This window comes from Streptomyces rimosus (genome assembly GCF_008704655.1).
Taxonomy (GTDB): Bacteria; Actinomycetota; Actinomycetes; order Streptomycetales; family Streptomycetaceae; genus Streptomyces; species Streptomyces rimosus.
This window is the reverse complement of sequence record NZ_CP023688.1, coordinates 5,118,494-5,231,566: the sequence shown is the minus strand read 5'-3', so window position 1 is coordinate 5,231,566 and position 113,073 is coordinate 5,118,494. Positions and strand designations below refer to the sequence as shown.

The 113,073-nt window shown below is 70.5% G+C and carries 113 protein-coding genes and 4 tRNA genes (2 of these 117 only partly in view); 22 read left to right on the top strand and 95 right to left on the bottom strand.

The features are described 5' to 3' along the window. The 5 genes from CP984_RS22410 to glmS all read right to left on the bottom strand — a co-directional run. On the bottom strand, nt 1-303 hold the start of the coding sequence (locus CP984_RS22410; protein WP_030182565.1) for an alpha/beta fold hydrolase. 960 nt of this gene lie to the left of the window's left edge; the window shows 303 of its 1,263 coding nt (coding positions 1-303); it begins with the start codon at nt 301-303; its stop codon lies off the left edge, out of view. After that, nucleotides 300-1,460 (bottom strand): alanine racemase, encoded by a 1,161-nt coding sequence (gene alr, locus CP984_RS22405; RefSeq protein WP_030182563.1) that lies wholly within the window; start codon nt 1,458-1,460, stop codon nt 300-302. Before alr ends, CP984_RS22410 begins: the two co-directional genes overlap by 4 nt. A 108-nt stretch (nt 1,461-1,568) precedes the next feature. Next, entirely contained in the window at nt 1,569-2,996 is a 1,428-nt protein-coding gene (locus CP984_RS22400; RefSeq protein WP_004571858.1) for a bifunctional ADP-dependent NAD(P)H-hydrate dehydratase/NAD(P)H-hydrate epimerase, read from the bottom strand. 60 nt (nt 2,997-3,056) lie between these two features. Then, nucleotides 3,057-3,425 carry a holo-ACP synthase gene (locus tag CP984_RS22395; protein WP_004571857.1) on the bottom strand — a complete coding sequence of 123 codons (369 nt, stop codon included), beginning with the start codon at nt 3,423-3,425 and terminating at the stop codon, nt 3,057-3,059. Then, a complete protein-coding gene (gene glmS, locus CP984_RS22390) occupies nt 3,422-5,269 on the bottom strand; it encodes a glutamine--fructose-6-phosphate transaminase (isomerizing) (RefSeq protein WP_004571856.1) in 1,848 nt (615 codons plus the stop codon). Before glmS ends, CP984_RS22395 begins: the two co-directional genes overlap by 4 nt. 159 nt (nt 5,270-5,428) lie before the next feature. Between glmS and coaA the strand changes: the two genes are divergently transcribed. Then, a complete protein-coding gene (gene coaA / locus CP984_RS22385) occupies nt 5,429-6,427 on the top strand; it encodes a type I pantothenate kinase (RefSeq protein WP_004571855.1) in 999 nt (332 codons plus the stop codon). 38 nt (nt 6,428-6,465) lie between these two features. Continuing rightward, nucleotides 6,466-7,398: a DUF389 domain-containing protein gene (locus tag CP984_RS22380; protein ID WP_004571854.1), complete on the top strand. Its 933-nt coding sequence runs from the start codon at nt 6,466-6,468 to the stop codon at nt 7,396-7,398. Nucleotides 7,399-7,618: 220 nt separating this feature from the next. Here CP984_RS22380 and glmM read toward each other — a convergent pair whose 3' ends face one another. The 5 genes from glmM to CP984_RS22355 form a co-directional block, all read right to left on the bottom strand. Continuing rightward, nucleotides 7,619-8,977, bottom strand: coding sequence for a phosphoglucosamine mutase (gene glmM / locus CP984_RS22375; RefSeq protein ID WP_004571853.1), 1,359 nt, complete (start codon nt 8,975-8,977; stop codon nt 7,619-7,621). Between the two features lie 142 nt (nt 8,978-9,119). After that, nucleotides 9,120-9,632: a 30S ribosomal protein S9 gene (rpsI, locus tag CP984_RS22370; RefSeq protein ID WP_004571852.1), complete on the bottom strand. Its 513-nt coding sequence runs from the start codon at nt 9,630-9,632 to the stop codon at nt 9,120-9,122. A 41-nt stretch (nt 9,633-9,673) separates the two neighbouring features. Further along, a complete protein-coding gene (gene rplM, locus CP984_RS22365; RefSeq protein WP_004571851.1) occupies nt 9,674-10,117 on the bottom strand; it encodes a 50S ribosomal protein L13 in 444 nt (147 codons plus the stop codon). A gap of 205 nt (nt 10,118-10,322) precedes the next feature. Next, nucleotides 10,323-11,570 carry a glycosyltransferase 87 family protein gene (locus tag CP984_RS22360; protein WP_004571850.1) on the bottom strand — a complete coding sequence of 416 codons (1,248 nt, stop codon included), beginning with the start codon at nt 11,568-11,570 and terminating at the stop codon, nt 10,323-10,325. Between the two features lie 57 nt (nt 11,571-11,627). Further along, a complete protein-coding gene (locus CP984_RS22355; protein WP_004571849.1) occupies nt 11,628-13,247 on the bottom strand; it encodes an ABC-F family ATP-binding cassette domain-containing protein in 1,620 nt (539 codons plus the stop codon). Between the two features lie 56 nt (nt 13,248-13,303). Here CP984_RS22355 and CP984_RS22345 point away from each other — a divergent pair, with 56 nt between their 5' ends. After that, nucleotides 13,304-14,131 carry a hypothetical protein gene (locus tag CP984_RS22345; protein WP_004571848.1) on the top strand — a complete coding sequence of 276 codons (828 nt, stop codon included), beginning with the start codon at nt 13,304-13,306 and terminating at the stop codon, nt 14,129-14,131. Between the two features lie 21 nt (nt 14,132-14,152). Here the strand turns inward: CP984_RS22345 and truA are convergent, their stop codons facing one another. The 33 genes from truA to CP984_RS22175 all read right to left on the bottom strand — a co-directional run bounded on the left by truA (nt 14,153) and on the right by CP984_RS22175 (nt 33,379). Next, on the bottom strand, nt 14,153-15,004 hold the full coding sequence (truA, locus tag CP984_RS22340) for a tRNA pseudouridine(38-40) synthase TruA (protein ID WP_030182559.1): 852 nt from the start codon (nt 15,002-15,004) through the stop codon (nt 14,153-14,155). 73 nt (nt 15,005-15,077) lie between these two features. Then, complete coding sequence (gene rplQ / locus CP984_RS22335) at nt 15,078-15,572, bottom strand: 50S ribosomal protein L17 (RefSeq protein ID WP_004571846.1); 495 nt, start codon at nt 15,570-15,572, stop codon at nt 15,078-15,080. Nucleotides 15,573-15,806: 234 nt separating this feature from the next. Beyond that, nucleotides 15,807-16,829 carry a DNA-directed RNA polymerase subunit alpha gene (locus tag CP984_RS22330; protein WP_003956430.1) on the bottom strand — a complete coding sequence of 341 codons (1,023 nt, stop codon included), beginning with the start codon at nt 16,827-16,829 and terminating at the stop codon, nt 15,807-15,809. Between the two features lie 197 nt (nt 16,830-17,026). Continuing rightward, nucleotides 17,027-17,431: a 30S ribosomal protein S11 gene (gene rpsK, locus CP984_RS22325; protein WP_004571845.1), complete on the bottom strand. Its 405-nt coding sequence runs from the start codon at nt 17,429-17,431 to the stop codon at nt 17,027-17,029. Between the two features lie 64 nt (nt 17,432-17,495). Continuing rightward, complete coding sequence (gene rpsM, locus CP984_RS22320; protein ID WP_004571844.1) at nt 17,496-17,876, bottom strand: 30S ribosomal protein S13; 381 nt, start codon at nt 17,874-17,876, stop codon at nt 17,496-17,498. Between the two features lie 205 nt (nt 17,877-18,081). Beyond that, complete coding sequence (rpmJ, locus tag CP984_RS22315; protein WP_003956441.1) at nt 18,082-18,195, bottom strand: 50S ribosomal protein L36; 114 nt, start codon at nt 18,193-18,195, stop codon at nt 18,082-18,084. A 59-nt stretch (nt 18,196-18,254) separates the two neighbouring features. Then, on the bottom strand, nt 18,255-18,476 hold the full coding sequence (gene infA, locus CP984_RS22310) for a translation initiation factor IF-1 (RefSeq protein WP_003956442.1): 222 nt from the start codon (nt 18,474-18,476) through the stop codon (nt 18,255-18,257). Nucleotides 18,477-18,672: 196 nt separating this feature from the next. Continuing rightward, nucleotides 18,673-19,509, bottom strand: coding sequence for a type I methionyl aminopeptidase (map, locus tag CP984_RS22305; protein WP_004571843.1), 837 nt, complete (start codon nt 19,507-19,509; stop codon nt 18,673-18,675). Between the two features lie 125 nt (nt 19,510-19,634). Then, a complete protein-coding gene (locus tag CP984_RS22300; RefSeq protein ID WP_004571842.1) occupies nt 19,635-20,288 on the bottom strand; it encodes an adenylate kinase in 654 nt (217 codons plus the stop codon). Further along, entirely contained in the window at nt 20,288-21,601 is a 1,314-nt protein-coding gene (secY, locus tag CP984_RS22295; RefSeq protein ID WP_004571841.1) for a preprotein translocase subunit SecY, read from the bottom strand. The genes CP984_RS22300 and secY overlap by 1 nt, the downstream gene beginning before the upstream one ends. A 235-nt stretch (nt 21,602-21,836) precedes the next feature. Further along, nucleotides 21,837-22,292 (bottom strand): 50S ribosomal protein L15, encoded by a 456-nt coding sequence (rplO, locus tag CP984_RS22290; RefSeq protein ID WP_004571840.1) that lies wholly within the window; start codon nt 22,290-22,292, stop codon nt 21,837-21,839. A gap of 1 nt (nt 22,293) precedes the next feature. After that, a complete protein-coding gene (gene rpmD, locus CP984_RS22285) occupies nt 22,294-22,476 on the bottom strand; it encodes a 50S ribosomal protein L30 (protein WP_004571839.1) in 183 nt (60 codons plus the stop codon). Beyond that, on the bottom strand, nt 22,476-23,081 hold the full coding sequence (rpsE, locus tag CP984_RS22280) for a 30S ribosomal protein S5 (protein WP_004571838.1): 606 nt from the start codon (nt 23,079-23,081) through the stop codon (nt 22,476-22,478). The genes rpmD and rpsE overlap by 1 nt, the downstream gene beginning before the upstream one ends. A 45-nt stretch (nt 23,082-23,126) precedes the next feature. Then, nucleotides 23,127-23,510 carry a 50S ribosomal protein L18 gene (rplR, locus tag CP984_RS22275; RefSeq protein ID WP_004571837.1) on the bottom strand — a complete coding sequence of 128 codons (384 nt, stop codon included), beginning with the start codon at nt 23,508-23,510 and terminating at the stop codon, nt 23,127-23,129. A gap of 3 nt (nt 23,511-23,513) precedes the next feature. Beyond that, complete coding sequence (gene rplF, locus CP984_RS22270; protein ID WP_004571836.1) at nt 23,514-24,053, bottom strand: 50S ribosomal protein L6; 540 nt, start codon at nt 24,051-24,053, stop codon at nt 23,514-23,516. A 22-nt stretch (nt 24,054-24,075) separates the two neighbouring features. Further along, nucleotides 24,076-24,474, bottom strand: coding sequence for a 30S ribosomal protein S8 (gene rpsH, locus CP984_RS22265; protein WP_004571835.1), 399 nt, complete (start codon nt 24,472-24,474; stop codon nt 24,076-24,078). A gap of 265 nt (nt 24,475-24,739) precedes the next feature. Continuing rightward, nucleotides 24,740-24,925 (bottom strand): type Z 30S ribosomal protein S14, encoded by a 186-nt coding sequence (locus CP984_RS22255; RefSeq protein ID WP_004571834.1) that lies wholly within the window; start codon nt 24,923-24,925, stop codon nt 24,740-24,742. Between the two features lie 2 nt (nt 24,926-24,927). Further along, nucleotides 24,928-25,488 (bottom strand): 50S ribosomal protein L5, encoded by a 561-nt coding sequence (gene rplE, locus CP984_RS22250; RefSeq protein WP_004571833.1) that lies wholly within the window; start codon nt 25,486-25,488, stop codon nt 24,928-24,930. Continuing rightward, the gene (rplX, locus tag CP984_RS22245) at nt 25,488-25,811 is read right to left on the bottom strand and encodes a 50S ribosomal protein L24 (protein ID WP_004571832.1); all 324 of its coding nucleotides are present in this window, start codon (nt 25,809-25,811) and stop codon (nt 25,488-25,490) included. Before rplX ends, rplE begins: the two co-directional genes overlap by 1 nt. Nucleotides 25,812-25,814: 3 nt before the next feature. Beyond that, entirely contained in the window at nt 25,815-26,183 is a 369-nt protein-coding gene (rplN, locus tag CP984_RS22240; RefSeq protein ID WP_003974257.1) for a 50S ribosomal protein L14, read from the bottom strand. A gap of 131 nt (nt 26,184-26,314) precedes the next feature. Continuing rightward, a complete protein-coding gene (gene rpsQ / locus CP984_RS22235; protein ID WP_004571831.1) occupies nt 26,315-26,599 on the bottom strand; it encodes a 30S ribosomal protein S17 in 285 nt (94 codons plus the stop codon). After that, nucleotides 26,599-26,823 carry a 50S ribosomal protein L29 gene (rpmC, locus tag CP984_RS22230; protein WP_004571830.1) on the bottom strand — a complete coding sequence of 75 codons (225 nt, stop codon included), beginning with the start codon at nt 26,821-26,823 and terminating at the stop codon, nt 26,599-26,601. Before rpmC ends, rpsQ begins: the two co-directional genes overlap by 1 nt. Then, nucleotides 26,823-27,242 (bottom strand): 50S ribosomal protein L16, encoded by a 420-nt coding sequence (rplP, locus tag CP984_RS22225; protein ID WP_004571829.1) that lies wholly within the window; start codon nt 27,240-27,242, stop codon nt 26,823-26,825. Before rplP ends, rpmC begins: the two co-directional genes overlap by 1 nt. A 5-nt stretch (nt 27,243-27,247) precedes the next feature. Then, entirely contained in the window at nt 27,248-28,075 is an 828-nt protein-coding gene (rpsC, locus tag CP984_RS22220; RefSeq protein WP_004571828.1) for a 30S ribosomal protein S3, read from the bottom strand. After that, complete coding sequence (rplV, locus tag CP984_RS22215) at nt 28,075-28,422, bottom strand: 50S ribosomal protein L22 (protein ID WP_004571827.1); 348 nt, start codon at nt 28,420-28,422, stop codon at nt 28,075-28,077. The genes rpsC and rplV overlap by 1 nt, the downstream gene beginning before the upstream one ends. 44 nt (nt 28,423-28,466) lie before the next feature. After that, nucleotides 28,467-28,748 carry a 30S ribosomal protein S19 gene (gene rpsS / locus CP984_RS22210; RefSeq protein WP_004571826.1) on the bottom strand — a complete coding sequence of 94 codons (282 nt, stop codon included), beginning with the start codon at nt 28,746-28,748 and terminating at the stop codon, nt 28,467-28,469. A gap of 12 nt (nt 28,749-28,760) precedes the next feature. Beyond that, a complete protein-coding gene (rplB, locus tag CP984_RS22205) occupies nt 28,761-29,597 on the bottom strand; it encodes a 50S ribosomal protein L2 (RefSeq protein WP_004571825.1) in 837 nt (278 codons plus the stop codon). A gap of 39 nt (nt 29,598-29,636) precedes the next feature. Further along, complete coding sequence (gene rplW / locus CP984_RS22200; protein WP_004571824.1) at nt 29,637-29,960, bottom strand: 50S ribosomal protein L23; 324 nt, start codon at nt 29,958-29,960, stop codon at nt 29,637-29,639. Beyond that, nucleotides 29,960-30,610, bottom strand: coding sequence for a 50S ribosomal protein L4 (gene rplD, locus CP984_RS22195; protein ID WP_004571823.1), 651 nt, complete (start codon nt 30,608-30,610; stop codon nt 29,960-29,962). Before rplD ends, rplW begins: the two co-directional genes overlap by 1 nt. 8 nt (nt 30,611-30,618) lie before the next feature. Further along, a complete protein-coding gene (rplC, locus tag CP984_RS22190; RefSeq protein WP_004571822.1) occupies nt 30,619-31,263 on the bottom strand; it encodes a 50S ribosomal protein L3 in 645 nt (214 codons plus the stop codon). 17 nt (nt 31,264-31,280) lie between these two features. Then, nucleotides 31,281-31,589 (bottom strand): 30S ribosomal protein S10, encoded by a 309-nt coding sequence (rpsJ, locus tag CP984_RS22185; protein WP_004571821.1) that lies wholly within the window; start codon nt 31,587-31,589, stop codon nt 31,281-31,283. 452 nt (nt 31,590-32,041) lie between these two features. Continuing rightward, nucleotides 32,042-32,953, bottom strand: a complete 912-nt coding sequence (locus CP984_RS22180) for a helix-turn-helix transcriptional regulator (RefSeq protein WP_004571820.1) — start codon at nt 32,951-32,953, stop codon at nt 32,042-32,044. Nucleotides 32,954-33,100: 147 nt separating this feature from the next. Beyond that, entirely contained in the window at nt 33,101-33,379 is a 279-nt protein-coding gene (locus CP984_RS22175) for a hypothetical protein (protein ID WP_004571819.1), read from the bottom strand. Between the two features lie 697 nt (nt 33,380-34,076). Here CP984_RS22175 and CP984_RS22170 point away from each other — a divergent pair. Together CP984_RS22170 and CP984_RS22165 are read left to right on the top strand one after the other, a co-directional pair. Beyond that, the gene (locus CP984_RS22170; protein ID WP_004571818.1) at nt 34,077-35,927 is read left to right on the top strand and encodes a nucleotidyltransferase domain-containing protein; all 1,851 of its coding nucleotides are present in this window, start codon (nt 34,077-34,079) and stop codon (nt 35,925-35,927) included. A 406-nt stretch (nt 35,928-36,333) separates the two neighbouring features. After that, on the top strand, nt 36,334-37,224 hold the full coding sequence (locus CP984_RS22165; RefSeq protein ID WP_226048687.1) for a helix-turn-helix domain-containing protein: 891 nt from the start codon (nt 36,334-36,336) through the stop codon (nt 37,222-37,224). A 13-nt stretch (nt 37,225-37,237) separates the two neighbouring features. Here the strand turns inward: CP984_RS22165 and panD are convergent, their stop codons facing one another. The 16 genes from panD to CP984_RS22080 all read right to left on the bottom strand — a co-directional run bounded on the left by panD (nt 37,238) and on the right by CP984_RS22080 (nt 56,858). Next, a complete protein-coding gene (gene panD, locus CP984_RS22160; RefSeq protein ID WP_004571816.1) occupies nt 37,238-37,669 on the bottom strand; it encodes an aspartate 1-decarboxylase in 432 nt (143 codons plus the stop codon). A gap of 182 nt (nt 37,670-37,851) precedes the next feature. Further along, on the bottom strand, nt 37,852-39,045 hold the full coding sequence (gene tuf, locus CP984_RS22155) for an elongation factor Tu (protein ID WP_004571815.1): 1,194 nt from the start codon (nt 39,043-39,045) through the stop codon (nt 37,852-37,854). 160 nt (nt 39,046-39,205) lie between these two features. Continuing rightward, complete coding sequence (fusA, locus tag CP984_RS22150; RefSeq protein ID WP_004571814.1) at nt 39,206-41,326, bottom strand: elongation factor G; 2,121 nt, start codon at nt 41,324-41,326, stop codon at nt 39,206-39,208. 39 nt (nt 41,327-41,365) lie between these two features. Further along, nucleotides 41,366-41,836, bottom strand: coding sequence for a 30S ribosomal protein S7 (gene rpsG, locus CP984_RS22145; protein ID WP_004571813.1), 471 nt, complete (start codon nt 41,834-41,836; stop codon nt 41,366-41,368). Nucleotides 41,837-41,838: 2 nt separating this feature from the next. Further along, the gene (gene rpsL / locus CP984_RS22140) at nt 41,839-42,210 is read right to left on the bottom strand and encodes a 30S ribosomal protein S12 (protein ID WP_003948652.1); all 372 of its coding nucleotides are present in this window, start codon (nt 42,208-42,210) and stop codon (nt 41,839-41,841) included. 424 nt (nt 42,211-42,634) lie between these two features. Then, a complete protein-coding gene (locus tag CP984_RS22135) occupies nt 42,635-43,114 on the bottom strand; it encodes a DUF1707 and DUF4190 domain-containing protein (protein WP_004571809.1) in 480 nt (159 codons plus the stop codon). A gap of 301 nt (nt 43,115-43,415) precedes the next feature. Continuing rightward, nucleotides 43,416-47,315, bottom strand: coding sequence for a DNA-directed RNA polymerase subunit beta' (locus CP984_RS22130; protein ID WP_004571808.1), 3,900 nt, complete (start codon nt 47,313-47,315; stop codon nt 43,416-43,418). 96 nt (nt 47,316-47,411) lie between these two features. Further along, nucleotides 47,412-50,894 carry a DNA-directed RNA polymerase subunit beta gene (gene rpoB / locus CP984_RS22125; RefSeq protein WP_004571807.1) on the bottom strand — a complete coding sequence of 1,161 codons (3,483 nt, stop codon included), beginning with the start codon at nt 50,892-50,894 and terminating at the stop codon, nt 47,412-47,414. 606 nt (nt 50,895-51,500) lie between these two features. Beyond that, complete coding sequence (gene rplL / locus CP984_RS22115) at nt 51,501-51,890, bottom strand: 50S ribosomal protein L7/L12 (RefSeq protein ID WP_004571806.1); 390 nt, start codon at nt 51,888-51,890, stop codon at nt 51,501-51,503. Between the two features lie 89 nt (nt 51,891-51,979). After that, nucleotides 51,980-52,531: a 50S ribosomal protein L10 gene (gene rplJ / locus CP984_RS22110; protein ID WP_004571805.1), complete on the bottom strand. Its 552-nt coding sequence runs from the start codon at nt 52,529-52,531 to the stop codon at nt 51,980-51,982. A 317-nt stretch (nt 52,532-52,848) separates the two neighbouring features. Next, the gene (locus CP984_RS22105) at nt 52,849-53,706 is read right to left on the bottom strand and encodes a LolA-like protein (protein ID WP_004571804.1); all 858 of its coding nucleotides are present in this window, start codon (nt 53,704-53,706) and stop codon (nt 52,849-52,851) included. A gap of 271 nt (nt 53,707-53,977) precedes the next feature. Continuing rightward, the gene (gene rplA, locus CP984_RS22100) at nt 53,978-54,700 is read right to left on the bottom strand and encodes a 50S ribosomal protein L1 (protein ID WP_004571803.1); all 723 of its coding nucleotides are present in this window, start codon (nt 54,698-54,700) and stop codon (nt 53,978-53,980) included. Nucleotides 54,701-54,806: 106 nt separating this feature from the next. Next, the gene (rplK, locus tag CP984_RS22095) at nt 54,807-55,241 is read right to left on the bottom strand and encodes a 50S ribosomal protein L11 (protein ID WP_004571802.1); all 435 of its coding nucleotides are present in this window, start codon (nt 55,239-55,241) and stop codon (nt 54,807-54,809) included. 169 nt (nt 55,242-55,410) lie between these two features. Further along, nucleotides 55,411-56,310 (bottom strand): transcription termination/antitermination protein NusG, encoded by a 900-nt coding sequence (gene nusG, locus CP984_RS22090; RefSeq protein WP_004571801.1) that lies wholly within the window; start codon nt 56,308-56,310, stop codon nt 55,411-55,413. Between the two features lie 72 nt (nt 56,311-56,382). Continuing rightward, nucleotides 56,383-56,676 (bottom strand): preprotein translocase subunit SecE, encoded by a 294-nt coding sequence (gene secE / locus CP984_RS22085; RefSeq protein WP_004571800.1) that lies wholly within the window; start codon nt 56,674-56,676, stop codon nt 56,383-56,385. A gap of 109 nt (nt 56,677-56,785) precedes the next feature. Next, a tRNA-Trp gene (locus CP984_RS22080) sits at nt 56,786-56,858 on the bottom strand. A 184-nt stretch (nt 56,859-57,042) separates the two neighbouring features. Between CP984_RS22080 and CP984_RS22075 the strand changes: the two genes are divergently transcribed. Next, a complete protein-coding gene (locus CP984_RS22075) occupies nt 57,043-58,275 on the top strand; it encodes a pyridoxal phosphate-dependent aminotransferase (protein WP_030182539.1) in 1,233 nt (410 codons plus the stop codon). A 119-nt stretch (nt 58,276-58,394) separates the two neighbouring features. Next, nucleotides 58,395-59,444 carry an adenosine deaminase gene (locus tag CP984_RS22070; protein WP_004571798.1) on the top strand — a complete coding sequence of 350 codons (1,050 nt, stop codon included), beginning with the start codon at nt 58,395-58,397 and terminating at the stop codon, nt 59,442-59,444. A 6-nt stretch (nt 59,445-59,450) separates the two neighbouring features. Here the strand turns inward: CP984_RS22070 and CP984_RS22065 are convergent, their stop codons facing one another. From CP984_RS22065 to CP984_RS22040, 6 genes are all read right to left on the bottom strand, one after another. After that, nucleotides 59,451-60,506: a UDP-N-acetylmuramate dehydrogenase gene (locus CP984_RS22065; protein ID WP_004571797.1), complete on the bottom strand. Its 1,056-nt coding sequence runs from the start codon at nt 60,504-60,506 to the stop codon at nt 59,451-59,453. Between the two features lie 70 nt (nt 60,507-60,576). Then, nucleotides 60,577-61,011: a MaoC family dehydratase gene (locus CP984_RS22060; protein WP_004571796.1), complete on the bottom strand. Its 435-nt coding sequence runs from the start codon at nt 61,009-61,011 to the stop codon at nt 60,577-60,579. 4 nt (nt 61,012-61,015) lie between these two features. Then, nucleotides 61,016-61,471 (bottom strand): MaoC family dehydratase N-terminal domain-containing protein, encoded by a 456-nt coding sequence (locus tag CP984_RS22055; RefSeq protein ID WP_004571795.1) that lies wholly within the window; start codon nt 61,469-61,471, stop codon nt 61,016-61,018. Between the two features lie 151 nt (nt 61,472-61,622). Beyond that, the gene (rpmG, locus tag CP984_RS22050; protein ID WP_004571794.1) at nt 61,623-61,787 is read right to left on the bottom strand and encodes a 50S ribosomal protein L33; all 165 of its coding nucleotides are present in this window, start codon (nt 61,785-61,787) and stop codon (nt 61,623-61,625) included. Between the two features lie 87 nt (nt 61,788-61,874). Continuing rightward, a tRNA-Met gene (locus CP984_RS22045) sits at nt 61,875-61,947 on the bottom strand. A 48-nt stretch (nt 61,948-61,995) separates the two neighbouring features. Continuing rightward, a tRNA-Thr gene (locus CP984_RS22040) sits at nt 61,996-62,068 on the bottom strand. Nucleotides 62,069-62,249: 181 nt separating this feature from the next. Between CP984_RS22040 and CP984_RS22035 the strand changes: the two genes are divergently transcribed. Both CP984_RS22035 and CP984_RS22030 read left to right on the top strand, forming a co-directional pair. Continuing rightward, nucleotides 62,250-63,539 carry an amidohydrolase family protein gene (locus CP984_RS22035; RefSeq protein ID WP_030182535.1) on the top strand — a complete coding sequence of 430 codons (1,290 nt, stop codon included), beginning with the start codon at nt 62,250-62,252 and terminating at the stop codon, nt 63,537-63,539. A gap of 67 nt (nt 63,540-63,606) precedes the next feature. After that, nucleotides 63,607-64,266, top strand: coding sequence for an SDR family oxidoreductase (locus CP984_RS22030; protein ID WP_003986255.1), 660 nt, complete (start codon nt 63,607-63,609; stop codon nt 64,264-64,266). A gap of 178 nt (nt 64,267-64,444) precedes the next feature. Here the strand turns inward: CP984_RS22030 and CP984_RS22025 are convergent. Further along, nucleotides 64,445-64,526 (bottom strand) — tRNA-Tyr (locus CP984_RS22025). A gap of 191 nt (nt 64,527-64,717) precedes the next feature. On the opposite strand from CP984_RS22025, the gene CP984_RS22020 reads away from it, so the two are divergent. After that, complete coding sequence (locus tag CP984_RS22020; RefSeq protein WP_003986256.1) at nt 64,718-65,206, top strand: YajQ family cyclic di-GMP-binding protein; 489 nt, start codon at nt 64,718-64,720, stop codon at nt 65,204-65,206. Between the two features lie 160 nt (nt 65,207-65,366). After that, nucleotides 65,367-66,095: an antibiotic biosynthesis monooxygenase gene (locus CP984_RS22015; protein WP_003986257.1), complete on the top strand. Its 729-nt coding sequence runs from the start codon at nt 65,367-65,369 to the stop codon at nt 66,093-66,095. Between the two features lie 21 nt (nt 66,096-66,116). Here the strand turns inward: CP984_RS22015 and CP984_RS22010 are convergent, their stop codons facing one another. The 15 genes from CP984_RS22010 to CP984_RS21940 all read right to left on the bottom strand — a co-directional run bounded on the left by CP984_RS22010 (nt 66,117) and on the right by CP984_RS21940 (nt 81,745). After that, the gene (locus CP984_RS22010) at nt 66,117-66,512 is read right to left on the bottom strand and encodes a YccF domain-containing protein (RefSeq protein ID WP_003986258.1); all 396 of its coding nucleotides are present in this window, start codon (nt 66,510-66,512) and stop codon (nt 66,117-66,119) included. Nucleotides 66,513-66,646: 134 nt separating this feature from the next. Beyond that, entirely contained in the window at nt 66,647-67,507 is an 861-nt protein-coding gene (gene htpX, locus CP984_RS22005) for a zinc metalloprotease HtpX (RefSeq protein WP_003986260.1), read from the bottom strand. Nucleotides 67,508-67,799: 292 nt separating this feature from the next. After that, nucleotides 67,800-69,341 carry an NADH-quinone oxidoreductase subunit N gene (locus tag CP984_RS22000; RefSeq protein ID WP_003986262.1) on the bottom strand — a complete coding sequence of 514 codons (1,542 nt, stop codon included), beginning with the start codon at nt 69,339-69,341 and terminating at the stop codon, nt 67,800-67,802. Then, the gene (locus CP984_RS21995; protein WP_003986263.1) at nt 69,341-70,990 is read right to left on the bottom strand and encodes a complex I subunit 4 family protein; all 1,650 of its coding nucleotides are present in this window, start codon (nt 70,988-70,990) and stop codon (nt 69,341-69,343) included. Before CP984_RS21995 ends, CP984_RS22000 begins: the two co-directional genes overlap by 1 nt. A 17-nt stretch (nt 70,991-71,007) precedes the next feature. Continuing rightward, nucleotides 71,008-73,041: an NADH-quinone oxidoreductase subunit 5 family protein gene (locus tag CP984_RS21990; RefSeq protein ID WP_003986264.1), complete on the bottom strand. Its 2,034-nt coding sequence runs from the start codon at nt 73,039-73,041 to the stop codon at nt 71,008-71,010. Further along, a complete protein-coding gene (gene nuoK / locus CP984_RS21985; RefSeq protein ID WP_003986265.1) occupies nt 73,038-73,436 on the bottom strand; it encodes an NADH-quinone oxidoreductase subunit NuoK in 399 nt (132 codons plus the stop codon). The genes CP984_RS21990 and nuoK (CP984_RS21985) overlap by 4 nt, the downstream gene beginning before the upstream one ends. Beyond that, nucleotides 73,436-74,074: an NADH-quinone oxidoreductase subunit J family protein gene (locus CP984_RS21980; RefSeq protein WP_003986266.1), complete on the bottom strand. Its 639-nt coding sequence runs from the start codon at nt 74,072-74,074 to the stop codon at nt 73,436-73,438. Before CP984_RS21980 ends, nuoK (CP984_RS21985) begins: the two co-directional genes overlap by 1 nt. After that, nucleotides 74,071-74,688, bottom strand: a complete 618-nt coding sequence (locus CP984_RS21975) for a NuoI/complex I 23 kDa subunit family protein (protein ID WP_003986267.1) — start codon at nt 74,686-74,688, stop codon at nt 74,071-74,073. Before CP984_RS21975 ends, CP984_RS21980 begins: the two co-directional genes overlap by 4 nt. Then, nucleotides 74,688-75,653 (bottom strand): complex I subunit 1/NuoH family protein, encoded by a 966-nt coding sequence (locus CP984_RS21970; protein WP_003986268.1) that lies wholly within the window; start codon nt 75,651-75,653, stop codon nt 74,688-74,690. Before CP984_RS21970 ends, CP984_RS21975 begins: the two co-directional genes overlap by 1 nt. Then, on the bottom strand, nt 75,650-76,948 hold the full coding sequence (locus tag CP984_RS21965) for an NADH-quinone oxidoreductase subunit C (RefSeq protein WP_043980013.1): 1,299 nt from the start codon (nt 76,946-76,948) through the stop codon (nt 75,650-75,652). The genes CP984_RS21970 and CP984_RS21965 overlap by 4 nt, the downstream gene beginning before the upstream one ends. After that, a complete protein-coding gene (locus tag CP984_RS21960) occupies nt 76,945-77,694 on the bottom strand; it encodes an NADH-quinone oxidoreductase subunit B (RefSeq protein WP_030182526.1) in 750 nt (249 codons plus the stop codon). Before CP984_RS21960 ends, CP984_RS21965 begins: the two co-directional genes overlap by 4 nt. Then, nucleotides 77,685-78,086, bottom strand: a complete 402-nt coding sequence (locus CP984_RS21955; protein ID WP_003983386.1) for an NADH-quinone oxidoreductase subunit A — start codon at nt 78,084-78,086, stop codon at nt 77,685-77,687. Before CP984_RS21955 ends, CP984_RS21960 begins: the two co-directional genes overlap by 10 nt. Before the next feature lie 166 nt (nt 78,087-78,252). After that, entirely contained in the window at nt 78,253-79,380 is a 1,128-nt protein-coding gene (locus CP984_RS21950) for a hypothetical protein (protein WP_003983384.1), read from the bottom strand. Between the two features lie 369 nt (nt 79,381-79,749). Continuing rightward, entirely contained in the window at nt 79,750-81,081 is a 1,332-nt protein-coding gene (locus tag CP984_RS21945) for an EsaB/YukD family protein (protein ID WP_003983383.1), read from the bottom strand. Continuing rightward, a complete protein-coding gene (locus CP984_RS21940; protein WP_003983382.1) occupies nt 81,071-81,745 on the bottom strand; it encodes an RDD family protein in 675 nt (224 codons plus the stop codon). Before CP984_RS21940 ends, CP984_RS21945 begins: the two co-directional genes overlap by 11 nt. A 143-nt stretch (nt 81,746-81,888) precedes the next feature. Here CP984_RS21940 and CP984_RS21935 point away from each other — a divergent pair, with 143 nt between their 5' ends. From CP984_RS21935 to CP984_RS21905, 7 genes are all read left to right on the top strand, one after another. After that, nucleotides 81,889-83,226 carry a sensor histidine kinase gene (locus tag CP984_RS21935; protein ID WP_003983381.1) on the top strand — a complete coding sequence of 446 codons (1,338 nt, stop codon included), beginning with the start codon at nt 81,889-81,891 and terminating at the stop codon, nt 83,224-83,226. A gap of 308 nt (nt 83,227-83,534) precedes the next feature. Continuing rightward, nucleotides 83,535-84,848: a sensor histidine kinase gene (locus CP984_RS21930; protein ID WP_003983380.1), complete on the top strand. Its 1,314-nt coding sequence runs from the start codon at nt 83,535-83,537 to the stop codon at nt 84,846-84,848. Between the two features lie 267 nt (nt 84,849-85,115). Further along, nucleotides 85,116-85,775 (top strand): response regulator transcription factor, encoded by a 660-nt coding sequence (locus tag CP984_RS21925; protein ID WP_003983379.1) that lies wholly within the window; start codon nt 85,116-85,118, stop codon nt 85,773-85,775. A gap of 275 nt (nt 85,776-86,050) precedes the next feature. After that, nucleotides 86,051-88,054 (top strand): 2-oxoacid:acceptor oxidoreductase subunit alpha, encoded by a 2,004-nt coding sequence (locus tag CP984_RS21920; protein ID WP_003983378.1) that lies wholly within the window; start codon nt 86,051-86,053, stop codon nt 88,052-88,054. Beyond that, a complete protein-coding gene (locus CP984_RS21915; RefSeq protein WP_003983377.1) occupies nt 88,047-89,141 on the top strand; it encodes a 2-oxoacid:ferredoxin oxidoreductase subunit beta in 1,095 nt (364 codons plus the stop codon). Before CP984_RS21920 ends, CP984_RS21915 begins: the two co-directional genes overlap by 8 nt. A gap of 210 nt (nt 89,142-89,351) precedes the next feature. Beyond that, a complete protein-coding gene (rarD, locus tag CP984_RS21910) occupies nt 89,352-90,359 on the top strand; it encodes an EamA family transporter RarD (RefSeq protein ID WP_003983376.1) in 1,008 nt (335 codons plus the stop codon). 248 nt (nt 90,360-90,607) lie between these two features. Then, a complete protein-coding gene (locus CP984_RS21905) occupies nt 90,608-91,900 on the top strand; it encodes a M28 family metallopeptidase (protein WP_003983375.1) in 1,293 nt (430 codons plus the stop codon). A 72-nt stretch (nt 91,901-91,972) separates the two neighbouring features. Here CP984_RS21905 and CP984_RS21900 read toward each other — a convergent pair whose 3' ends face one another. The 6 genes from CP984_RS21900 to CP984_RS21875 form a co-directional block, all read right to left on the bottom strand. Next, nucleotides 91,973-92,899 (bottom strand): ABC transporter permease, encoded by a 927-nt coding sequence (locus CP984_RS21900; protein WP_003983374.1) that lies wholly within the window; start codon nt 92,897-92,899, stop codon nt 91,973-91,975. Next, nucleotides 92,886-93,851 (bottom strand): ABC transporter ATP-binding protein, encoded by a 966-nt coding sequence (locus CP984_RS21895; protein ID WP_003983373.1) that lies wholly within the window; start codon nt 93,849-93,851, stop codon nt 92,886-92,888. The genes CP984_RS21900 and CP984_RS21895 overlap by 14 nt, the downstream gene beginning before the upstream one ends. Before the next feature lie 116 nt (nt 93,852-93,967). Continuing rightward, nucleotides 93,968-95,287, bottom strand: a complete 1,320-nt coding sequence (locus tag CP984_RS21890; protein WP_003983372.1) for a LolA family protein — start codon at nt 95,285-95,287, stop codon at nt 93,968-93,970. A gap of 318 nt (nt 95,288-95,605) precedes the next feature. Next, a complete protein-coding gene (locus tag CP984_RS21885) occupies nt 95,606-96,619 on the bottom strand; it encodes a polyprenyl synthetase family protein (RefSeq protein ID WP_003983371.1) in 1,014 nt (337 codons plus the stop codon). A gap of 321 nt (nt 96,620-96,940) precedes the next feature. Further along, complete coding sequence (locus CP984_RS21880) at nt 96,941-98,140, bottom strand: FAD-dependent oxidoreductase (RefSeq protein ID WP_003983370.1); 1,200 nt, start codon at nt 98,138-98,140, stop codon at nt 96,941-96,943. Nucleotides 98,141-98,282: 142 nt separating this feature from the next. Then, nucleotides 98,283-99,569, bottom strand: a complete 1,287-nt coding sequence (locus tag CP984_RS21875; RefSeq protein ID WP_226048686.1) for a carboxylate--amine ligase — start codon at nt 99,567-99,569, stop codon at nt 98,283-98,285. 306 nt (nt 99,570-99,875) lie between these two features. Between CP984_RS21875 and fahA the strand changes: the two genes are divergently transcribed. The 4 genes from fahA to CP984_RS21855 all read left to right on the top strand — a co-directional run bounded on the left by fahA (nt 99,876) and on the right by CP984_RS21855 (nt 102,938). Then, nucleotides 99,876-101,075, top strand: a complete 1,200-nt coding sequence (fahA, locus tag CP984_RS21870; protein ID WP_003983368.1) for a fumarylacetoacetase — start codon at nt 99,876-99,878, stop codon at nt 101,073-101,075. Between the two features lie 26 nt (nt 101,076-101,101). Further along, on the top strand, nt 101,102-101,737 hold the full coding sequence (locus CP984_RS21865; RefSeq protein ID WP_003983367.1) for a GOLPH3/VPS74 family protein: 636 nt from the start codon (nt 101,102-101,104) through the stop codon (nt 101,735-101,737). Between the two features lie 72 nt (nt 101,738-101,809). Next, the gene (locus CP984_RS21860; protein ID WP_003983366.1) at nt 101,810-102,307 is read left to right on the top strand and encodes a hypothetical protein; all 498 of its coding nucleotides are present in this window, start codon (nt 101,810-101,812) and stop codon (nt 102,305-102,307) included. 289 nt (nt 102,308-102,596) lie between these two features. Beyond that, nucleotides 102,597-102,938, top strand: coding sequence for a hypothetical protein (locus CP984_RS21855; RefSeq protein WP_003983365.1), 342 nt, complete (start codon nt 102,597-102,599; stop codon nt 102,936-102,938). 178 nt (nt 102,939-103,116) lie between these two features. On the opposite strand, the gene nuoN is transcribed toward CP984_RS21855, so the two are convergent. The 8 genes in view from nuoN to CP984_RS21815 are tightly spaced (at most 32 nt apart) and all read right to left on the bottom strand, a layout consistent with a single transcriptional unit that may run on beyond the window. Continuing rightward, a complete protein-coding gene (gene nuoN / locus CP984_RS21850) occupies nt 103,117-104,733 on the bottom strand; it encodes an NADH-quinone oxidoreductase subunit NuoN (RefSeq protein WP_202480383.1) in 1,617 nt (538 codons plus the stop codon). Nucleotides 104,734-104,765: 32 nt separating this feature from the next. Continuing rightward, the gene (locus tag CP984_RS21845; protein WP_003983363.1) at nt 104,766-106,382 is read right to left on the bottom strand and encodes an NADH-quinone oxidoreductase subunit M; all 1,617 of its coding nucleotides are present in this window, start codon (nt 106,380-106,382) and stop codon (nt 104,766-104,768) included. A gap of 3 nt (nt 106,383-106,385) precedes the next feature. Continuing rightward, entirely contained in the window at nt 106,386-108,332 is a 1,947-nt protein-coding gene (gene nuoL, locus CP984_RS21840; RefSeq protein WP_003983362.1) for an NADH-quinone oxidoreductase subunit L, read from the bottom strand. A 12-nt stretch (nt 108,333-108,344) separates the two neighbouring features. Continuing rightward, on the bottom strand, nt 108,345-108,644 hold the full coding sequence (gene nuoK, locus CP984_RS21835) for an NADH-quinone oxidoreductase subunit NuoK (RefSeq protein ID WP_003983361.1): 300 nt from the start codon (nt 108,642-108,644) through the stop codon (nt 108,345-108,347). Then, nucleotides 108,641-109,453, bottom strand: coding sequence for an NADH-quinone oxidoreductase subunit J (locus tag CP984_RS21830; RefSeq protein WP_003983360.1), 813 nt, complete (start codon nt 109,451-109,453; stop codon nt 108,641-108,643). Before CP984_RS21830 ends, nuoK (CP984_RS21835) begins: the two co-directional genes overlap by 4 nt. Beyond that, complete coding sequence (gene nuoI, locus CP984_RS21825; protein ID WP_003983359.1) at nt 109,450-110,097, bottom strand: NADH-quinone oxidoreductase subunit NuoI; 648 nt, start codon at nt 110,095-110,097, stop codon at nt 109,450-109,452. The genes CP984_RS21830 and nuoI overlap by 4 nt, the downstream gene beginning before the upstream one ends. Next, entirely contained in the window at nt 110,090-111,469 is a 1,380-nt protein-coding gene (nuoH, locus tag CP984_RS21820) for an NADH-quinone oxidoreductase subunit NuoH (protein WP_003983358.1), read from the bottom strand. Before nuoH ends, nuoI begins: the two co-directional genes overlap by 8 nt. After that, nucleotides 111,466-113,073 carry the 3' portion of an NADH-quinone oxidoreductase subunit G gene (locus tag CP984_RS21815; protein ID WP_030184579.1) on the bottom strand. It continues 957 nt past the right edge of the window, so 1,608 of the gene's 2,565 nt are visible here — the last part of the coding sequence; its start codon lies beyond the right edge, outside the window — the gene reads right to left on this strand; its stop codon occupies nt 111,466-111,468. Before CP984_RS21815 ends, nuoH begins: the two co-directional genes overlap by 4 nt.

The window sequence follows — 113,073 nt, the reverse complement described above, 5'->3', positions numbered from 1 at the left end:
GATCTCGTAGTGCAGCTCCGTGCCGTCCTCGGCCACGGCCGTGCCCGGCGTGCCGCGCAGCGTGCCGTACGGGCCCGCCGCGTCCAGCGCGAGCCGCGCCTTGCGCCGCATGCCCCGGCCGACCGTCAGCCGCTCTATGGCCACGCCCGCCGCGGCGCCCGCCGCCACCACGCCGATCGCCGCTCCGGCGATGCCCGCGTGGCGCCCGGCCCGTGTCCAGCCGCCGACCGCCGTGGCCGCCCCGGCCGCCGCCTGCGCCGCGTCGATCGCGGTGTCGGCGGCCGCCCCCGTCCTGTCGCTCATGTCCCGCTCCCCGTGTCCGCGCGCTCATCAACATAGACGCGTGGCACCCGGGTACCGATCCGCGTGACGATTTCGTACCCGATGGTGCCCGTCGCACGCGCCCAGTCCTCGGCGGTCGGCTCGCCCCGGTTCCCCGGGCCGAACAGCACAGCCACGTCTCCCACCTGGGCCGGGTCCCCGCCAAGATCGACCACAAACTGGTCCATCGCGATCCGTCCGGCGACCGTCCGCCATTTGCCCGCGACCAGCACCGGTCCGCTGCCCGACGCATGCCGGGGGATGCCGTCGGCGTAGCCGAGCGGGACGAGGGCGAGGGTGGTCTCGCCGGACGTCGTGTACTGGTGCCCGTACGAGACACCGTGGCCGCCGGGTACCCGCTTCACCGACGCCAAAGACGCCTCCAGCGTCATCACCGGCCGCAGTCCGAAGTCCTCCGGCACGCCCATCTCGGGGCTGGGCGAGAGGCCGTAGACACCGATTCCGGCGCGCACCAGGTCGAAGTGGGCCCGGGGCAGGCTGAGCAGCGCCGGGGTGTTGGCGTGGTGCCGTACCTCGGGGTCCAGTCCGGCCTTGCGGACCACCGCGTCGGCCTCGGCGAAGGCCGCGAGCTGGGCGTCGATGGAGGGGTGGCCCGGCTCGTCGGCGCAGGCGAAGTGCGACCAGACGCCGGTGACGCGGATCGCGCCCTCGGCCTCGGCGGCGCGCGCGGCGGCGACCAGTTCGGCCCAGTCGGCGGGCTGGCAGCCGTTGCGCCCCAGCCCGGTGTCGACCTTCAGCTGTACGCGGGCGGTACGGCCGCACGCCCGCGCCGCGTCCATGACCTCGCGCAGCGCCCACGTCCCGCTGACGGACACGTCGATGTCCTGCTCGACGGCCTGCCGCCAGGGCCCGCCGGGCGTCCACAGCCAGCACATCAGGCGGCCGGTGTCGCCCGCCTCCCGCAGCGCGAACGCCTCCTCCGGCAGGGCCGTGCCCAGCCATGTCGCCCCGGCCTCCCGCGCGGCACGGGCGCACCGGACGGCGCCGTGGCCGTACCCGTCCGACTTCACCACGGCCATCAGCTCGGCCCGCGGCGCGCGGGCCCGCAGCGCCCGCACATTGGAGCGCACCGCGGCGAGGTCGATGGCCGCACGGGCACGCATGGCTGTGTGGTTCATCCACCCAGTGTCTCAGGACGGCGGTTGGGGCCTGGAGAGGCAGGTGTGCGGGGCCGTGAGCAGGAGGCCGGGCGGCCGCTCGCGGGCACGCCTCCTCGCGGGCACGCCTCAGAACCGGCTGACGTCCCGCCACGCCTCCCCCAGCGCCCCCGCCACGTCCGTGGCCAGGATCGGCGCGCCGTCCGGGGTGGCCGCCAGCCGGGCGGCCAGGCCGTGCAGGTACGCGCCCGCGGAGGCGGCGTCGCGCGCGGACAGGCCGGTGGCCAGGAGGGAGCCGGTGAGGCCGGACAGCACGTCGCCGCTGCCGGCGGTGGCCAGCCAGCCGGTGCCGGTGGGATTGGCGCGTACGGGGCCGCCCGCCGGGTCGGCGACGAGGGTGGTGGAGCCCTTCAGGAGGGCCGTGGCGCCGTACCGCTCGGCCAGTTCCCGTACGGAGCGCAGGCGGGACGCCTCCACATCCGTCCGGTCGGCACCGAGCAGCGCGGCGGCCTCCCCGGCGTGCGGTGTCAGCAGGGTCGGCGCGGCGCGGTCCCGTACCCGCGCGGCGTCCAGGAAGCGCAGCCCGTCGGCGTCCACCAGCACCGGTACGTCGGAGTCGAGCACGTCCGCCACCGCGTCGCCGTCGTCGCCGATGCCGGGGCCGATGACCCAGGACTGGACGCGGCCCGCCTTCGACGGCGGCCCGGCGTGCACCAGGGTCTCCGGGAACCGGGCCAGCACCTCGCCGGCCGCCGGGCCCACGTACCGTACGGCTCCGGCACCGCCCCGCAGCGCCCCGGACACGGCCAGCACCGCGGCGCCCGGATAGCGCGAGGACCCCGCGACCACGCCCACCACACCGCGCCGGTACTTGTCGCTCTCCGCCGAGGGGCGGGGCAGCAGCGCCGCCACGTCCGCGTACTGGAGCGCTTCCACCGCGGCGTCCGCAGGCAGGTCGAGGCCGATGTCCACCAGCCGCAGCGCGCCCGCGTACTCGCGCGCCGGGTCGATCAGCAGGCCCGGCTTGTACGCGCCGAAGGTCACCGTCACATCGGCCCGTACGGCTTCGCCCGGCACCTCCCCGGAGTCCGCGTCCACGCCGCTCGGCAGGTCGACGGACACGACCATGGCCTGCCGGGCCGCCTCCGCCAGCCGCGCCGCCTCCGGCCGCAGGCCGCCCTTGCCGCCGATGCCGACGATGCCGTCCACGACGAGGTCGGCGCGGGCGATGTCCGCGAGGGCGTCGTCGGACACCCGGCCGCCGGCCGCCCGCAGGGCCGCCAGACCGCCCGCGTGCGCACGTTCCGGGGACAGCAGGACGGCGCGTACGCCCGCGCCGCGCCGGGCCAGCCGGGCGCCCGCGTACAGCGCGTCGCCGCCGTTGTCGCCGCTGCCCACGAGCAGCACGACCCGCGACCCGTACACCCGCCGCAGCATCTCCGCACAGGCCACCGCCAGCCCGGCGGCGGCCCGTTGCATCAGGGCCCCTTCGGGCAGCCGCGCCATCAGGTCCCGCTCGGCCGCCCGTACGACATCCACGCTGAACGCAGTCCTCATGACCCCAGTCTCACCCCGCGCGGCGCCGGCATTCCTGTCGGCTCGCCCGGCCGCGGCCGCTCACCCCTCCGCGATCACCACCGCCGAGGCCACGCCCGCGTCGTGACTGAGCGACACGTGCCAGGACCGTACGCCCAGTTCCGCGGCCCGCTCGGCCACCGTCCCGCGGATCTGGAGTATCGGCTGCCCGGACTCCAGCACCGCGACCTCCGCGTCCGTCCAGCGCAGCCCGCCGGGCGCCCCCAGCGCCTTGGCCACCGCCTCCTTGGCGGCGAACCGGGCGGCGAGCGAGGCGATGCCCCGGCGCTCCCCGCTGGGCAGTATCAACTCCCGCTCGACGAACAGCCGGTGCGCCATCTCCGGGGTGCGCTCCAGGGCCGCCCCGAAACGGTCGATCTCGGCCACGTCGATACCGACCCCGATGATCATTCGACGGTCACCGACTTGGCGAGGTTGCGCGGCTGGTCCACCTCGTTGCCGCGCGCCGTGGCCAGCTCGCAGGCGAACACCTGGAGCGGCACCGAGGAGACCAGCGGCTGGAGCAGGGTGGGCGTGCGCGGGATGCGCACGATGTGGTCCGCGTACGGGACGACCGCCTCGTCGCCCTCCTCCGCGATCACGATGGTGCGCGCGCCCCGGGCCCGGATCTCCTGGATATTGGAGACGATCTTGCCGTGCAGGACGGACCGGCCGCGCGGCGACGGCACGACCACCACCACCGGCACGCCCTCCTCGATCAGCGCGATCGGACCGTGCTTCAGCTCGCCCGCCGCGAAGCCCTCCGCGTGCATGTACGCGAGTTCCTTGAGCTTGAGCGCGCCCTCCAGGGCGACCGGGTAGCCCACGTGCCGCCCCAGGAACAGCACCGTGTCCTTGTCCGCGAGGCTGCGCGCCAGCTCCCGTACCGGCTCCATCGTGCCGAGGACCTGCTCGACCTGCGAACCGACACCGGCCAGCTCGCGCACCACGGCCCGGATCTCGTCGCCCCACTGGGTGCCGCGCACCTGGCCCAGGTACAGCGCGAGCAGGTAGCAGGCCACCAGCTGGGTCAGGAACGCCTTGGTGGAGGCGACCGCGACCTCGGGCCCGGCGTGGGTGTAGAGCACCGCGTCCGACTCGCGGGGGATCGTCGAGCCGTTGGTGTTGCAGACCGCGAGCACCTTCGCGCCCTGCTCGCGGGCGTGCCGCACCGCCATCAGGGTGTCCATCGTCTCGCCGGACTGCGAGATGGCGACGACCAGGGTGCGCGGGTCCAGGATCGGGTCCCGGTAGCGGAACTCGCTGGCCAGCTCCACCTCGCAGGGGATGCGGGTCCAGTGCTCGATCGCGTACTTGGCGATCATCCCGGCGTGGAAGGCGGTGCCGCAGGCCACTATCACCACCTTGGTGGCCTCGCGCAGCACCGTGTCGTCGATGCGCACCTCGTCCAGCGAGAGCACCCCGGAGGCGTCCACCCGGCCCAGCAGCGTGTCGGCGACCGCCTTCGGCTGCTCGGCGATCTCCTTGAGCATGAAGTAGTCGTAGCCGCCCTTCTCGGCGGCCGACGCGTCCCAGTCGATGTGGTACTCGCGCACCTCGCCCGGCGCCCCGTCGAAGTCGGTGACCGTCACCCCGTCCCGGCGCAGCTCCACGACCTGGTCCTGGCCCAGCTCGATCGCCTCACGGGTGTACGCGATGAACGCCGCCACGTCCGACGCGAGGAACGCCTCGTCCTCGCCGACGCCCACCACCAGCGGCGAGTTGCGGCGCGCGCCCACCACCACGTCCGGCGCGTCCGCGTGCACCGCGACCAGCGTGAACGCGCCCTCCAGCCGGCGGCACACCTGACGCATCGCCTCGGCCAGATCGCCGCAGGAGGAGAAGCTCTCCGCCAGCAGGTGCCCGACCACCTCGGTGTCCGTCTCGGAGGCCAACCGGTGACCGCGCCCGGACAGTTCGGCCCGCAGCGCCGCGAAGTTCTCGATGATGCCGTTGTGGACGACGGCGACCCGCCCGGCGTTGTCCAGGTGCGGATGGGCGTTGGCGTCCGTGGGCGCGCCGTGCGTGGCCCACCGGGTGTGCCCGATCCCGGTCGAGCCGGCCGGCAGCGGACGCTCGGCCAGTTCCTTGTCGAGATTGGCGAGTTTGCCCGCCTTCTTGGCCGCGGCCAGACCGCCGTCGGCCAGTACGGCCACCCCGGCCGAGTCGTAGCCGCGGTACTCCAGCCGCTTCAGCCCGGCGAGCACGACGTCCAGGGCGGACCGGCCGCCCGCATACCCCACGATTCCGCACATGGGGGCAGCCTACGGGGCGACGTGATCAAAGCCGCCGCTCTATACGGTCAACCCGCGGCGCCGCTGCCGTACGGCGCCGTCCACGGCACGCCCGCGACACGCACGGCCACAACCCGACCCCGGGGAGAACCGGGCGCCGCGCGCGCGGACAATGGGCGCGTGCCCCTCACCACAGAGCCGACCGAGTCGCAGCACCGCCGCCGCGCCGAGCGCACGCCGTACGTGGACCTGACGCGCGCCGAGTGGAGCGCCCTGCGGGAGAAGACACCGCTGCCGCTGACCGCCGAGGAGGTCGAGCGGCTGCGCGGCCTGGGCGACGTGATCGACCTGGACGAGGTGCGCGACGTCTACCTGCCGCTGTCCCGGCTGCTCAACCTGTACGTGGGCGCCACCAGCAACCTGCGCGGCGCCCTGAACACCTTCCTCGGCGACGCGGGCGGCGGCCACGGCGCGCAGCCCGGCACACCGTTCGTCATAGGGGTCGCGGGCAGCGTGGCGGTCGGCAAGTCCACCACCGCCCGGCTCCTCCAGGCGCTGCTGGCCCGCTGGCCGGAGCACCCGCGCGTCGAGCTGGTCACCACCGACGGCTTCCTGTTCCCCAACGCCGAGCTGCACCGTCGCGGCCTGATGTCGCGCAAGGGCTTCCCCGAGTCGTACGACCGCCGGGCGCTGACCCGCTTCGTCGCCGATGTGAAGTCCGGCAAGTCCGAGGTCAGCGCGCCGGTCTACTCGCACCTGATCTACGACATCGTGCCCGGCGAACGCCTCACCGTGCACCGCCCCGACATCCTCATCGTCGAGGGCCTGAACGTCCTCCAGCCCGCCCTGCCCGGCAAGGACGGCCGCACCCGCCTCGGCCTCGCCGACTTCTTCGACTTCTCGGTCTACGTGGACGCCCGTACGGAAGACATCGAGCAGTGGTACCTGGGCCGCTTCCGCAAACTGCGCGACACCGCCTTCCAGAACCCGTTCTCGTACTTCCGGAAGTACACCCAGGTTTCCGAGGAAGAAGCCCTCGACTACGCGCGCATGATCTGGCGCACCGTCAACAAGCCCAACCTGGAACAGAACGTCGCACCGACCCGCGGCCGCGCCACCCTCGTCCTGCGCAAGGGACCCGATCACAAGGTGCAGCGGCTCTCGCTGCGCAAGCTCTGACGACGACGGGCCCCGCCGCCTTCCGCTAGGAGTACGCCGTGCTGCACCTGCGCCTGATCGTCCCCGCCGACCGTACGCAGGCCGTGCTGCACCTGGTGGAGGACACGGTCGGCACCACCCACCTCGCCGTCCTGACCGGCGCCGCACGCGACCCCCAGGGGGACGTGATCACGTGCGACGTGGCCCGCGAGGCCGCCGACGGGCTGCTGCACGAGCTGCGGGCGCTCGGCATCGACCGGGACGGCGCCATCGCCGTCGAGAACATCGACCTGTCCCTGTCCGACCGCGCGGACCGGGCGGAGAGGGAAGCGCCCGGCGAGGGCGTGGACGCGGTGCTGTGGGAGTCGCTGACCGACGCCACCCACGAGGAGTCCACGCTCTCCGTCACCTATCTGGCGTTCCTCACGCTCGCCACGATGCTCGCGGCCTGCGGCGTGGTGCTGGACAACGCCATCCTGATCGTCGGCGCGATGGCCGTCGGCCCGGAGTTCGGCCCGCTGGCCGGCGTCTGCACGGCCCTGGTGCGCCGCGCGCCCCGGCTGGCCTGGCGCGCCCTGCTGGCACTGGTCGTGGGCTTCGCGGTGGCGATGGCGGTGACGGTGGGGTTCAGCCTGCTCATGGACGCGGCGGGGCTCTTCAAGGAGAGCCAGGTCGAGGGGGCGCGCCCCAACACGTCGTTCATCTGGCAGCCGGACCCGATGTCCTTCGTCGTGGCCCTGCTCGCCGGAGCGGCCGGGACACTGTCACTGACCTCGGCGAAGTCCGGCGCCCTGGTCGGCGTGGCGATCTCGGTCACCACCGTCCCCGCCGCCGCGAACGCCGCCGTCGCCTTCGGCTACAGCTCGTACAAGCAGGCGTGGGGCTCCACGGAACAGCTCCTGCTGAACCTTCTCGGCATCGTCGTCGCGGGCACGCTGACGCTGCTGGCCCAGAAACTCTTCTGGGCCGGCAGGAAGCGCGTACGCGGTTAGGGCGTGTCTTTCGGATCACCCTGGGCCCGCGACGCCTGGCACGGCACTCCCCCAGCTACCGCTGGGAGGTGCCCCCACGCGGCGTTGTCGCATCACCCACGGACACCCGGTCCGAGGGCAATGCTCCGCCTTGCGAGGCTCCCCCGCAGCCCTGGACGGGCGCGGGAGGTGCCCCCATCACCAGACGCCGCGGGCTGCTCCAAAAGACACGCCCTGGGGATTAACCGAGCGCCGACTTCACCACGTCGGCCAGCCGCCCGGCGACGGCCCCGGCCTGCTCGATGTCGGCGGCCTCGACCATGACGCGGACCAGCGGCTCGGTGCCGGAGGGGCGCAGCAGGACGCGGCCGGTGGCGCCCAGTTCCTTCTCGGCCTCGGCGACCGCGGAGGTCAGCTCCGGCGAGGTGCCGACGCGCGTCTTGTCCACGTCGGGGACGTTCACCAGCACCTGCGGCAGCCGCTCCATGACGCGGACCAGCTCGGCCAGCGGGCGGCCGGTCGCCGCGACGCGCGCGGCCAGCATCAGGCCGGTGAGGGTGCCGTCGCCGGTCGTGGCGTGGTCCAGCGCGATGACGTGGCCGGACTGCTCGCCGCCGAGCGCGAAGCCGCCGGCCTTCATCTCCTCCAGGACGTAGCGGTCGCCGACCGCCGTCTGGACGAAGGTCAGGCCCTCGCGCTCCATGGCGAGCTTGAAGCCCAGGTTGGACATGACGGTCGCCACGACGGTGTTCTTGCGCAGCGTGCCGGCCTCGCGCATGCCGAGCGCCAGGACGGCCAGGATCTGGTCGCCGTCGATCTCGTTGCCCGCGTGGTCCACGGCCAGGCAGCGGTCCGCGTCGCCGTCGTGCGCCACACCGAGGTCGGCGCCCTGCTCGACGACCGCGGCGCGCAGCTTGGCGATGTGGGTGGAGCCGCAGTCGTCGTTGATGTTCAGGCCGTCGGGCTCGGTGCCGATGGTGACGACCTCGGCGCCGGCCCGCGCGAACGCCTCCGGGGAGACCCGGGAGGCGGCGCCGTGCGCGCCGTCGATGACGATCTTCAGGCCGTCCAGGCGGTTGGGCAGCACGCCCACCAGATGGGCGACGTAGTTGTCGAAGCCCTGGTCGTAGTCCTTGACCCGGCCGACACCGGCGCCGGTCGGCCGGTCCCACGGCTCGCCGGCGCTGTGCGCCCGGTACGTACGCTCGATGCGGTCCTCCAGCTCGTCGGCGAGCTTGTGGCCGCCGCGGGCGAAGAACTTGATGCCGTTGTCGGGCATCGGGTTGTGGCTGGCGGAGAGCATCACGCCCAGGTCGGCGCCGAGCGACCCGGTCAGGTACGCCACGGCCGGGGTCGGCAGCACGCCCACCCGCAGCACGTCCACGCCCGCGCTGGCCAGGCCCGCCACGACCGCGGCCTCCAGGAACTCTCCCGACGCCCGCGGATCGCGCCCGACCACGGCCACCGGCCGGTGCCCCTCAAACGTGCCGGCTTCCGCGAGCACATGCGCCGCCGCGACCGAGAGACCGAGCGCCAGCTCGGCCGTCAGATCGGCGTTGGCGACACCGCGCACACCGTCCGTGCCGAAGAGTCGTCCCACTGGTGTCCTCCGAGTTGATGTACGTGGACCAGAGCATTGCGTCCAGGTATACGCCGCTGGTCCCGGATAGCCGAACGCCCCGGCAGCACGGATGGTGCCACCGGGGCGTTCGCCAAGAGCCGCGCGAGCAGCCAAGCGGCAATTAGCGCTTGCTGTACTGCGGCGCCTTGCGGGCCTTCTTCAGACCGGCCTTCTTGCGCTCGACCGCACGGTCGTCGCGCTTGAGGAAGCCGGCCTTCTTCAGCGGGCCGCGGTTGTTGTCCTCGTCCGCCTCGTTCAGCGCACGGGCCACGCCCAGGCGCAGCGCACCGGCCTGGCCGGAGATGCCGCCGCCGGAGATGCGGGCCACGACGTCGTAGCGGTTGTCGAGCTCGAGCACCTTGAAGGGCTCGTTGACTTCCTGCTGGTGCACCTTGTTCGGGAAGTAACCCTCAAGGGTGCGACCGTTGATCTTCCACTGGCCGGTGCCCGGGATGATCCGCACGCGGGCGATGGCGTTCTTGCGACGGCCGAGGCCGGCGGCCGGCTGCGGGTCGCCGAAGCGCGAGGCGAGCGACTCGGAGGTGTACTCGCCCTCCAGCGGGACCTCGGTCTCGGTGGTGTATTCCTCGACCTCGACCTCGTCCAGCGGGGTCTCGGGGGTGGTCTCAGCCACGATGCTCCTCAGATTCTTTTCGTCTTAGGGGGTGGCCGGACTTACTGCGCGACCTGGGTGATCTCGAACGGGACCGGCTGCTGGGCAGCGTGCGGGTGCTCGGCGCCCGCGTAGACCTTCAGCTTCGAGAGCATCTGACGGCCCAGGGTGTTCTTGGGAAGCATGCCCTTGATGGCCTTCTCGACGGCCTTCTCGGGGTTCTTCTCGAGCAGGTCCTCGTAACGGACCGCACGCAGACCGCCCGGGAAACCGGAGTGGCGGTAAGCCATCTTCTGGATGCGCTTGTTGCCGGACAGGTGCACCTTGTCGGCGTTGATGATGACGACGAAGTCGCCGGTGTCGACGTGCGGCGCGTACACCGGCTTGTGCTTACCCCGCAGGAGGGAGGCGGCCTGGGAGGCCAGACGGCCCAGGACGACGTCCTGGGCGTCGATGATGTGCCACTGGCGCTGGACATCGCCGGGCTTGGGGCTGAACGTACGCACGGTTAGCCTTCGCTTCTTCAGTGAATAGGGTCCTGTACTGGTCACCACGATCGATCGCCAGCACTGGCGGCCCCACGGGTGACGCAACCCGGGTTCCTGCCGCTGGTCATCGGCCCGGTGGACCGGCGTAAGGGCCCCTCACGTGAGATAGAGCAAGCCAATACGCATAACGAACTGGCAGAATACCGGGCCGCCCCCGGCCGGGTCAAAACACGTCCCGAACCGGCGTGCGATCGGTGCTCTCGGGCCCCATAGGCATGGTAGCCACCGCCCGCAGCACGCGCGGCCGGACGCATGTCCATGCCATCACGGCCGCGACGGTCCACAGCATCACCGCGTCCCGGAAGGCCCGCCGGTGCAGCGCTTCCAGATGCGGCCAGACCAGCCCGCTGACCTGCGGTACGAGGGCGATCCAGAACCAGACCGTACGGGCCGCCGAGCCCGGCAGGGCCACGGACGCCACCAGCGGCGGCAGCACCACCAGCAGATAGTGGTCGAAGGACGGCCGGGACACCAGGAAGGCCGCGAGCATCAGCATCGCGGCGGTCTCGACCAGCCGCGACGGGCCCTGGTCACCGCGCCGCCACCGCGCCCAGGCGCACCCGGTCCCGGCCACCGCCGCCACCGCGGCGACCCCGTACGCCGCGGTCTCCGGCACGCCCAGCCGGGTCAGGATCATGCCGAGCGAGGCGTCGAAGGGCCGCGCGAAGCCGTCCTGGCCGTGCAGCAGGAACGGCAGCGTACGAGTGAAGAACATGCCCGGGTGCGGCATCACCAGCGCCGCCAGCACGGACGCCACGACGGGCACCGCCACCGCCACCGCGAGGGCCCGCCACCGCCGCGCCAGGACCAGCAGCAGGAGCAGCGGTGCCAGCAGCGGCTTGAGGGCCAGCGCGAGCCCGAGGACCGCGCCCGCGGCCACCCACCGGGACCGCAGCGCCAGCAGCAGCATCAGCGGCAGCGCGACCACCGAGGCCAGCGTCCAGTTGCCGATGTTCACCACGTTGCGGAACGGCTCGAAGAACGCCAGGGCCGCCACCCCGAGCGCCGCCAGCCTGCTCCGTACGGGGACCCGGAAGATCCGCAGCGCGAGCAGCCAGCCCAGCACCACCGCCCCCACACCCGCCACCGGCACCAGCAGCCGCAGCTTCCCGGCGGACAGCAGCGCCTCGGGCACCGCGGCGAGCACCGCGCTCGGCAGGTAAAGGAACCGCTTGTCGGCGTACGGGGCGCCGCCGTCCAGCAGCGCCCGCGCCGCCTTGACCACGAAGTCGTTGTCCATGCCGACGGTGGGGCTGTGCCGGTGGATGTTGAAGATCACCGCCCCCATCAGCACGGCGGCCACCGCCCACAGCGCCCAGGGGGCGCGCCCGAGCAGCCACCCGACGGCCGGGGAGTCCGGGCGCTCCCCCGCCTCCCTCGCGCCCGCTGTGCCCGTTTCCTCCACGCTCATGCGTCCATCTAAGAGCCGCTGGTACGGGCCCACCACCGGACGGACTCCAGCGGAGCGTCAGCGCTTGCGCTGCACCCTCCGCTCGTCCCACACCGGCTCCGACGTCTCCCGCACCCGCCCGTCCGAGCCGAAGACCAGGTACCGGTCGAAGGACCGCGCGAACCAGCGGTCGTGCGTCACCGCCAGCACCGTGCCCTCGTACGCCTCCAGCCCCTCCTGGAGGGCCTCGGCGCTCTCCAGGTCGAGGTTGTCGGTCGGCTCGTCCAGCAGCAGGGCGGTCGTTCCCGCCAGCTCCAGCAGCAGGATCTGGAAGCGCGCCTGCTGGCCGCCCGACAGGCGGTCGAAGCGCTGCTCGGCCTGCCGCTCCAGCTCGTACCGGCGCAGCGCGCTCATCGCCTTGCCCCGGTCCTTGGCGTGTTCCTTCCAGAGAATGTCCAGAAGGGTGCGGCCCTCCAGCTCCGGATGAGCGTGCGTCTGCGCGAAGTGACCGGGCACGACGCGCGCGCCCAGCTTCCACATCCCCGTGTGCGCGACGTCGTCCCCGGCGAGCAGCCGCAGGAAGTGCGACTTCCCGGAGCCGTTCGAGCCCAGCACCGCGACCCGCTCCCCGTAGAAGACCTCCAGGTCGAACGGCTTCATCAGCCCGGTCAGCTCAAGGTTCTCGCAGGTCACGGCCCGTACGCCGGTACGGCCGCCGCGCAGCCGCATGGTGATGTCCTGCTCGCGCGGCGGCTCCGGCGGCGGCCCGGCCTCCTCGAACTTGCGCAGCCGGGTCTGGGCGGCGTGGTAGCGGGAAGCCAGCTCATGGCTGTTCTCCGCCGCCTGCCGCAGGCCGCGCACCAGCTTCTTCAGCTGCTCGTGCTTCTCGTCCCACCGCCGCCGCAGCTCCTCGAAGCGCGCGAAACGCTCCTTGCGCGCCTCGTGGTACGTACCGAAGCCACCGCCGTGCACCCATACGTCCGAGCCGGCAGGCCCCGGCTCAACACTGACGATCTTCTCCGCGGCGCGCGCCAGCAGCTCCCTGTCATGGCTGACGAAGAGCACGGTCTTCTTCGTCTCGCGCAGCCGTTCCTCCAGCCAGCGCTTGCCCGGAACGTCCAGGTAGTTGTCCGGCTCGTCCAGCAGCAGCACCTCGTCGGTGCCGCGCAGCAGCGACTCCAGCACCAGACGCTTCTGCTCGCCGCCGCTGAGCGTGCGCACCTGCCGCCACTGCGCCTTCTCGTACGGGAGGCCCAGCGCGGCCATGGTGCACATGTCCCAGAGCGTCTCGGCCTCGTACCCGCGCGCCTCGGCCCAGTCGCTGAGCGCCTGCGCGTACCGCATCTGCGCGGCCTCGTCGTCAACCGTCATCACCGCGTGCTCGGCGGCATCCACGGCCGCCGCCGCTTCCCTGATCCGCGGCGACGCCACCGACACCAGCAGGTCCCGCACGGTCCGCTCATCCCTGACGGACCCCACGAACTGCGGCATCACGCCCAGCCCGCCACTCACGGTCACCGCGCCCCCGTGCGGCTGGAGCTCCCCCGAGATCAGCCGCAGCAGCGTCGTCTTGCCCGCCCCGTTGGCGCCGACCAGCGCCACCGAGGCCCCCTCACCGACCCGGAACGAGACGTCCCCCAGCAGGACCCGCCCGTCCGGCAGGTAGTACTCCAGATGCCCGGCCTCCACGTGTCCCATGAGCCGGATTGTCGCTGCCCGGCGGACGTTCCACCAACCGGTTTAGGATGCGCGGCATGAGCTTTGGGCATGGTGGGCCGTTCGGCCCCGGGGGACCGGACTCCTCGACTCCTGACTGGGAGGCGCTCGCCGACGAGAGCGAGTCACGCGACAAGCGCCGCCGCTGGCTGTTCATCGGCGGCGGCGCACTGGCGACCGTCGCCGTGGCGGGCATCGTCGCCACCGCCGTGATCACCAGCAACAAGGACAACGGCAACAACCTGCCGCACGCCCAGCAGCTGCCGGACGAGCCCGACGCCCCCAAGCCGTCCTTCTCCGAGGTCTCCGTCCCGCCGCCGCCGAACCCGCGGGACTACATCACCGACCCCAAGAAGGACACCGCGGCCCTCACCCCCGACACGCTCTTCCCCGAGAAGAGCATGGTGATCGACAAGCGGTCCTACCCCCGGATGACCACCGCCGCCACCGACGACTGCACGGCCGGCACGCACGGCGCGCTCGGCTCGGTGCTCAAGCACAACGGCTGCAAGAAGCTGCTGCGCGCCACGTACTCCAAGGACGGTGTCGCGGTCACCGTCGGTGTCGCGGTCTTCGACTCCAAGGACGCCGCCTTCAAGGTCAAGGACGCCAACAAGCCCAGCCTCGCACCGCTGGCCGGCGGCGGCGTCGGCGCCTTCTGCGAGGGCACGGCCTGCACGATGTACACCAACGCCACCGGCCGCTACGCCTACTTCACCATCGCCGGCAACCTCGACGGCTCGGCCGTCACCAAGGCGTCCACGAAGGCCCTGCAGATAGGCCGGGACGGCGGCCGGTACGCGTACAACCGCATCTGGCAGCGCGGCACGGACCAGGCGGCCAAGGCCGCCCGCGCCCAGTCCTGACGAGGCCCGCGCCGGGGCGGCTCAGCAGCAGCCGCCCCCGGGCAGGCTCCGCTTGTTGCGGGCCTCCTTGTTACGGGCCATGAGCAGGTCGTCCGCCGGATAGCCGACCTCTTCCAGGGTCAGCCCGTGCGGCCGTACGACGTGCACCGCCGAGTCCCGTACCCCGGCCGCCAGCACCTTCCCCGGCCACTCCACCGGCCGGTGCCCGTCCCCCACGAACAGCAGCGCGCCCACCAGCGAGCGCACCATATTGTGGCAGAAGGCGTCCGCCTTCACGGTCGCCGTGATGATCCCGTCCGCGTCCCGCACCCAGCTCAGCTCCTGGAGCGTACGGATCGTCGTCGCCCCCTCGCGCCGCTTGCAGTACGCCGCGAAGTCGTGCTCCCCCAGCAGCGCCTGCGACGCCGCGTTCATCGCCTCGACGTCCAGGTCCCAGTCGTGCCACAGCACGTGGCCGCGCAGCAGCGGATCGACACCGCCCGGGTGGTCCGTCACCCGATAGGCGTACCGCCGCCAGATCGCCGAGAACCGCGCGTTGAACCCGTACGGCGCGTCGGCGGCGCGCCACACCCGTACGTCCTTCGGCAGCCGCCCGGCCAGCCGCCGCAGCAGCTTGTCCGCGTGCTCGGCCCACAGCTCCGCCGGCAGGTCCACATGCGCCACCTGCCCCCGCGCGTGCACCCCGGCGTCCGTCCGCCCCGCCACCGTCAGCTCGTACGTCTGCGCCGACCGCGTCACCGTCCGCAGCGCGGTCTCCAGCTCCTCCTGGACCGTGCGCCGCGCCCGCTGCTTCGCCCAGCCGGAGAAGTCCTTCCCGTCGTACGAAAGGTCCAGCCGCACCCGTACGAACCCGGGCTCCACTTCATCGCTCACGCATGCATCCTCTCAAGCGGAACGGGCCCGCTCCCCTGAGGGGAGCGGGCCCGTCCGGTGGCCTGTGTCAGGCTCAGGCGTCCTTGGACTCCTCGGCCGGGGCCTCGGCGGCCTCGCCCTTGGTGTCCTCGGCCTTGGCGGCCTCGTCGGACTCCTTCACCGCGCGCTTGGTCGCGGCCTCGGCCTCGGCAACGGTGGCCTTCTTGGCGATCTCGCCCTCGACCAGCTCGATGACCGCCATCGGGGCGTTGTCGCCACGACGGTTGCCGATCTTGGTGATACGGGTGTAACCACCCGGACGCTCCGCGAAGCGCGGCGCGATCTCCGTGAAGAGCGTGTGCACGACGCTCTTGTCCGAGATCAGCTGCATGACCTGACGGCGGTTGTGAAGGTCACCCTTCTTCGCCTTGGTCACCAGACGCTCGGCGTACGGACGCAGACGACGGGCCTTGGCCTCGGTCGTCGTGATGCGGCCGTGCTCGAACAGGCTGGTGGCCAGGTTGCGCAGCATAAGACGCTCGTGCGCAGCGCTGCCGCCCAGACGGGCACCCTTGGCGGGCTTCGGCATGGTATTTCTCCTTCATTGCTGCACCGGCCGTATCAGGTACCGGTGTCAGTTCCCGGGGGGCGGGTGCCCCGCGGAAGATTGCACGCGGGCCGGGGGCCCGCTGGGCTGTCGTGGCTGAGCGCAGCTCATCCCTATCCAGCCCGTCCGGCGTTTGAGGACGAGGCCTCAAGGCCGATACAAGCCGCACTCGACACGGCGGGCCAGCCGAGACCGGCCAACCCGCCGTACGGCGGCTCAGTACTGCTCGGTCTCCACGAAGCCCGCATCCGCGTCATCGTCGGCGCCAAAGGCGTCCGCCGCGGCGGTCGGGTCGAACCCGGGAGGCGAGTCCTTCAGCGCCAGGCCCATACCGGCCAGCTTCGCCTTGACCTCGTCGATCGACTTCGCACCGAAGTTGCGGATGTCGAGCAGGTCCGCCTCGGAGCGGGCGACGAGCTCGCCCACCGAGTGGATGCCCTCGCGCTTGAGGCAGTTGTACGACCGAACGGTGAGCTCCAGCTCCTCGATCGGCAGCGCCAGGTCGGCGGCCAGGGCGGCGTCCGTGGGGGACGGGCCCATGTCGATGCCCTCGGCGTCGATGTTGAGCTCGCGCGCGAGGCCGAACAGCTCCACCAGGGTCTTGCCGGCGGACGCCATCGCGTCACGGGGACGCATGGCCTGCTTGGTCTCGACGTCGACGATCAGCTTGTCGAAGTCGGTGCGCTGCTCGACTCGGGTCGCCTCGACCTTGTAGGTGACCTTGAGGACCGGCGAGTAGATGGAGTCGACCGGGATGCGGCCGATCTCCTGGCCGACCTGCTTGTTCTGCACGGCGGAGACGTAGCCGCGACCGCGCTCGACGGTCAGCTCCATCTCCAGCTTGCCCTTGCCGTTGAGGGTGGCGAGGACCAGGTCGGGGTTGTGCACCTCGACACCGGCCGGCGGGGCGATGTCCGCGGCGGTGACCAGGCCGGGGCCCTGCTTGCGCAGGTACATCACGACCGGCTCGTCGTGCTCGGAGGAGACGACCAGCTGCTTGATGTTCAGGATGAGGTCGGTGACGTCCTCCTTGACGCCCGGCACGGTGGTGAACTCGTGCAGGACACCGTCGATGCGGATGGACGTGACCGCCGCACCCGGGATCGAGGAGAGGAGCGTACGACGCAGGGAGTTGCCGAGGGTGTAGCCGAAGCCCGGCTCCAGCGGCTCGATCACGAACCGGGAGCGGTATTCGTCGACGACCTCTTCGGTCAGCGAGGGACGCTGAGCGATCAGCATGAGGTGTTTCGCCTTCCAGTCTTGGCACCCGCTATTTGATGCCAGCTGCGCCGGACGGTGGCCCGGCGGTTTCTACAAGGGTACGGGCGGCACGGCACGACTCCCAGGAGTCGCGGCGTACCGCCCGAAAAGTGCCCGGTGACGGCCCGCGCCGGAGCGCGGACCGACAGGCGGCGGCCCGTACGGACCGCCATGCGTCAGACGCGGCGACGCTTGGGGGGACGGCAGCCGTTGTGCGGCGTGGGGGTGACGTCCTGGATCGAGCCGACCTCAAGGCCGGTGGCCTGGAGGGAGCGGATCGCGGTCTCACGGCCGGAGCCGGGACCCTTGACGAAGACGTCGACCTTGCGCATGCCGTGCTCCTGCGCGCGGCGGGCGGCCGACTCGGCAGCCATCTGCGCGGCGAACGGCGTGGACTTGCGCGAGCCCTTGAAGCCCACGTGGCCCGCCGAGGCCCAGGAGATCACGTTGCCCGTGGGGTCGGTGATCGAAACGATGGTGTTGTTGAACGTGCTCTTGATGTGAGCGTGCCCGTGGGCGACGTTCTTCTTCTCCTTGCGGCGCACCTTCTTGGCGCCGGCCGTACGGCCCTTCGGAGGCATGTATTACTCCCGGTGGAGGTGGTCGGTCCTACAGCGAAGACCGCTGATGAGCGTCCGCTGAGGACTACTTCTTGCCCGGCTTCTTCTTGCCGGCGATCGCGCGACGCGGACCCTTGCGGGTACGGGCGTTCGTGCTGGTGCGCTGACCGTGCACCGGCAGGCCGCGGCGGTGACGCAGACCCTGGTAGCAGCCGATCTCGACCTTGCGGCGGATGTCGGCCTGGATCTCGCGACGGAGGTCACCCTCGGTCTTGAGGTTGTTGTCCACGTACTCGCGGATCTTGACCAGGTCCTCCTCGGCCAGGTCGCGAACGCGGGTGTCCGGGTTCACGCCGGTGGCGGCGAGGGTCTGCTGCGACAGGGTGCGCCCGATGCCGAAGACGTAGGTGAGGGCGACCTCGACGCGCTTGTCGCGCGGGAGATCAACGCCTGCGAGGCGTGCCATTTATTGGCTCCTGAGGTATTCGGAGGTCTTCCGCAGCACCGTTCCCGTAAGACTCTTCGTCAGTACGAGCCGGGTCCCCGGCCTCCGAGCCGGGGGTGTCGTCCCCGCGCGATGGACGCGAGGGGTCGGGTGTCTGCGTATGTACGTATTGCTGTGCGTTTGCGTCGCGCGAAGAAACTGCGAAATGCAGAGAGGTCGGCGTGCGTCAGCCCTGGCGCTGCTTGTGGCGCAGGTTGTCGCAGATCACCATGACCCGGCCGTGGCGGCGGATCACCTTGCACTTGTCGCAGATCTTCTTGACGCTCGGCTTGACCTTCATGGGATGTGAGGTTCTCCGGGTCAGTGCCGCCACCCCACGGGAGGGGGCGTCGACAAGATCTACTTGTAGCGGTAGACGATCCGGCCACGCGTCAGGTCGTACGGAGAAAGCTCCACGACGACCCGGTCATCCGGGAGGATGCGGATGTAGTGCATCCGCATCTTGCCGCTGATGTGCGCGAGGACCTTGTGACCGTTCTGAAGCTCCACCTTGAACATCGCGTTCGGGAGGGACTCGATCACGGTGCCCTCGATTTCGATGGCACCTTGCTTCTTGGCCACGCTTCGCCCTTCGAATCGGCTACCTTGATCGACTTCGTACGGATGCATGCCCGGCAAACAGGCACACGGATGCACGACAGCCGACGCGTCAGTCTACGTCAGCGTTCCCGAAAAGACGAATCCACGATTATTGCCCACGCTCTGTGATCGTTACGCCTCGGGGTCGGCCACGTGCCACCCGCCGTACGGGCGGAAATCAGCCCAGCGGGTCCGGAGCGGCCTCGATGCCCAGCTCGGCCAGCTTCGCCTTGCCGCCGTCCGGCGCGGTCAGCACCAGCGGGCCCTGCTCGGTCAGCGCGACGGAGTGCTCCCAGTGCGAGGACCAGCTGCCGTCGTTCGACTTGACCGTCCAGTCGTCCTCCAGGACGTGGGTCTTGGGCGTGCCCAGGTTGACCATGGGCTCGATGGCGATGCAGAAGCCCGGGACCAGCTTCGGGCCGCGGCCGCGCTTGCGGTCGACGTAGTTCAGCAGGTGCGGGTCCATGTGCATCTCGGAGCCGATGCCGTGGCCGCCGTAGTCCTCGACGATGCCGTACTTGCCGTTCGACGGCCGCGGCTGCCGGCGGATGTAGCCCTCGATGGCCTTGGAGATGTCGACCAGGCGGTTGCCCTTGCGGACGGCCGCGATGCCGGCCCACATGGACTCCTCGGTGACCCGGCTCAGCTCGACCAGTTCCGGAGAGTGACCGGAGCCCACGAAGGCGGTATAGGCCGCGTCGCCGTGCCAGCCGTCGATGATCGCGCCGCAGTCGATGGAGATGATGTCGCCGTCCGCGAGGACGGTCTCGGTGTCGGGGATGCCGTGGACGACGACGTCGTTGACCGACGTGCAGATCGTCGCGGGGAAGCCGCCATACCCGAGGAAGTTCGACTTGGCGCCGTGCTCGGCCAGCACCTTGCGCGCGGCGTCGTCCAGGTCCTTGGTGGTGGCGCCGGGCACCGCCACCTCACGGGTGGCCGCGTGGATGGCGGCGACCACCAGCCCCGCCTCGCGCATCTTCGCGATCTGCTCGGGGGTCTTGATCTCCACCATGGTGGCTTACGCCTTCCTCAAACCGACTACTACGACGCTGCCGCGGCACCGGGCCGCGCCATTACACGATACGGCCGCGGTCCCGTACCCGGGCACCGCGGCCGTAAGCGCTGATCTTCGGGGAGCTACTCGCCCTGGCCGAGCGCGGCCATCGCGCGCTGGGTGACCTCGTCCACCTTGCCGAGGGCCGGGATCGTGACGACCAGGTCCTGCGCCTTGTAGTGGTCGATGATCGGCTCGGTCTCCGTGTGGTAGACCTCCAGCCGCTTGCGGACGGTCTCCTCGCGGTCGTCCTCGCGCTGGTAGAGGTCGCCGCCGCAGATGTCGCAGACACCTTCGGTCTTCGGCTTGTGGTAGTCCACGTGGAAGACATGGCTGCTGTCGTTGCGGCAGATCCGGCGGCCGGCGATCCGCTTGACCACCTCGTCCTCCGGGACCTCCAGGTCCAGGACGGCGTCCAGCTTCACGCCCTTGCCCTTGAGGTAGGCGTCCAGCGCCTCGGCCTGGCCGATGTTGCGCGGAAAGCCGTCCAGCAGGAAGCCGTTCTCGGCGTCCGGCTGGTCCATCCGGTCCTCGGCCATCGCGATCGTCACCGAGTCGGGCACCAGGTTGCCCGCGTCCATGTAGGACTTGGCCTCTTTGCCCAGGTCCGTGCCCTGGCTGATGTTGGCGCGGAACAGGTCGCCCGTGGAGATGTGCGGGATCGAGAGGTTCTTGGCCAGGTACGCGGCCTGCGTACCCTTGCCTGCCCCAGGAGGCCCGACGAGGACGATTCGCATCAGCGGAGGAACCCTTCGTAGTTGCGCTGCTGGAGCTGGCTCTCGATCTGCTTCACGGTCTCCAGACCCACACCCACGATGATCAGGATGCTCGTCCCGCCGAACGGGAAGTTCTGGTTGGCCTTGAACAGCACCAACGCCACTGTTGGCACAAGCGCGATCAGACCCAGGTACAGCGAGCCCGGCCACGTGATCCGGTTGAGCACGTAGCTGAGGTACTCGGCCGTGGGGCGACCAGCCCGGATGCCCGGGATGAAGCCACCATACTTCTTCATGTTGTCGGCAACTTCCTCGGGGTTGAAGGAGATGGCGACGTAGAAGAACGCGAAGAAGACGATCAGCAGGAAGTACGTGACGATGTAGACCGGGTGGTTGCCCTTGGTGAAGTTGGTCTCGATCCAGACCGCCCAGCCCGCCTTCGAGCCGCTGAACTGGGCCACCAGCGCCGGGATGTAGAGCAGCGACGAGGCGAAGATGACGGGGATGACGCCCGCCTGGTTCACCTTGAGCGGGATGTAGGTGGACGTGCCGCCGTACGAGCGGCGGCCGATCATCCGCTTGGCGTACTGCACGGGGATACGCCGCTGGGCCTGCTCGACGAAGACCACCAGGGCGACCATGGCCAGGCCCACCACGATGACGGAGAAGAACTCGATCCAGCCGTCGGCCAGCTTGCCGGACAGCTTGATCTGCCACAGCGAGCCGGGGAAGCCGGCCGCGATGCCGACGAACATCAGGATCGACATGCCGTTGCCGATGCCGCGGTCGGTGACCAGCTCACCGAGCCACATGACCACGGCCGTACCGGCGGTCATCGTGATCACCATGGTGATCGTGGTGAAGATCGAGTCGCTCGGCACGATCTGGCTGGCGAGCTGGCAGCCCTGGAACAGCGTGCCGCTCTTGGCGGTGGCGACCAGGCCGGTGCCCTGGAGGACCGCCAGCGCGACGGTCAGGTACCGGGTGTACTGGGTGATCTTCGCCTGTCCGGACTGGCCCTCCTTCTTCAGGGCCTCCAGACGGGGGATGACCACCGTCAGCAGCTGGAGGATGATGCTTGCCGTGATGTACGGCATGATCCCCAGCGCGAAGATCGTGATCTGGAGCAGCGCACCACCGCTGAACATGTTCACCAGGCCGAAGAGACCGCCATTGGCGCCGGCCTGCTTCATGCAGGTTTCGACATTGGAGTAGTTCACCCCCGGCACCGGAACGTGCGCTCCGAGCCGGTAGACGAGCACGATGCCCAATGTGAACAGCAGCTTCTTGCGCAGGTCGGGCGTCTTGAACGCTCGGGCGAACGCGGTGAGCACGGTGCCTCCTGCGCCTCCCGCCTCTGGAGCGAGAGGTGACGGTCTAAAGGATCGACGGATACAAAGCGGCCAAAACCGCGCAGACATTAGCCCACGCGGTGGGGGCCCGGGGGAAGAACCCCCGGAAAATACAGCAACAGTGCACGCCACCTTACCGGCGACCAGGCCCCCCTTGGAACGACCGACCGGGGATGCCCCAATACGTGGGCATCCCCGGTCAGTTGATTCACTGAGTTCAGATGAGCTCGGTGACGCTGCCACCGGCAGCGGTGATCTTCTCCTTGGCGGAGCCGGAAACGGAGTCCACCGTCACCGTCAGCGCCACGGAGATCTCGCCCTGGCCCAGGACCTTGACGAGCTCGTTCTTGCGCACCGCGCCCTTGGCGACCAGGTCGGCCACCGTGACCTCGCCACCCTGCGGGTAGAGCGCGGCCAGCTTGTCCAGGTTCACGACCTGGAACTGCTTGTGGGCGGGGTTCTTGAAGCCCTTCAGCTTCGGGAGGCGCATGTGCAGCGGCATCTGGCCGCCCTCGAAGCGCTCCGGAACCTGGTAACGGGCCTTCGTGCCCTTGGTACCACGACCAGCGGTCTTACCCTTGGACGCCTCACCACGACCCACACGGGTCTTGGCGGTCTTGGCGCCCGGGGCAGGACGGAGGTTGTGGACCTTCAGCGGGTTGTTCTCCGCCATGTCAGTCGACCTCCTCAACCGTCACGAGGTGGCGGACGGTGTGCACCATGCCGCGGTACTCGGGGCGGTCCTCCTTGACAACCACGTCGTTGACCCGCTTGAGGCCGAGCGAACGCAGGGTGTCGCGGTGGTTCTGCTTGCTGCCGATGATGGACTTGGTCTGCGTGATCTTGAGCGAAGCCATTACGCGTTCACCCCGGCACGCGCCCGCAGCAGAGCGGCGGGAGCAACGTCCTCCAGCGGCAGGCCACGGCGGGCGGCGATCTCCTCGGGGCGCTGCAGGCCCCGCAGAGCGGCCACCGTGGCGTGCACGATGTTGATCGGGTTCGACGAGCCGAGCGACTTGCTCAGCACGTCGTGGATGCCCGCGCACTCCAGGACGGCGCGCACCGGGCCACCGGCGATCACACCGGTACCGGGGGAAGCCGGCTTGAGCAGGACGACGCCCGCAGCCTCTTCGCCCTGGATCGGGTGCGGGATGGTGCCGGCGATACGGGGGACCTTGAAGAAGTGCTTCTTGGCCTCCTCCACACCCTTGGCGATGGCGGCCGGCACCTCCTTGGCCTTGCCGTAACCGACACCCACGGTGCCGTCACCGTCGCCCACCACGACCAGCGCGGTGAAGCTGAAGCGACGACCACCCTTCACAACCTTGGCGACGCGGTTGATTGCGACAACCCGCTCGACGTAAGCGGTCTTCTCGGCAGCAGCGCCGCCGTCCCGCCGGTCCTTACGGTCCCGCCGCTCGCCGCCACCGGCACCGCTGCCGCGGCGCTGGGGTCCAGCCATTGGAATTACCTCTCTCTGTTACGTCCGCTAGCTCGGAACCGGGGCTTAGAACTTCAGCCCGGCTTCGCGGGCGGCGTCGGCCAGAGCGGCAATCCGCCCGGCGTACTGCTTGCCACCACGGTCGAACACGACGGCCTCGACGCCGGCGGCCTTGGCGCGCTCGGCGACCAGGGAACCGACCTGCTTGGCCAGGTCCGTCTTGTTGCCCTCGCCACCGCGGATCGACGCGTCCAGGGTCGACGCCGACGCCAGGGTGTGACCCTTGATGTCGTCGATGACCTGGGCGGCGATACCGCGGTTGGACCGCGTCACGACCAGACGCGGACGCTCCGGCGTACCCGAAATCCGCTTGCGGATGCGGATGTGGCGACGCTTGGCGGCGGCGCGCTTGTAGGCGTCGCCCTTCGCGACCTTCACACCGTATGCCATGGCTTACTTACCAGCCTTTCCGACCTTGCGGCGGATGACCTCGCCGGCGTACTTGACGCCCTTGGCCTTGTACGGGTCGGGCTTGCGCAGCTTGCGGATGTTCGCGGCGACCTCGCCGACCTTCTGCTTGTCGATGCCCTCGACGCTCAGCTTGGTCGGGGACTCGACCTTGAACGAGATGCCCTCGGGCGCCTCGACCAGGATCGGGTGGCTGTAACCGAGCGAGAACTCCAGGTTGGAGCCCTTCGCCTGGACGCGGTAACCGACACCGCTGATCTCGAGCGCCTTGGTGAATCCCTGGGTCACGCCGGTGATCATGTTCGCCACCAGCGTGCGGGACAGGCCGTGCAGGGCCTTGTTCTGACGCTCGTCGTTCGGGCGGGTGACGTTGATGACGCCGTCCTCACCCTTGGCGACCTCGATGGGCGCGGCGACGGTGTGCTGCAGGGAGCCCTTGGGACCCTTCACCGAAACCGTGCGGCCGTCGATGGTGACGTCCACACCAGCGGGAACCTGGATGGGCAGCTTGCCAATACGCGACATTAGCTATTCCTCCGTTCCCGAATTACCAGACGTAGGCGAGAACTTCTCCGCCTACGCCCTTCTTGCTGGCCTGCTGACCGGTGAGGAGACCGTGCGACGTGGAGATGATCGCCACGCCCAGGCCGCCGAGCACCTTCGGCAGGTTGGTGGACTTTGCGTAGACCCGCAGGCCCGGCTTCGAGATGCGCTTGATGCCGGCGATCGAGCGCTCGCGGTTGGGACCGAACTTCAGCTCGAGGATGAGGTTCTTGCCGACCTCCGCGTCCTCGACCTTCCAGCCGGTGATGTAACCCTCCTGCTGGAGGATCTCCGCGATGTGCGACTTGATCTTGCTGTGCGGCATCACGACGGTGTCGTGGTACGCCGAGTTCGCGTTCCGCAGACGCGTGAGCATGTCTGCGATGGGGTCAGTCATGGTCATGAATTGGCCTTCGGCCTCTCTCGCCGGGGTTTCCTGTATGCGCCATCCCTCTCCCCGATCAGGGTCGGGACGGGTGCGGCGCGGGGACCTTCGGCGTAGTAAGTCGTTCCTGGGCGGCGGGGCGCCCAACCCTTCTACCCTACGGGATCAAAGGGCGGGGCCCCGCCGAACAGATGCTTACCGAGAGACTCCGGAACCACCCACGTGACTCCTTTCGCCCGCCGGGCGCCCGTGCGGGCGCTGGTCGGACGAACGGGAAGGGGTGTTACCAGGAGCTCTTGGTCACGCCCGGCAGCTCGCCACGGTGAGCCATCTCACGAAGGCACACGCGGCACAGGCCGAACTTGCGGTACACGGAGTGCGGCCGGCCGCAGCGCTGGCAACGCGTGTACGCGCGCACAGCGAACTTCGGCTTGCGGGCCGCCTTAGCGATCAGAGCCTTCTTCGCCACGGTCAGTTCTCCTTGAACGGGAAGCCGAGGTGACGAAGCAGGGCGCGGCCCTCATCGTCGTTGGACGCCGTGGTGACCACGGTGATGTCCATGCCCCGCTGCCGGTCGATCTTGTCCTGGTCGATCTCGTGGAACATGACCTGCTCCGTGAGACCGAAGGTGTAGTTGCCCCGACCGTCGAACTGCTTCGGGGACAGACCACGGAAGTCGCGGATGCGCGGGAGCGCGAGCGACAGCAGGCGGTCCAGGAACTCCCACATGCGGTCACCGCGGAGGGTGACGTGGGCACCGATCGGCTGGCCCTCGCGCAGCTTGAACTGCGCGATGGACTTACGGGCCTTGGTGACGGCCGGCTTCTGGCCGGTGATCGTGGTGAGGTCGCGGATGGCGCCCTCGATCAGCTTGGAGTCGCGGGCGGCGTCGCCCACACCCATGTTGACCACGATCTTGGTCAGACCGGGGATCTGCATGACGTTCTCGTAGGAGAACTCGTCCTTCAGCTTCCCGGCGATCTCTTCGCGGTAGCGCTGCTTGAGGCGCGGCGCGTTGGTGGTGGCAGTCATCAGATGTCCTCACCGGTCCGCTTGGCAACGCGGATCTTGTTGCCTTCGTCGTCGAAGCGGTACCCGACGCGGGTGACGACCTTCTTGCCGTCCTTCTCCACGACGAGCTGCACGTTGCTCACGTGGATCGGGGCCTCGGTCGTCACGATGCCGCCGGTCTTGGAGCCACGAGCGGTCTGACCGGCCTTGGTGTGCTTCTTGACCCGGTTGACACCCTCGACCAGGACACGGTCCTCGCGGGGGAAGGCCGCGATGACCTTGCCCTGCTTGCCCTTGTCCTTGCCGGTGATGATCTGGACCAGGTCGCCCTTCTTGATCTTCATCGGTTACAGCACCTCCGGCGCGAGCGAGATGATCTTCATGAACTTCTTCTCGCGCAGCTCCCGGCCCACGGGGCCGAAGATGCGGGTGCCGCGGGGGTCGCCATCGTTCTTGAGGATGACGGCCGCGTTCTCGTCGAAGCGGATGTACGAGCCGTCCGGACGGCGGCGCTCCTTGACGGTGCGAACGATGACCGCCTTGACGACGTCACCCTTCTTCACGTTGCCACCGGGGATCGCGTCCTTGACGGTGGCGACGATGACGTCACCGATGCCCGCGTAGCGGCGGCCCGAACCACCGAGAACACGGATGGTGAGAATTTCCTTCGCACCCGTGTTGTCGGCGACCCGAAGCCGCGACTCCTGCTGGATCACGTCTATCTCCTGATCGTCTGCCGGTTCCCGGCGGGGGCCTCACTGCGGAGGCCCACCGCCGAGCCTGGCGGAACTGACCTGGGGGAAACCCCCCAGGCGGTATCTAGCGGAATTCCCGAACGGGAAATTCCTTACTTGGCCTTCTCGAGGATCTCGACGATGCGCCAGCGCTTGCTCGCCGAAAGCGGACGCGTCTCCATCAGGAGGACGCGGTCGCCGACACCGGCAGCGTTCTGCTCGTCGTGCGCCTTGAGCTTGTTCGTACGGCGGATGACCTTGCCGTACAGCGCGTGCTTGACGCGGTCCTCGACAGCGACGACGACGGTCTTGTCCATCTTGTCGCTGACGACGAGACCCTCGCGGGTCTTGCGGAAGCCGCGCTGCTCGTTCGTCTCAGTCACATTCTTCTCGCTCATCAGGCGCTCTCCACCGTCTCGATGCCGAGCTCGCGCTCACGCATCAGGGTGTAGATCCGGGCGATGTCCTTGCGGACGGCCTTCAGCCGGCCGTGGTTCTCAAGCTGTCCGGTCGCCGCCTGGAAGCGGAGGTTGAACAGCTCCTCCTTGGCCTCACGAAGCTTCCCAACGAGGTCCTCGTTGTTCAGCTCGCGCAGCTCGGTCGCCTTGGTACCGGCCGCCATCACGACTCACCTGCCTCGCGCCGCACGATGCGGCACTTCATCGGAAGCTTGTGGGCGGCGCGGGTCAGCGCCTCCTTCGCAACCTTTTCGTTCGGGAAGGACAGCTCGAACATCACCCGACCGGGCTTGACGTTCGCGACCCACCACTCCGGAGAACCCTTACCGGAACCCATGCGGGTCTCGGCCGGCTTCTTCGTCAGCGGGCGGTCCGGGTAAATGTTGATCCAGACCTTGCCGCCACGCTTGATGTGACGGGTCATGGCGATACGAGCGGACTCGATCTGCCGGTTCGTCACGTAGGCGGGGGTCACGGCCTGAATGCCGTACTCACCGAAGGCAAGCTCGGTGCCACCCTTGGCCATACCGTTGCGCTTCGGGTGGTGCTGCTTGCGGTGCTTGACCCTGCGAGGGATCAGCATGTCGGTCAGCCCTCCGTTCCGGTGCTCTCAGCAGCCGGAGCAGCGGCAGCGGCCTCGGCCTTGGGGGCCTCGGCAGCGGCGTTCTGCTGCGGCTTGCGGCCGCCACGGCCGCCACGCTCGCCACCGCGGCGCGGGCGGTCGTTGCCGCCACCACGGGCCGGGCGGTTGCCCGCACGGGCGGCGGCGTTCTCGGCGCGGACCTCGGCGATGTTCTTGACGTCGCCCTTGTAGATCCAGACCTTCACACCGATACGGCCGAAGGTGGTCTTGGCCTCGAAGAAGCCGTAGTCGACGTTGGCGCGGAGGGTGTGCAGGGGCACGCGGCCCTCGCGGTAGAACTCCGAGCGCGACATCTCGGCGCCGCCGAGACGGCCACCACACTGGATCTTGATGCCCTTGGCGCCGGCCTTCATCGTCGACTGCATGCTCTTGCGCATGGCACGACGGAAGGAGACGCGGGAGGACAGCTGCTCGGCGACGGCCTGGGCCACGAGCTGAGCATCGGTCTCGGGGTTCTTGACCTCGAGGATGTTCAGCTGGACCTGCTTGCCGGTCAGCTTCTCCAGTTCGCCGCGGATGCGGTCGGCCTCGGCGCCGCGGCGGCCGATGACGATGCCCGGACGAGCGGTGTGGATGTCAACGCGGACGCGCTCACGGGTGCGCTCGATCTCCACCTTCGAGATACCGGCGCGCTCCATGCCCTTCGTCATCATGCGACGAATGGCGACGTCTTCCTTGACGTAGTCCTTGTACAGCTTGTCGGCGTACCACCGCGACTTGAAGTCGGTGGTGATGCCGAGCCGGAACCCGTGCGGGTTTACCTTCTGGCCCATTACCGGGTTCCTTCCTTGCTGCTGACGACCACGGTGATGTGGCTGGTCCGCTTGCGGATCCGGTAGGCACGGCCCTGGGCACGCGGACGGAACCGCTTCAGGGTCGGGCCCTCGTCGACGTACGCCTCGCTGATGACCAGCGAGGAGGCGTCCGTGTGGTCGTAGTTGTGCGCGGCGTTGGCAATGGCGCTGTCCAGCACCTTGCCCACGGGCACGCTGGCGGCCTGCGGGGCGAAACGCAGGACCGCCTGAGCCTCCGTGGCATCCATGCCACGGATAAGGTCCACCACGCGGCGGGCCTTCATGGGCGTGACGCGGATGTACCGCGCCTGGGCCCTGGCTTCCATGGTTGTCCCTTCGGTGTCAGTCATAGTCTTCGCACTCCGGTCGATCAGCGACGACGCGACTTGCGGTCGTCCTTCTCGTGGCCGCGGAAGGTGCGGGTCGGCGCAAACTCGCCGAGCTTGTGGCCGACCATCGACTCGGTGACGAACACCGGGACGTGCTTGCGGCCGTCGTGCACCGCGATCGTGTGGCCGAGCATGGCCGGGACGATCATCGAGCGGCGGGACCAGGTCTTGATGACGTTCTTGGTGCCGGCTTCGTTCTGGACATCCACCTTCTTGGCGAGGTGGTCGTCGACGAAGGGCCCCTTCTTGAGACTACGCGGCATCTAAACCCGCTCCTAGCGCTTCTTGTTCGTCTTGCGGCGGCGGACGATGTACTTGTTCGAAGCCTTCTTCGGCGAACGCGTACGACCCTCCTTCTGGCCCCACGGCGAGACCGGGTGGCGGCCACCGGAGGTCTTGCCCTCACCACCACCGTGCGGGTGGTCGACCGGGTTCATCACGACACCACGCACGGTCGGGCGGACGCCCTTCCAGCGCATACGGCCGGCCTTGCCCCAGTTGATGTTCGACTGCTCGGCGTTGCCGACCTCGCCGACGGTGGCGCGGCAGCGCACGTCGACCAGGCGGATCTCACCGGACGGCATACGAAGGTGGGCCATGGAGCCCTCCTTCGCCAGCAGCTGCACGGAGGCACCCGCGGAGCGGGCGAACTTCGCGCCGCCGCCGGGCCGCAGCTCGATGGCGTGGATCGTCGTACCGACCGGGATGTAGCGCAGCGGCAGGTTGTTGCCCGGCTTGATGTCGGCGCCCTGGCCGTTCTCGATGCGGGCGCCCTGCACCAGGCCACGGGGGGCGATGATGTAGCGCTTCTCGCCGTCCGCGTAGTGGAGCAGCGCGATGCGGGCGGTGCGGTTCGGGTCGTACTCGATGTGCGCGACCTTGGCCGGCACGCCGTCCTTGTCGTGACGACGGAAGTCGATCACGCGGTAGGCGCGCTTGTGGCCACCACCCTGGTGGCGAACGGTCACACGACCGGCGTTGTTACGGCCGCCCTTGCTGTGCAGCGGGCGGACCAGCGACTTCTCCGGCGTGGACCGCGTGATCTCGACAAAGTCGGCGACGCTGGAGCCACGACGGCCCGGGGTCGTCGGCTTGTACTTGCGGATACCCATTTCTCAGTCCTCGTCCGATTCCGGACGACTCGGACTCCGTTAGGAGACCGGGCCGCCGAAGATGTCGATACGGTCGCCCTCGGCGAGGGTCACGATGGCGCGCTTGGTGTTGGCGCGCTTGCCGAAACCGGTGCGGGTGCGCTTGCGCTTGCCCTGCCGGTTGATCGTGTTGACCCCGGTGACCTTGACCGAGAAGACCGCCTCGACGGCCTGCTTGATCTGGGTCTTGTTCGCACGCGGGTCGACGACGAACGTGTACTTGTTCTCGTCCAGCAGCGCGTAGCTCTTCTCGGAGACGACCGGCTTGACCAGAAGGTCGCGCGGGTCCGAGAAGGACTTGCTGGTAACGGTCGCCTCAGTCATCAGGCGGCGCTCCCTTCGAGCTCAGCGGCCTTGGGACCAGCCACGAAGGACTCGAAAGCGGCCTTGGTGAAGACCACGTCGTCGGAGACGAGCACGTCGTACGTGTTCAGCTGGCCCGGCTCCAGGATGTGGACCTGGGGCAGGTTGCGGGCGGACAGCCACGCGGCCTCGTCGGCGCGCTCGGCGACCAGCAGCACGTGCTTGCGCTCGCTGATCTTGCCGAGGAGAGCCTTGGCGGCCTTCGTGGAGACCTCGCCCTCGACCACGCCGGAGACGACGTGGATGCGGCTGTTGCGGGCCCGGTCGGTGAGGGCACCGCGCAGGGCGGCGGCCTTCATCTTCTTCGGGGTCCGCTGCGAGTAGTCACGCGGCACGGGACCGTGCACGACGCCACCGCCGGCGAACTGCGGCGCGCGGGTCGAACCCTGGCGCGCGCGGCCGGTGCCCTTCTGGCGGTACGGCTTCTTGCCACCGCCGCGGACCTCGCCGCGAGTCTTGGTCTTGTGCGTGCCCTGACGGGCAGCGGCCAGCTGCGCGACAACGACCTGGTGGATCAGCGGGATGCTGACCTTCGCGTCGAAGATCTCCGCGGGGAGCTCGACGGTCCCGGCCTTGTCGCCTGCCGGCGAAAGGATGTCAATGGTGCTCATCGGTTACCTCAGGCCCCCTTGGCCGCGGTACGGACCAGGACGAGGCCGCCGTTCGGACCAGGAACTGCGCCCTTGATGAGCAGCAGACCCTTCTCCGCGTCAACGGCATGGACGGTCAGGTTCTGGGTGGTGACCCGCTCGTTGCCCATACGGCCGGCCATCCGCATGCCCTTGAACACGCGGCCCGGGGTGGCGCAGCCACCGATGGAGCCCGGCTTGCGGTGCACGCGGTGGGCACCGTGCGAAGCCTTGCCGCCGTGGAAGCCGTGACGCTTCATGACACCGGCGAAGCCCTTGCCCTTGCTCTTGCCGGTCACGTCCACCTTGACGCCGGACTCGAAGGTCTCGGCGGTCAGCTCCTGGCCGAGGGTGTACTCGCTGGCGTCAGCGGTACGGACCTCGACGAGGTGACGGCGGGGGGTGACGTCGGCCTTCGCGAAGTGGCCCTTGAGGGGCTTGTTCACCTTGCGCGGGTCGATCTCGCCGAAGGCGATCTGGACGGAGTCGTAGCCGTCCTTGTCATTGGTGCGCACCTGGGTCACGACACAGGGGCCGGCCTTCACCACGGTCACCGGGACGACACGGTTGTTGTCGTCCCAGACCTGGGTCATGCCGAGCTTCTCGCCCAGGATGCCCTTGATCTGCTTAGCCATTCTCAGATCACCGACCCTCAGAGCTTGATCTCGATGTCGACACCGGCCGGAAGGTCGAGTCGCATCAGGGAGTCAACGGTCTTCGGCGTCGGGTCGAGGATGTCGATCAGGCGCTTGTGCGTGCGCATCTCGAAGTGCTCGCGCGAGTCCTTGTACTTGTGCGGCGACTTGATGACGCAGTACACGTTCTTCTCGGTGGGGAGCGGCACCGGGCCCGCGACCGACGCACCAGTACGGGTCACCGTCTCGACGATCTTCTTCGCCGACGTGTCGATGACCTCGTGGTCGTAGGCCTTGAGCCGGATGCGGATCTTCTGTCCCGCCATGGCTACTTCGTAGTCCTGTCTCTCGTAACGCTCTGGGACCCGGTACGTTGCCGTTCATCCACCGACCCACGCGGTCGGGCGTGTCGCGCCCCTTCCCGCAGATCTCCGCAAGGGCGATCCTTCGAGAAGGAGAACGTGGGGGATGAACACCCACCGGGCGCCTGGCCGAGGCACCCCGCTGACGCTTCCCGGAAGATTCCCGTACTTCCGCCCCTGATAAGGGACGACGAATACCTAGGACTCGCTTCCAGTCCTCCCGGCGGGAGGCGCGCAGCATCGGCACTCAACCGAGCAACCTGGACAGTGTGCCATACGAGCGGCGAACGCCGCCAATCAAGCCCGAGATCGTACACCGATCCGGGGGCGCCGATTGCACGGACCCGGCGGCGACACGCCGAATCCGACCGCTGCGGGACGCGTTGTCGCAGGCCAGGGCGGGTCCACGCGCTGCGTCACGCCGCGATCGCCATCTGCCACTGGATCCGGGCGGGCTCCTCCGTACGGCGGTCCCCGGTCTCCATGGCGAAGGCGGCGCGCGGGTGATCGCGGACCAGGCGGAGCCACTCGCCGACGGTGGCCGTGGCCGGTACGGGCACGACGCGGCCGGAGCGGGCCGGGCCGCGACTGGACAGCACGGTGACGGTGAACCGGTCCGTATCGGTGACCAGCACCGCGTCGTGCGGGAAGCGCGCCACGCACTCCATCACGCCGCGCGCGGGCTCCCGGCCGTCGGCCACGACCAGGACATGGTTGCCGTGCTCGTCCGTCGTCCCGTCGAACCCCGCCAGCAGGGTCAGGAAGCGGCTTATGTGGCGGCTGCGCAGCTCGTCGATGACGCGCTGACGCCCGTCCTTGAAGCCCGGGGTGGTGGCGAAGCGGAAGGTCAGCGAGATGCGCCCGGCCAGCGCCACGTCGATCTGCGCCATCTCCTCGCGCGTGGGGTGCGCGGCGCCGTCGTCCAGGCCGTGCGCGGCGAGCCAGTGGTTGACCTCGGACCACAGCCACGCCTGCGACCGGCCGACGGTCCCCTCGGGGGCCGGGAAGGGCGCGCCCCGGGCCTTGCGCGCACCGGCGACCCACTGCGCGACGTTCTGCCGCGAGCGTCCGGTGCGTTCGGCGATCTCGTGTATACCGACCAGGTCGCGGTCGAGGCGGCACACCCGTAGGCGCGGCACGGTGGCCCGTATGGCCGACGCGGCTTCGAGGGCGGCCTGTACGGCGCAGTCGCCGGGCCAGCTGACGCTGAGCAGGTCGACGCCGCCGGCGCGCGCGAGGAGGGCGTCACAGGTTTCGCGCAGCGCGTCGATGGCGTCCTGGTCGTCGACGGTCGCGCCCGTGACGACGAAGGTGAAGTCGTAGTCCATGGCGGCGTCCCCCTAGTCCTTCCGCAGGGTCGCAGAGTCCGTTGTCGTTCGTCAACAGACAAAGCATGACAAAACCTGTCGCACCCTGCCAGAGCAACTGTCGCAAAACGTACGGACCCCGACGGCCCACCTCAGTTGACGCAGTGGTCACGCTTCGCCGCGCGGCATGCCCGTCAGACTGCGGTTCGGCGCCTCCCCGGGCAGCGGGCACCGGGCCGCCAGCCGGTCGATCACCCGGGCGTGCGCGGTCGGGCTGCGCGGCGTGCCCGCCACGGGAATGACCGTGCAGCGGCCCTCACACGGGCAGTAGAGGCGCCCCCAGTGCCCGTCCTTGCGCAACACCCAGCCCCGGGCGGCCCACTTCTCCAGGACGCGCCGTACGTCCTTCTTGGGGTGGTCGCAGGGCCTGATCTCGCTGCCGACCACCCGCTCACCGCCCGTCGGCGGATACGGACGGCTCCCGGAGGCCGCGGCGCGCGGGCGGCTCCGGGACGACTGCGGGGCCGGCGCCGCGCGCGGCGGGGGTGACGGGGCGAGCAAGTACCACGAGAGGCTGACTCCTCTGGTGCCGACGGGACGTTCTTGTGGCGACGCCTGATCCCCCTCGGCGCGCGCCGACCCTCCCAGACCCATCACGCTCCGACGCCAGTACGTTACTCCAAATGACGGATGGCGTTCGGCAATTCGTGCGCGCCACACCCCGCGACGAACTGCGCTCCCCTTTTCGATTCGCCGCAAAATCCTATAGCTCACAAGAAATGGAAGCCGTCCGAATGAAGCTGGGGAGCCGGTGACTGAAGGCTTCCGCCAAGGGAATCCTGATTCCCGTGCCGAGGGGCCGAAGGCGCGGGGTCCCTCCCGGCCTCCCCCGGCCCGGCGCCGAGGACGTGGACCAGCACGCGCGGCCTGGTGTCCCGTACTCCCCGCCACTCCGCCATCCGTAAGGCGGAGCGACGGATCCGGCCGCCTCCTGCGCGCGCCTTCCGGACCGTACTACCGATTATCGGCCCGCCGATAAACCCTTCGCGAACAGTTCCCCGTACCGAGGAATCACTCCACCCGCCTATGCACACCACCCTGCCGAAATCCCCCGCCCGGACTTTCCACCACCGGAGGAAGTGCCATGCCCCTGAGCCCACCGGCCGAAAACGGCCCGTCGGCGCCGCCCCGCGTCATCGCCGTGAGCGGCCCGGCCCACGTGGGGAAGGGCACGCAGCTGCGGCTGCTGGCCCACCGTGCCCCGCAGCTCGATGTCTGCCGTCCCGCGGAGGAGCACGTCCCGCAGTGGCCGGCGCTCATCGGTACGGACCGCACCGGCTGGTGGCTCCAAGGCGCTTCGTACCAGGAACTGGCGGATGTGCTCGCCGCCTCCTTCCTGGCGCGCACGCGGCAGCCGCACGCGGGTGCCCTGCGCTGCGTACGGCAGGGCCTGCCCATGCTGGAGGCGACGCTGGCGGCGGTGGCCGCGGTGCGCGAGAAGCGTTCGACGGCGCGTGCGGCCGATGACGCCCGCGCCGTGCTCGCCCCGTACCGCGCCGCTCTGTACGCCGCCGAGGAGAGCGAGTACGGCATCGTCCTGCTGCACGACGAGGACCCCGCGCGGGGCGTCGCGCGCGGTCTGGCCCGGTCACCGGCTCCGAACGGGCTCCTGGAGAACTACCGGCGGCGGCTGCACGAGCAGATTCACCGCCTGGTCGACGAAGGGCGGTTCGACACGGCCGTCGTCGTCGGCGACCGGCCGGTCATCGACGTACAGCACGAACTGCGGCAGTGCCTCCACCGGCTGTACCCAGCGGTGCCGGAATGTGCGCTCTCACGCGTACGGGTGGTGGCGCTCGGCGGCGACAGCGACCAGGCGCGCGAGGCCGCGGGCGAATACCTGCGTACCCGGCGCGGCTACGCCCGCCTGGATGCCGCGCACCTGGTCGGCGAGGCGGCGTCCGACGCCCGGACCTGGGCCGAACGCCTCACCGACGGCCTCGACCGGTACTGCGCCGCGCATCCCTTCCTCGATCGGGTGAGTGTCGAGCCCGTCCGTGACGCCGACGCGCTCGCGGAGCTGCGGAAGGTCTTCGGTGACCGGCTGCGCGTCCAGGACGGACCGCCGGCCGGGCGAACCGCCGCCCCCTGGGCCCAACTGTCCCTTCAGCGCCGCCTCGACCGCCTGGCCTTCGATTCGGCCTGGACGTTCCGGACGCCGAAGCCCGTCTCCGTCCACAGCCTGGGGTTGCCGCCGTGTCTCGGCGTCTACCTGCGCGCGCTGCGCGAGCGGCTCACCCGGCCGTCCCCCGTCGTGGACCTGATCGCGGTGACCGGCAGCGCGGCCCGGGGGACGTACGAGCACGGCTGGAGCGGCCTGGACGTCCTCGTCCTGGCGCCGCAGGACCGGCTCCCCCGGCTCCGGCAGGTACGCGCCGAGCTGGCGCCCGAGCTGGCCGGGGTGCGGCTGACCATGACGGTCCTCACCGAGGACGAGTTCCGCGCGGGCGCCCTGCCGCCGCGGCTGCTGCACGTCCTCACCCTGAGCGGGGCGGGCGCCATCGCTCCCCTGTGGTGCGCCCCCGGCCTCGCCCTGCCCGTACCGGACGCCGTGACGTACGCGGACGGCAGCCTGCGCGACGGGGTGCGGGCCGCCGTCACCCTCCGCAGACAGCTCCTGCTGGACGTCCCGGACCCGCACGCGCTCTACAAGGCCACCGCCCTGCTCGCGAAGATCATGCTCCGGGTGGAGTGCGGGGCCGAGTACCCGGCCGACGACCAGGCCATCGCGGCCTTCCACCGGCGGCAGCCCGACGGCGGCGGCGACGGACCGGGCGACGTACGCAACGACCGGGCCGGGGCCGAGCGGATGGCCGGGGCCGTGCTGCGGGGCTGGCTGGCGACGCTCGGCGCCGGACCGGCGCCCGGAAACCCGGTCACCGGTGCCCCGGAGGCCGCACCTCCGCGTACGGCCGAAAACCGCCCTCCCTGGTAGGCGCGCTCCGAACCCCTCGGGCGCCGGCGAAACCGGTGACCGGAGACCCGGACGCCGGTGGCTGCGGCCCCAAAAGCCAAAGCACCGGGGGGAAAGGAACCCAACCACCCCCTACCGTCCCCATTCGTCACCCACCTGGGTGATCGCAAGGCGGAATGGTCGCTTCCGCTGCGCCGGAGGGTGCACTGTCAGCCACAGCACCACTGGCCGCATGACCCTCTGACATATGCAAAAGGCCCCTGATCGGGATTGCCGCCCCGATCAAGGGCCGGTCCACCTGGGAAGCAGCAACCCCCCGGTGGACGCGCCCACCAAGGAAAAGCCCTTCCTGGTGGACTGCCCACCAAGAAGACGGACTTTCCCGATGGACGAGAAACAGCCTAGTGTCCCCGAGCGTGTGCGTGGCGTGGTTCGCCGATACACCACCGGTCTGTGCAAGATCGGCGGCTCCCGGCCCCTCCGCTTCACGATCATCGGCAACCATCTCGCGCAGCACCGCGGCCTCTCCGCGACGGCGATCGGCATCGCGACATACGTCCAGTCGCTGCCGGACGGCACCCCCGTCGACATCCGCACCCTGGCCCGCCGCTTTCCCGAGGGCCGCGACCGGATCTCCGCCGCCCTGCGCGAGCTGGAGAAGTACGGCTACATCAAGCGGGTGAAGGAGCGCCTGGAGTCGGGCACGTTCGTCACCGTCACGTACTCGTACGCCAATCCGGAGCCCGCCCAGGAGCCCGCCGCCGGAGGCACCCCGGCCGCCTGCGAGACCGCGTCCGCACCGCGCCTGCCGGGGCAACGCCCACCGAAGCAACGGAAGCGTCTGAGGGCGCCCGGGCCCCGCGCCGCGCCCCCGCCCACGCCGCCCACCCCTCCGCGGCCTCCTACGGACCCGCCCCCGCCGGCCGCTCCGCAGCCCCCGCCCGCCGCCGTCGCCCTCCTCGCCGACCTGCGCAAGGACGACCCCCGCCTCCTGCTCTCCACGCGTGACGTGCGCCGTCTCGCCCCGGACGCCGCCGTCTGGCTGGAGCACGGCGCCTCACCGGAAGCCGCCCGCCGCATCCTGAGCGCCGACCTCCCGGAGACGCTCCACAATCCCGCGGCCTTCATCGCCCACCGGCTCCGCGAACTCCTCCCCCCGCCCCTCCCCCGGGCTCCCGAGCCGCCCCGGGCCCTGCCGATGCAGAACTGCCCGGACTGCGATCACGCCTTCCGGGCCGCCGAACCCGGCCTCTGCAACCCGTGCCGACGGGAGCGGGAGGCGCCTTCCGAAGCGGACGAGCCGCACTCACGCGAGTAGGCGGCCGCGCCCGTCAGACGGCCGGCTGGGCCGCCACCGCCCCGGGGCTCCGCCGGTCGTCCCCGCCCGGTACCGGCTCCGAGGCGTCCGCCCCCACACCGACGATCCGGTTGGCCGCGTCCACGTGCACCACGCGCGGCCGCAGCGTACGGGCCTCCGCGTCGTCCACCTGCGCGTAGCTGATCAGGATCACCAGGTCGCCGGGGTGTACGAGGTGCGCGGCGGCGCCGTTGATGCCCAGGACGCCGGAGCCGCGCTCGCCCTCGATGATGTACGTCTCCAGGCGGGCGCCGTTGGTGATGTCGACGATGTGGACCAGCTCGCCGGGGAGCAGATCGGCGGCGTCCAGCAGATCGGCGTCGACCGTCACCGAGCCGACGTAGTGGAGGTCCGCCTGGGTCACGGTGGCCCGGTGGATCTTGGACTTGAACATGGTGCGCAGCATGGCGTCACTTCCGTCAGAAGGGTCGCGTCCCGAAGGGGTACGCGCCGACCCGCACATGCTAGGCAGCCGCGGGCGGAAGCAGAAGACGCTGCCCCCGAACAGCGAGAAGCCCCGCTCACCCGAAGGTGAGCGGGGCTTCTCGGAGCGCTCGCAAGAGCTGCCGGGTCTCCCCGACCGTCGAATTACTTGACGATCTTGGTGACCTGGCCGGCGCCGACGGTCCGGCCACCCTCACGGATGGCGAACTTCAGGCCCTCCTCCATGGCGACCGGCTGGATCAGCTGGACCGACATCTCGGTGTTGTCGCCCGGCATGACCATCTCGGTGCCCTCGGGGAGGGTCACAACACCGGTCACGTCAGTCGTACGGAAGTAGAACTGCGGACGGTAGTTGTTGAAGAACGGCGTGTGGCGGCCACCCTCGTCCTTGGACAGGATGTAGGCCTGCGCCTCGAACTCGGTGTGCGGGGTGACCGAGCCCGGCTTGATGATGACCTGGCCGCGCTCGACGTCCTCGCGCTTGATGCCGCGGAGCAGCAGACCGACGTTCTCACCGGCCTGGCCCTCGTCGAGCAGCTTGCGGAACATCTCGATGCCGGTGACCGTGGTGGTGGTCTTCTCGGTCTTGATGCCGATGATGTCGACGGTCTCGTTGACCTTGAGGACACCACGCTCGATACGACCGGTGACAACGGTGCCACGGCCGGTGATCGTGAAGACGTCCTCGATCGGCATCAGGAACGGCTTGTCGACGTCACGCTCGGGCTGCGGGATCGACTCGTCGACGGCGGCCATGAGCTTGAGGACGGAGTCGCCCCACTCCTTGTCGCCCTCGAGCGCCTTGAGCGCCGAGACCTTGACGACCGGAACGTCGTCGCCCGGGAACTCGTACTCCGAGAGGAGCTCACGGACCTCGAGCTCGACGAGCTCCAGGATCTCCTCGTCGTCCACCATGTCGGCCTTGTTCAGGGCCACCACGATGTAGGGCACGCCGACCTGGCGGGCCAGGAGCACGTGCTCCTTGGTCTGCGGCATCGGACCGTCGGTCGCGGCGACCACGAGGATCGCGCCGTCCATCTGGGCGGCACCGGTGATCATGTTCTTGATGTAGTCCGCGTGACCGGGGCAGTCGACGTGGGCGTAGTGACGGTTCTCCGTCTGGTACTCGACGTGCGCGATCGAGATGGTGATACCGCGCTGGCGCTCTTCGGGAGCCTTGTCGATCTGGTCGAAGGCCGAGGCCTCGTTCAGGTCCGGGTACGCGTCGTGCAGCACCTTGGTAATGGCGGCCGTGAGGGTCGTCTTACCGTGGTCGATGTGACCGATGGTGCCGATGTTGACGTGCGGCTTAGTCCGCTCGAACTTCGCCTTCGCCACTGGGATCCTCCTGTGGAGTGGTTCTGTACGCCTTACTCATCGGCGCCAGGTGATCTTTGCTGGGGTGCCGGCTGCCGGGGGCCCACCCCGCGGGTGGCGGGGACGAGCCCCGGCAGACGGTGTCAAGCCTAAAGCGTGTTCCGACTCGGGGGAGACGGGACTACTCGCCCTTGGCCTTCGCGATGATCTCCTCGGCGACGTTCCGCGGAACCTCGGCGTAGGAGTCGAACTGCATCGAGTAGCTTGCGCGACCCGAGGTCTTGCTGCGGAGGTCTCCGACGTAGCCGAACATCTCCGAGAGCGGAACCAGGCCCGTGACGAGCTTGGCGCCGTGGCGGTCCTCCATGGACTGGATCTGACCGCGACGCGAGTTGATGTCGCCGATGACGTCACCCATGTAGTCCTCGGGCGTCGTCACCTCGACCTTCATCATCGGCTCCAGCAGGGCCGGGCTGGCCTTGCGGGCGGCCTCCTTGAAGGCCATCGAACCGGCGATCTTGAAGGCCATCTCCGAGGAGTCGACCTCGTGGAAGGCACCGTCGAGAAGCACGACCTTGACGCCGGTCAGCGGGTAGCCGGCGAGCACGCCGAACTCCATGGCCTCCTGGCAGCCCGCGTCCACGGACGGGATGTACTCCCGCGGGATACGGCCACCGGTGACCTTGTTCTCGAACTCGTACCCGTCGCCCTCGAGGGGCTCCAGGGCGATCTGGACCTTCGCGAACTGACCGGAACCACCGGTCTGCTTCTTGTGCGTGTAGTCCAGCCGCTCGACGGCCTTGCGCAGGGTCTCACGGTAGGCGACCTGCGGCTTGCCGACGTTGGCCTCGACCTTGAACTCGCGCTTCATACGGTCGACCAGCACGTCGAGGTGCAGCTCGCCCATACCCGCGATGATGGTCTGGCCGGTCTCCTCGTCCGTGTGGACCTGGAAGGACGGGTCCTCCTCGGCGAGACGCTGGATGGCGACACCCAGCTTCTCCTGGTCGCCCTTGGACTTGGGCTCGATGGCGACCTGGATGACCGGGGCCGGGAACTCCATCGACTCCAGGATGACCTGGTGCGACGGGTCGCAGAGGGTCTCACCGGTGGTGGTCTGCTTCAGACCCATGACGGCGACGATGTCACCGGCACCCACCGACTCGATCTCCTCACGCTTGTTCGCGTGCATCCGGTAGATCTTGCCGATGCGCTCCTTCTTGCCCTTCACCGAGTTGGTGACCTGCGAGCCGGCCTCGAGGCGGCCCGAGTACACCCGGATGAAGGTGAGCTTGCCCAGGTGGGGGTCGCTCGCGATCTTGAAGGCCAGCGCGGCCAGCGGCTCGTCCTCGGAGGGACGGCGCTTGATGACCTCGTCCGCGTCGTTGACGGCGTGGCCCTCGATGGCCTCGACGTCCAGCGGCGACGGCAGGTAGCGCACGACCGCGTCGAGCAGGGGCTGCACGCCCTTGTTCTTGAACGCGGTGCCGCAGAAGACCGGGGTGACGGTGGTGTCGCCGCCCTTGCCGGAGTTGATGGTGATACGGCGGATCGCCGCGTGCAGCTGCTCCTCGGTGGGCTCCTGGCCCTCCAGGTACAGCTCCATCATCTCTTCGTCGTTCTCGGCGACGGCCTCAAGGAGCTTGCCGCGCCACTCGTCGGCGGCCTCGGCGTGCGTGGCCGGGATGTCGACGGTGTCGTACATCTCGCCCTTGGCGGCCTCGGCGGACCAGACCAGCGCCTTCATGGCGACGAGGTCGATGACGCCCTTGAAGTCCGCCTCGGTGCCGATCGGCAGCTGCATCACGATCGGGGTCGCGCCCAGGCGGTCCACGATCATGTCGACGCAGCGGTGGAACTCCGCACCGGTGCGGTCGAGCTTGTTGACGAAGCAGATACGCGGCACGCCGTAGCGGTCCGCCTGGCGCCAGACGGTCTCGGACTGCGGCTCAACACCGGCAACGCCGTCGAACACCGTCACCGCACCGTCGAGCACGCGCAGCGAACGCTCCACCTCGACGGTGAAGTCGACGTGGCCCGGGGTGTCGATGATGTTGATGGTGTGGTCGACGTTGTTCAGCGGCCAGTGGCAGGTCGTCGCGGCAGACGTGATCGTGATGCCGCGCTCCTGCTCCTGCTCCATCCAGTCCATCGTGGCAGCGCCGTCGTGGACCTCACCGATCTTGTAGGAGACACCGGTGTAGAACAGGATCCGCTCGGTGGTGGTCGTCTTGCCCGCGTCGATGTGGGCCATGATCCCGATGTTGCGGACCTTGGCCAGGTCAAGCGAAGTGGTAGCCATAGTGGCTCAATCTTCTCTCGGTCTCGATGTGGGTAGCGACTACCAGCGGTAGTGCGCGAAGGCCTTGTTGGACTCGGCCATCTTGTGCGTGTCCTCACGCTTCTTGACCGAAGCGCCGAGGCCGTTCGAGGCGTCCAGCAGCTCGTTCATGAGGCGCTCGGTCATGGTCTTCTCACGGCGGGCGCGGGAGTAGCCCACGAGCCAGCGCAGCGAGAGCGTGGCGGCGCGGCCGGGCTTGACCTCGACCGGGACCTGGTAGGTCGCGCCACCGACACGGCGGGACTTGACCTCGAGGGTCGGCTTGATGTTCTCGAGCGCGCGCTTCAGCGTGATGACCGGGTCGTTGCCGGTCTTCTCACGCAGACCCTCCATGGCGCCGTAGACGATGCGCTCGGCGGTGGAGCGCTTGCCGTTCAGCAGCACCTTGTTGATGAGGGAGGTCACCAGAGGAGAGCCGTAGACCGGGTCGATGATGACCGGGCGCTTCGGGGCGGGGCCCTTACGAGGCATTCTTACTTCTCCTTCTTGGCGCCGTAGCGGCTGCGAGCCTGCTTGCGGTTCTTGACGCCCTGCGTGTCGAGGGAGCCGCGGATGATCTTGTACCGAACACCCGGCAGGTCCTTCACACGGCCGCCGCGCACGAGCACGATCGAGTGCTCCTGCAGGTTGTGGCCCTCACCCGGAATGTAAGCGGTGACCTCGATGCCGCTGGTCAGACGCACACGCGCGACCTTACGCAGGGCCGAGTTCGGCTTCTTCGGGGTGGTCGTGAAAACACGCGTGCAGACGCCGCGGCGCTGGGGCGAACCCTCCAGTGCGGGCGTCTTGTTCTTCTCGACCTTGTCCTGCCGGCCCTTGCGGACCAGCTGCTGGATCGTAGGCACCGTTTCTCCGGTTTCTGTGTGCCAGTCTCGGTAAAGCTAACCTGGAACAGTCCCCGACCCACGCGGTCGGGTGTGTCGAATACTGCAGACCCCTCGCTGGGACGAGGACGGCGGCAGATTGCGGTGTCGAGACCCGGCTTGTCGTGCGGACGAGTGCACGCACGGCAGCCCGAGGACACCCCAGGCACAAGGTCAGAGCGTACCTACCGCATGGGCTGCGGTCAAAACAAATGCACACGCGAAGGACACGCCGGACTCCTCCGGCGCTGCGGCCACCGTAGTGCGATCAGGAGCCGTACGGAAGAAGGCTCCACCTCCGCTCCGCGGGCCGTCCGGGCCGCCGCATGGGCCGTACGGGTGTGCCGGACACCGTCACTCCGGCTTGTACCACGCCGGCGCCGGCTTCGCGCGTGTGACGTTCTTCCTAGGCGCGGGAAAGCACCGCCAGCATCATCAAGAGCAGGAAGAACGCCCATCCGCCGATGCTCAGCCAGCCCAGGACCAGCCCGGCCACCGCCTGGCCGTCCCCGCGCTCCCCGGACCGGCGGATCTCGGCACGGGCCTTGTGGCCCAGGATCACCGCGGGTATCCCGGTCAGGCCCCCCGTCGCCATGGTGAGGATGCCGCAGATCAGCGCGCCGGTCGCGGTGCCGTTCGTCGGCACCTGCGCAGGCATCGGCGCCGGCATGAAGGTCTGGGGCACCGCCGGAGAGGGCGCGAACTGTGCCTGCGGCACCGGGCCCTGCGGCAGATCCGCGACCAGCATCTGCAGCTCGCCATGGGTCTGTGCCTGGTAAGCGCGGCCGATCCGCTGCTCGTACTCGTGCTGCGGAAGCCGGCCCTCGGCGAACCCGGCCTTCAGCACGTCGACCGCACGCTCGCGGTCGGCGTGCGAGGCGCGCATCGCCGGTGTCTGCCCCGACGCCTGGACCGGCGGCTGACCGCCTTGCCACTGCGCCGGCTGCCCGCCCTGCCATGGCTGAAACGCCACCTGGAGCACCTCCCCCATTCTGAGCAGTACACCCATCATTCAGTACGCGCCAGGAGATCGCACGGTTCCCCCGCACGAATCTACGCGGCGCGTCCCCCTGCCGTCCGGCCCTGGTGAGGCCGGGCCGGAACGCCGCAGGGCGGCCACCCCGGGAGGGTGACCGCCCTGTCGCTACAGCGCGTGTCCGATGAGCCGGCCACTGCCGTGCGGGACCTTACTGGTTGTACGGACCGTAGTCGTAGTCCTCCAGCGGGACCGCCTGGCCGGAGCCGGTGCCGAAGGGCGAGTAGTCGATGTCGTCGTAACCGACGGCCGAGTACATCGCGGCCTTGGCCTCCTCGGTGGGCTCCACCCGGATGTTGCGGTAACGGGACAGGCCCGTACCGGCCGGGATGAGCTTACCGATGATGACGTTCTCCTTGAGGCCGATCAGGGAGTCCGACTTGGCGTTGATCGCCGCGTCGGTGAGCACCCGGGTCGTCTCCTGGAAGGACGCCGCCGACAGCCAGGACTCGGTGGCCAGCGAAGCCTTGGTGATACCCATCAGCTGCGGACGGCCGGAGGCCGGGTGGCCGCCTTCCTGGACCACACGACGGTTCTCGCTCTCGAACTTCGTACGCTCCACCAGCTCGCCCGGCAGCAGCTCCGCGTCGCCGGACTCGATGATCGTCACGCGGCGCAGCATCTGCCGGATGATGATCTCGATGTGCTTGTCGTGGATCGCCACGCCCTGGTTGTTGTAGACCTTCTGGACCTCGCCGACCAGGTGGACCTGGACGGCCCGCTGGCCCAGGATGCGCAGCACGTCGTGCGGGTTGACGGCACCCACGGTCAGCGGCTGGCCGACCTCGACGTGGTCACCCTCGCCCACCAGCAGACGGGCACGCTTGGAGACGCCGTAAGCCGTCTCGTCGCTGCCGTCGTCCGGCGTGACGATGACCTTCTTGGTCTTCTCGGTCTCCTCGATCCGCACGCGGCCGGCGGCCTCGGAGATCGGGGCGACGCCCTTGGGCGTACGGGCCTCGAAGAGCTCGACGACACGCGGCAGACCCAGGGTGATGTCGTCACCGGCCACACCACCGGTGTGGAAGGTACGCATCGTCAGCTGGGTGCCGGGCTCACCGATGGACTGGGCGGCGATGATGCCGACCGCCTCACCGATGTCGACCAGCTTGCCGGTGGCCAGCGAGCGGCCGTAGCAGAAGGCGCAGGTGCCGACGGCGGACTCACAGGTCAGGACCGAGCGGGTCTTGACCTCCTCCACGCCGTGCGCGATCAGCTGGTCGATGAGCACGTCACCGAGGTCGACGTTGGCCGACGCGACGACCTTGCCGTCCACCACGACGTCCTCGGCCAGCATCCGCGCGTACACGGAGGACTCGACGTCGTCCGCCTTGCGCAGCACGCCGGAGGCGTCCTTGCTGGCGATCCGCAGCTTCAGACCGCGCTCGGTGCCGCAGTCCTCCTCGCGGATGATGACGTCCTGGGAGACGTCCACGAGACGACGGGTGAGGTAACCCGAGTCGGCGGTACGCAGCGCGGTGTCCGCGAGACCCTTACGGGCACCGTGGGTGGAGATGAAGTACTCCAGCACGGACAGACCCTCGCGGAACGACGCCTTGATCGGCCGCGGGATGGTCTCGTTCTTCGCGTTCGACACCAGACCGCGCATACCGGCGATCTGCCGCATCTGCATCATGTTTCCTCGGGCACCCGAGTCAACCATCATGAAGATGGGGTTCGTCTTGGGGAAGTTGTCGTTCATCGCCTCGGCGACCTCGTTGGTCGCCTTGGTCCAGATGTTGATCAGTTCCTGAGTGCGCTCGTCCTTGGTGATCAGACCGCGCTCGTACTGCTTCTGGACCTTCTCGTCCTGGGCCTCGTAGCCCGCGACGATGGACTTCTTGGCCTCGGGCACGACGATGTCGGAGACCGCGACGGTGACACCGGAACGGGTCGCCCAGTGGAAACCGGCCGCCTTCAGGTTGTCCAGCGTCGCCGCCACGACGACCTTCGGGTAGCGCTCGGCCAGGTCGTTGACGATCGCGGAGAGCTGCTTCTTGCCCACCGAGTAGTCGACGAACGGGTAGTCCTCGGGCAGCAGCTCGTTGAAGAGCGCGCGGCCCAGGGTCGTCCGCAGCCGGAAGCTGTCACCCTGCTGCCACTCCGGGTCGCCCTCCTCCTGCACCGGCGGGGTCCAGCCACGCGGCGGGACGGTGCCGATCGGGAAGCGGATGTCGACCTTCGCCTGGAGCGACAGCTCCCGGTTGTCGAAGGCCATGATCGCCTCGGCGACCGAGCCGAAGGACCGGCCCTCACCGATGACCTCGCGCTCCGCCTCGTCGGTGGTGAGGAAGAACAGGCCCAGCACCATGTCCTGGGTCGGCATGGTGACCGGACGGCCGTCGGCCGGCTTGAGGATGTTGTTCGAGGACAGCATCAGGATGCGGGCCTCGGCCTGCGCCTCCGCGGACAGCGGCAGGTGCACGGCCATCTGGTCACCGTCGAAGTCCGCGTTGAACGCGGTGCACACGAGCGGGTGAATCTGAATGGCCTTGCCCTCGACCAGCTGCGGCTCGAAGGCCTGGATGCCGAGGCGGTGCAGCGTGGGCGCACGGTTCAGCAGAACCGGGTGCTCCGCGATGACCTCTTCGAGGACGTCGTAGACGACCGTGCGGCCGCGCTCGACCATCCGCTTGGCGCTCTTGATGTTCTGCGCGTGGTTCAGGTCGACCAGGCGCTTCATCACGAACGGCTTGAAGAGCTCCAGCGCCATGGCCTTGGGCAGGCCGCACTGGTGCAGCTTCAGCTGCGGACCGACGACGATCACGGAACGCGCGGAGTAGTCCACACGCTTGCCGAGCAGGTTCTGGCGGAAGCGGCCCTGCTTACCCTTCAGCATGTCGCTGAGGGACTTCAGCGGGCGGTTACCGGGACCGGTGACCGGGCGACCGCGGCGGCCGTTGTCGAACAGCGCGTCGACGGCCTCCTGGAGCATGCGCTTCTCGTTGTTCACGATGATCTCGGGCGCGCCGAGGTCGAGAAGCCGCTTCAGGCGGTTGTTGCGGTTGATGACACGGCGGTACAGGTCGTTCAGGTCGGAGGTCGCGAAGCGGCCACCGTCCAGCTGCACCATCGGACGCAGGTCCGGCGGGATGACCGGGATGCAGTCCAGCACCATGCCGTTGGGGCTGTTGCGGGTCTGCAGGAACGCGGAGACGACCTTCAGGCGCTTGAGCGCACGGGTCTTCTTCTGGCCCTTGCCGGTACGGATGATCTCGCGGAGCTTCTCGGCCTCTTCGTCGAGGTCGAAGGACTCCAGGCGCTTCTGCAGCGCCGCCGCGCCCATGCCGCCCATGAAGTACGTGCCGAAGCGGTCACGCAGCTCGCGGTAGAGCAGCTCGTCGCCCTCCAGGTCCTGGACCTTGAGGTTCTTGAAGCGGCTCCACACCTCGTCGAGGCGGTCGATCTCGCGCTGCGCGCGGTCGCGCAGCTGCTTCATCTCACGCTCGGCGCCCTCGCGCACCTTGCGGCGCACGTCGGCCTTGGCGCCCTCGGCCTCCAGCTCGGCCAGGTCGGTCTCGAGCTTCTTGGCGCGGGCCTCCAGGTCGGCGTCGCGGCGCTGCTCGATCTGCTGGCGCTCGACGGAGACGTGTGCCTCCAGCGAGGGCAGGTCGCGCGTACGGCGCTCCTCGTCCACCCACGTGATCATGTAGGCGGCGAAGTAGATGACCTTTTCCAGGTCCTTCGGGGCGAGGTCGAGCAGGTAGCCCAGCCGCGACGGAACGCCCTTGAAGTACCAGATGTGCGTGACGGGAGCGGCCAGTTCGATGTGGCCCATCCGCTCACGGCGCACCTTGGCGCGAGTGACCTCGACGCCGCAGCGCTCACAGATGATGCCCTTGAAGCGGACACGCTTGTACTTGCCGCAGTAGCACTCCCAGTCCCGGGTGGGGCCGAAGATCTTCTCGCAGAAGAGGCCGTCCTTCTCGGGCTTGAGGGTGCGGTAGTTGATGGTCTCCGGCTTCTTGACCTCGCCGTGGGACCACTGTCGGATGTCGTCCGCGGTCGCCAGGCCGATCCGCAGCTCGTCGAAGAAGTTGACGTCGAGCACTGTCGTCAATCCCTCTTTCAGGGTCGAGTCTCAATCATGGTCTGAGGGGGTCCGGGGTGGGGCCGGGACCTCGCTGGGAGGTCCCGGCCAGACCCGTCAGACCTCTTCGACGCTGCTCGGCTCGCGCCGGGACAGGTCGATGCCGAGCTCCTCCGCGGCGCGGAAGACATCCTCGTCCGTGTCGCGCATCTCGATGGACATGCCGTCCGAGGACAGCACCTCCACGTTCAGGCACAGCGACTGCATCTCCTTGATGAGGACCTTGAAGGACTCGGGAATGCCGGGCTCGGGGATGTTCTCGCCCTTGACGATGGCCTCGTAGACCTTCACGCGGCCGGTCACGTCGTCGGACTTGATGGTCAGCAGTTCCTGGAGGGCGTACGCGGCGCCGTATGCCTCCAGCGCCCACACCTCCATCTCACCGAAGCGCTGGCCACCGAACTGGGCCTTACCACCCAGCGGCTGCTGGGTGATCATCGAGTACGGGCCGGTCGAACGCGCGTGCAGCTTGTCGTCGACCAGGTGGTGGAGCTTCAGGATGTACATGTACCCGACCGAGATCGGGTCCGGGAACGGCTCACCGGAACGGCCGTCGAACATCCGGGCCTTGCCGGTGTTCTTGACCATCCGCTCGCCGTCGCGGTTGGGCAGCGTCGCGTCGAACAGACCGGCGAGCTCGTCCTCGCGCGCACCGTCGAAGACCGGGGTCGCGACGTTGGTGCGCGGCGCGACGTCGTCGGCGCCGATCGCCTGGAGGCGCTTCTGCCAGTCCTCGTCGCCCTCGACCTTCCAGCCCTGGCTGGCGAGCCAGCCGAGGTGGATCTCCAGGACCTGTCCCGGGTTCATTCGGGACGGGACACCCAGCGGGTTGAGGATGATGTCGACCGGGGTGCCGTCCTCCAGGAACGGCATGTCCTCGACCGGCAGGATCTTGGAGATGACGCCCTTGTTGCCGTGGCGGCCGGCGAGCTTGTCACCGTCGGTGATCTTGCGCTTCTGCGCCACGTAGACGCGGACCAGCTGGTTCACGCCCGGGGGCAGCTCGTCGCCCTCCTCGCGGTCGAAGACGCGGACGCCGATGACCTTGCCGATCTCGCCGTGCGGGACCTTCAGCGAGGTGTCACGGACCTCACGGGCCTTCTCACCGAAGATCGCGCGCAGCAGGCGCTCCTCGGGGGTCAGCTCGGTCTCACCCTTGGGCGTGACCTTGCCGACGAGGATGTCGCCGGCGACGACCTCGGCACCGATCCGGATGATGCCGCGCTCGTCGAGGTCCGAGAGGACCTCCTCGGAGACGTTCGGGATGTCCCGGGTGATCTCCTCCGGGCCGAGCTTGGTGTCCCGGGCGTCGACCTCGTGCTCCTCGATGTGGATCGAGGACAGGACGTCGTCCTGCACGAGGCGCTGCGACAGGATGATCGCGTCCTCGTAGTTGTGGCCCTCCCACGGCATGAACGCCACGAGGAGGTTCTTGCCGAGCGCCATCTCGCCCTCGTCCGTGGACGGACCGTCGGCGAGCACCTGGCCCACGACCACACGGGCGCCCTCGTCCACGACGACCTTCTGGTTGAAGGAGGTGCCCTGGTTCGAGCGGGTGAACTTGGCGACGCGGTACGTGGTGTACGTGCCGTCGTCGTTGGCGACGGTGATGTAGTCCGCGGAGACCTCCTGGACCACACCGTCCTTCTCCGCCTTGATGACGTCACCGGCGTCGACCGCGCAGCGGTACTCCATGCCGGTGCCGACCAGCGGGGCCTCCGCCTTGATCAGCGGCACGGCCTGGCGCATCATGTTCGATCCCATGAGCGCGCGGTTGGCGTCGTCGTGCTCCAGGAAGGGGATCATGGCGGTCGCGGCCGACACCATCTGGCGCGGCGAGACGTCCATGTAGTCCACGTCCTCGCGGGCGGCGAGGTCGACCTCACCACCGCGGCGGCGGCACATCACGCGGCCCTCGGCGAACTGCATGTCCTCGGTGAGGGGCGCGTTCGCCTGGGCGATCAGGAAGCGGTCTTCCTCGTCGGCGGTCAGGTAGTCGACCTGCTCGGTGACCCGGCCGTCGACGACCTTGCGGTACGGCGTCTCGATGAAGCCGAAGACGTTGACCCGGCCGTACGAGGCGAGCGAACCGATCAGACCGATGTTCGGGCCTTCGGGCGTCTCGATCGGGCACATGCGGCCGTAGTGCGAGGGGTGCACGTCACGGACGTCCAGGCCGGCCCGCTCACGGGAGAGACCACCGGGGCCCAGCGCCGACAGACGGCGCTTGTGGGTCAGGCCCGACAGCGGGTTGGTCTGGTCCATGAACTGGGACAGCTGGCTGGTGCCGAAGAACTCCTTGATGGAGGCGACGACCGGCCGGATGTTGATCAGGGTCTGCGGCGTGATCGCCTCGACGTCCTGGGTGGTCATGCGCTCGCGCACGACGCGCTCCATACGGGCGAGACCCGTACGGACCTGGTTCTGGATCAGCTCGCCGACGTTGCGCAGACGGCGGTTGCCGAAGTGGTCGATGTCGTCGGTCTCGACGACGATCTCCGTGCCGTTCTCGCCGATCGTCTCGGTCTCGCCCGCGTGGAGCTTCACCAGGTACTTGATCGTGGCGATGATGTCGTCGGTGGTCAGCACGCCCGCGTCGAGCGGCTCGTCACCGCCGAGCTTCTTGTTGACCTTGTAGCGGCCGACCTTCGCCAGGTCGTAGCGCTTCGGGTTGAAGTAGAGGTTCTCCAGCAGCGTCTGCGCGGCCTCGCGCGTCGGCGGCTCGCCCGGACGCAGCTTGCGGTAGATGTCGAGCAGCGCGTCGTCCTGGCCCTGGGTGTGGTCCTTCTCCAGGGTGGCGCGCATGGACTCGTACTCGCCGAACTCCTCGAGGATCTGCTCGGTCGTCCAGCCGAGGGCCTTGAGGAGGACGGTCACCGACTGCTTGCGCTTGCGGTCGATGCGCACGCCGACCATGTCGCGCTTGTCGATCTCCATCTCCAGCCAGGCACCCCGGGACGGGATGATCTTGGCGGTGAAGATGTCCTTGTCGGAGGTCTTGTCGATCTGGCTGTCGAAGTAGACACCCGGCGAGCGGACCAGCTGCGAGACGACGACACGCTCGGTGCCGTTGATGCAGAAGGTGCCCTTGTTGGTCATGAGCGGGAAGTCGCCCATGAAGACCGTCTGGGACTTGATCTCCCCGGTCTCGTTGTTGGTGAACTCGGCGGTGACGAAGAGCGGGGCCGCGTACGTGAAGTCGCGCTCCTTGCACTCGTCGATGGAGTTCTTCGGGGGCTCGAATCGGTGGTCGCGGAACGTCAGCGACATCGACCCGGAGAAGTCCTCGATCGGGGAGATCTCTTCGAAGATCTCCTCCAGACCGGACTTGGTGGGGACGTCCTGACCACTTTCCAGCGCAGCCTCGACGCGACCCTTCCATGCGGCATTGCCGAGCAGCCAGTCGAAGCTTTCGGTCTGCAGCGCAAGGAGGTTCGGAACCCCGAGGGGCTCCTTGATCTTCGCAAAAGAGATGCGCAGCGGGGCGGTGCTGTCGCCGTTGTTCGTATTGGCAGTCGAGGCGTTGCGCGAGGCGGCCAAGAGGGGGTCCTTCCGAGGGCTCGGACTCACTACGCGCGTACCGGTCCCGGTCCGAACACAGCCGGAGGAAAGGCCCAGGTCAGGGCGGTTCGGTCGGCATTGCTCGGGCTCGGGTATGCCCCTGGTGACGGGCAGGGAGCAGCTAACAGGCAGCGCAAAGGGTCAGTGTAGCCACTCGGCACACTGATGTCCAGAGCGAGTTTCCGGAGACCGGTCCAGCACTGTGATACCGATCTTCTCCCTCCGGGAGGCGGCACCCTCCGTGACGGAGGTACCCCTCTTTGTTCTTCTCAACGCCCAACGTCTCATGCCTGCCGCAAGCCGTGCGCCAAGAGGCGCACCCCGATGCTTCCCTCTTCGCCGGCGATCCATGCCTCGAACCCGGATCGCTTCTGGCGTCGCGTCCTGAGAATTGCGCGCTGCGTGCGGTTCGTCAAGGCCCCCCACCCGTTGGAAGATCGTCACGGGGCGCGGGTCCGCGGGCACGAAGATCACCATACTCGCACGGAAGGGCGGGTCGGTGCAGCCGCGGCCCGAACGCCCGAAGGCGACCACCCGCATGGGTGATCGCCTTCAGGTTTGCGAAGAGTCAGCGGGCTCCTGAGGTCACTTGACCTCGACGGAGGCGCCGGCGCCCTTGAGGGCCTCGGCGGCCTTGTCCGCGGCGTCCTTGGCGACCTTCTCGAGGACCGGCTTCGGGGTGCCGTCGACGAGGTCCTTGGCCTCCTTCAGACCCAGCGAGGTCAGCTCGCGCACGACCTTGATGACCTGGATCTTCTTGTCGCCGGCGCCGGTGAGGATGACGTCGAACTCGTCCTGCTCCTCGGCGGCGGCGGCCTCGCCACCACCCTGACCCGGGGCGGCAACGGCGACGGCGGCCGGGGCGGCAGCCTCGACGTCGAACTTCTCCTCGAACTTCTTCACGAAGTCGGAGAGCTCGATGAGGGTCATCTCCTCGAACTGGGCGAGCAGTTCGTCCTGGGTGAGCTTCGCCATGGTGGCGGTCCTTCCACTAATTCGGCTGGTGCCGGATGTACATTGCGGCGGGCGTGCTGAGCAGACGTGCCCGCTGGACTGGGGAGTGGTTACTCCGCAGCCGCGGCGGGAGCCGGCTCACCGGCACCGCCCTGCTCGACCTTGCTGCGAAGAGCTTCCGCGGTGCGGACCATCTTCGTGAGCGGGGCCTGGAAGGTCGCCGCGGCCTTGGCCATGGACGCCTTCATGCCACCCGCCAGCTTGGCGAGCAGAACCTCGCGGGACTCGAGGTCCGCAAGCTTCTTGATCTCGTCGGCGGACAGTGCCTTGCCTTCAAGGACACCGCCCTTGATGACGAGAGAGGGGTTCTCCTTGGCGAAGTCACGAAGACCCTTCGCCGCCTCGACCGGGTCACCGGTCACGAAGGCGACGGCCGTCGAGCCCTTGAGGTGCTCGTCCAGCGTGATCCCGGCCTCATTGGCCGCAATCTTGGTCAGCGTGTTCTTCACCACACGGTACTGAGCGTTGTCACCGAGCGAACGGCGCAGCTGCTTGAGCTGAGCGACGGACAGTCCGGTGTACGCGGTCACAACAGCGGCGTTGGAGTTACGGAGCTTCTCCGTGATCTCCTCGACGGCTGCGACCTTGTCGGGCCTCGCCATGAGCCTCGGCCTCCTTCCGGGTGATGAGGACCGCGCAGAAGGGGCTGGGCAAAACAAACGCCCCGGCGCAAGCGCACGGGGCATGGCTCAACCGGTCGAAACGGAGTTCTTCCGGGAGATCTTCCTCGTCCACCTGCGCAGGCCGTCCGCAGCTAGCGGATCCTTCGGTTCCGCACGCCCATACAGGCGCGCGGAGACAACCAGCGGTCTTTGGCTTCCTCGCTACGGTACGCGAACGGGCGAGGCGCAGGCAAATCCGTCCCCGGGCCCGGCGGCGCGCGGCGCGCCGGGCCCGCGAACGGCGGGTGTCGGCGGCGTCAGCCCGCCAGGCCGCCGCCCATGGCGCCGGAGCTGAGCTTGGCCGCGTCGTTGACCTGCGAGGCCGGCGGCTCCTCGACGGAGACCTTGGTGCCGTAGTCCGAGTAGAAGACCGTGCTCTCGTAGCCGCCCTGCTTGTTCTGCATCTTCTCGGTCTTCTTGACGAGCAGGTCGTCGGGGCCGATCCACAGGTCGATGGTCTCGTCCTTGGTGCCGTTCTGCTTCAGCGCCGCCTCCATCGACTTCATGTCCTTCTCGCTGAAGTCCTTGGAGGCCTGCATGCGGGTCAGCTCGGCCACGTCGAAGGTGGCGGTGTAGTGGGTCGCCTTGACGCCGCGCACGTCCTCCGTGCCGACCTTCTTCGCCTTGCCCGTCGCGAGGAGCAGGCCCACGGACCGCGACGGGTTGTTGTTCTGCATCTGGTCCTTGAGCAGCGCGAAGACCGGGCTCTTCTTGGCCATGGCGTCGTAGTCGTACTTCATCCAGGGCTTGCCGCCGAGCCCGAGCTTGAGGTACATCGCCTCCGGTGTGTAGAGGCCCTGCATGGGCTTGTTGCCGCCCAGGCCGCCCTGGCCGGTCGTCTCGACGTTCATCCGCATGCCCTGGGACCAGTCCATCCCGCCCTTCATGGACTGGGTCGTGCCGCCCTGCTTGGTCGTGCTCTCGACCTTGGCCGACTTCTCCGAACCGGTCTTCTCGGACGCCGTCCGCAGGGCCGCGGCGGCGGCCTGGACCGGCGAGCCGCCCGCGCCGTCGCCGCCCGCCTTGTTGCCGCCGTCCTTTCCGCCGCAGGCGGTCAGTCCGGCCAGCATGACGACGCCGGCGGCCGCGGCCGCGGTGATCCGCGCAGTACGCACGTGAACTCTCCCCGTTGTAGATCAGCTTTACGACTGCGAGTGAGCGTAGTGCAGGGGGCTGACAGTGCCCGCTGCCGGGCCCGGAGGCGCCCCAAACGCCCGGCGACGCCCCGAACCGCCCGCGACGCCCGTACGGGCCCGGTATCGGCCGCCACTCCGCCCTCGCGCCGCCCCGGCCGCCCGCGGCCGTCCGTTGCCCGGACATGCGTCGGGCCCCGCACCTCGGTGAGGTACGGGGCCAGACGTACGCGAACGCGCGGCGTCGTCAGTGTCAGACGGCGGCCGGGTCCTCCTCGACGAGGAGGTTGCGGGTGCGGTTGGCGTCGACCTGCACACCGGGGCCCATCGTGGTGGTGATGGTGGCCTTCTTGATGTACCGGCCCTTGGCGGCGGACGGCTTGAGACGGTTGATCTCTTCCAGCGCCGCGGCGTAGTTCTCCACCAGCTTGGCGTCGTCGAAGGACACCTTGCCGATGATGAAGTGGAGGTTCGCGTGCTTGTCCACGCGGAACTCGATCTTGCCGCCCTTGATGTCGGTGACAGCCTTGGCGACATCCGGGGTGACGGTGCCGGTCTTCGGGTTCGGCATCAGACCACGGGGACCGAGCACGCGGCCGAGGCGGCCGACCTTGCCCATGAGGTCCGGCGTGGCGACGACGGCGTCGAAGTCCAGACGGCCCTTGGAGACCTCGTCGATCAGTTCGTCGGAGCCGACGATGTCGGCGCCCGCGGCTTCCGCGGCCGCAGCACGGTCGCCGGTCGCGAAGACCAGGACCCGGGCGGTCTTACCGGTGCCGTGCGGAAGGTTCACGGTGCCACGGACCATCTGGTCGGCCTTGCGCGGGTCGACACCCAGACGCATGGCGACCTCGACGGTCGCGTCGAACTTGGCCGTGGAGGTCTCCTTGGCCAGACGGACGGCCTCGAGCGGGGCGTACAGACGCTCCCGGTCGATCTTCGCGTCCGCGTTGCGAAGATTCTTGCTGCGCTTCACTGCTGCTCCTGAATGATGGCGGTGGAGTCGTGGTGCGGGCCAGCGCCTGGCCCTGCCACGTGCCCCTGGGTGCGGCGGGTGCCGCGGGGCGGGTGCGGGGTGGCTGTCAGCCCTCGACCGTGATGCCCATGGAACGGGCGGTGCCGGCGATGATCTTCGACGCGGCGTCCAGGTCGTTGGCGTTCAGGTCGGGCATCTTGGTGGTGGCGATCTCGCGAACCTGGTCGGCCGTGATCTTGGCGACCTTGTTCTTGTGCGGCTCGCCGGAGCCCTTCTCCACGCCCGCGGCCTTCAGGATCATCTTCGAGGCCGGCGGGGTCTTGGTGATGAAGGTGAAGGAACGGTCCTCGTAGACCGTGATCTCCACCGGGATGACCCAGCCACGCTGCGACTCGGTCGCGGCGTTGTAGGCCTTGCAGAACTCCATGATGTTGACGCCGTGCTGACCCAGCGCGGGGCCGACCGGCGGAGCCGGGTTCGCGGCACCAGCCTGGATCTGGAGCTTGATGAGCCCCGTGACCTTCTTCTTCTTGGGAGGCATGCTCTCTCCGGGTCCTAGTGAGAGGTTTTTCGCCAGTCCATCCGGTCATCCGGATGGAGGCATACCGCACCACGATAACGGGTATAGCAGTACGGCCAAAAACCGAGCAGGTCAGACGGTCCCCGGAGGGCCCGTCCGACCTGTTCGGAAGCTGGTGTCCTGAAGAGCGTCAGTTCTTCTGGATCTGGTCGAAGCTCAGCTCGACCGGGGTCTCGCGGCCGAAGATCTCGACGAGGCCCTTGACCTTCTTCGAGTCGGCGTTGATCTCGTTGATCGTGGCCTGCAGCGTGGCGAACGGGCCGTCGGTGACGGTGACCGAGTCGCCCACCTCGAAGTCCAGCACCTGGACCTCGACCTTGCGGGACGGAGCCGGCTTGCCCTCGGCCTCGGCGGCCTCCTTGGCGGCCTTCTCCTCGGCCTCCGGGGCGAGCATCTTGACGATCTCGTCCAGGGTGAGCGGGTACGGGTCGTAGGCGTTGCCCACGAAGCCGGTGACGCCCGGCGTGTTGCGCACGACGCCCCAGGACTCGTTCGTCAGGTCCATGCGCACGAGCACGTAGCCCGGGAGCTTGTTCTGGCGGACGTTCTTGCGCTCGCCGTTCTTGATCTGGACGATCTCTTCCTCGGGGACCTCGGCCTGGTAGATGAAGTCCTCGACGTTGAGCGAGACGGCGCGCTGCTCCAGGTTGGCCTTCACGCGCTTCTCGTAGCCCGCGTAGGTGTGGATCACGTACCACTCGCCCGGCAGGGTCCGCAGCTCCTCGCGCAGCGCGGCGATCGGGTCGACCGGCTCGTCCTCGCCCTCGGCCGCCGCGTCCTCGGCGGTCTCGGCCACAGCGGCGGCCTCGTCCTCGACGGTGACCGCGGCCTCCTCGGCGGGCTCGCCCGCCTCGGCGTCCTCGGTGTCGAGCTCGTCGGCCGCGTCGGCGCCCTCGACGATCTCGCGGGCGGCCTCTTCGTCGGCAAGCGCCGCAGCGTCGCCCTCGACCTCGGCCGAGGCAGCCGCGTCAACGTCGGCCGCTGCCGTCTCGACGGAGTCGGCGGCGTCGTTCAGGTTCGGGTCAGACACGGTGGCTGCTTCTTCCTGGCTTCAAGGGGTTGAACATGCAAAGGGGCGCCCGCAAAGGCGCCCTTCGCGGGATCAGCCGAAGACGTACTTGACGGCCTGGTTGAATCCCAAGTCAATCACGGTTACGAGACCGATGACGATGACGACGAAGACGATCACCACAGTGGTGTACGTCGAAAGCTGTCCCCGCGTGGGCCAGACGACCTTGCGGAGTTCGGCGATGATCTGCCGGTAGAAGAGCGCCAGCCGGGCGAAGGGGCCCTTCTTGCCGCGCTTGCCGCCGCGGCGGGGCTTCTTCGACTCCGCGTTCTCGTCTTCGGAACGACCGCGCTCAGGCATGTCGATGGAGCCCAGGGCGTCCGTCACTCGTCCTCACCTGAATCCGGGTCGTTGGCCGTGCCGCGCCCGGTAGAGCCGCACGGCGGTGCATTTCAGTACGTACGCGTGCACGCGACTCGGTGACGAGTGCGTGTAGCAGGGCCGGAGGGACTTGAACCCCCAACCGCTGGTTTTGGAGACCAGTGCTCTACCAATTGAGCTACGACCCTTTGTGGTTCCCCCAACCTACCGCATACCGGCCACTGCACCAGGTGCACGGTCGCCGACGGCCTGTTGGGAGCCAACGGTCAGCGAGTGTACGTGCTTCGCGGCCGGGCGTCGAACAGAAAGCCCCGAGGCGGCGCCTTCAAACCCGTGTGCCCGCCCCCTGAGCGGTCTGGGAACATGCAGTACATGAGCGCTACTCCTCCCGCACAGTCCCCCACCGACCGTCGGGTGTCGGCCCGCGTCGGGGCGATCTCCGAGTCCGCGACCCTCGCCGTGGACGCCAAGGCCAAGGCCCTCAAGGCCGCCGGTCGACCGGTGATCGGCTTCGGCGCCGGCGAGCCCGACTTCCCCACGCCCGGCTACATCGTCGAGGCGGCCGTCGAAGCCTGCCGCAACCCGAAGTACCACCGCTACACCCCGGCCGGCGGCCTGCCCGAGCTGAAGGCCGCGATCGCCGCCAAGACGCTGCGCGACTCCGGTTACGAGGTCGAGGCGGCGAACGTGCTGGTCACCAACGGTGGCAAGCAGGCGATCTACGAGGCGTTCGCGGCGATCCTGGACCCGGGCGACGAGGTCATCGTGCCCGCCCCGTACTGGACCACCTACCCGGAGTCGATCCGGCTGGCGGGCGGCGTGCCGGTGGAGGTGGTGGCCGACGAGACCACCGGTTACCGGGTGTCCGTGGAGCAGCTGGAGGCGGCCCGTACGGACCGTACGAAGGTGCTGCTGTTCGTCTCGCCGTCCAACCCGACCGGCGCGGTCTACACCCGCGAGCAGGTCGAGGCGGTGGGCCGCTGGGCCGCCGAGCACGGCCTGTGGGTGCTCACCGACGAGATCTACGAGCACCTGGTCTACGGCGACGCGACGTTCTGCTCGCTGCCGGTGGTCGTGCCGGAGCTGCGCGAGAAGTGCATCATCGTCAACGGTGTGGCGAAGACGTACGCGATGACCGGCTGGCGGGTGGGCTGGGCGATCGGCCCGAAGGACGTGATCAAGGCCGCGGCGAACCTCCAGTCGCACGCCACCTCGAACGTCTCCAACGTGGCGCAGGCCGCGGCCGTCGCGGCGGTCTCCGGCGACCTGACGGCCGTCGAGGAGATGAAGACCGCCTTCGACCGGCGCCGCCGGACGATGGTGCGGATGCTCAACGAGATCGACGGCGTGCTGTGCCCGGAGCCGGAGGGGGCGTTCTACGCGTACCCCTCGGTCAAGGACCTGCTCGGCAAGGAGATCCGCGGCAAGCGCCCGCGGACCAGCGTGGAGCTGGCCGAGCTGATCCTGGAGGAGGCCGAGGTCGCGGTGGTCCCGGGTGAGGCGTTCGGCACGCCGGGCTACCTGCGCCTGTCGTACGCGCTCGGCGACGAGGACCTGGTCGAGGGCATCACGCGCGTGCAGAACCTGCTTGCCGAGGCGAAGTAGCGCCCAGCCGGACGTATGCGGGCCCCGGGGTTTTCCCGGGACCCGCATCTGCTTTCGGGCGGGCGCTCGTTCGGGAAAGGGCCTACCGGCCCGTCGGCCCCGTACGGCAAGATCTTGGGATGGAACGTGTACGCGATGTCCGGGCCCTGCCGAAGGCCCACCTGCACCTGCACTTCACCGGGTCGATGCGGCCCGCGACCCTGCTGGATCTCGCCGACAAGTACGGCGTGCACCTGCCGGAGGCCCTGAAGGGCGGCGAGCCGCCGAAGCTGCGGGCGACGGACGAGCGCGGCTGGTTCCGCTTCCAGCGGCTGTACGACATCGCCCGGTCCTGTCTGCGCTCCCCCGAGGACATCCAGCGGCTGGTCCGCGAGACCGCCGAGGAGGATGTGCGGGACGGCTCCGGGTGGCTGGAGATCCAGGTCGACCCGACCTCATACGCGCCGCGGCTGGGCGGGCTGATCCCCGCGCTGGAGATCATCCTGGACGCGGTGCGCGCCGCCTCCAGGGAGACCGGCCTCGGGATACGCGTGCTGGTGGCCGCGAACCGCATGAAACACCCCCTGGACGCCCGTACGCTCGCCCGGCTGGCCGTCCGCTACGCCGACCAGGGCGTGATCGGTTTCGGGCTCTCCAACGACGAGCGGCGGGGCTTCGCGCGCGACTTCGACCGGGCCTTCGCCATCGCGCGGGACGGTGGGCTGCTGGCGGCGCCGCACGGCGGCGAGCTGTCCGGGCCGGCGAGCGTGCGGGACTGCCTGGACGACCTGCACGCGACGCGCGTCGGCCACGGCGTACGGGCCGCGGAGGACCCGGCGCTGCTGCGGCGGCTGGCCGACCGCGGCGTGACCTGCGAGGTCTGCCCGGCGTCGAACGTGGCGCTGGGCGTCTACGAGAAGCCCGAGGACGTACCGCTGCGGACCCTCTACGACGCCGGCGTCCCGATGGCGCTGGGCGCCGACGACCCGCTGCTGTTCGGCTCCCGGCTGGCGGCCCAGTACGAGATCGCCCGCACCGCGCACGGCTTCTCGGACACCGAACTGGCCGAGCTGGCCCGCCAGTCGGTCCAGGGCTCGCGGGCGCCGGAGGACGTGCGGCGGAAGCTGCTGGCGGGGGTGGACGCGTGGCTGGGCGGGACGGGAAGCGACGCGCGGCCGGGCGGGGAGTGACGCGTCCTAAAGGGTGACGCCGACCGTCACCGGCTCGTTGACCAGCGTGATGCCGAAGGCCGCACGGACGCCCTCGCGGACCTCGCGGGCCAGCGCGAGCAGGTCCTCGGTGGTGGCCCCGCCGCGGTTGGTCAGGGCGAGGGTGTGCTTGGTGGAGATACGGGCCGGTCCGTCGCCGTAGCCCTTGGTGAAGCCCGCGCGGTCGATGAGCCAGGCGGCCGAGGTCTTCACGCGGCCCTCCCCCGCCGGGAAGGCGGGCGGGGTGACGTCCGCGCCGAGGCGCTCGTGGACGCGGGCGAGGAAGTCGGCGTGCTGGGCCTCGGTGAGGACGGGGTTGGTGAAGAAGGACCCCGCCGACCAGGTGTCGTGGTCCTCCGGGTCCAGGACCATGCCCTTGCCGGCCCGCAGCTTGAGCACGGTCTCGCGGGCGTCGGCGGCCGGCACCCGCTCGCCCGCCTCGACGCCGAGGGTGCGCGCGGTCTCCGCGTACTTGATGGGCGCGGACAGCCCGCCCGCGTCCTCCAGGGCGAAGCGCACCCGCAGCACGACGAAGCGGTCGGGGTGCTCCTTGAAGCGGCTGTGGCGGTACGAGAACGCGCACTCGGCGTTCGAAAGCGTCACGGTCTCGCCCGCCGTGCGGTCGTACGCGACCACCTCGGCGATCGTGGAGGACACTTCCTGTCCGTACGCGCCCACGTTCTGGATGGGTGTGGCACCCGCCGAGCCGGGGATGCCGGCCAGGCACTCGATGCCCGCGAGCCCGGCGGCGACCGTACGGGCCACCGCGTCGGACCAGTTCTCGCCCGCGGCCAGCGTCAGGTCGGTGCCGTCGAGGGTGAAGCCGCGGGTGGCGATGCGCAGCGCGGTGCCCTCGAAGCCCTTGTCGCCGATGACCAGGTTGCTGCCGCCGCCGATGACGAGCAGCGGCGTACCGGAGGCGTCGGCCTCGCGGACGGCCGCGATCACTTCGTCGTCCGTGGTGGCGGTGAGCAGCCGGGTGGCCGGTCCGCCGAGCCGGAAGGTGGTCAGCGGGGCGAGGGGGGCGTCGTGGAGTTCCTGCACGGGCTCAAGGGTACGGGGGCGGTCCCGGCGCTCGGGCCGGACCGCCCCCGTACGGCTACGCGCACGCTTTTCAGGCGAGCTTGACCACCGCGCGCGACATTCCGAGCACCTTCTGACCGGCGCTGGTCGCGATCAGATCGACGCGGACCGTACGGGCCTCGTCGTCCAGCTTGGCCGCGACCTTGCCGCTGACCTCGATGACCGCACCCTCGCCGTCGTTGGGGACCACGACGGGCTTGGTGAAGCGCACCCCGTACTCGACGACCGCGCCCGGGTCGCCGGTCCAGTCGGTGACCACGCGGGCCGCCTCGGCCATGGTGAACATGCCGTGGGCGATCACGTCGGGGAGGCCGACCTCCTTGGCGATCTTCTCGTTCCAGTGGATCGGATTGAAGTCGCCGGAGGCGCCCGCGTAGCGCACGAGTGTGTCACGGGTCACGGGAAAGGACTGCGCCGGGAGTTCGGTGCCGGCCTCGACATCGTCGTAAGAGATCTTCGCGGTCATCGGGTCAGCCCTCCTGTCCGGCGGCGCGCGCCACCAGCTTTGTGAAAGCGGTCACCACGTGTTCGCCCGCTTCGTCGTGCACCTCACCACGGATATCGAGAATGTCGTTTCCCGCCATGGATTTGATCGCCTCGATGGTCGAGGTGACGGTCAGCCGGTCACCGGCGCGCACCGGCCGGGTGTAGACGAATTTCTGGTCGCCGTGCACCACCCGGCTGTAATCGAGGCCCAGCTGCGGGTCCTCGACGACCTGGCCCGCGGCGCGGAAGGTGATGGAGAACACAAAGGTCGGCGGGGCGATCACATCGGGATACCCGAGCGCCCTGGCGGCCTCGGCGTCGGTGTACGCCGGGGCGGCATCCCCGATCGCCTCGGCGAATTCGCGGATCTTCTCCCGGCCGACCTCATAAGGAGCGGTGGCCGGGTAGCTCCGCCCGACGAAGGACTGGTCGAGCGCCATGGGCTCGCAACCTCCCTGAACTGGTCCCTGTAACGGTCCCTGACCTTGTCATACCGGTGCGCGGGCCCGGCGCCGCGCCGCGCGCCCCGGCACCACAACGCCGCGAGGCCGCCCCCATGGACTGGGAGCGGCCTCGCGGTCGAGCCTGGTGTTATCGCGTCTCGCGGTGCGCGGTGTGCGCGTTGCAGCGCGGGCAGTGCTTCTTCATCTCAAGACGGTCCGGGTCGTTGCGCCGGTTCTTCTTGGTGATGTAGTTCCGCTCCTTGCACTCCACGCAGGCCAGCGTGATCTTCGGGCGGACGTCGGTGGCAGCCACGTGAGTGCTCCTTGACGGACTGATGGACGGGTGAACGCATGAAGAGTAGCCGATCGGGAGACCGACCCCACAATCGGCTACTGTCTGTAGCGGTGACCGGACTTGAACCGGTGACACAGCGATTATGAGCCGCTTGCTCTACCGACTGAGCTACACCGCTGCGATGTGAGCGGGGCCCCGCCCGAAGGCGGGATACCTCACACATCAGAGCCCCAATACGGAATCGAACCGTAGACCTTCTCCTTACCATGGAGACGCTCTGCCGACTGAGCTATTGGGGCGAGCGATGAAGACATTACACGGCCTGCCGCCAAAGGTGAAATCCGTGTCCGGCGGCCGTCCCGCCCGCCCCCCGCACCACACCGGTACGACTATTTCGCGCCTCCGCGAAGCCACCCGGGCGGCCCCCTAGGCTCGGACCACGCTGCGTGATCTTGCACGCCCGGTCCTTCGAGGAGCGCGATGTCCGAGAGCAGTCAGCCGCAGCCGGGCCCCGAGAAGGCTTCCGGCGGCGACGGCACCGGCGCCGCGGCGGGCACCCTGGTGCTCTGCGACGCCCGGCTCGCCGACGGCCGCGTGGTGGACGTACGGCTCAGCGGCGGACGTATCGAGGCGGTCGGCACGGCGGGCAGCCTCGCCCCGCAGGGCACCCGTATCGACCTCGGCGGCTACCTGCTGCTCCCGGCCCCCGCCGAGCCGCACGCGCACTGCGACACCGCGCTGACCGCGGACGCCGCGGGCCCCGCCACCGACACCCTCGAAGACGTGCAGCGCCGCACCACGGAGGCGGCCCTCCTGCAACTGGGCCACGGCGCGACGGCGCTGCGCACCCACGTACGCGTCGGCGACGTCCAGGCACTGCAGTCGCTGGAGGCCGTCCTCCAGGCGAGCCGGTCGCTGCGCGGGCTGGCCGAGATGACGGCGGTGGCGGTGCCGCGGATGCTCACCGGGGCTGCCGGGGCGGACGGGCTGGCGATGCTGCGGGACGCCGTGAAGATGGGCGCCACGGTCATCGGCGGCTGCCCGGACCTGGACCCCGATCCGGCCGGGTACGTCGAGGCCGTCCTGGAGGTCGCGGCCGAGCACGGCTGTGCGGTGGACCTCCACACGGACGGTGACGACCCCGCGCGGCTGGCCCGGTTCGCGGCGATGGCGGGCGGGCTGCGGCCCGGGGTGGCGATCGGGCCGTGCGCGGGCCTGTCGGCGCTGCCGCCCGAGGTGGCGGCCCGTACCGCCGAGCACCTCGCGGCGGCCGGCGTGACGGTCGTGTGCCTGCCGCAGGGCGGCTGCGCGGCCCTGGAGCGGCGCGGTGGCACCCTGCCGGGCTCCGGGAGGGCGGCGGGCCCGGCGGCCCGTCAGGCGCCCGTACGGCTGCTGCGCGCGGCCGGGGTGCGGGTGGCGGCGGGCAGCGGCGCCCTGCGCGACGCGGCGAACCCGGTGGGCCGCGGCGATCCTCTGGAGGCCGCGTACCTGCTGGCCTCCCTGGGAGAGGCGAGCCCCGGCGCCGCCTACGAGATGGTCGGCACGGCCGCCCGCGCGACGCTGGGCCTCCCGGAGGTCCGTGTCGAGGCGGGCTTCCCCGCCGAGCTGCTGGCCGTACGGGGCGACAGCCTCGCCGGGGTGCTGTCCCTCGCGTACAGCCGGATCGTGGTGCACAAGGGGCGCGTGGTGGCCCGGACGAGTGCGGTGCGCGAATACTGCGACTCGGCGGCGGTGGTCGCGCTGGAGCTGCCGCGGCAGTCGCAGCGCTGAGCGGGGTGCGCCCGCACCCCCCCCTGGTGTCGCGCCCTGACGGGGTGACAGGCGTACGGTCGGGATCATGCGCATTGTCATCGCAGGTGGACATGGTCAGATCGCGCTGCGGCTGGAACGGCTGCTCCACGCGCGCGGGGACGAGGTCGCGGGCATCATCCGGCGGCCCGAACAGGCCGGGGACTTGCTGTCCGCCGGCGCCGAACCGGTCGTCTGCGACCTGGAGACGGCCACGGTCGCCGATGTCGCCCGGCACCTCGAAGGGGCGGACGCGGCGGTCTTCGCGGCGGGCGCCGGCCCCGGCAGCGGAATCGACCGCAAGGAGACGGTGGACCGCGGGGCCGCCACCCTGTTCGCGGACGCGGCGGAGGCGGCGGGCGTACGGCGCTTCCTCGTCGTCTCGTCGATGGGCGCCGACAAGGAGCCGCCCGAGGGCACCGACCCGGTCTTCGCCGCGTATCTGCGCGCCAAGGGCGCCGCGGACGCCGACGTACGGTCCCGGTCCGGCCTGGACTGGACGATCCTGCGCCCCGGCCGCCTGACGGACGACCCGGGCACCGGCCTGGTCAGCCTCGCCGAGTCGACCGGCCGCGGCGAGATCCCCCGCGACGACGTCGCGGCCGTACTCGCCGCCCTCCTGGACGAACCGGCCACGATCGGCCGCACGCTGGAGCTGATCAGCGGCGACACCCCGGTCGAGGACGCGGTCCGCGCGGCGGCCGGCTGACCGAAGACCGCCAAAGCCCCCGCTCCTCCGGGACGCGGGGGCTTTCCGCCATCCCGGCGCCGCTCCCCCACGCGTACGGCGGACGGCCGACCGGGTGGGTGTGAACTGCGCGACACGGATACCGGCATGAAAAAGAGGCCCCGGTCCGCATACACGGACCGGGGCCTCTTCTCACCTGTGGCGGCGCCAGGATTCGAACCTGGGAAGGCTGAGCCGGCAGATTTACAGTCTGCTCCCTTTGGCCGCTCGGGCACACCGCCTGGGTTTATTGCTGGGAGATCCGCCCGTCGGGCGTCGCTCCGTGGCAACGACGTAAACCATACCCGATGGCCGGGGGTGGTCCGCCACCCGGTTCTTCCCGGATCGATCATGCGCGGGGTGACTAGGCTTGCACAGCGGTCCGGACCGGGCCGCACCCCTGACGGATCTACGTACGAGGAGCCAACTCAAGATGGCCGACTCCAGTTTCGACATCGTCTCGAAGGTCGAGCGGCAGGAGGTCGACAACGCCCTCAACCAGGCCGCCAAGGAGATCTCGCAGCGCTACGACTTCAAGGGCGTGGACGCGTCGATCAAGTGGTCGGGCGAGAAGATCGAGATGCGGGCCAACGCCGAGGAGCGGGTGAAGGCTGTCCTCGACATCTTCCAGTCCAAGCTGATCAAGCGCGGGATCTCGCTGAAGGCGCTGGACGCGGGCGAGCCGGAGGCGTCCGGCAAGGAGTACAAGATCTTCGCCTCCCTCCAGGAGGGCATCACACAGGAGAACGCGAAGAAGGTCGCCAAGATCATCCGCGACGAGGGCCCCAAGGGCGTCAAGGCGCAGGTGCAGGGCGACGAGCTGCGGGTCAGCTCGAAGAGCCGGGACGACCTCCAGGCGGTGCAGCAGCTGCTGAAGGGCAAGGACCTGGACTTCGCGATCCAGTTCGTGAACTACCGGTAGCGGCGGTTTCCCCGGGCCGTGGCCCGGGGCCGGCCGGCGGGGCGGCGCGCGGGTGCGTGCCGCCCCGCCGGCGTGTTCGGGCGCGGCCGGAAGCGGGGCCCGGGAAGGCGCGCGGTTCGGGCCTTGACCTCAAGTTTGGTTGAGGTCGGAGAGTGTCCGTATGACTTCGGAAACGGAAAACCAGCAGGCCACGCACGTCCGGACCACGGTCACGGGCGGCTTCCAGGACCCGGCGCGCTTCCTGGTGGACGTGCTGCCCGAGATCCGGCGCCCCGGTGTCGGGCCCGTACTGATCAGTGAGTGGGACGCGGAGGACACCGCGCGGCAGCAGGCCGTGATCGAGGGGGCCGCGCGGGCGCTGGGGGCGGCGCCGCTGCCGGGCGGGCTGGTGTCGCAGGTCTTCCTGGCCGGGACGGACGGCCGTGCGGTGCTCGGCCTCGGGCAGTGGGAGGAGGGGGCCGCCGGCGCGCCCCTGCGGGCCGTCGAGGAGGGCGGGGCGCGGCGCTACCGCTACTACCGCAGCCTGCTGCCCCAGGGCGAGCCGCCGGAGCCGGGGTGCATCGTGACCGTCCGCTTCAAGACGACGGGGCACGAGGCCGCCCGGCAGCTGGTCGACGGCCTGGTGGACATGATGAACGGCCTCCAGCCGGGCGCCGCCGAGCGCTCCCGGACGCCGTCCGGCGGGATCTCCTCGAACTTCCACATCAGCGAGGACGGCACCCGGGTCTTCAACTACAGCGAGTGGACGGACGAGGCCGCGCACCAGCGCGTGGTCGACACGTCGCTCCAGCAGGGCGGTGCGGTGATGCGGTTCATCGAGAGCGTGCCGGGCGTCACGCCGCTCGGCTTCAAGCGGTACGTGGCGCCCCGGGGGCTCGTACGGCGGTGAAGAACGCGGGGCCCGCTCTTCTCAGTAGCGCGCGGCGAAGGGCTGGTCCGTGGGGACGATCTCGCGGCCGAGCGGGAGGAGCGAGATCGGCACCATCTTGAAGTTGGCGATGCCGAACGGGATGCCGATGATCGTCACGCACAGCAGGAGCCCGGTGACGATGTGCCCGAGCGCCAGCCACCAGCCCGCGAAGATGACCCAGATGACGTTGCCGATGACCGAGCCGGCGCCCGCGTCGCGGCGCTCCACCGTCGTACGGCCGAAGGGCCACAGGGCGTAGCCGGCGATGCGGAACGAGGCGATGCCGAAGGGGATCGTGATGATCAGGACGCAGCAGATGATGCCCGCGACGACGTAGCCGATGGCCATCCACAAGCCGCTGAGGATCAGCCAGATGACGTTGAGGATGAGCTTCATGCGGGGCAGCCAGCCTTCCATGCACCGAGTCGTGCGGTGGTCGAGTCTTACCTCCAGGTAGACGCAGGGACGGCGCGAATCGTTGCAGGCGCCGGGAGTGCCGGAACCGGTCCGCCCCGGGAGGGGCGGCGGTTTCAGGAGTGGCGGCCCGCCATCTGCTCCAGGCGGGTGATGCGCTCGCGCATCGGCGGGTGGGTCGAGAACAGCTTGGTCAGGCCGTCGCCGGGCCGGAACGGGTTGGCGATCATCATGTGGCTCGCCGTCTCCAGCCGGGGTTCGGCCGGCAGCGGGAGCTGCCGGGTGCCCGCCTCCAGCTTGCGCAGCGCGGAGGCGAGGGCGAGCGGGTCGCCGGTGAGCTGGGCGCCGGAGGCGTCGGCCTGGTACTCGCGGGAGCGGCTGACGGCCAGTTGGATCAGGGAGGCCGCCACCGGGCCGAGGATCATGATCAGCAGCATGCCCAGGATGCCGGGGCCCTCCTCGTCGTCGGAGCGGCCTATCGGAATCAGCCAGGCGAAGTTGACCAGGAACATCACGACCGAGGCCAGTGCCCCGGCCACGGAGGAGATGAGGATGTCGCGGTTGTAGACGTGGCTGAGCTCGTGGCCGAGGACGCCGCGCAGTTCGCGTTCGTCCAGGAGGTGCAGGATGCCTTCCGTGCAGCAGACGGCGGCGTTGCGCGGGTTGCGGCCGGTGGCGAAGGCGTTGGGGGCCTGGGTCGGCGAGATGTACAGGCGGGGCATGGGCCGGCGCGCCGCCGTGGACAGCTCGCGGACCATCCGGTAGAGCTGCGGGGCCTCGAATTCGCTCACCGGGCGGGCGCGCATGGCCCGCAGGGCGAGCTTGTCGCTGTTCCAGTACGCGTAGGCGTTGGTTCCGAGGGCCACCAGGACCGCGACGATCAGGCCCGTACGGCCGAAAAAGCCGCCGATGACGATGATGAGCGCGGACAGTCCCCCGAGGAGTACGGCGGTCCTGAGCCCGTTGTGCCTGTGCACGGTACGCCCTCCAGGTGGTACGGCAGGGGAACCCTTTGCTGACGTTTCCTCCACTTTTCAGTGGACCCTTTCTGTCTGGTCAACGCCAGATGGAGGGTGCTGGTTCCCTTGTGCACGCGAAGGCGGCGCACGGCCGTACGAGTGAGCCCCCGAGCGGGTGTACCGCTCGGGGGCTCCGGCACGGGTGGCGGCCGGGCGGATTCCGGCCAGGGAGGGGCAGAGCGCTGGTGATTTCCGGCCAGGCCGGTACGGGGCGGTCAGGCCGCCGTGAGAAAGCGCTCGCGCGGCGCGCTCAGAGGAGCGCGCCGGAGGCGAAGCGGAGGACCAGCTGCGGCGCGCCGGACAGGACGATGCCCAGTACGGCGGCCAGGGCGATGGCGGCGGTGAGCGGGGCGGTCCGCGTCCCGGCCACGGCCACAGCCCCGGCTCCGGCCCCGGCCTCGCCCTCGGCCGGCTCCTCCGCCGTACGGAAGAGCACCGCCGTCCACTGGAGGTAGTAGTAGAGCGCGATCACCACATTGACGGCCATGACGACGGCCAGCCATGCCAGGCCCGCGTCCACCGCCGCAGAGAAGACCGTGACCTTGGCGAACAGGCCGATGATGCCGGGCGGCAGACCCGCCAGGCAGAGCAGGAAGAAGCCCAGGGCGAGCGCGGCCAGCGGGCGGCGCGCGTAGAGGCCGCGGTAGTCGCTGATGCGGTTGGCGGGGCTCGTACGGGCCACGAGGGCGGCGACCCCGAAGGCGCCGAGGTTCACGGCCGCGTACATCAAGGCGTACGCGACGGTGGACCCGATGGCGTGCGCGGCGTCGTCGGCGTACCCGGCGGCGGCGATCGGCACCAGGAGGTAGCCGGCCTGGCCCACCGAGGACCAGGCGAGCAGGCGTACGGCGCTGTGCGCGCGGTCCGGGGCCTGGCGCAGCGCGGCGACGTTGCCGACGGTCATGGTCAGGGCGGCCAGTACGGCGACGGCCGGGCCCCAGACGTTCGCGTACGAGGGGAAGCCCTGGACCGCGACCAGGATGAGGCCGGAGAAGCCGACGGCCTTGCCGACCACGGAGAGGTACGCGGCGACCGGCAGCGGCGCGCCCACGTAGGTGTCGGGCACCCAGAAGTGGAACGGCACGGCGGCGGTCTTGAAGGCGAAGCCGACGAGGGTCAGGGCGACGCCCGCCGAGGCCAGGGTGGCCAGCTGGGGGTCGGGCAGGTGGGTGAGGGCGCCGGCGACGCGGCTCAGGTGCAGGCTGCCGGTCGCCGCGTAGACGAAGCTGACGCCCAGGAGCATGACCGCGGTGGCCGCCACCGAGGACAGGAAGAACTTCAGGGCCGCCTCCGAGGAGAGGCGGTTCCCGCGCTTGAGCCCTACGAGGGCGAAGGCGGGCAGCGAGGCCACTTCGAGGGCGATGACGAGGGTCGCCAGGTCCCGGGAGGCGGGCAGCAGGGCGGCGCCCGCCGCCGAGGACAGCAGCAGGAACCAGAACTCGCCCGCGGGCAGCCGGTGGTCCTCGATGGCGGTGACCGACAGCAGGGCGGTGAGCAGCGCGCCGGCCAGGACCAGGAACTGGATGACGACGGCGAAGTGGTCGGCCGCGTAGCTGCAGACGCCGGGGTCCGAGGTCAGGCAGAAGGTGCGGCGGTCCCCCGCCACCAGGGGGATCAGCGAGAGCGCGGCCAGGGCGAGGCCGCCGGTCGCGCACCAGCCGAGGACCGGCTTGCGGTGCTCGGGGACGAAGAGGTCGGCGACCAGGACGGCCAGGGCGACGACGGCGGTGATCGTGGGCGGTGCGACGGCGAGCCAGTCGACGGACTGGACCAGGGAGGTCACGGAACTCATCACTTACCGCCTCCGAGGAGCTGCTGGACGGCCGGGTCGGTGAGGCCGAGGAGGGCCGCGGGCCACAGGCCGGCGAGGACGGTGAGGGCGGCGAGGGGTGACCAGGCCGCGTATTCGTAGCGGGCCAGGTCGGGGATGACGGGGGCGGTACGGGTGGCGCCGGGCTCTTCGGAGCCGGCCGTCGCGAAGGCACCGGGTTCTTCGGGGCCCGCGGTCGCGGCGGTTTCGGTTCCGCCGCTCTCGGCGGTCTCCTTGTTCCCCATGCAGACCCGGCGTACGACGATCAGCAGGTACGCGGCGGTGAGCAGCGTGCCGAGGCCGGCCAGCGCCATGAACGTGAGGAACGCGGGGCGGCTGAGCCCCTCTGCGGGCCGGAACGCGCCGAACATCGCCAGCATCTCGCCCCAGAACCCGGCGAGTCCGGGCAGGCCGAGGGAAGCGATGGCGCCGAAGGCCAGCAGGCCGCCGAAGCGCGGGGCGCGTCCGTACAGGGCGGCGCCGGTGCGGCCCGCGAGCCGGTCCAGGTCGGTGGTTCCGTACCGGTCCTTGAGGGCGCCGACCAGGAAGAACAGGAGGCCGGTGATCAGGCCGTGCGCGATGTTGGCGAACAGCGCGCCGTTCAGGCCGGTCGGTGTCATGGTCGCGATGCCGAGCAGGACGAAGCCCATGTGGCCGACCGAGCTGTATGCGATCAGGCGCTTGAGGTCGCCCTTGGCGCCGCGCCGGGCGAGCGCCAGGCAGGCGAGCGAGCCGTAGACGATGCCGACGGCGGCGAACGCGGCGAGGTACGGGGCGAAGGTGTGCATGCCGTCGGGCGCGATGGGCAGCGCGATGCGCACGAAGCCGTACGTGCCCATCTTCAGCATGACGCCCGCCAGCAGCACCGAGCCGACGGTGGGAGCGGCGGTGTGCGCGTCGGGCAGCCAGCTGTGCAGCGGCCACATCGGCGCCTTGACGGCCAGTCCGATGCCGATCGCGAGCACCGCCAGCAGCTGGACGGTGTGGCTGAGCTGGGATTTCGGCCCGTTGTCAGTGGCGAGTGCCACCATGTCGAACGTGCCGGACTTCAGGCCGATGAGCAGCAGGCCCAGCAGCATCACGACCGAGCCGAGGAGGGTGTAGAGGATGAACTTCCACGCCGCGTACTGCCGTTGCGCACCGCCCCACCGGGCGATGAGGAAGTACATCGGGATGAGGACCATCTCGAAGGCGAGGAAGAACAGCACGAGGTCCAGGACGGCGAAGGTGGCGAGGGTGCCGGCCTCCAGGACCAGGAGCAGGGCCACGAATGCCTTGGGGGACGGGCCCGCGGGCAGGTGGAAGTAGCTGTAGAGCGCGCAGAGGAAGGTCAGCAGCGCGGTCATCACGAGAAGGGGGAGCGAGATGCCGTCGATGCCGAGGTGGATGCGGATGCCGAGCGCCTGGATCCAGCTGATGTCGGTGGTGGCCTGCATCCGGGCCGGGTGGTCGTGGTCGAAGCCGGCGGCCAGGGCGATGGCCGCGGCCAGCACCACGCCGGTGACGGTCACACCGTGGCGCAGTACCGCCTGGTCGGGGTCGCGGCCCTTGAGGCCGGGCGGGGCCGGGAGCAGTGCGGCGACCGCGCCCAGCAGGGGCAGGACGACGACGGCCGCGAGGAGAAGCTGCATAGCGGTGTGATTCACGGTCAGGCTCCCGTGCCCGTAGCGACGAGGACGACGGCGACGGCCAGGACGAGCGAGCCCGCGAGCAGCGCGCCCAGATAGGTCTGCACATTGCCGGTCTGGGTACGGCGGACGGCGGCGCCCAGCCAGCGGGAGGCGGTGCCCGCGCCGTGTACGTACGTATCGACGACCTCGCGGTCGAGGAAGCGCACGAGCCGGGCGCCGGCCTGCACCGGCCGTACGAACAGGGCGGTGTAGACGGCGTCGAGGTGGAAGCCGACGGCGGCGGGGCGGTGCAGCGGGCCCAGCAGGAGCCGGCCGGGGTCGGCGGGGTCCGGGGCGCCGGCGTTGTCGCCGTAGGCGGCGGCGTGGGTGGCGATGGCGCTCTCCTCGGAGTCCGCGGGGGCGGCGTCCGGGGCCACCGCGACCGCGCCGAGCGGGACGCGGGCCGCGAGGGCGGTGGTGTGCCGCCAGGCTCCGTAGGTGACCAGGGCGCCGACGAGGGCGATGCCGGTGCCCAGGACGGAGGTGGTCAGGGTCGGGGTCAGCGAGTGGCCGTCGAACCAGTCGGGCAGGACGGGGGTGGCCAGGCCGAGGGTCAGGGTGGGGATGAACAGCACCCACAGCACGGTGTTCATCACGAGCGGCTGCTTGCCGTGGTCGGGGGCGGTTTCCGGGCCCTTGCCGTGGAAGGCCAGCAGCCACAGCCGGGTCGCGTAGGCGGCGGTGAGGAAGGCGGTGACGAGTCCGGCGAGCAGGACGGTCCAGCCGGCCGCCGTGGGGACGGCGGCGAGCGTGCCGGAGGCCGTCGCATGGCCGGAGGCGGCGTGTTCGGCGGCGCCCAGGACGGCTTCCTTGGAGAAGAAGCCGGCGAACGGGGGGATGGCGGCCAGGGCGAGCAGCGCGACCGTCATCGTCCAGTACGCGTCGGGGATGCGCCGGGCCAGGCCGCGCATCCGCGACATGGCGGCCAGCGAGTTGGTGCCGGCGGCGTGGATGACCACACCGGCGGCGAGGAAGAGCAGGGCCTTGAACGCACCGTGCGACAGGAGGTGGAAGACGGCGGCGCCGCGGTCGCCGACGGCCAGCGCGCCGGTCATGTAGCCGAGCTGGCCGACCGTCGAATAGGCCAGGACGCGTTTGATGTCGTCCTGCGCCAGGGCGGCGAGTCCGGAGCCGACCATGGTCACCGCGGCCATGACGGCGAGCACGACCATCGCGGCGGCGGAGGCCGCGAAGACGGGGAGGAGACGGGCGACGAAGTAGACGCCGGCGGCGACCATGGTGGCCGCGTGGATGAGGGCCGAGACCGGGGTCGGGCCGGCCATCGCGTCGGGCAGCCAGGTGTGCAGCGGGAACTGTGCCGACTTGCCCGCGACACCGGCCAGGAGCAGCAGCGCGATGAGGGTGGGGTGGTCCAGTCCGCCGACGGCCACGGTCTTGAGGATGCCGGTGATGCGGAACGTACCGGCGTCGGCGGCGAGCGCGAAGATGCCGAAGAGGAAGGGGACGTCGCCGAGCTTGGTGACGAGGAACGCCTTGAGGGAGGCGGAGCGGGCGGCTTCGGTCTCCCAGTAGTGGCCGACCAGGAAGTACGAGCAGATACCCATGATCTCCCAGCCCACCAGCAGCACCATCAGGTCGCCGGAGTAGACGACGAGCAGCATCGCGGCGGTGAAGAGGGAGACCAGGGCGGCGTAGGAGGGGTAGCGCGGGTCGTCGCGCAGGTAACCGGTCGAGTAGATCTGCACGCAGCAGGCGACGACCGCCACGAGCACGGCGACGAGGGCGGCGAAGCCGTCGATGTGCAGGGCGAGGTCGATGGGCACGGAGCCGGTCGGGGTGAGCCGGGTCGCGGCGTCCACCGGGGCCTTGCCCGCACCGGCGCCGCCGCCCTGGGCGACGGCCACGACGACGGCCAGGGCGGCCGCGGCGACGGTCGGCAGTATGGCCAGCGGGCGCACGAAACCGGGCGCCCGGCGGCCGAGGAAGAGGCCCGCGAGGGCCCCGAGGAAGGGCAGGAGGGGTACGAGTACGGCGGTGGTCGTGGTCGTCACGCGGCGGCCTCCGCCTGCTGGTCCGGCCGCGGCCGGCCGGCGGCGTCCGCGCCGCCGGTGAGGTCATCGTTCGGGTCCGTGCCGTCCGGGCGTTCGGCGAGGTCGCGGAGGCGGTCCACGTCCGAGCTGCCGCGGTTGCGGTAGACGAGCAGGACGATCGCCAGGCCGATGCCGATCTCGGCGGCGGCCACGGCGATGGTGAAGAGGGTCAGCGCCTGGCCGGCGTGCAGCTTGTCGCGCAGCCAGACGTCGAACGCCACGAGGTTGAGGTTGACGGCGTTGAGCATCAGCTCGACGGACATCAGGACCAGGATCGCGTTGCGCCGGGCGAGCACGCCGTACAGGCCGACGCAGAACAGGAGGACGGCGAGGACGGCGGGATAGGCGAGGTGCATCAGCCTTGGTCCTCTCTGAGACGTACGCGATCACCGGGCTGTTTGCGGGAGCCGGGCCGTTTGAGGGAACCGGGCTGCTTGCCGCCGTCGGCCTGCCCGCGGTCGCCGTCCTTGCGGGAGAGCACGATCGCGCCGACGAGGGCGGCGAGAAGGAGGACGGAGAGCGCTTCGAACGGCAGCACCCAGTACTGGAACAGGCTGCGCCCGGAGGCTTCGGTGGAGCCCTGGACCGCGCCGTCCAGGTCGATCCAGGTCGTACGGAACGCGTCCGTGACGACCCAGACCAGCGCGGCGGCGGAGGCGACGGCCACCGTGAGCGCGGCCCAGCGGTTGCCCGAGTCGGCGTCCGGGGAGCGGCCGATGGGCGCCTTGGTGAGCATCAGTCCGAAGAGGAGGAGGACGACGACGGACCCGACGTAGATCAGGACCTGCACCCAGGCGATGAACTCGGCGGTCAGCAGCAGGTACTCGACGGCGATGCCGCCGAGGGTGACCACCAGCCACAGGGCGGCGTGCACCAGCTGCCGGGTGGTGACGGTGACCACGGCCGCGCCGAGGGTGACGAGGCCGACGAGGAGGAAGGCGATCTCGGCCCCGGTCGGGGAGAGGAAGCCGTGGCTTGCGGCGGCGAGCGTCACGCTCCCCCCTCCTGTTCCTGGGCGGTGTCCGGGGCTGCTTCCTGCGCCGCCTGCCGCTCGGCGGCTTCCTGGGCGGCGAGTTTGTCGGCGGCCTTGCGGGCGGCGCCGATCTCCTTGGGCTCCTCGGCCGCGGGGTCGAGGGCGGGCGGTTCCGGCACCGTCCACATCCATTCGCGGAGTTTGTCCCGCTCATGGGTCAGGTTGTGGATGTCGGTCTCGGCGTACTCGAACTCCGGCGACCAGAACAGGGCGTCGAAGGGACACACCTCGATGCAGATACCGCAGTACATGCACAGGGAGAAGTCGATGGCGAAGCGGTCCAGCACGTTGCGGCTGCGTTCGCGGCCGCCGGGCGCGGCGGGCGGCACCGTCTCCTTGTGGGAGTCGATGTAGATGCACCAGTCCGGGCACTCGCGCGCGCACAGCATGCAGACCGTGCAGTTCTCCTCGAACAGCCCGATCACACCGCGGGTGCGGGGCGCCAGTTCGGGCTGCACCTCCGGGTACTGCTCGGTGACCGAACGCTTCGTCATCGTCCGCAGCGTCACGGCCAGGCCCTTGGCGAGGCCGCTGCCGGGCCAGCCGGACTTCTTCTGCGAGGTCTCCGGGGCCATTACGAGATCACCACCTTGACGACGCCGGTGAGGGCGATCTGGGCGAGGGCCAGCGGGATCAGCACCGTCCAGGCCAGCTTCTGCAGCTGGTCCTCACGCAGCCGCGGGTAGCTGACGCGCAGCCAGATCACGCCGAAGGCGAGGATCGCGGTCTTCAGGAGCGTCCACAGCCAGCCGAGGCCGTCGGCGCCGAACGGTCCGTGCCAGCCGCCGAGGAAGAGCACGGAGGTCAGGGCGCACAGCACGACGATGCCGGCGTACTCGGCGAGCAGGAACAGCGCGAAGCGCAGCCCGGTGTACTCGGTGTACGCACCGAAGATGATCTCGGAGTCGGCGACCGGCATGTCGAACGGCGGCCGCTGCAGCTCCGCCAGCCCCGCCGTGAAGAAGACCAGGCCGCCGACGATCTGCCAGGGCACCCACCACCAGTGGAAGGCGTCGAGGATGCCGGGCAGCGAGAGCGTGCCGGCGGCCATCGCGACGGAGGCGGCGGCGAGCAGCATCGGCAGCTCGTACGCCAGCAGCTGGGCGGCCGTACGCAACCCGCCGAGCAGCGAGAACTTGTTGGCCGAGGCCCAGCCCGCCATCAGCGAGCCCAGCACGCCGACGCCCATGACGGCGAGGACGAAGAAGACGCCCGCGTCCAGCGACTGCCCGACCGCGTTGTCCGGGCCGATCGGGATGGCGATCAGGACCAGCAGGTACGGCAGCAGGGCGACGGCGGGCGCGAGCTGGAAGATGCGCCGGTCGGCTCCCGCCGGTACGACGTCCTCCTTCTGCGCGAACTTCACACCGTCGGCGACGAGCTGCGCCCAGCCGTGGAAACCGCCCGCGTACATGGGCCCGAGGCGGCCCTGCATATGGGCCATGACCTTGTGCTCGGTCTGGCCGATGACCAGCGGGAAGACCAGGAAGGCGACGAAGACGGCGATCAGGCGCAGGGCGATGTCGAGGGCGTCGCTCATGGTCTGGTCCCGCCTTCTTCTGTCGCGCTGCCGGTGCCGGGGCCGGGGGGTTCGCCGGTGCCGGGGGTTTCGCCGTTGTCGTTGGCTTCGGCGGTCCGGGGTTTCTCGGGCGGGGTCGGGGCCTGGGCCGTCTCATCCTCCGGCTTCGCCTCGGGCTTCGTCCCAGGCTCGGGCTTCAGCTCGTCCTCGAAGGCGGGGCGGGCGTGGTGCCACGGGGCGTCGGAGGATGCCGGGGTGGCGGGCGCCTTGCGGGCGGCCGGTTCCTTAGCGGCTTCCCGACCGGCTTCCTGAGCGGCCGGTCCCTGGCTGGGCCGGCCGGACTCCTGTCCGGCCGCAGCTGCCGCATCGGTCGTACCAGCCGTATCAGCCGTATCGGCCACCTGCTGACTGGCCGACCCCTGGCTGGCGCTGCGCGTCCGGCGGGCGGGACGTTCCGGTCGTGCGGGGCGTTCCGGACGTGCAGGACGCTCCGGCCCGGTGGCCGGGGCCGACGGCTCGGCGGCGGCCGACGCGTCCGCTGCCGGTGTCTGCGCCGCATCCGCTGCGCTCGGCTGCTGGCTCGCCGACCCGGCGCCCGCCGTACGCGTACGGCGGACCGGCCGCTCTCCCGCGGCCCCACCGGCCGCACGGGCCCCGCCGGCCGCGCGCGCACCGCGGGCCGGGCGGGCCGGGGCAGGCGGCAGCTGGCCCTTCAGCGGGCCCCACTCGTTCGGGTCGGGCACGCCGGGCGGCAGCATCTGGCGACGCTTGGGCCCGCCGTGCTCGGACTCGCCCGGCTCCTTCGCGCCGGGCCACGCCTTGGCGACCCGCGCCGCGAGCACGAAGTCCTTGCGCAGCGGGTGGCCCTCGAAGTTCTCCGGGAGCAGCAGGGGCTCCAGGTAGGGGTGGCCGGTGAAGTCGACGCCGAACATCTCGTGCGTCTCGCGCTCGTGCCAGCCCGCGCCCGCGTACACGCCGGTGGCGGTGGGCAGTACGGCCGCGTCGTGCGGGACGGTGGTGCGCAGCACCAGGCGCCGTACGGTTTTGGGCCGGGCGATGTCGGCGAGGTGGGCGCAGACGCGGAAGCCCGTACCGGGCTCGTCGACGGCGCTCAGCCAGTCGAAGTAGCTGCACCCGAGGTCGTCGCGGGCGGCGGTCAGCGCCGGGATCCAGGCTTCGGCGGGCACGTCGACGGTGAGCAGGTCGTAGGACTCTTCGGCGGTCGCGCCGGGGCCGAACAGCTCGGTGGCGGGTCCGGGCAGCCAGCCGACGGCCGGCTCCTCGCCCTGCGGGTCCGGGGACTGTTCGTCGCTCACTGCTCTCCCGCTCCCTTCGGCTTCCCGTCACCGTTGCCGCCGGCCTCGGACGGCGCCCCCGGCGCCCCGGGCTCCGGCGGCGCGACCAGCCCGCTGCGCAGCGCGGCGGCCGACGGCCCGGCCGGAGCGGCACCGCTGCCGCCGTTCACGGACGGCTGAGCACCGTTCGCGGACGGCTGGTCCCCGTTGCCGTACCGCTCCCCCAGCGACTCGCGGGCGATCTTCTCCTGGAGCTTGAGGATGCCCTGGAGCAGCGCCTCGGGCCGGGGCGGGCAGCCCGGTACGTACACGTCGACGGGGATGATCTGGTCGACGCCCTTGGTGACCGCGTAGGAGTCCCAGTAGGGGCCTCCGCAGTTCGAGCACGCGCCGAAGGAGATGACGTACTTCGGCTCCGGCATCTGCTCGTACAGCCGCTTGACCGCGGGCGCCATCTTGTCCGTCACCGTGCCGGAGACGATCATGAGGTCGGCCTGCCGCGGCCCCGGCGCGAACGGGATCACGCCGAGCCGGATGAAGTCGTGCCGGGCCATCGACGCGGCGATGAACTCGATCGCGCAGCAGGCGAGCCCGAAGTTGAAGACCCACAGGCTGTAGCGGCGGCCCCAGTTGAGGACCACCTTCATGGGTTCGGGGGCCAGCCGGGCGAGCGGGCCCAGCCGGCGCCGTTCCACGGCACCGCCGGCGGACACGACGGGCAGCTCGGCTCCCGCCGGCGCGGTCGGCTTGGCGTTCGTCACGTCCATTCCAGGACGCCCTTCTTCCATGCGTAGAGCAGGCCGACGGCGAGGAAGCCGAGGAAGATGAACATCTCCACCAGCGTGACGCCGCCGAAACCGGGGGCGGCGAAGACCGTCGCCCAGGGGAACAGGAAGATCGAGTCGACGGCGAAGATCACGTACAGGAAGGCGTAGACGTAGTAGCGGACCTGGGTGTGTGCCCAGCCCTCGCCCACCGGGTCCACGCCGCACTCGTAGGTGAGCAGTTTCTCCGGGGTGGGCACCACGGGCCGCAGCAGCCGCCCGGCACCGAAGGCCACGGCCACGAAGAGCACACCGATCACGGCGATGAGGCCGACGACCGAATAGCCCTGGAAATAGTCCGCGGCGATGCTGGTGCGTACGGTCGCGTCCGGCACGTCCGCCCTCGCTCCCTGACTGCTCTTGTTCAACGACTTCGACGATCTGTACGCACGGGAGTCTAGGCCCTGCCCCGCCCCAGGTGAGCAGTCGCGTCACAGGACGGACGGCTATGGCCCGACTTCGCCCCGCCCGGCCCCGTCGCCGGGGCCCCGTGTGGCGGCGTCAGACCTGGCGCTGCCGGCCCGCGCCGCGCGACACCGCGCGGTCCATCACCTCGGCGGCGAGCCGCGCCGCCGCCTCCCGCGTCCGCTCGCCCAGCAGCTCCGTGCGTACGGCACCGCCGCCGGCCAGATGCCGGTCGTACGGCAGCGGCAGCACCGCCGCGCCGCCCGCCCCCAGGTGCTCGACGGCTTTCCGTACGTCAATGCCCCCGTCGGGTGACGTGTGGTTGAGCACGACGACGCACGTCGGCAGCAGCCCGCGGTGCACGCCGCCCATCCACTCCAGTACGGACTTGGTCGCCAGTACGCCTTCCACCGTCGCCGGGGTCACCAGAACGCGCGCCTGAGTGGTGACCAGCGCGGTGCGCGCCACCTCGGCGGGCAGCGTCTCGCAGTCCACGACCGTGGTGGCGAAATGGCGGCGCAGGGAGGTCATGACGGTGCGGTAGGTGTCGAGATCCAGCCGCGTGCCGATCGCGCCCTGGCTGCCGGGCAGCAGCCAGCCGCCGCCCGTGAAGGGCAGGAGATAGCCGGTCAGGTCGGTGATCAGCATGTCCGGGCCGACGATCTGCGCCAGATCGGTGCCCGACCAGCGCACCTCCCGCGCGCCCAGCCGGTGCGGCAGCGTGCCCAGCGCCGGGTCGGCCTCCACCGCCAGCACCGGGTCGGAGCGGTAGTGCGCGTAGGTGAGGGCGAGCAGGGCGGCGACGGTGGACTTGCCCGCACCACCGCGGATGCTGGAGACGGCGAGCTGCCGTCCGGTGGTCACCGGCTGCTGGATGGCGTGCGCGGCCCGGGTCAGCGCCTCGGTCTCGGCCGCCGTGGACGAGGCGAACACCCGCCGCAGCGCCCGCCCCGCCCGCCGCGCGGCGGATTCCCCGTGCCGCGGCTTGGCCTGCACCCCGTCCAGCTCGGGCGGGAGGAGGGGGACGGAGATGGGGGTGGGGGAATGTACGGGAGTGGGCACGTACGTCTGCTTCGCCAGGGGTACGGGCGGGGGCGCGGGGACGGGAGTGGGTACGGACGGCGTGGGTACGGGCGGGGGCGCGGCCTCGGGCAAGGGGCCGGTGGGCAGGAAACCGGTGGGCAGCGGGCCCGTGGGGAGCGGCCCGGCGCCCGCCGTGGGCATGACACTGGGAGCTCCGGGAGTCCCAGACGGTCCAGGCGCACCGAGCGCATCAGCCGCACCAAGCGCCCCGGGCATCACCCCCGGCGCATACCCAGGCATCGGCGGCACCGTTGGCCCCGGTGGCACCAACGGCCCCGACAGCCCAGGCGCCCCCGGCGGCACTGGCTGCCCCACATCCCCCTCCTGCCCCGACATCCCCATCTCCCCCGGCACTCCCTGCCGACCCGGCTCTCCCGACATGAACCCTCCGCCGCCCCTTCTGGTCAGACCGGTCGATGTGCTCGACCGCCGCGGCCGATCATTGTGGTCGACCCGGTCGCCGCTTTCGGTCGACCGGGTGCTCCGAGCGCGTACGGCACCCGGTCACAGCTACAGCAACCGGTCGAAAACCCCGGACGCCCCAAGTCCCACCGGAATCAGTGCCACCACACTCACCACCTCGACCACGTCCGTCAGGCGCCGCAGCAGCGCCCGTACGTGTTCCGGCAGCCGTACGGCGAGCGCCGCGACCGGCAGCGCCGCCAGCAGGCACAGCGCGATCAGCGCCCCCGCCGCACTGCCGCCGTCCGCCCACAGCAGGGCCAGCCGTACGCACACCGCCGTACCGGCCGTCAGCAGCGCCACGACCTCCAGTACCAGCGGATAGGCGCGCGCCCTTGAGAACAGCACGACGCACAGCAGCACCGCGCCCGCCGCGGCCCAGCCGTCGCCGGCCCCGGAGGCGCCTCCGACGGCCACCACCCCGGCCGCACCCGCCGACCCGGCCATCGCGACGGCGGCCGGGGTGAGTCCGCGGTGCGTGGCGCCCAGCGCCGCCGCGACCCCATGGCTGCTGACCGGCGTACCTTCGGAGCGCCGGTCGTCCAGCCGCGTCAGCCCGGCCGACGTCAGGGCGAGCCGCGGCAGCGAGCCCAGCGCCAGTACCGACATCAGGCCGATCAGGACGGCCGCCCGCGCCGGGTCGGCGAGCGCCGTGCCCGCTTCCCACACGCCCATCGTGGCCGCGACCGCCGCCGCCCCGACGAGTCCGCCCCGCCCCAGGCCCGTACAGAGCCCGAGCAGCGCGAGCACGGCCGCCACCGTCAGCCCGACGGCGGCCAGGCGCGGCGCGGCGCCGGAGGTCATGTCCCAGGAGGCGAGCACGCCGAGCGCGCCGCCCATCAGGAGCAGCGTCGTACCCGGTACGCGTCTGCCGAGCAGCGACCCGGCCGCCGCGCCGGCCCCGACGATGATCACCGCGGCACCGGCGAGCCAGGGCCCGGCCTGCTCCGGCCCGTACGCGCGCGCTGCGAGCAGCCCGGCCACGGCCGACAGCAGCGTCCCGGCCGCGACCGCCGTCCACGTCCGACTCCGTTCGCCCCACCGCCAGGCGGGCAGGTCGAGGCCGTCGTCCGTCACCGCACCCATTCCTTCAGGTGCGGTCGGCATCGGCGCCCCCTGTTTCCGGAGCAGCCGCAGTACGGACCCGTCGGTCACGTTCGCGGACGCGAGCGTCTCGCCCTGGGCGAGTACGGCGCCGCCGTCCGTCACCAGGCGGCAGTGCGACGGCCCGTACGCCACCGGGTCGCCGATCGCCCGCAGTACCTCGGGCAGCAGCGTGCCGACCGGCTCGTGCGCGGGCAGCACCAGGTCGACCCGGCGCCGTTCGCCCGCCAGCACCACCCGCCGCAGCGCCACCCGCGCCCCGGCCTCACTGCGCACGGCGCCTGACCACCACGGTCCCGGCCACCTTGTCGTGCAGACACTGCCGGTACGGCTCGTCCCAGCAGCACCACAGCACGTTGAGCAGCCCCAGCAGCGGGACGAAACCCATCGGGAAGACGATGGCCCAGCGCCCGAGCGACCGCCCGAACGTCAGCGGCGCCCCGGTCTCCAGCTGGGCGACGCGCAGGCCGCAGATCTGCTTGCCGAACGTGCCGCCGTACTTCCAGTTCGTGAACGGCTCGTACAGGAGCACGGCGATGAGGGCGGGGATGCCTATCAGCAACGGCGGAAGCCAGGCCGCGTCGCGCGGCAGCGCGGCCTGGAGGAGGCCGACCACCACGAACATCACGATCATCGCGACGAGCTGGAAGACGATATCCAGCAACCGGGCCCCCAGCCGCGCGCCCTGACTGCCCAGCATGGCCATGGGCGGCCCGCCCGCCTGCGGCGCTCCGTAGGGGTAGCCCTGCGGTCCCGGCGCCGCATAGCCCGGCGCCTGCCCGTACCCGTAGGCCCCCTGTCCCCCGTACGCGCCTTGCTGCCCGTACGCCCCCTGCTGGCCGTACGGGCCCTGCTGCCCATATGTCCCCTGTTGCCCGTACGGTCCCTGCTGTCCGTACGGGCCCTGCTGTCCGTACGGGCCCTGCTGGTACTCACTCATGCCGCAGATCCAAGCCGCCCGTGCCGCTTCCGCACAAGCCGCACCCGTAACGGACCCGGAGGCGGCGGGGTGAGGAAAACCCCACCCCGGGTCACCGACGTTCCCCATGGTCGCTGCGGGTGGCGACCGGCAAGCTAGGGCGTATGACCGCACGCTCCGCTCATGACCGACGCCGTGACCGCCCCTCGGGCCCGGCCGCGCCACTGGCCGCCACCGGTTACGGCGCGGGGTACGGCGCCGACGAGCCCCTGCCGCCGCCGCGGGCCGCGCTCGCCCCCGCGACCTGGCGGGAGGTCCTGCACCTGCTCACCGATCTCCTGCTGGGCGTGCCCGCCTTCGCCGTGGTGACGGTGTGGCTGGTGGCGGGGATCGGGCTGTCCCTCACCGTCGTCGGGCTGCCGCTGCTCGCGGTGGGGCTCCTGGTGTGCCGCCAGTACGGGAAGCTGGAACGGGCCCGCGCGCGGCGCCTGTTGGGCGTACGCGTGGATGAGCCGAGCCCACTGCGCGCGGCGGGGAACGGTTTCTTCTCCTGGCTGTGGGTGCGGCTGAAGGACCCGGTCGGCTGGCGGCACGCGCTGTACGCGTTCATCCGGCTGCCGTGGTCGGTCCTCACCTTCCCGGTCGTGCTCACCTCGCTCATCGTGGCCTGGCCGGCGCTGCCCTGGATCGCGCGCGGGCTGTCGAACGCCGACCGGATGATGGTGCGCGGCCTGTTGTCCCCCTCCGACGAGCTGGAGCGGCGGATCGCCGAACTGAAGATGGACCGCGCGACGGTCTCCGACACCGCCACCGCCGACCTGCGGCGCATCGAACGCGACCTGCACGACGGCGCGCAGGCCCGGCTCGTGGCGCTGGCGATGGGGCTCGGGCTGGCGAAGGAGAAGCTGCTGGAGGACCCGGACGCGGCGGCGCAGATGGTCGACGAGGCGCACGGCGAGGTGAAGCTCGCCCTTCAGGAGCTGCGGGACCTCGCGCGCGGCATCCACCCGGCCATCCTCACCGACCGCGGCCTCGGTCCGGCCCTGTCGGCCCTCGCCGCCCGCTGCACCGTGCCGGTCAAGGTGGCGGTGGACGTGGCGGAACGGCCCGCGCCTGCCATCGAGGGCATCGCGTACTTCACCGTCTCCGAGCTGCTGCAGAACGTCTCCAAGCACAGCGGCGCGCGGACGGCGCGGGTCGAGGTCTGGCGCGCACCGGACCGGCTGCTGATCCAGGTCCAGGACGACGGGCGGGGCGGCGCGCGGCTGGACGGCGGCAGCGGCATGGCCGGGCTGGCGGAGCGGCTGGGGTCGGTGGACGGCCTCTTCGTCCTCGATTCCCCGGTCGGCGGCCCGACGCGGGTGACGGCCGAACTGCCGTGGCGGGGCCGCGAGCAGGAGCGGAGCGGGGAGAAGGGGCGGAGCAAGGAGAACGGGCGGGGGCGCGAGCGGGGGCAGGGCCGGGCGGGCCGAGCGCGTGAGGGCCGGACGAAGAGTCTGTGAGCACCGGCCGAAGGGTGTGGAAGCGTCGGCAGAAGGGCGTGTGAGCACCGGCCGAAGGGCGCGGACGGCTGACGACGTCCGAGCTCGCGCGGGCAGCTGTCGAAGCCCGTGCTCGCGGGGGGTGGGGAAAACCCCAGGGTGAAGACTGCGTTTTCCCTCATGGTGCGGAGGGCGCGGAGCGCGGAGGCTGGAGGTAGCCGGCAGAGCTGGGACCAGCGGCGTCGGCGGCGACAGCAGCCGGCGTGGCCGGGGCGCGATGGAGTGCCCCGGCAGACCGGCCCGGACCCGGCAGAACGGACGACGAGACGATGGACACCGCGTACGGATCCCATCCCCCGGCCTCACGCGTACCCACCGCGCTGCGGGCCCCGTTCTCGGGGCGCACCTGGCGGGAGTTCCTCTACCTCCTCCTCAGCCTGCCCATGTCGGTCGTGATGTTCTGCTACGCCGTCACCATGGTCTCGCTCGGCGCCGGCCTGCTGGTCACCTTCCTGGGCATACCGGTCCTCGCGGGCGCGCTGATGGGGTGCCGGGCCATGGGCGCCCTGGAGCGGGTCAGGGCGCGCGGCCTGCTGGAGCTGGACGTGGACCCCCCGGAGCCGATACGCGCCGCCAAGCCGGGCTTCCTGAGCTGGGTCGGCGCGGTCCTCAAGAGCGGCGTCTCCTGGCGCCACCTCCTGTACTCGATCCTGCACTTCCCCTGGGCGATCTTCGCCTTCTGCTTCTCGGTGACGTTCTGGTCGGTGGGCTGGACGCTGCTGCTCTACCCGGTGTGGCAGTGGACGTTCCCCGCCTACCTCGACCAGCCCGGCATCCAGCTGTGGGGCAACGGACACGGCGACGGCGTCTACCTGGACACCCCCGCCGGGATGGCGGTGGCCAGCGCGACCGGGCTGCTGCTGGTCCTGGCCGGCCCGTGGGTGATACGCGGGCTGACGCACGTGGACCGGGTCCTGGTGCACGGCCTGCTCGGCCCCTCCCCGCTCGCCACGCGCGTCACGGAGCTGGAGACGGACCGCGGGGTGGTCGTGGACACCGCCGCCGCCGACCTGCGGCGCATCGAGCGCGACCTGCACGACGGCGCGCAGGCCCGGCTCGTGGCGCTGGCCATGGACCTGGGCCTGGCGAAGGAGAAGCTGGCCGAGGACCCGCAGGCCGCGGCCAAGATGGTCGACGAGGCGCACGGCGAGGTGAAGGTAGCCCTCCAGGAGCTGCGGGACCTGGCGCGCGGCATCCACCCGGCCATCCTCACCGACCGCGGTCTCGGCCCGGCCCTGTCGGCCCTCGCCGCCCGCTGCACCGTGCCGGTCAAGGTGGAGGTGGACCTGGACCACCGTCCGGCCGCGGCCATCGAGGGGATCACCTACTTCACCGTCTCCGAGCTGCTGCAGAACGTTTCCAAGCACGCGCGGGCGACCGCCGCCACCGTGGACGTGTGGCACGCGGGCGACCGGATCATGGTCCTGGTCACGGACAACGGCCAGGGCGGCGCGACCACGGAAGCGGGCAGCGGACTGGCGGGCCTGGCGGAGCGCCTCGGCTCGGTCGACGGCCTCCTCGTCGTCGACTCGCCCGTCGGCGGCCCGACGTCCATCACCGCCGAACTCCCCTGGCGCGGCTGACCCGCCGCCGCCCCACCACAACCGCTCCCCCGCGCCGGGCCCGGTTCACCCCAGAGCGGGGGATAGCACCCACCCATACGCTCCCCACCCCTCTCCCCGTCACCCCCCTCCCCCCAGACCGCCGCCCCGTCCCCTCCCCTCACCTTCCGGACTGCCGTCTCCCATTCCCGGCGCTGGGGGGCGGGTGGGTCCGGATGCTGGGATGCTGGGGGGCGCAGGGTGGGGAAGAAACGGAACGTGGGGGCTTGAAGAGTCGTGGAGGACAGGGTGCGGGTGGTCATCGCCGAGGACTCGGTGCTGCTTCGGGAGGGGCTGACCCGGTTGCTGACCGACCGTGGACACGATGTCGTCGCGGGGGTGGGCGACGCCGAGGCGCTGATCAAGGTCATCGGGGAGCTGGCCGCCGAGGGCGGGCTGCCGGACGTGGTCGTGGCGGACGTACGGATGCCGCCGACGCACACGGACGAGGGGGTACGGGCCGCGGTGCGGCTGCGGCGCGACCATCCGGGGCTGGGGGTGCTGGTGCTGTCGCAGTACGTGGAGGAGCAGTACGCGACGGAATTGCTGGCGGGATCCAGTCACGGCGTCGGCTATCTCCTCAAGGACCGGGTAGCCGAAGTGCGGGAGTTCGTCGACGCGGTGGTCCGGGTCGCCGAGGGGGGAACCGCGCTCGACCCCGAAGTGGTCGCGCAGCTCCTGGGCCGCAGCCGTAAGCAGGACGTGCTGGCGAACCTCACGCCACGGGAGCGGGAGGTCCTGGGGCTGATGGCCGAGGGGCGGACGAACTCCGCGATCGCACGGCAGCTGGTGGTGAGCGACGGTGCGGTGGAGAAGCACGTCAGCAACATCTTCCTCAAGTTGGGCCTGTCGCAGAGTGACGGGGATCACCGTCGGGTGCTGGCCGTCCTCACCTATCTCAACTCCTGAGAAATCCGACACGCCGTCAGTTGCGCAGGTTGCGGGCGGCCCGCGGGGCGGACCGGGACCTAAGGAGTAGAACCAATGGCCGAGGCGCGAGCGTCTTGGAGAAGGGGGCCGGGGGGCGGTTGTTCCATGACAAATCCTGACAGAACGGCGTCTCACGGGGACGTCCATCATGTGATCGTCCCAGGGAAGGCGACCCTTACCCACGTACGATGTTCATGGGACGACCGGTCGGCACGACGAGTCCCGAGCCACCGCCCCGAGGGAGGTCCGAAGCAGTGACCAGCCAGGTCAGCAGCCAAGCCGAGCAGGCCGACGGAGCGCTCACCGGGGAGCCGCAGGCTCCCGGGACCGGCGCCGGAGCCGACGGCGGGAAGAACGGCGGTAAAGAGGTACGTCGCCTGGACCGGGTGATCATCCGGTTCGCGGGCGACTCCGGTGACGGTATGCAGCTCACGGGCGACCGGTTCACGTCCGAGACGGCGACCTTCGGCAACGACCTGTCGACGCTGCCGAACTTCCCCGCCGAGATCCGGGCCCCCGCCGGCACCCTGCCGGGCGTCTCCAGCTTCCAGCTGCACTTCGCGGACCACGACATCCTCACCCCGGGCGACGCGCCCAACGTGCTGGTGGCCATGAACCCGGCCGCGCTGAAGGCGAACCTCGGCGACGTGCCGCGCGGCGCGGAGATCATCGTCAACACCGACGAGTTCACCAAGCGGCCGATGGCGAAGGTGGGCTATGAGGTCAGTCCGCTGGAGGACGGCACGCTGTCGGCGTACAACGTCCACCCGGTGCCGCTGACGACGCTGACCATCGAGGCGCTCAAGGACTTCGGGCTGTCCCGCAAGGAGGCCGAGCGCTCCAAGAACATGTTCGCGCTGGGCCTGCTGTCGTGGATGTACCACCGGCCGACCGAGGGCACCGAAGCGTTCCTGCGGCAGAAGTTCGCCAAGAAGCCGGACATCGCCGAGGCCAACGTCGCCGCGTTCCGCGCGGGCTGGAACTTCGGTGAGACCACCGAGGACTTCGCGGTCTCCTACGAGGTCGCGCCAGCCACCCAGGCGTTCCCGACGGGGACGTACCGCAACATCTCCGGCAACCTCGCCCTGTCGTACGGCCTGATCGCCGCCGGGCAGCAGGCCGACCTGCCGCTGTACCTGGGCTCGTACCCGATCACGCCGGCCTCGGACATCCTGCACGAGCTGAGCAAGCACAAGAACTTCGGCGTGCGCACCTTCCAGGCCGAGGACGAGATCGCCGGCATCGGCGCGGCGCTGGGCGCCGCTTTCGGCGGTGCGCTCGCGGTGACCACCACCTCGGGCCCGGGCGTGGCGCTGAAGTCGGAGACCATCGGGCTCGCGGTCTCCCTCGAACTGCCGCTGGTGATCGTGGACATCCAGCGCGGCGGGCCGTCCACCGGCCTGCCCACCAAGACCGAGCAGGCCGACCTGCTGCAGGCGATGTACGGGCGCAACGGCGAGGCGCCGGTGCCGATCGTCGCGCCGCGCACGCCCGCCGACTGCTTCGACGCGGCGCTGGACGCGGCGCGCATCGCGCTGACGTACCGCACGCCGGTCTTCCTGCTGTCCGACGGCTACCTGGCCAACGGCTCCGAGCCGTGGCGCATCCCGGAGCTCGACCAACTGCCGGATCTGCGCGTGCAGTTCGCGAACGACACGAACCACACGCTGGCCGACGGCACCGAGGTGTTCTGGCCGTACAAGCGCGACGAGCAGACCCTCGCCCGTCCGTGGGCGGTGCCCGGCACGCCCGGTCTGGAGCACCGGATCGGCGGCATCGAGAAGCAGGACGGCACGGGCAACATCTCCTACGATCCGGCCAACCACGACTTCATGGTGCGCACCCGCCAGGCGAAGATCGACGGCATCGAGGTGCCGGACCTGGAGGTCGACGACCCGACCGCGGAGGCGGCCGTCCGCGACGGCCAGGGCGCGGCCGCCGTGCGGGGCGCCGACACCCTGGTGCTGGGCTGGGGCTCGACGTACGGGCCGATCACCGCGGCGGTGCGGCGCGTACGCCGCGACGGCGGGCGGATCGCGCAGGCGCATCTGCGCCACCTCAACCCCTTCCCGCGGAATCTCGGCGCGGTGCTGGCACGTTACGACAAGGTGGTCGTACCGGAGATGAACCTCGGCCAGCTCGCCACCCTGCTGCGGGCCAAGTACCTCGTGGATGCCCGCTCGTACACCCAGGTCAGCGGGATGCCGTTCAAGGCCGAGCAGCTTGCGGAGGTCTTTAAGGAGGCCATCAATGACTGAGACGATCGCGGAGGGGACCCAGGCGATCGAGGCGCTTTCCCTGGTGCCCAAGGCCGAGGGCAAGCAGTCCATGAAGGACTTCAAGTCCGACCAGGAAGTGCGCTGGTGCCCCGGCTGCGGTGATTACGCGGTGCTCGCCGCCGTGCAGGGCTTCATGCCCGAACTCGGTCTGGCGAAGGAGAACATCGTCTTCGTCTCGGGCATCGGCTGTTCGTCCCGGTTCCCGTACTACATGAACACCTACGGGATGCACTCCATCCACGGCCGCGCCCCGGCCATCGCCACCGGCCTGGCGTCCTCGCGCCGCGATCTGTCGGTGTGGGTCGTCACCGGCGACGGCGACGCGCTGTCCATCGGCGGCAACCACCTGATCCACGCGCTGCGCCGCAACGTCAACCTCAAGATCCTGCTGTTCAACAACCGGATCTACGGTCTGACCAAGGGCCAGTACAGCCCCACCTCCGAGGTCGGCAAGATCACCAAGTCGACGCCGATGGGCTCGCTGGACGCGCCCTTCAACCCGGTCTCGCTGGCCATCGGCGCCGAGGCGTCCTTCGTGGCCCGCACCGTCGACTCCGACCGCAAGCACCTGACCAGCGTGCTGCGCGCGGCCGCCGCCCACCCGGGCACGGCGCTGGTGGAGATCTACCAGAACTGCAACATCTTCAACGACGGCGCCTTCGAGGTCCTCAAGGACAAGCAGCAGGCCGAGGAGGCCGTGATCCGCCTGGAGCACGGACAGCCGATCCGCTTCGGCGCGCCCGCCGAGGACGGCCTCGGCTCCAAGGGCGTGGTACGCGATCCGGCCACCGGCGATCTGAAGATCATCGACGTGACGGCGGAAGGCGCGGACGCGGTGCTCGTCCACGACGCGCGCAACCCCTCGCCGACCACCGCCTTCGCGCTGTCCCGCCTCGCCGACCCGGACACACTGCACCACACCCCCATCGGCGTGCTGCGCAACGTGGACCGCCCGGTCTACGACACGCTGATGAGCGACCAGCTGGAAGCGGCCATCGAGCAGAAGGGCAAGGGCGACCTCGCCTCGCTGCTGGCCGGCAACGACACCTGGACGGTGGTCGGCTGAGCGGCCGCCCACCGCGCCTCCGGTGCCCGTACGGGGCGTCTTCGGACGTCCGGTACGGGCACCGCTGTTTTCGGCCGTCCGCACCGCCCGCACGCCGCGTCATGACCGTATTCCGATACGGGCATGACAGGGGGCCCGCCGGGCGTTACCTTCAAAGCGCGACCCGCACCACCGCCGGCGCAGATGGAGCAGCATTCACCGGAGGGCCCCTTGCCACCCCAGTCCGACCAGCGCACAGGACTCGTCTACGGCACCGCCGCGTACGTGATGTGGGGCCTGCTCCCGCTGTACTGGCACCTGCTGGGCGACCTGGCCCCTGCCGAGATCCTGGCCCACCGCATGGTGTGGTCGCTGCCGGTGGCCGTGGTGATCCTGGCCCTGATGCGCCGCTGGTCCTGGATACCGAAGCTGGTGCGGCAGCCCCGGCGGCTCGGCCTGGTGCTGATCTGCGCCACGGTCATCTCCGTCAACTGGTTCCTGTACATCTGGGCCGTCAACAGCGGGCACGTCCTCGAAGCCAGCCTGGGCTACTTCATCAACCCGCTGGTCAGCATCGCCTTCGGCGTCCTGGTGCTGCGCGAGCGGCTGCGGCCGTTGCAGTGGACGGCGGTCGGCGTGGGCACCGCGGCGGTGGTCGTGATGGCCGTGGCGTACGGCCAGGTGCCCTGGATCTCGCTCGCCCTGGCGTTCACGTTCGCCACGTACGGCCTGGTCAAGAAGGGCGTGAAGCTGGACGGCATCGAGGGCTTCAGCGCCGAGACGGCGATGCAGTTCCTGCCCGCGCTCGGCATCCTGGTCTTCCTCGGCGCGCGCGGCGAGGCCGGGTTCACCAGCGGCGGGGTGGGGCAGATGCTGCTGCTCATGGGCTGCGGCGTGGCCACCGCGCTGCCGCTGATCGCCTTCGGCGCCTCGGCGGTGCGGCTGCCGCTGACCGTGCTCGGCATGCTCCAGTACCTGGCGCCGACCTTCCAGTTCGTCCTCGGCCTGCTGGTCTTTCACGAGGAGATGCCGCCGGAGCGCTGGGCGGGCTTCGGTCTGGTGTGGCTGGCGCTGGTGGTGCTGACGTACGACGCGATCCGTACCGCCCGCTCGGCCCGTACGGCGCTGGCCACCGCCCGTAAGGCGGCCCAGGAGGCGGTCGAGGAGACGGCCGCCGCGCTGGCACCGGCCGGCAGCACGCCGCAGTCCGCCGCCCAGGCGGACACCGTCAAGCCCTGACCCTGCCCACCCCGGTCCGCCGCGAGCGCTATGCGGATCGGGGTGTCCGGATTCCGCCTTGTCAGCGGGGCACGGCGCGCCCACCATCAGCTTCGCGCCATGCACGGTCCGTTCACTCCACGTTCGGAATCCGGAGACCCCTCATGTCATGGAAAGCCGAAAGACCCAGCACGACCAGGCGTTTTCGAAGATCTGACCGCAGCCGGGGCAGTGGCCCCGGCGGTCTGAAAGTCACCGCGGCCGGTGCCGTGGTCGGCCTGATCGTTGCGATACCCGGGGCGGCCGGTGCGGCCATCGCCGCGCCCGCCGCCCCCCGCTCCACCGCCCCCACCACGGCCGCCGCCCCCGACATACCGGTGGCCAACGTCAAAGCCCACCTGGGCCAGCTCCAGTCGATCGCCACCGCCAACGGCGGCAACCGGGCCCACGGCCGGCCCGGCTACCGGGCCTCGCTCGACTACATCAAGGGCAAGCTGGACGCCGCGGGATTCACCACCACCGTGCAGCAGTTCACCACCAGCGGCACCACCGGCTACAACCTCATCGCCGACTGGCCGGGCGGCGACCCGAACCAGATCCTGATGACCGGCGCGCACCTCGACTCGGTCAGCGCGGGCCCCGGCATCAACGACAACGGCTCCGGCTCGGCCGCGGTCCTCGAAAACGCGCTGGCCGTCGCCCGCGCCGCCGCCAAGCCCGCCAAGCACCTGCGGTTCGGCTGGTGGGGCGCCGAGGAACTGGGGATGCGCGGCTCCCAGTACTACGTCAGCAAGCTGACCGCGACGGAGCGCGCGAAGTTCAGCGGCTACCTGAACTTCGACATGGTCGGCTCCCCCAATCCCGGCTATTTCGTCTACGACGACGACCGCACCATCGAGGGCGTCTTCAAGGACTACTACGCCTCGGTGAACATCCCCACGGAGATCGAGACCGAGGGCGACGGCCGCAGCGACCACGCGCCGTTCAAGAACGCCGGCATCGCCGTCGGCGGCCTGTTCTCCGGCGCCGACTACACCAAGACGGCCGCCCAGGCACAGAAGTGGGGCGGTACGGCGGGCCAGCCCTTCGACCGCTGCTACCACCGCTCCTGCGACACCTCGTCGAACATCAACGACACCGCCCTGGACCGCAACAGCGACGCCATCGCGCACGCGGTGTGGACCCTGGGCGTCGGCTCGACGACCCCGCCCGGCGGCACCGTCTTCGAGAACACCGACGACGTCCAGATCCCGGACGCGGGGGCCGCGGTCACCTCGTCGGTGACGGTCTCCGGGCGTACGGGCAACGCGCCGTCCGCCTTGCAGGTCGGGGTGGACATCAAGCACACCTACCGCGGTGACCTGGCCATCGACCTCGTCGGGCCGAGCGGGCGGGCGTACCGGCTGAAGAACTCCAGCGGCTCGGACTCGGCGGCGAACGTGATCACCACGTACACCGTCGACGCGTCCGCCGAAACGGCCAACGGCACCTGGCAGCTGCGGGTGCAGGACCTCGGGCCGCAGGACACCGGCTACATCGACAGCTGGAAGCTCACCTTCTGACGGGCGCCTCTTGAGGGCCGTCTTCTGACGGCCGCCCGCACCATCGGGCACACGGCGCGGGGCGTGGCGGCATCAGACCGTGACGTCCCGCGTCGTGAAGCGCGCCCAGGCGGCGGAGCCGAAGACCAGCGCGTACAGCGCCTGGAGGCCGAGGTTCTGCTGGAGCCGGTCCCAGTAGACGGGGTCGCGCAGCACGTCGGCGAAGGACAGCCAGTGGTGCGGGAAGAGGTACGGCTGGATCGCGTGCAGCTGCGGGATGGTGTCCAGGATCTGCACCATGATCAACAGGCCGACCGTGGTGGCCATCGCGGCGATGCCGCTGTTGGTGAGCGTCGAGACGAACAGGCCGATCGCCGCCACCCCGACGAGGGACAGGGCCACCACCGCCGCGATGGCCAGCGCGCGCAGCAGCCCCTCGCCGAACGGCACGGTCGTCCCGGACAGCAGTGTCACCTCGCCCACGGGAAACAGCAGCGCGCCGGTCACCAGCGCCGACGCCGCCACGACCAGCGTCGCCACCAGGCAGAACGTCAGCGTGGTCGCGTACTTGACCAGCAGCAGTTTGGTCCGCCCGGCGGGTGCGACGAGCAGATAGCGCAGCGTGCCGGTGTGCGCCTCGCCCGCGACGGCGTCCCCGGCGACCACGCCGACCGCCAGCGGCAGGAAGACCGGCAGGGTGACGGCCAGCGCGGTGAAGACCAGGAACAGGCCGTTGTTGGTGATCTGCGAGACGAAGGCCGCGCCGCCACCGCCACCGCCGCCCGAGCCACCGCCGTCGCCGCTCGTCTCGATCTTCACGGCGATGCCGATCAGGACGGGTACGGCGGCGAGTACGGCGAGCAGGACGAGGGTGCGCCAGCGCCGGAAGGTCGTACCGATCTCGTTGCGCAGCAGGCCGAGCGACCACAGGGGCCGCGGCGTACGGCGCACCTCGGCGCCCCCTGCCCCGGGATGCGTCCCGGTGTCCAGCGCGCTCCCCGGCGCCTCAGCCCGCGACATCGAAGCCCTCCCCCGTGAGCTGGACGAAGACGTCCTCCAGGGACGCCCGTTCGGTGCCGAAGGACCGGACCCGCACCCCGGCGCGCACCAGCGCGGCGTTCACATCGGCGAGGTCGGGCGGCCCGGCGGGCGGCGCGGGCAGGTCCCCGGTCACCCGCTCGTCGGTCACCACCAGATCGGTGATGCCGTGTTCCTTGAGCACCCGCAGCGCGTCGGCGGTTTCGGGCGTGCCGACCGTCAGCCGCCCGCGGGTGTCCGCGGACAGTGCGGCGACCGTGCCCTGGGTGACGAGCCGGCCGCGCGTCATCACCGCGGCGTGCGTGCAGACCTGCTCGATCTCGTCGAGGAGGTGGGAGGAGAGGAAGACGGTGGTGCCGTCGCCCGCCAGCTCCCTGACCAGCGTACGGATCTCGCGCATGCCCTGCGGGTCCAGGCCGTTGGTCGGCTCGTCCAGGACGAGGAGGTCCCGGGGCTGGAGCAGCGCCGCGGCCAGCCCCAGCCGCTGCTTCATGCCCAGCGAGTACGCGCGTGCCTTCTTGCGGGCGGCCGCCGCCAGGCCGACCCGGTCCAGGGCCTGGTCGACCCGCCGCGCACGCGTACGCGGATCGGCGGCCGGGTCGGCGGCGTCGTACCGGACGAGGTTGTCGCGCCCGCTGAGGAAGCCGTACAGGGCCGGTCCCTCGATGAGGGCGCCGACCCTGGGGAGCACCCGGCGGGCCGCCCGCGGCATCGGCTCGCCGAGCAGCCGGGCCCCGCCGGCGGACGGCTCGATCAGGCCGAGCAGCATCCGGATCGTGGTCGTCTTGCCCGAGCCGTTGGGGCCGAGGAAGCCGAAGACGCTGCCGCGCGGTACGGCGAGGTCGAGCCGGTCGACGGCGAGCTGTCCGCCGCGGTACCTCTTGGTCAGCCCCCGGGTCTCGATCACCCGGTCCCCGGCGGACGGCTGCGTCATCGGCTCCCCCAACTGATCGGGCAACGGATCGGGCTACGGGTCGGACCTGTGACCGCGGGCCGCCCGCGACGGCGGCCCGGAGGGCGGGGCGGGACCGGCCCGCCCCACCGCGCGCGTTACTTGGCGGCCTCGGCGGCCTTGATCAGGGACTGCTTGTCCACGGCACCGGCGTAGACCGAGCCGTCGTCCGTCACCAGGGCGTTGACCAGGCGGGTGCTGAACATCCGGCCGGAGCCGAACTTCCCGCTGACCTTCTCGCCCAGGCTGTCCAGCAGCTTGGCCGCGTCGCCGGAGGCGTTCTTGCCGGCCGAGGCCAGACCGGAGCCGTTGCCCTTCAGGTGGGCTATGGAGGTCCAGCCGTTGCCGATGACCTCGAAGCCGCCGTTCTTCGCGCCCTTGGCGCTCTTGCCGTCCCGGCCGGTCAGGCCGTACTGCCCGAGGAGGCCCTTGAGGTCCTCGGAGGTCCTGCCCTGGTCGGCGCGGTGCCGGTCGCGGGCCTTGTCGCCGTCCACGACCTTGGCGCCCTTCGGCGCCTTGAAGGCGAAGGTGTCCGCCGCCGGCTTGGCGAAGTCGACGGAGGTGAAGCCCACGTCGACCGCCGCGGCGCCGCCGCCCTTGGGCGTGAGCGTGAACTTCAGCGGCACGCCGGTCTCGGCGTCCACCGAGATCCGTATCGAGTCGACCGTGGAGCCGGACTGCTTGGGCTTGACCGACAGCTGGTAGGCGTCCCGCCCGGCCACCTTGGCCGTGCCGTCGACCGACACCGAGGTGGTGTCGCCGACCGCCTCCAGCGCCTTCTTGGCCAGCTCCTGCGGGGTGGCGTTCTTCAGATCCGCGGAATCACCGGACGTGCCGGACTTCTCCGAGCGGTGCTGCCCCTTGCCCGCGTCGGCCGGGACCGTGCGGTGGTACGCGGTGTTGCTGCTGCTGTCGTAACCCCACAGGTCGCGGCCGTTGTGGACGAGGTTGTACTCGGCGGCCTTGCCGACGACGGAGAGCCGCTGCTTGTCGGGGCCGTCGACGGCGACGCGCAGCGTGTGCGAGCCGGACGCCAGCTCCGACAACTGGCTCTGCGGGCTGGCGGAGGAGCCGTCACCGCCCTTGCCGCCGTCGCGGTCCGCCGACCCGCCGCCGAACGCGCTCGCGCCGCTGCCGGACAGACCGGCGGGCAGCCCCAGGTCGGTGGTCGTACGGACCGTGCCGGACAGCTGCTGCACGTCCGACTTGGCGATCTTCGCTATGAGGTCCTGCGCCGAGATCTCCGGCAGATCCGGGGAGCCCGAACCGGCGAAGGCCGGGACCAGTCCGATCGAGGCCGCCGCGACGCCCACGACCGCGACCGGGATCGCGTACCGCATCGTCCTGCGGCGCTTCGCGGAGCGCCCCCCGTCCCCGTCCCACTCGTCGGTGACCTGTGTCGGTTGGTTCCGTGGCATGTGCCCTACCTCCGTCGTGAGCGGCGGCTTGCTATGCGACGCACTCGTCCCACTCCCGGGCTCATTGTGACCCGTTCCGCCGCGGCGTGGTGCTGTTCATCCCACCAAATCGGCCAGAGGTACGCGTCAGCCCCCGGGGCCAACTCCTTGTACTCCCGTGGGAGGACCTCCCTTGGCCGAAAGGCAGAGGCGGTACGGCCGGAGGTGGAGCGGACCCTGAGGGGTGGCCAGGGTCCCACCGGTGTCACGAACACCCACGGACCCTCACGCCCCGTAGGGCACGCCGCTTTGCGGGGCGCTCCGCCCCGTAGGGAACGGTCAGCCCGCCCGGTGCACCACCGAGTCGCACAGCCCCTCCAGGGCCGCCTTCGCCATGCACCCCGGCAGCGGTGCCAGCGTGGCCCGCGCCTCTTCCGCGTAGCGGACGGTGTCCCGGCGGGCCTGCTCCAGCGCCGGGTGGGCGCGCAGTCCGGCCAGCGCCTCGGCGTGCCGGGCGTCGTCGGTCAGGTCCCCGGCCAGCAGGTCGCGCAGTTCGCGGTCCTTGTCGGTGCCGTGCTCGCTGTCGGCGAGGGCGCGCAGGTGCAGGACGGGCAGGGTCGGGATGCCCTCGCGCAGGTCCGTGCCGGGGGTCTTGCCGGACTCGTGGGAGTCGCTGGCGATGTCCAGGACGTCGTCGGCGAGCTGGAAGGCGGTGCCGAGCCGCTCGCCGTACTGGGTCAGGATGTTGACGATGGACTCGTCGGCGCCGGACATCATCGCGCCGAAGCGGCCCGCGACGGCGATCAGCGAGCCGGTCTTGCCCGCGATGACGTCCAGGTAGTGCTCGATCGGGTCCCGGCCGTCGCGCGGTCCGGCCGTCTCCAGGATCTGGCCGGTCACCAGGCGTTCGAACGCCTCGGCCTGGATACGGACGGCCTCCGGGCCGAGGTCGGCCAGGATGTGCGACGCGCGTGCGAAGAGGAAGTCGCCGGTCAGCACGGCCACCGAGTTGCCCCAGCGGGCGTTGGCGCTGGACACCCCGCGGCGCACGTCCGCCTCGTCCATGACGTCGTCGTGGTACAGCGTCGCCAGGTGCGTCAGCTCGACCACGACGGCGGACGGCACGACGCCCGGCGTGTGCGGGTCGCCGAACTGCGCTGCCAGCATCGCCAGCAGCGGCCGGAAGCGCTTGCCACCTGCGCGTACGAGATGCTGGGCGGCCTCGGTGATGAACGGCACGTCGCTTTTGGTGGCCTCCAGCAGGCCTTCCTCGACAGCCGCCAACCCGGCCTGGACATCGGCCTCAAGAGCCTGGTCCCGCACGCTCAGCCCAAAGGGCCCGACGACGGTCACGAGGGGTACTCCTGTCTGCTGACGATCAAACGGATTGTCGATCTGTCGCTTGTCTCCACCATTGGCCAGCGTATCCGGTCGCTGTTGGATCACCGTGAGCGCCCGCCCCTCCGGGGCGCTCGAACGGTGTGCGGGCCCGGGCAGGCCCGGCGCGGGCGCGACGGACCGCCGTCCGGTATGCCCGATAGCCACCAATGATGGGTCTTCCCCGCAGGAAAACCGCAGGAGAGTCACAGCAGAACCGCAGCAGAAACACATCCGCATCGCAGCAGGACGGCAGCCGGAGCACCCTGCCACGCGGCAGGGTGCTCCCCTCAGCCGTCAGTACGCTTCGGCCACCGCCCCCGCCAGCCGCCGGGACGCGAACTCCGTACCGCACACGAAGCGCATCACGGGCCCGAAGGACGCCGCCGCCGGGAGCCCGGTGAAGTACAGGCCGGGAACCGACGAGCCGAAGCCCGCGTCCAGGCGGGGGCCGCCGCCGCTCACCGCGACCCCGGTGCGCAGGCCCTGGCCGAGGAAGTCCATCGCCGCCAGATCGACCTGGTAGCCGGTGGCGGCCAGGACGTGGTCGGCGGCCAGTTCACCGGTCCGCCCGTCGGGGCCGCGCAGGGTCAGGACCGGGCGGCCGTCCTCGACGCGCGCCCGTACGACCTGCCGCCCGGCCGTCACCTGGACGCGTCCCACGAAGCGCTCCCGCAGCCACCAGGCGCCCAGCGGCCCCAGCACCCGGCGCACCAGGTAGCGCCGGGCGGGCGCGGGCAGGTGGCGGAAACCGCCCGCGTAGTAGGTGAACGCGTACAGCGACCACGCGTTTCCGAACGGTGTCCGGGGCCGCAGCTTCGGCTGCCGGTCCGGCGGTGCGCCGAAGCCCACCGCGGTCCGGCCGCGCGCCACGATCCGGACGGAGCGGGCGCCGTTCTCGGCGAGCAGCACCGCGCTCTCCAGCGCCGACTGCCCGGCACCGATCACCACCACGTCCCGGCCCGCGAAGACCGACAGGTCGTGGTGCTGGGAGCTGTGCGAGACGGGCCCGGTGGGGGACGGCCCGTCCGGCACCGCCGCGGCCAGTTCACGCGGCAGCCGGGCGAATCCGGTCAGTCCGGTGGCCACGACGACCGCCCGCGCCCGGAACTGTTCGCCGCTGTCCAGCTTCACCTCGAAGCCGCCGGCCCGCCGGTCGGCCGAGACGACCCGTACCTGCTCCAGGTCGGGCACCAGCCGCTGCTGGAACCAGTCGCCGTACCGGACGAAGGTCTCGACGGGGATGATGTCCCAGTCCGACTCGTACCGCCGCTCGCCGACCGCGTCGCAGAAGTCGTGCAGCGAGTACCCGGCCTGCGGGGTGTCGATGCTGGACGCCATGGGCGTCGACTTCAGCAGCATCCCGGCGGGCATGTGCTCGCGCCAGCTGACCATCGGCCTGCCGAAGACGCGTACGGGCACCCCCCGCGCGCGCAGGTGCGCCGCCGTCGACAGGCCGTACGGACCGGCCCCGATGACTGCTACCGGAGTGTTCACGTGCGTTCCCCTCCCCAGAGTGTTGCTGGTCCGGCAGTGCTGCCACTGCCCGGCGGGGAACTGCTGCACGGCTCCCCCCGTTGCTCACCATTGCTCTCGCGCCACTCCCCCGTTGCCGCACCGTCCCGGCGCCCCTCCGCCGCTACGGCCGCGTCTGCTGCTGAAGCGCCCCGCTCTCCGCCGCCGCCCGCGCGCGTCTGCTCGCCCGCCGCAGCTCCAGCATATGCCGGGCCCCCGGCCCCACGAACCGGGCCAGCATCGTGAAGAACGGCTTGAGGTCGTCGGCGGCCAGCCACGCCAGCTCGGTGCCGGTGGCGCGGTCCGGCGCGTGCGGCGTCGTATAGCCGCTGCGGCGGTACGCGAGCATCGCCGGCAGGTCGATGTTCTCCACGACGAACCGCCGGCCAGCGCGCTGCTCCGCCTCCGGCACCTTCCGGCCGGTCAGGTCCAGATGCTGCGCCCGTACGACATCGATGCCCGCCTCGTTCTCGAACAGGCGGAACTGGGCGCCCATGCGCGGATTGAAGTCCAGCAGCTTGTAGGCGCCGTCCCGCCGGTCGTAGCGCCAGTCCAGGTCGACGATGCCGCTGAAGCCGATGCGCTTGATGAACTGGGCGGTCATCTCGGCCAGTTCCGGGTTGTCGACGACGTACGCACAGGCCGTCATGCCCGCGTGCGGCGGCCAGGAGCGCACCTTGACCCCGGTGAACAGGGACAGCGCGGTGCTCTCCGCGTCGAAGTACGCGTGCACGATCCAGTCCTCGGCCTCCTCCCGCGGCAGGTACTCCTGGAGGATCACGTCCGGCCGCGGTCCCCAGTCGCGGGCCAGGCCGAGCAGCTGACACGGATCGGCGATCCGCGTCGTACCGGCCACCACGGGGTGTCTGCGCCGCTGAAACGCCTCCCGGTTTTTTGCGACGACCGGAAAACGCGCCTGCGCGGCGAAGCACTCGATGTCCTCCGGCGACTCCGGGAACGCGGTCGCCGGTGACGGCACCCCGTGTTCGACACACAGTTCGTGGAGACCCTGCTTGCTCGCCAGACGGCGCGGCAGACACGCGTCGATGCGGGGGAACAGGAAGCGGTCGCCGAGCACGTCGGCGTATTCGCCGATCAGGACGGCGGCCTCTTCGTCGGTCGGTATCAGGACCGCGGGCCGGCCGATGCGCTTGCCGATGCGCAGCAGCACCTCGGCGAGCTGCTGCGGGTCCTCCCGCCCGGTGGTCGGCCAGACGCAGCGCCCGTGCAGATAACGGGAGGCGGCGGCGGGCGTGAACCGGTCCTCGGTAATGGCGTACATGGGCACGCCGAGTCGCCCCAGGCTGCGGATCGCCCCCACCCCGCCGTGGTGCAACGGATAATCGCCGATCTTCACGATGAGCCCCGGAACCGTCCGGTCCACCGCGAACGATGTGCTGGTACGAGCCACCTGACCCCCCAACGGCGCGTCCCGCCCCGGCCGCGCCCCATGGAAGCTAGGGCCCGAACTGACCGAACCGGCACCGCTTTTCAGGACATTACGAACTCTTTAGGCGTCGACACCTATGTCCTTCGTGCATGCCATTCCGGTTTTTCTCCGCTGCCGCGTGGTTCCACGTGAAACCGAGCCGCCGCCCCGTCCGCGGCCATCTGGCCATCCCCTCCCGGCCCGTTGGGCCGTAATCTGATCGACGGGCCCACCGGCCCGCGGCCACAGGTGACGACACACGCGAGACGACCACGCGAGGAGCCGTACATGCCCGAGCAGCACCCGCTCGACCTGCCCGAAGACCACCCCTTCGGGCCGCACACCCTTCCCTACGGCGTCTTCGGCACGGCGGACGAACCGGAGCGGCGCCGCATCGGTGTGCGCTACGGCGACCACGTACTGGACCTGAACGCGCTCGCCGCCACCTCCGGGTCACCGCACGCCGACCTGCTCGCCGCGCCGACCCTGAACCCGCTGCTGGCCGCCGGCCGCGAGATCTGGCAGGCCGTACGGGAGGCCGTGCGCACCGCGGTCACCGACCCCGCGCACCGCAGCACCACCGAGTCGCTGCTGATCCCGCTGGCCGAGGTGACGCTGCACCTGCCCTTCGAGGTCGCGGACTACGTCGACTTCTACGCCAGCGAACACCACGCCACCAACGTCGGCCGGATCTTCCGCCCGAACGCCGACGCGCTCACCCCCAACTGGAAGCACCTGCCGATCGGTTACCACGGCCGGTCCGGCACCGTCGTCGTCTCCGGCACCCCGGTGGTCCGGCCCAGCGGCCAGCGCAAGGCACCGGCCGACGCGGCGCCCGTCTTCGGCCCGTCCACCCGGCTGGACATCGAGGCGGAGATCGGCTTCGTCGTCGGCACCCCGTCCGCGCTCGGCGAGCCCGTCGGCCTCGACGGCTTCCGCGAGCATGTCTTCGGCGTCTGCCTCGTCAACGACTGGTCGGCGCGCGACATCCAGGCGTGGGAGTACGTGCCGCTCGGCCCCTTCCTCGGCAAGTCCTTCGCGACCTCGGTGTCCGCCTGGATCACACCGCTGGACGCGCTGGACCACGCCCGTACGGCACCGCCCGCCCGCGATGTGCCGCCGCTCCCGTACCTGGACGACTCCGGCACCGAGCCGGGCGGCATCGACCTGCGCATCCAGGTGGACATCAACGGCGAGACGGTCGCCCGCCCGCCGTTCTCCGCCATGTACTGGACGGCCGCCCAGCAGCTCGCCCACATGACGGTCAACGGCGCCTCGCTGCGCACCGGCGACCTCTACGCCTCCGGCACGGTCTCCGGGCCCGAACCGGACCAGCTCGGCTGCCTCCTCGAACTCACCCAGGGCAAGGGGCCCTTCCTGGAGGACGGCGACGAGGTCACCCTGACCGCCTGGGCGCCCGGCCCCGAGGGCTCCCGTATCGGCCTGGGCGAAGTCACCGGGCGCATCCGACCCGCGCGGACCTCATGACCGGGAGCACGGGGGAAGACTCGCACGTGGACCGGGAGCCCAGCCTGCCCGAGGAGTTACTGCTCCTCGGGTTGGACCCGGAGCACGGCAAGCCGCTCAACGACCCGTCCCACCTGCGGTACGGCCTGGCCGGTGCCGCCCTCGCGGAGCTGGAGTGGGCCGGGCGGGTCTCCGAGGGCCGCGGTGGCCGGATCAGCGTGGGCAGTCCGCTGCCGCTCGGTGACCTGGTGCTGGACGCCGCGCTGGGCACCCTGCCCGTCTCCGGCAAGGACGGGGACGTCAAGGTCAAGCGGTGGGTGCGGAGCACGGCACGCGGCATCGACGAGGTGTGCCGGCAGCGGCTGGAACAGCGTGACGCGGTCCGCCGGGAGTCCCGGCGCGCGCTGGGCCTGTTCCGTTACGAGCGTCTGGCGCCCGGCCCGGTGGACCTGGCCGGGCCCGCCCGCGCCCGCTTCAAGGGCGCCCTGGCCGACGGCTTCGCGGACCCCCACGGCCGGCTGCTCGGCGCCCTGGTCTCGGCCGTCCACCTGGACCGCAAGCTGGTGCGGGGCCACGACCGGCGTGCCGTGCGCCGTGACCTGAAAGCGCTGGCCCGTGAGCACTGGATCGCCCGCGCGGTCGCGGCCGCGGTCTTCGAGGACGAGGCCGCGGTCGGCGGATGAACCCGGGCCGCCCCGGCCCGCGTGTCGCGTTGCTAGCCTCACGTCTCCTGTCCCACAACGGAGGAGACGTACGTGCGCAAGGCAGCGCAGATCGCCGGGACGGCCGCCGTGGCCGCATTGCTGCTCAGCGGCTGCGGCAGCAGCGGCGACGGCGGCAAGGACGGCGCGGCGGACCGGCCGAGCAAGGCTCCGGCCGCCACCCCCTCGCAGGACACCGGCGGGGACAAGCCCGCCGAAGGCGCCGGCAGCCTCGACGGCGCCTGGACGGCCAGGACCGGCGACTCGCACCTCACCCTGGTGATATACCGGGGCACCGCCTCCATGGGCCTCGGCGCCGACACCGCGTCGGCCTGCCAGGGCAAGATCGAGCAGGTGGGCGCCACGGTGATCGCCCTGAAGTGCATGGGCGGCCACACCACCCGCACGCTGGGCACCGTCACGCCGGGCGGCGACGGCAAGACGCTGACGGTGAAGTGGAAGGGCGGGCCCACCGACGCGTTCACCAAGGCCGAGGGCAAGCTGAAGCTGCCCGGGATGCCCAGCCTGCCGGCGGGCGCACCGACCTCCTGAGAGCCCGTGTCAGCGCGGCGGCCGGGCGCCCCCACCCCGGCTACCGCTGGAAGACGGAGCGCAGCGGAGTGCACCGTACGACGTGCGCCGATCCGGCCGGGGTCGTGACACCGGCTCTGACGGCGCATCAGCCTCCCTCGGCCGTACCGGGCCCCGCCCGGCGCGAACGGCCGAGGGCCGCTACGCCACCAGGGGTGTTTCCGGAGCGGCATCGGATAAAGACGTCATACGCTGAGCCATATTCACTCCGAGTAGTTGATCGACACCGACGACCACGAGGAGTCACGAGATGCGCCTGCGCACCTCCGTCGCCGCCGCTTTCGGAGCGGCCGTACTCGCCCTGACCACACCCACCTCCGCCTATGGCGCCGTTGGCGTCTTCTCCTACGGCTTCAACACCGGCGACAAGCTCGACCAGCGCGCGGCCCTCTTCAATCCGCCGGGCAAGGAGTGCATCACCCTCAAGCTGCCGAAGGACGCCGACTTCGCCTACGCCGCGCTCAACCGGACCAACGCGACCGTGACGCTCTTCGCCGACGACGACTGCAGCAGCGACGTCTACTTCGTCGTACCGCCCCACAAGGCCGCCCCGGAGAGGGTGCTGCTCCGCTCGGTGATGTTCTCCCGCTGAGCCAGGCCCGCACCGCGCAGAACCGCGCCCGCATCCTCCGGCCGGCCTTCCTCGCACGTCGCTTTCGGCCGCGCCGGTCCCCCTTCATACGCTGAGACGCACCACGGCCGCCGCCCGGCACCCGCAAGGGCACCGGACGGCGGCCGTGGACCGCGGACCGTCCGGGGACGGCCACCGCTCAGCGCACGAACACCCCCGCCTGGCCCGCGAGGTCCAGGAAGTACTGCGGCGCCAGGCCCAGTACCAGGGTGACCGCGACGCCGACCCCGATGGCCGTCATCGTCAGCGGGCTGGGCACCGCCACCGTCGGCCCGTCCGCCTTCGGCTCGTTGAAGAACATCAGCACGATGACGCGGATGTAGAAGAACGCGGCGATCGCGGACGAGATCACACCGATCACCACCAGCCAGCCCGCGCCACTCTCCGCCGCCGCCTTGAACACCGCGAACTTCCCGGCGAAACCCGAGGTCAGCGGGATGCCGGCGAAGGCGAGCAGGAACACCGCGAAGACCGCGGCGGTCAGCGGCGAGCGCCGCCCCAGCCCGGCCCACTTCGACAGGTGGGTGGCCTCGCCGCCCGCGTCCCGCACGAGCGTGACCACCGCGAACGCGCCGAGCGTCACGAAGGAGTACGCCGCCAGGTAGAACAGGACGGAGGAGATGCCGTCCTTGCTGGTGGCGATCACACCGGCCAGGATGAATCCGGCATGCGCGATGGAGCTGTACGCCAGCAGCCGCTTGATGTCGGTCTGGGTGATCGCGACGATCGCGCCGCCCAGCATGGTGACGATCGCGACGCCCCACATGACCGGCCGCCAGTCCCAGCGCAGGCCCGGCAGGACCACGTACAGCAGCCGCAGCAGCGCGCCGAACGCGGCGACCTTGGTGGCCGCCGCCATGAAGCCGGTGACCGGGGTCGGCGCGCCCTGGTAGACGTCCGGCGTCCACATGTGGAACGGCACCGCGCCGACCTTGAAGAGCAGCCCCATCAGCACCAGCGCCGCGCCGATCAGCAGCAGCGCGTCGTTGCCCATGGTGTCGGCCAGCGCCGGGGTGATCTGCTTGGCGCCGTCGCTGACGACCTCCGCGATGCCGGCGTACGTGACGGTGCCCGCGTAGCCGTACAGCAGCGCGATGCCGAAGAGCAGGAACGCCGAGGAGAACGCGCCGAGCAGGAAGTACTTCACCGCCGCTTCCTGGGAGAGCAGCCGCTGGCGGCGGGCCAGCGCGCACAGGATGTACAGCGGGAGGGAGAAGACCTCCAGCGCGACGAAGAGCGTCAGCAGGTCGTTGGCCGCGGGGAAGACCAGCATCCCGCCGACCGCGAACAGTGCGAGCGGGAACACCTCGGTCGTGGTGAACCCGGCCTTGACCGCGGCCCGTTCGGCTTCACCGCCGGGCACCGCCGCGGCCTGCGCCGCGAAGGAGTCCACCCGCTTGCCGTGCGCCGCCGGGTCGAGCCGGCGCTCGGCGAAGGTGAACGTGGCGACCAGCGCCACCAGCAGGATCGTGCCCTGGAGGAAGAGCGCCGGGCCGTCCACGGCGATGGCGCCCATGGCCGTGATCTTGGCCTTGGTGGTGCCGAAGCCGCCCGCCGCCAGCCCCACGACGGCCGCGAACCCGGCGGCCAGCGCGAGGACGGACAGCAGCAGCTGCGCGTAGTAGCGGCCGCGGCGCGGCACGAACCCTTCCAGTACGACGCCGACGACCGCGGCGCCCAGCACGATCAGGGCCGGTGCCAGCTGGGCATACTCGATCTTCGGCGCCGGGATCCTGGCCGGAGCCTCGGCCGCCATGGTCCACAGGCTGTGGACGCTCGCCACGGAACTCACTTCGCGGCCTCCGCATCTGCCTTCACTGGTACGTCGGGGCGGGGATCGTGCTGGTCGACGACGGACAGGGTGTGGTCCACCGCCGGGTTGACGAGGTCCGTCAGCGGCTTGGGATAGACGCCGAGGAACAGCAGGAGGGCGATCAGCGGGGCGACCACGGCCAGCTCCCGCGCCTTGAGGTCGGGCATCGTGCGCACCTCGGCCTTCACCGGGCCGGTCATCGTCCGCTGGTAGAGGACGAGGACGTACAGCGCGGCGAGCACGATGCCGACGGTGGCCACGATGCCCACGGCCGGGTAGCGGCTGAACGTGCCGACCAGCACCAGGAATTCGCTGACGAACGGCGCCAGGCCCGGCAGCGACAGCGTCGCCAGACCGCCGACCAGGAACGTCCCGGCCAGCACCGGCGCGGCCTTCTGCACCCCGCCGTAGTCGGCGATCAGCCGGGAGCCGCGCCGCGAGATCAGGAATCCGGCGACCAGCATCAGCGCCGCCGTCGAGATGCCGTGGTTGACCATGTACAGCGTCGCACCGCCCTGGCCCTGGCTCGTCATGGCGAAGATGCCCATGATGATGAAGCCGAAGTGGGAGATGGAGGCGTACGCGATCAAGCGCTTGATGTCGCGCTGGCCGACCGCGAGCAGCGCGCCGTACAGGATGCTGATCAGCGCGAGGACGAGGATGACCGGGGTGGCCCAGCTGCTGGCCTCCGGGAAGAGCTGGAGGCAGAAGCGCAGCATCGCGAAGGTGCCGACCTTGTCGACCACCGCGGTGATCAGCACGGCGACCGGCGCGGTGGACTCGCCCATCGCGCCCGGCAGCCAGGTGTGCAGCGGCCACAGCGGCGCCTTCACCGCGAAGGCGAAGAAGAAGCCGAGGAACAGCAGCCGTTCGGTGCCGGTGCCCAGCGCCAGCTTGCCGTCGGCGCGCGCCTGGACGATCTCGGTGAGGGAGAACGTGCCGCTGCCGAGCTGGTCGGCGGTGGCCGCGTACAGGCCGATCACCGCGGCGAGCATGATCAGGCCGCCGGCCAGGTTGTAGAGCAGGAACTTCACGGCGGCCTGCGAGCGCAGCGCGGCGCTGTGCTCCTCGCCGCCGGACCCCGCGCGGTCCCCGAAGCCGCCGATGAGGAAGTACATCGGGATGAGCATGGCTTCGAAGAAGATGTAGAAGAGGAACACGTCGGTGGCCTCGAAGGAGATGACCACCATCGCCTCGACGGCGAGCACCAGCGCGAAGAAGCCCTGGGTGGGGCGCCAGCGCCGGTTGGGTGTCGGTTCCTCAAGAGGATCGGCGTCGTGCCAGCCCGCCAGGATGACGAACGGGACCAGCAGCGCGGTCAGCGCGATCAGCGCCACCGCGATGCCGTCCACGCCCAGTTCGTAGCGGACACCGAAGTCCTTGATCCAGGCGTGCGATTCGGTGAGCTGGAACGGGCCTTTGGCGCCCGGGGCGAAGCGGACCGCGACCACCGCCGCGAGCACCAGGGTGGCCAGCGAGAACAGCAGCGCCAGCCACTTGGCGAAGGTGCGCTTGGCGGCGGGCACCGCCGCGGTGGCGATCGCGCCGAGCGCCGGCACCGCCGCGGTGGCCGTCAGAAGGGGAAACGACATGGCTCAGACACCCCTCATCAGCAGGGTCGCGGCGATCAGTACGGCCGCACCGCCCAACATCTGTACGGCGTAGGAGCGGGCGAAGCCGTTCTGCACCTGGCGCAGCCGGCCGGAGAGGCCGCCCATCGACGCCGCCGTGCCCCGGACCGCGCCGTCCACGACGGAGTGGTCCAGCTGGACCAGGGCGCGGGTCAGTTCGCCGCCGCCGCGCACCAGGACGGCGTGGTTGAAGTCGTCCTGGAGCAGGTCGCGGCGGGCCGCCCGGGTCAGCAGCGAGCCGCGCGGGGCGACGGCCGGGACCGGCTTGCGCCCGTACTGGAGGTAGGCGAGCGCGACGCCGAGGACCATCACCACGATCGTGGCGGTGGTGATCGCCGAAGCGCCGATCGGCGGGTGCCCGTGGTCGAAGGAGGTGACCGGCTCCAGCCACTTCACGAACGCCTCGTTGAGGCTGAACAGGCCGCCCGCCGCCACCGATCCGACGGCCAGCAGGATCATCGGGATCGTCATGGACTTCGGCGACTCGTGGGGGTGCGGCGGGGTGTACTCGCCCCGGGTCTCGGCCGCGGGCTCCACGGACGGCTCGGCGGGTGACGGGGTCGGCGCCTTGCGCCAGCGCTCCTCGCCGAAGAACGTCATCAGCATCACCCGCGTCATGTAGAACGCGGTGATCGCGGCGCCCAGCAGGGCGGCGCCGCCGAGGATCCAGCCCTCCGTGCCGCCCTTGGCGAAGGCCGCCTCGATGATCTTGTCCTTGGAGAAGAAGCCGGACAGCCCGGGGAAGCCGATGATGGCCAGATAGCCGAGGCCGAAGGTGATGAACGTGATGGGCATGTACTTGCGCAGGCCGCCGTAGCGGCGCATGTCCACCTCGTCGTTCATGCCGTGCATCACCGAACCGGCGCCGAGGAAGAGACCGGCCTTGAAGAAGCCGTGGGTGACCAGGTGCATGATCGCGAAGGCGTAGCCGATCGGGCCCAGCCCGGCGGCCAGGATCATGTAGCCGATCTGCGACATCGTCGAGCCCGCCAGGGCCTTCTTGATGTCGTCCTTCGCGCAACCGACGATCGCACCGAACAGCAGCGTCACCGCGCCGACCACCACGACCGCGGTCTGCGCGTCCGGCGCGCCGTTGAAGATCGCGCCGGAGCGGGTGATCAGGTAGACGCCCGCGGTCACCATCGTCGCCGCGTGGATCAGGGCCGAGACCGGGGTCGGGCCCTCCATCGCGTCGCCCAGCCAGGACTGGAGCGGGACCTGTGCCGACTTGCCGCAGGCGGCGAGCAGCAGCATCAGGCCGATGGCGGTGAGCTTGCCCTCGGAGGTCTCGCCCACCGCGCCCAGCACCGGCCCGAACGCGAACGTCCCGAACGTGGTGAACATCAGCATGATCGCGATGGACAGGCCCATGTCACCGACGCGGTTGACCAGGAACGCCTTCTTCGCCGCCGTCGCCGCGCTGGGCTTGTGCTGCCAGAAGCCGATGAGGAGGTACGAGGCCAGGCCGACGCCCTCCCAGCCGACGTACAGCAGCAGGTAGTTGTCGGCGAGGACGAGCAGCAGCATGGCCGCGAGGAACAGGTTCAGGTAGCCGAAGAAGCGGCGGCGCCGCTCGTCGTGCTCCATGTAGCCGATCGAGTAGATGTGGATCAGCGATCCGACACCGGTGATCAGCAGGACGAACGTCATGGACAGCTGGTCCAGCTGGAAGGCCACGTCCGCCTGGAAGCCGCCCACCGGCACCCAGCTGAACAGGTGCTGGTGCAGCGTGCGGTGTTCGGCGTCGCGGCCCAGCAGGTCCGTGAACAGGGGGACGGCCAGGGCGAAGGACGCCAGTGCGAGCAGCGTGCCGATCCAGTGGCCGGCCCGGTCCAGTCTCCGGCCGCCGCACAGCAGCAGGGCCGCGCCGGCCAGGGGGGCCGCGACGAGCAGGGCGATCAGGTTCTCCACGTTTACGACCCCTTACAGCTTCATCAGGCTGGCGTCGTCGACCGAGGCCGTGTGGCGGGTGCGGAAGATGGACACGATGATCGCCAGGCCCACCACGACCTCGGCCGCGGCGACGACCATCGTGAAGAACGCGATGATCTGTCCGTCCAGGTTTCCGTGCATCCGCGAGAAGGCCACGAAGGCGAGGTTGCAGGCGTTCAGCATCAGTTCGATGCACATGAACACCACGATGGCGTTCCGCCTGATCAGCACCCCGGCCGCGCCGATGGTGAACAACAGGGCGGCGAGGTAGAGGTAGTTGACCGGGTTCACCGCTTCGCCTCCTCGCTGCGGCCCAGCCGCTCTTCGGCCCGCTGCTCCAGCGCCTTCAGCTCGGCCAGCGCTTCACCGGAGACGTCCCGGATCTGGCCGCGCTCGCGCAGCGTCGGGTTGACGGTCAGCTCGGACGGGGTGCCGTCGGGGAGCAGGCCGGGGATGTCCACGGCGTTGTGGCGGGCGTACACGCCTGGCGCGGGCAGCGGCGGGATCTGCTTGCCGTCGCGGATGCGGGCCTCGGACTGCTCGCGCTGGGTCTTGGCGCGCTCCGTGCGCTCCCGGTGCGTGAGGACCATCGCGCCGACCGCCGCCGTGATCAGCAGCGCGCCGGTGACCTCGAAGGCGAAGACGTACTTGGTGAAGATCAGTGCCGCCAGGCCCTGGACGTTGCCCCCGGCGTTGGCCTCGCCGAGGCCGTTGAAGTGCCGCAGCGAGGCGTGGCCGATGCCGGCGATGAGCAGGATGCCGAAGCCCAGGCCGCAGGCGGCGGCCAGCCAGCGCTGGCCCTTGAGGGTCTCCTTGAGGGAGTCCGCCGCGGTGACGCCGACCAGCATGACGACGAAGAGGAACAGCATCATGATCGCGCCCGTATAGACGACGATCTGCACGACGCCCAGGAAGTAGGCGCCGTTGGCGAGGTAGAACACCGCGAGGACGATCATGGTGCCGGCGAGCGAGAGGGCGCTGTGCACGGCCCGCTTCATCAGGATCGTGCTCAGCGCGCCGAGCACGGCGACCGTGCCGAGGATCCAGAACTGCACCGCCTCGCCGGTGGACGCGTCGGCGGCCAGAGAGGTCGTCGTCACTGGGTCACCTCCCGCGCGGCGGGCTCCTCGGGACCGAAGGTGGCCGCGGCCTCCTGGGGCGCCGCGGTGTCCACGCCGCCCTCGCCCTCGGCCGTCTCGCCCTTGGACACGGCCACCTGCCGCACCGTGCCCGGCGCCGCCTCGGTCACCAGGCCGCGGTAGTAGTCCTTCTCCGTCATCCCCGGGTAGATGGCGTGCGGGCTGTCGACCATGGTGTCCTCCAGCCCCGCGAGCAGCTCCTCCTTGGTGTAGATGAGCGATTCGCGGGACCGGTCGGCGAGTTCGTACTCGTTGGTCATGGTCAGTGCGCGGGTGGGGCACGCCTCGACGCACAGGCCGCACAGGATGCAGCGCAGGTAGTTGATCTGGTAGACGCGGCCGTAGCGCTCGCCGGGGCTGTAGCGCTCCTCGTCGGTGTTGTCGGCGCCCTCGACATAGATCGCGTCGGCCGGGCAGGCCCAGGCGCACAGCTCGCAGCCGACGCACTTCTCCAGCCCGTCGGGATGCCGGTTGAGCTGGTGGCGGCCGTGGAAGCGCGGCGCCGTCGGTTTCTTCTCCTCCGGATACTGCTCGGTCAGCCGCTTCTTGAACATGGCCTTGAAGGTCACGCCGAAGCCGGCCACCGGGTTCTGGAAGTCAGGCACCGTCGCCCCCCTTTCCGTCCGTCTCGGGTCGGTCACCGACAGTGTCCACCCCGCCACTGACAATCAGCTCTCGGTCACGCCTCGGCCGCCGTCGCGGCACGGGTGGCAGGGTCTGTCCGGGCAGCGGTGGTACGGGGAAGCCGCCCGCCATCGGGTCGAAGGCCGGCTCCTCGGCCGCCTCCTCCTTCTCGCCCCGCCGGAAGAAGTCCGCGACGAGCGAGATCAGCAGCACGGCGATGGCCGCGCCGGCCACGTACATCACGATCCGCTGGAAGTCGTAGCCCTCGTTGCGCAGGGCCCGAACGGTCGCGACGAGCATCAGCCAGACCAGGGAGACCGGGATGAGGACCTTCCAGCCCAGCTTCATGAACTGGTCGTAGCGCACGCGTGGCAGCGTGCCGCGCAGCCAGATGAAGAAGAACAGCAGCAGCTGCACCTTGATGACGAACCACAGCAGCGGCCACCAGCCGTGGTTGGCGCCTTCCCAGAAGCTGCTGACCGGGTACGGGGCCTTCCAGCCGCCCAGGAAGAGCGTCACCGCGACCGACGAGACGGTCACCATGTTGATGTACTCGGCGAGCATGAACATCGCGAACTTGATGGACGAGTACTCGGTGTTGAAGCCGCCGACCAGTTCGCCCTCGGACTCCGGCATGTCGAACGGCGCGCGGTTGGTCTCGCCCACCATGGCGACGATGTAGATGATGAAGGAGACCGGGAGCAGCAGGACGTACCACTTGTCCTGCTGGGACTCCACGATCGTGGAGGTGGACATCGACCCGGAGTAGAGGAAGACCGACGCGAACGACAGGCCCATCGCGATCTCGTAGGAGACCATCTGCGCGCACGAGCGCAGGCCGCCGAGCAGCGGGTACGTCGAGCCGGAGGACCAGCCCGCCAGCACGATGCCGTAGATGCCGACGGAGGCCGTGGCGAGGATGTAGAGCACGCCGATCGGCAGATCGGTGAGCTGCATCGCGGTGCGGTGCCCGAAGATCGAGATCTCGTTGCCGGCCGGGCCGAACGGGATCACCGCGACAGCCATGAAGGCCGGTACGGCCGCCACGATCGGCGCGAGCACGTACACCGCCTTGTCGGCCCGCTTGACGACCAGGTCCTCCTTGAGCATCAGTTTGATGCCGTCCGCGAGGGACTGGAGCATGCCCCAGGGGCCGTGCCGGTTGGGGCCGATGCGCAGCTGCATCCAGGCGACGACCTTGCGTTCCCAGACGATGGAGAACAGCACGGTCAGCATCAGGAACGCGAAGCAGAAGACTGCCTTGACCGCGATCAGCCACCATGGGTCGCGGCCGAACATCGACAGGTCTTCCTGGGCCAGCGGCAGGCCGGTCAAGGCCAGTTCCCGCGTCATGCGTCCACCTCCTCGACCGGGCCGGACGGTGCACCGGCCACCGCCGTGACCTTCACCAGCTCGCCGGGCCGCGCACCCGTATCGGCGACGGCCCCGCCGCCCACCGAGTTCAGCGGCAGCCACACCACCCGGTCGGGCATCGGCGTGACCACCAGAGGCAGCCGTACGGACCCGCGGGGCCCGGTGACCGCCAGCAGGTCGCCGTCCTTGACGCCGGTCTCCTCGGCGGTGGCCGGCGACATCCGGGCCACGGCCGCGTGCCGCGTGCCGGCCAGCGCCTCGTCGCCCTCCTGCATGCGCCCCTGGTCCAGGAGCAGTTTGTGGCCCGCCAGCACGGCTTCGCCCGGTTCCGGGCGGGGCAGCGCGCGCCCCTGCTCCAGGGGGTCGGCCGCGTACGTACCGCCCCATGTGCCCAGCGCGGTCAGCTCCCTGCGCACGGCCCGTACGTCGGGCAGCGCCAGGTGGACGTCCATGGCGTCGGCGAGCATGTTCAGGACCCGGGCGTCCGGCAGCAGGTGCCGGCGCGTCACCTGGTCGGGCTTGAGCGCGGCCTCGAACGGCCGGGCACGGCCCTCCCAGTTGAGGAACGTGCCGGACTTCTCCACGACCGCCGCGACCGGGAGGACCACGTCCGCCCGCTCCGTGACGGCCGAAGGCCGCTGTTCCAGGCTCACCAGGAAGCCCACCGAATCCAGCGCCTCCAGGGCCAGCGCCGGGTCCGGCAGGTCCGCCGGATCGACGCCCGCCACCAGTAGGGCGCTCAGTTCTCCGGCCGCGGCGGCCGCGACGATCTGGCCGGTGTCCCGACCGTGCCGCTGCGGCAGGTCGGCGACGCCCCAGGCGGCGGCGACCTCCTCGCGGGCCCGCGGGTCGGTGGCCGGGCGCCCGCCCGGCAGCAGCCCCGGCAGCGCGCCCGCCTCCAGGGCGCCCCGCTCGCCGGCCCGCCGCGGAATCCATACGAGCCGGGCGCCGGTGGCGGTGGCGGCCCGGATCGCCGCCGTCAGCGCACCCGGCACCGCCGCCAGCCGCTCGCCGACGACGATCACCGAGCCGGCGCCGCGCAGCGCCTCGGCCGCGGTCCGGCCAGGGCCTTCCAGCCCGCCCGCCCGTCGCCCGCCCCCACCCTCCACGGGAAGGCGCTCCGCGCCTGCTGCCTCATTGCCGGCGAGCGCGTCCAGCCACTCCGTCTCGGTGCCGGGCGCGGCGGGCAGCAGCGTGCCGCCTGCCTTGATCAGGCCGCGCGTCGCGTAGGACGCGAGTCCGAAGGTGCGCTGCCCGTGCTTGCGGTACGCCTTGCGCAGCCGCAGGAAGACACCGGGCGCCTCCTCCTCCGCCTCGATGCCGGCGAGCAGGACGGCCGGTGCCTTCTCCAGGTCCGCGTACGCGATGGACGCACCACCCAGGTCGCGCCCCCGTCCGGCGACCCGCGCCGCCAGGAACTCGGCCTCCTCGGCGCTGTGCGCGCGCGCCCGGAAATCGATGTCGTTGGTGCCCAGGGCGATCCGCGCGAACTTGGCGTAGGCGTACGCGTCCTCGACGGTCAGCCGGCCGCCGGTCAGCACGCCCGTACGGCCCTTGGCGGCGCCCAGCCCGCGCGCCGCCGC

Excerpts from the sequence above, each read along its gene's own strand:
- CP984_RS22030 (WP_003986255.1), top strand. The coding sequence starts at position 63,607 with ATGCGCATTGTCATCGCAGGTGGACATGGTCAGATCGCGCTGCGGCTG.
- CP984_RS22330 (WP_003956430.1), bottom strand. The coding sequence starts at position 16,829 with ATGCTGATCGCTCAGCGTCCCTCGCTGACCGAAGAGGTCGTCGACGAA.
- rplO (WP_004571840.1), bottom strand. The coding sequence starts at position 22,292 with ATGGCGGAGAACAACCCGCTGAAGGTCCACAACCTCCGTCCTGCCCCG.
- rpsK (WP_004571845.1), bottom strand. The coding sequence starts at position 17,431 with ATGCCTCCGAAGGGCCGTACGGCCGGCGCCAAGAAGGTGCGCCGCAAG.
- rpsE (WP_004571838.1), bottom strand. The coding sequence starts at position 23,081 with ATGGCTGGACCCCAGCGCCGCGGCAGCGGTGCCGGTGGCGGCGAGCGG.
- alr (WP_030182563.1), bottom strand. The coding sequence starts at position 1,460 with ATGAACCACACAGCCATGCGTGCCCGTGCGGCCATCGACCTCGCCGCG.
- CP984_RS22020 (WP_003986256.1), top strand. The coding sequence starts at position 64,718 with ATGGCCGACTCCAGTTTCGACATCGTCTCGAAGGTCGAGCGGCAGGAG.
- CP984_RS21940 (WP_003983382.1), bottom strand. The coding sequence starts at position 81,745 with ATGAGTGAGTACCAGCAGGGCCCGTACGGACAGCAGGGCCCGTACGGA.
- rpsS (WP_004571826.1), bottom strand. The coding sequence starts at position 28,748 with ATGCCGCGTAGTCTCAAGAAGGGGCCCTTCGTCGACGACCACCTCGCC.
- CP984_RS21915 (WP_003983377.1), top strand. The coding sequence starts at position 88,047 with ATGACTGAGACGATCGCGGAGGGGACCCAGGCGATCGAGGCGCTTTCC.
- nuoK (WP_003986265.1), bottom strand. The coding sequence starts at position 73,436 with ATGCACCTCGCCTATCCCGCCGTCCTCGCCGTCCTCCTGTTCTGCGTC.
- CP984_RS21845 (WP_003983363.1), bottom strand. The coding sequence starts at position 106,382 with ATGTCGTTTCCCCTTCTGACGGCCACCGCGGCGGTGCCGGCGCTCGGC.
- rplW (WP_004571824.1), bottom strand. The coding sequence starts at position 29,960 with ATGACTGAGGCGACCGTTACCAGCAAGTCCTTCTCGGACCCGCGCGAC.
- CP984_RS21975 (WP_003986267.1), bottom strand. The coding sequence starts at position 74,688 with ATGGCCCCGGAGACCTCGCAGAAGAAGTCCGGCTGGCCCGGCAGCGGC.
- fahA (WP_003983368.1), top strand. The coding sequence starts at position 99,876 with ATGCCCGAGCAGCACCCGCTCGACCTGCCCGAAGACCACCCCTTCGGG.
- map (WP_004571843.1), bottom strand. The coding sequence starts at position 19,509 with ATGGTGGAGATCAAGACCCCCGAGCAGATCGCGAAGATGCGCGAGGCG.
- CP984_RS22345 (WP_004571848.1), top strand. The coding sequence starts at position 13,304 with ATGAGCTTTGGGCATGGTGGGCCGTTCGGCCCCGGGGGACCGGACTCC.
- rplQ (WP_004571846.1), bottom strand. The coding sequence starts at position 15,572 with ATGCCGAAGCCCGCCAAGGGTGCCCGTCTGGGCGGCAGCGCTGCGCAC.
- CP984_RS21950 (WP_003983384.1), bottom strand. The coding sequence starts at position 79,380 with ATGCCCACGGCGGGCGCCGGGCCGCTCCCCACGGGCCCGCTGCCCACC.
- rplL (WP_004571806.1), bottom strand. The coding sequence starts at position 51,890 with ATGGCGAAGCTCACCCAGGACGAACTGCTCGCCCAGTTCGAGGAGATG.
- CP984_RS21930 (WP_003983380.1), top strand. The coding sequence starts at position 83,535 with ATGGACACCGCGTACGGATCCCATCCCCCGGCCTCACGCGTACCCACC.
- CP984_RS21855 (WP_003983365.1), top strand. The coding sequence starts at position 102,597 with ATGCGCCTGCGCACCTCCGTCGCCGCCGCTTTCGGAGCGGCCGTACTC.
- rpsH (WP_004571835.1), bottom strand. The coding sequence starts at position 24,474 with ATGACCATGACTGACCCCATCGCAGACATGCTCACGCGTCTGCGGAAC.
- rplV (WP_004571827.1), bottom strand. The coding sequence starts at position 28,422 with ATGGAAGCCAGGGCCCAGGCGCGGTACATCCGCGTCACGCCCATGAAG.
- CP984_RS22170 (WP_004571818.1), top strand. The coding sequence starts at position 34,077 with ATGCCCCTGAGCCCACCGGCCGAAAACGGCCCGTCGGCGCCGCCCCGC.
- rplD (WP_004571823.1), bottom strand. The coding sequence starts at position 30,610 with ATGAGCACCATTGACATCCTTTCGCCGGCAGGCGACAAGGCCGGGACC.
- CP984_RS22355 (WP_004571849.1), bottom strand. The coding sequence starts at position 13,247 with ATGGGACACGTGGAGGCCGGGCATCTGGAGTACTACCTGCCGGACGGG.
- rplB (WP_004571825.1), bottom strand. The coding sequence starts at position 29,597 with ATGGGTATCCGCAAGTACAAGCCGACGACCCCGGGCCGTCGTGGCTCC.
- rplF (WP_004571836.1), bottom strand. The coding sequence starts at position 24,053 with ATGTCGCGTATTGGCAAGCTGCCCATCCAGGTTCCCGCTGGTGTGGAC.
- rpsC (WP_004571828.1), bottom strand. The coding sequence starts at position 28,075 with ATGGGCCAGAAGGTAAACCCGCACGGGTTCCGGCTCGGCATCACCACC.
- nuoN (WP_202480383.1), bottom strand. The coding sequence starts at position 104,733 with ATGGCGGCCGAGGCTCCGGCCAGGATCCCGGCGCCGAAGATCGAGTAT.
- glmS (WP_004571856.1), bottom strand. The coding sequence starts at position 5,269 with ATGTGCGGAATCGTGGGGTATGCGGGCGGCCGGTCCGCCCTGGACGTC.
- rpsM (WP_004571844.1), bottom strand. The coding sequence starts at position 17,876 with ATGGCACGCCTCGCAGGCGTTGATCTCCCGCGCGACAAGCGCGTCGAG.
- CP984_RS22075 (WP_030182539.1), top strand. The coding sequence starts at position 57,043 with ATGAGCGCTACTCCTCCCGCACAGTCCCCCACCGACCGTCGGGTGTCG.
- rplX (WP_004571832.1), bottom strand. The coding sequence starts at position 25,811 with ATGAAGATCAAGAAGGGCGACCTGGTCCAGATCATCACCGGCAAGGAC.
- rplK (WP_004571802.1), bottom strand. The coding sequence starts at position 55,241 with ATGCCTCCCAAGAAGAAGAAGGTCACGGGGCTCATCAAGCTCCAGATC.
- CP984_RS22055 (WP_004571795.1), bottom strand. The coding sequence starts at position 61,471 with ATGGCGCTCGACCAGTCCTTCGTCGGGCGGAGCTACCCGGCCACCGCT.
- CP984_RS22180 (WP_004571820.1), bottom strand. The coding sequence starts at position 32,953 with ATGGACTACGACTTCACCTTCGTCGTCACGGGCGCGACCGTCGACGAC.
- rpmD (WP_004571839.1), bottom strand. The coding sequence starts at position 22,476 with ATGGCTTCGCTCAAGATCACGCAGACCAAGTCCATCATCGGCAGCAAG.
- CP984_RS22395 (WP_004571857.1), bottom strand. The coding sequence starts at position 3,425 with ATGATCATCGGGGTCGGTATCGACGTGGCCGAGATCGACCGTTTCGGG.
- rpsJ (WP_004571821.1), bottom strand. The coding sequence starts at position 31,589 with ATGGCGGGACAGAAGATCCGCATCCGGCTCAAGGCCTACGACCACGAG.
- panD (WP_004571816.1), bottom strand. The coding sequence starts at position 37,669 with ATGCTGCGCACCATGTTCAAGTCCAAGATCCACCGGGCCACCGTGACC.
- nuoH (WP_003983358.1), bottom strand. The coding sequence starts at position 111,469 with ATGACGCGGGAACTGGCCTTGACCGGCCTGCCGCTGGCCCAGGAAGAC.
- CP984_RS22360 (WP_004571850.1), bottom strand. The coding sequence starts at position 11,570 with ATGAGCGTGGAGGAAACGGGCACAGCGGGCGCGAGGGAGGCGGGGGAG.
- CP984_RS22000 (WP_003986262.1), bottom strand. The coding sequence starts at position 69,341 with ATGAGTTCCGTGACCTCCCTGGTCCAGTCCGTCGACTGGCTCGCCGTC.
- rplJ (WP_004571805.1), bottom strand. The coding sequence starts at position 52,531 with ATGGCGAGGCCCGACAAGGTCGCAGCCGTCGAGGAGATCACGGAGAAG.
- rpsG (WP_004571813.1), bottom strand. The coding sequence starts at position 41,836 with ATGCCTCGTAAGGGCCCCGCCCCGAAGCGCCCGGTCATCATCGACCCG.
- CP984_RS22070 (WP_004571798.1), top strand. The coding sequence starts at position 58,395 with ATGGAACGTGTACGCGATGTCCGGGCCCTGCCGAAGGCCCACCTGCAC.
- CP984_RS22300 (WP_004571842.1), bottom strand. The coding sequence starts at position 20,288 with ATGCGAATCGTCCTCGTCGGGCCTCCTGGGGCAGGCAAGGGTACGCAG.
- fusA (WP_004571814.1), bottom strand. The coding sequence starts at position 41,326 with ATGGCTACCACTTCGCTTGACCTGGCCAAGGTCCGCAACATCGGGATC.
- CP984_RS21900 (WP_003983374.1), bottom strand. The coding sequence starts at position 92,899 with ATGTCGCGGGCTGAGGCGCCGGGGAGCGCGCTGGACACCGGGACGCAT.
- CP984_RS21895 (WP_003983373.1), bottom strand. The coding sequence starts at position 93,851 with ATGACGCAGCCGTCCGCCGGGGACCGGGTGATCGAGACCCGGGGGCTG.
- CP984_RS22060 (WP_004571796.1), bottom strand. The coding sequence starts at position 61,011 with ATGACCGCGAAGATCTCTTACGACGATGTCGAGGCCGGCACCGAACTC.
- CP984_RS22010 (WP_003986258.1), bottom strand. The coding sequence starts at position 66,512 with ATGAAGCTCATCCTCAACGTCATCTGGCTGATCCTCAGCGGCTTGTGG.
- CP984_RS21935 (WP_003983381.1), top strand. The coding sequence starts at position 81,889 with ATGACCGCACGCTCCGCTCATGACCGACGCCGTGACCGCCCCTCGGGC.
- rplR (WP_004571837.1), bottom strand. The coding sequence starts at position 23,510 with ATGGCATACGGTGTGAAGGTCGCGAAGGGCGACGCCTACAAGCGCGCC.
- CP984_RS21890 (WP_003983372.1), bottom strand. The coding sequence starts at position 95,287 with ATGCCACGGAACCAACCGACACAGGTCACCGACGAGTGGGACGGGGAC.
- rpmC (WP_004571830.1), bottom strand. The coding sequence starts at position 26,823 with ATGGCGGCCGGTACCAAGGCGACCGAGCTGCGCGAGCTGAACAACGAG.
- CP984_RS21970 (WP_003986268.1), bottom strand. The coding sequence starts at position 75,653 with ATGAGCGACGCCCTCGACATCGCCCTGCGCCTGATCGCCGTCTTCGTC.
- rpmJ (WP_003956441.1), bottom strand. The coding sequence starts at position 18,195 with ATGAAGGTCAAGCCGAGCGTCAAGAAGATCTGCGACAAGTGCAAGGTG.
- CP984_RS22035 (WP_030182535.1), top strand. The coding sequence starts at position 62,250 with ATGTCCGAGAGCAGTCAGCCGCAGCCGGGCCCCGAGAAGGCTTCCGGC.
- CP984_RS21960 (WP_030182526.1), bottom strand. The coding sequence starts at position 77,694 with ATGGACGTGACGAACGCCAAGCCGACCGCGCCGGCGGGAGCCGAGCTG.
- CP984_RS21995 (WP_003986263.1), bottom strand. The coding sequence starts at position 70,990 with ATGCAGCTTCTCCTCGCGGCCGTCGTCGTCCTGCCCCTGCTGGGCGCG.
- rpsQ (WP_004571831.1), bottom strand. The coding sequence starts at position 26,599 with ATGAGCGAGAAGAATGTGACTGAGACGAACGAGCAGCGCGGCTTCCGC.
- rplC (WP_004571822.1), bottom strand. The coding sequence starts at position 31,263 with ATGGCTAAGCAGATCAAGGGCATCCTGGGCGAGAAGCTCGGCATGACC.
- CP984_RS22135 (WP_004571809.1), bottom strand. The coding sequence starts at position 43,114 with ATGCGCGCCTCGCACGCCGACCGCGAGCGTGCGGTCGACGTGCTGAAG.
- CP984_RS22015 (WP_003986257.1), top strand. The coding sequence starts at position 65,367 with ATGACTTCGGAAACGGAAAACCAGCAGGCCACGCACGTCCGGACCACG.
- CP984_RS22400 (WP_004571858.1), bottom strand. The coding sequence starts at position 2,996 with ATGAGGACTGCGTTCAGCGTGGATGTCGTACGGGCGGCCGAGCGGGAC.
- rplP (WP_004571829.1), bottom strand. The coding sequence starts at position 27,242 with ATGCTGATCCCTCGCAGGGTCAAGCACCGCAAGCAGCACCACCCGAAG.
- rplE (WP_004571833.1), bottom strand. The coding sequence starts at position 25,488 with ATGACTGCCACCACCAACGCGCCGCGCCTCAAGCAGCGCTACCGCGAA.